97 protein-coding genes, 27 pseudogenes and 1 other annotated feature are annotated in these 113245 nt (G+C 57.8%); of the genes and pseudogenes, 65 read left to right on the forward strand and 59 right to left on the reverse strand.

Annotation, left to right across the window (positions count from 1 at the left end; all coding sequences use genetic code 11):
• Positions 1 to 202: 202 nt before the first annotated feature.
• From ASC90_RS28765 to ASC90_RS12020, 4 genes and pseudogenes are all read right to left on the reverse strand, one after another.
• A complete protein-coding gene (locus ASC90_RS28765; protein WP_156392907.1) occupies positions 203 to 592 on the reverse strand; it encodes a hypothetical protein in 390 nt (129 codons plus the stop codon).
• Between the two features lie 207 nt (positions 593 to 799).
• Positions 800 to 1735 (reverse strand): DUF2950 domain-containing protein, encoded by a 936-nt coding sequence (locus ASC90_RS12010; RefSeq protein WP_056540285.1) that lies wholly within the window; start codon positions 1733 to 1735, stop codon positions 800 to 802.
• A 33-nt stretch (positions 1736 to 1768) separates the two neighbouring features.
• A pseudogene (locus ASC90_RS12015) lies at positions 1769 to 2611 on the reverse strand (DUF3300 domain-containing protein); the annotation flags it as partial.
• Positions 2612 to 2664: 53 nt separating this feature from the next.
• Positions 2665 to 3316, reverse strand: a pseudogene (locus tag ASC90_RS12020) (DUF3300 domain-containing protein); the annotation flags it as partial.
• Between the two features lie 650 nt (positions 3317 to 3966).
• On the opposite strand from ASC90_RS12020, the gene ASC90_RS12025 reads away from it, so the two are divergent.
• From ASC90_RS12025 to ASC90_RS29815, 5 genes are all read left to right on the forward strand, one after another.
• Entirely contained in the window at positions 3967 to 4407 is a 441-nt protein-coding gene (locus tag ASC90_RS12025) for a hypothetical protein (protein WP_056540288.1), read from the forward strand.
• A 2-nt stretch (positions 4408 to 4409) separates the two neighbouring features.
• Positions 4410 to 5636: a biotin/lipoyl-binding protein gene (locus ASC90_RS12030; protein WP_056540291.1), complete on the forward strand. Its 1227-nt coding sequence runs from the start codon at positions 4410 to 4412 to the stop codon at positions 5634 to 5636.
• A gap of 253 nt (positions 5637 to 5889) precedes the next feature.
• The gene (ydiK, locus tag ASC90_RS12035) at positions 5890 to 6975 is read left to right on the forward strand and encodes an AI-2E family transporter YdiK (RefSeq protein ID WP_056540294.1); all 1086 of its coding nucleotides are present in this window, start codon (positions 5890 to 5892) and stop codon (positions 6973 to 6975) included.
• Positions 6976 to 7362: 387 nt separating this feature from the next.
• On the forward strand, positions 7363 to 8493 hold the full coding sequence (locus ASC90_RS12040) for a DUF2092 domain-containing protein (RefSeq protein WP_348270868.1): 1131 nt from the start codon (positions 7363 to 7365) through the stop codon (positions 8491 to 8493).
• Positions 8490 to 8702, forward strand: coding sequence for a hypothetical protein (locus ASC90_RS29815; protein ID WP_082519876.1), 213 nt, complete (start codon positions 8490 to 8492; stop codon positions 8700 to 8702). Before ASC90_RS12040 ends, ASC90_RS29815 begins: the two co-directional genes overlap by 4 nt.
• A gap of 110 nt (positions 8703 to 8812) precedes the next feature.
• Here ASC90_RS29815 and ASC90_RS12045 read toward each other — a convergent pair whose 3' ends face one another.
• A complete protein-coding gene (locus ASC90_RS12045) occupies positions 8813 to 9127 on the reverse strand; it encodes a potassium channel family protein (protein WP_082519877.1) in 315 nt (104 codons plus the stop codon).
• 520 nt (positions 9128 to 9647) lie between these two features.
• Here ASC90_RS12045 and ASC90_RS12050 point away from each other — a divergent pair.
• Complete coding sequence (locus tag ASC90_RS12050; RefSeq protein ID WP_056540302.1) at positions 9648 to 10547, forward strand: carbonic anhydrase; 900 nt, start codon at positions 9648 to 9650, stop codon at positions 10545 to 10547.
• A 403-nt stretch (positions 10548 to 10950) separates the two neighbouring features.
• Complete coding sequence (locus tag ASC90_RS12055) at positions 10951 to 12225, forward strand: DUF2254 domain-containing protein (protein WP_056540567.1); 1275 nt, start codon at positions 10951 to 10953, stop codon at positions 12223 to 12225.
• A 287-nt stretch (positions 12226 to 12512) separates the two neighbouring features.
• Here the strand turns inward: ASC90_RS12055 and ASC90_RS12060 are convergent, their stop codons facing one another.
• Entirely contained in the window at positions 12513 to 13517 is a 1005-nt protein-coding gene (locus tag ASC90_RS12060) for a porin (RefSeq protein WP_244480374.1), read from the reverse strand.
• A gap of 967 nt (positions 13518 to 14484) precedes the next feature.
• Between ASC90_RS12060 and ASC90_RS12065 the strand changes: the two genes are divergently transcribed.
• Positions 14485 to 14742, forward strand: coding sequence for a hypothetical protein (locus ASC90_RS12065; protein ID WP_056540309.1), 258 nt, complete (start codon positions 14485 to 14487; stop codon positions 14740 to 14742).
• Between the two features lie 233 nt (positions 14743 to 14975).
• Positions 14976 to 15497: a hypothetical protein gene (locus ASC90_RS12070; RefSeq protein WP_056540311.1), complete on the forward strand. Its 522-nt coding sequence runs from the start codon at positions 14976 to 14978 to the stop codon at positions 15495 to 15497.
• A 146-nt stretch (positions 15498 to 15643) separates the two neighbouring features.
• Here ASC90_RS12070 and ASC90_RS12075 read toward each other — a convergent pair whose 3' ends face one another.
• Positions 15644 to 16249 (reverse strand): hypothetical protein, encoded by a 606-nt coding sequence (locus ASC90_RS12075; protein ID WP_056540314.1) that lies wholly within the window; start codon positions 16247 to 16249, stop codon positions 15644 to 15646.
• Between the two features lie 668 nt (positions 16250 to 16917).
• On the opposite strand from ASC90_RS12075, the gene ASC90_RS12080 reads away from it, so the two are divergent.
• Complete coding sequence (locus ASC90_RS12080) at positions 16918 to 17379, forward strand: hypothetical protein (RefSeq protein ID WP_056540317.1); 462 nt, start codon at positions 16918 to 16920, stop codon at positions 17377 to 17379.
• A gap of 193 nt (positions 17380 to 17572) precedes the next feature.
• Positions 17573 to 17802, forward strand: a pseudogene (locus ASC90_RS29820) (hypothetical protein); the annotation flags it as partial.
• Here ASC90_RS29820 and ASC90_RS30265 read toward each other — a convergent pair.
• From ASC90_RS30265 to ASC90_RS28770, 5 genes and pseudogenes are all read right to left on the reverse strand, one after another.
• Positions 17794 to 17928: a hypothetical protein gene (locus ASC90_RS30265; protein WP_280138323.1), complete on the reverse strand. Its 135-nt coding sequence runs from the start codon at positions 17926 to 17928 to the stop codon at positions 17794 to 17796. The pseudogene ASC90_RS29820 and the gene ASC90_RS30265 overlap by 9 nt on opposite strands.
• A gap of 677 nt (positions 17929 to 18605) precedes the next feature.
• On the reverse strand, positions 18606 to 19478 hold the full coding sequence (locus ASC90_RS12090; RefSeq protein ID WP_082519878.1) for a cation:proton antiporter: 873 nt from the start codon (positions 19476 to 19478) through the stop codon (positions 18606 to 18608).
• Positions 19479 to 19643: 165 nt separating this feature from the next.
• On the reverse strand, positions 19644 to 19901 hold the full coding sequence (locus ASC90_RS12095) for a hypothetical protein (protein ID WP_056540325.1): 258 nt from the start codon (positions 19899 to 19901) through the stop codon (positions 19644 to 19646).
• Positions 19902 to 19984: 83 nt separating this feature from the next.
• Complete coding sequence (locus tag ASC90_RS12100; protein ID WP_056540328.1) at positions 19985 to 20278, reverse strand: HdeA/HdeB family chaperone; 294 nt, start codon at positions 20276 to 20278, stop codon at positions 19985 to 19987.
• 328 nt (positions 20279 to 20606) lie between these two features.
• Positions 20607 to 21265, reverse strand: a pseudogene (locus ASC90_RS28770) (transposase); the annotation flags it as partial.
• Positions 21266 to 21562: 297 nt separating this feature from the next.
• Here ASC90_RS28770 and ASC90_RS12110 point away from each other — a divergent pair.
• Complete coding sequence (locus ASC90_RS12110) at positions 21563 to 23104, forward strand: phospholipase D family protein (protein ID WP_200950884.1); 1542 nt, start codon at positions 21563 to 21565, stop codon at positions 23102 to 23104.
• A gap of 202 nt (positions 23105 to 23306) precedes the next feature.
• On the opposite strand, the gene ASC90_RS29825 is transcribed toward ASC90_RS12110, so the two are convergent.
• A complete protein-coding gene (locus ASC90_RS29825) occupies positions 23307 to 23735 on the reverse strand; it encodes a phospholipase D-like domain-containing protein (RefSeq protein WP_348270867.1) in 429 nt (142 codons plus the stop codon).
• Here ASC90_RS29825 and rsgA point away from each other — a divergent pair.
• Positions 23688 to 24466, forward strand: a pseudogene (rsgA, locus tag ASC90_RS12120) (ribosome small subunit-dependent GTPase A); the annotation flags it as partial. The gene ASC90_RS29825 and the pseudogene rsgA overlap by 48 nt on opposite strands.
• A 360-nt stretch (positions 24467 to 24826) precedes the next feature.
• On the opposite strand, the pseudogene ASC90_RS28020 reads toward rsgA, so the two are convergent.
• Positions 24827 to 25777, reverse strand: a pseudogene (locus ASC90_RS28020) (IS630 family transposase).
• A gap of 115 nt (positions 25778 to 25892) precedes the next feature.
• On the opposite strand from ASC90_RS28020, the pseudogene ASC90_RS12135 reads away from it, so the two are divergent.
• Positions 25893 to 26605 (forward strand): annotated as a pseudogene (locus ASC90_RS12135) (LssY C-terminal domain-containing protein).
• A gap of 49 nt (positions 26606 to 26654) precedes the next feature.
• On the opposite strand, the gene ASC90_RS12140 reads toward ASC90_RS12135, so the two are convergent.
• From ASC90_RS12140 to ASC90_RS12150, 3 genes are all read right to left on the reverse strand, one after another.
• The gene (locus ASC90_RS12140; RefSeq protein WP_056540336.1) at positions 26655 to 27029 is read right to left on the reverse strand and encodes a response regulator; all 375 of its coding nucleotides are present in this window, start codon (positions 27027 to 27029) and stop codon (positions 26655 to 26657) included.
• An 80-nt stretch (positions 27030 to 27109) separates the two neighbouring features.
• The gene (locus ASC90_RS12145; protein WP_056540338.1) at positions 27110 to 27754 is read right to left on the reverse strand and encodes a response regulator; all 645 of its coding nucleotides are present in this window, start codon (positions 27752 to 27754) and stop codon (positions 27110 to 27112) included.
• Entirely contained in the window at positions 27751 to 29637 is a 1887-nt protein-coding gene (locus tag ASC90_RS12150) for a HAMP domain-containing sensor histidine kinase (RefSeq protein ID WP_082519882.1), read from the reverse strand. The genes ASC90_RS12145 and ASC90_RS12150 overlap by 4 nt, the downstream gene beginning before the upstream one ends.
• Before the next feature lie 455 nt (positions 29638 to 30092).
• Between ASC90_RS12150 and ASC90_RS12155 the strand changes: the two genes are divergently transcribed.
• Positions 30093 to 31049: a hypothetical protein gene (locus ASC90_RS12155; RefSeq protein WP_244480369.1), complete on the forward strand. Its 957-nt coding sequence runs from the start codon at positions 30093 to 30095 to the stop codon at positions 31047 to 31049.
• Here ASC90_RS12155 and ASC90_RS28025 read toward each other — a convergent pair.
• From ASC90_RS28025 to ASC90_RS12170, 3 genes and pseudogenes are all read right to left on the reverse strand, one after another.
• Positions 31013 to 31357: pseudogene (locus tag ASC90_RS28025) on the reverse strand (DUF2721 domain-containing protein); the annotation flags it as partial. The gene ASC90_RS12155 and the pseudogene ASC90_RS28025 sit on opposite strands and share 37 nt — an antisense overlap.
• Positions 31358 to 31412: 55 nt before the next feature.
• Entirely contained in the window at positions 31413 to 32072 is a 660-nt protein-coding gene (locus tag ASC90_RS12165) for a hypothetical protein (protein ID WP_056540343.1), read from the reverse strand.
• Between the two features lie 67 nt (positions 32073 to 32139).
• A complete protein-coding gene (locus ASC90_RS12170) occupies positions 32140 to 34059 on the reverse strand; it encodes an arylsulfatase (protein ID WP_056540346.1) in 1920 nt (639 codons plus the stop codon).
• Positions 34060 to 34680: 621 nt separating this feature from the next.
• Here ASC90_RS12170 and ASC90_RS29080 point away from each other — a divergent pair.
• Positions 34681 to 34905, forward strand: a complete 225-nt coding sequence (locus tag ASC90_RS29080; RefSeq protein ID WP_056540352.1) for a hypothetical protein — start codon at positions 34681 to 34683, stop codon at positions 34903 to 34905.
• Positions 34902 to 35690, forward strand: a complete 789-nt coding sequence (locus ASC90_RS12185; RefSeq protein ID WP_056540355.1) for a hypothetical protein — start codon at positions 34902 to 34904, stop codon at positions 35688 to 35690. The genes ASC90_RS29080 and ASC90_RS12185 overlap by 4 nt, the downstream gene beginning before the upstream one ends.
• Positions 35691 to 35946: 256 nt before the next feature.
• On the opposite strand, the gene ASC90_RS12190 is transcribed toward ASC90_RS12185, so the two are convergent.
• Together ASC90_RS12190 and ASC90_RS12195 are read right to left on the reverse strand one after the other, a co-directional pair.
• Complete coding sequence (locus tag ASC90_RS12190; protein ID WP_056540358.1) at positions 35947 to 36516, reverse strand: OmpA family protein; 570 nt, start codon at positions 36514 to 36516, stop codon at positions 35947 to 35949.
• Positions 36517 to 36540: 24 nt separating this feature from the next.
• Positions 36541 to 36969, reverse strand: a complete 429-nt coding sequence (locus ASC90_RS12195) for a cysteine rich repeat-containing protein (protein WP_056540361.1) — start codon at positions 36967 to 36969, stop codon at positions 36541 to 36543.
• 214 nt (positions 36970 to 37183) lie between these two features.
• Here ASC90_RS12195 and ASC90_RS12200 point away from each other — a divergent pair, with 214 nt between their 5' ends.
• The 6 genes and pseudogenes from ASC90_RS12200 (at position 37184) to ASC90_RS12220 (ending at position 43316) form a co-directional block, all read left to right on the forward strand.
• Complete coding sequence (locus ASC90_RS12200) at positions 37184 to 38206, forward strand: HAD family hydrolase (RefSeq protein ID WP_056540364.1); 1023 nt, start codon at positions 37184 to 37186, stop codon at positions 38204 to 38206.
• Positions 38207 to 38534: 328 nt separating this feature from the next.
• Positions 38535 to 39536 (forward strand): formylglycine-generating enzyme family protein, encoded by a 1002-nt coding sequence (locus ASC90_RS12205; protein WP_056540366.1) that lies wholly within the window; start codon positions 38535 to 38537, stop codon positions 39534 to 39536.
• A 27-nt stretch (positions 39537 to 39563) separates the two neighbouring features.
• Positions 39564 to 39725 (forward strand): annotated as a pseudogene (locus ASC90_RS29830) (alpha/beta hydrolase); the annotation flags it as partial.
• A gap of 491 nt (positions 39726 to 40216) precedes the next feature.
• A complete protein-coding gene (locus ASC90_RS12210) occupies positions 40217 to 41899 on the forward strand; it encodes an arylsulfatase (RefSeq protein ID WP_056540367.1) in 1683 nt (560 codons plus the stop codon).
• 805 nt (positions 41900 to 42704) lie between these two features.
• Positions 42705 to 43029, forward strand: a pseudogene (locus tag ASC90_RS12215) (DUF892 family protein); the annotation flags it as partial.
• 56 nt (positions 43030 to 43085) lie between these two features.
• Positions 43086 to 43316 (forward strand): hypothetical protein, encoded by a 231-nt coding sequence (locus ASC90_RS12220; protein WP_056540369.1) that lies wholly within the window; start codon positions 43086 to 43088, stop codon positions 43314 to 43316.
• A 1437-nt stretch (positions 43317 to 44753) separates the two neighbouring features.
• On the opposite strand, the pseudogene ASC90_RS28780 reads toward ASC90_RS12220, so the two are convergent.
• Positions 44754 to 45029 (reverse strand): annotated as a pseudogene (locus tag ASC90_RS28780) (hypothetical protein); the annotation flags it as partial.
• A 201-nt stretch (positions 45030 to 45230) separates the two neighbouring features.
• Between ASC90_RS28780 and ASC90_RS12245 the strand changes: the two are divergent.
• Positions 45231 to 46337: a Fic family protein gene (locus tag ASC90_RS12245; protein ID WP_056540381.1), complete on the forward strand. Its 1107-nt coding sequence runs from the start codon at positions 45231 to 45233 to the stop codon at positions 46335 to 46337.
• 97 nt (positions 46338 to 46434) lie between these two features.
• Positions 46435 to 47666, forward strand: a protein-coding gene (locus tag ASC90_RS12255; protein WP_156392909.1) for an IS3 family transposase whose coding sequence is annotated in 2 segments (ribosomal slippage) — positions 46435 to 46726 and positions 46726 to 47666 — 1233 coding nt in all. Because the reading frame shifts where the segments join, the coding sequence is not laid out codon by codon here.
• Positions 46719 to 46835, forward strand: a sequence feature (AL1L pseudoknot). It overlaps the preceding gene by 117 nt.
• 1109 nt (positions 47667 to 48775) lie before the next feature.
• On the opposite strand, the gene ASC90_RS12265 is transcribed toward ASC90_RS12255, so the two are convergent.
• Entirely contained in the window at positions 48776 to 49576 is an 801-nt protein-coding gene (locus tag ASC90_RS12265) for a class I SAM-dependent methyltransferase (RefSeq protein ID WP_056540392.1), read from the reverse strand.
• A 156-nt stretch (positions 49577 to 49732) separates the two neighbouring features.
• On the opposite strand from ASC90_RS12265, the gene ASC90_RS29315 reads away from it, so the two are divergent.
• Together ASC90_RS29315 and ASC90_RS30390 are read left to right on the forward strand one after the other, a co-directional pair.
• Positions 49733 to 49888, forward strand: coding sequence for a hypothetical protein (locus ASC90_RS29315; RefSeq protein WP_200950885.1), 156 nt, complete (start codon positions 49733 to 49735; stop codon positions 49886 to 49888).
• Between the two features lie 759 nt (positions 49889 to 50647).
• A pseudogene (locus ASC90_RS30390) lies at positions 50648 to 50793 on the forward strand (pyridoxamine 5'-phosphate oxidase family protein); the annotation flags it as partial.
• 328 nt (positions 50794 to 51121) lie between these two features.
• Here ASC90_RS30390 and ASC90_RS12275 read toward each other — a convergent pair.
• Positions 51122 to 51622: a GyrI-like domain-containing protein gene (locus tag ASC90_RS12275; protein WP_056540399.1), complete on the reverse strand. Its 501-nt coding sequence runs from the start codon at positions 51620 to 51622 to the stop codon at positions 51122 to 51124.
• 231 nt (positions 51623 to 51853) lie between these two features.
• A pseudogene (locus tag ASC90_RS28785) lies at positions 51854 to 52167 on the reverse strand (aldehyde dehydrogenase family protein); the annotation flags it as partial.
• Between the two features lie 417 nt (positions 52168 to 52584).
• Between ASC90_RS28785 and ASC90_RS12285 the strand changes: the two are divergent.
• The 5 genes from ASC90_RS12285 to ASC90_RS12310 all read left to right on the forward strand — a co-directional run bounded on the left by ASC90_RS12285 (position 52585) and on the right by ASC90_RS12310 (position 55441).
• Positions 52585 to 52866 carry a hypothetical protein gene (locus ASC90_RS12285; RefSeq protein WP_056540405.1) on the forward strand — a complete coding sequence of 94 codons (282 nt, stop codon included), beginning with the start codon at positions 52585 to 52587 and terminating at the stop codon, positions 52864 to 52866.
• 143 nt (positions 52867 to 53009) lie between these two features.
• Positions 53010 to 53462 (forward strand): alpha/beta hydrolase, encoded by a 453-nt coding sequence (locus tag ASC90_RS29085; RefSeq protein WP_056540409.1) that lies wholly within the window; start codon positions 53010 to 53012, stop codon positions 53460 to 53462.
• Positions 53463 to 53667: 205 nt separating this feature from the next.
• A complete protein-coding gene (locus tag ASC90_RS29090; protein ID WP_056540411.1) occupies positions 53668 to 54003 on the forward strand; it encodes a hypothetical protein in 336 nt (111 codons plus the stop codon).
• A 584-nt stretch (positions 54004 to 54587) separates the two neighbouring features.
• Positions 54588 to 55067, forward strand: a complete 480-nt coding sequence (locus tag ASC90_RS12305) for an Hsp20 family protein (RefSeq protein WP_056540417.1) — start codon at positions 54588 to 54590, stop codon at positions 55065 to 55067.
• Between the two features lie 74 nt (positions 55068 to 55141).
• Complete coding sequence (locus tag ASC90_RS12310) at positions 55142 to 55441, forward strand: DUF982 domain-containing protein (protein WP_056540418.1); 300 nt, start codon at positions 55142 to 55144, stop codon at positions 55439 to 55441.
• A gap of 559 nt (positions 55442 to 56000) precedes the next feature.
• Here the strand turns inward: ASC90_RS12310 and ASC90_RS12320 are convergent.
• Together ASC90_RS12320 and ASC90_RS12325 are read right to left on the reverse strand one after the other, a co-directional pair.
• The gene (locus tag ASC90_RS12320; protein WP_348270869.1) at positions 56001 to 56567 is read right to left on the reverse strand and encodes a 2'-5' RNA ligase family protein; all 567 of its coding nucleotides are present in this window, start codon (positions 56565 to 56567) and stop codon (positions 56001 to 56003) included.
• 162 nt (positions 56568 to 56729) lie between these two features.
• A complete protein-coding gene (locus ASC90_RS12325; protein WP_056540575.1) occupies positions 56730 to 59840 on the reverse strand; it encodes a response regulator in 3111 nt (1036 codons plus the stop codon).
• A gap of 571 nt (positions 59841 to 60411) precedes the next feature.
• On the opposite strand from ASC90_RS12325, the gene ASC90_RS12330 reads away from it, so the two are divergent.
• From ASC90_RS12330 to ASC90_RS12355, 6 genes and pseudogenes are all read left to right on the forward strand, one after another.
• Complete coding sequence (locus tag ASC90_RS12330) at positions 60412 to 60621, forward strand: cold-shock protein (protein ID WP_056540424.1); 210 nt, start codon at positions 60412 to 60414, stop codon at positions 60619 to 60621.
• A 122-nt stretch (positions 60622 to 60743) separates the two neighbouring features.
• Entirely contained in the window at positions 60744 to 60968 is a 225-nt protein-coding gene (locus ASC90_RS12335; RefSeq protein ID WP_056540427.1) for a hypothetical protein, read from the forward strand.
• A gap of 28 nt (positions 60969 to 60996) precedes the next feature.
• A pseudogene (locus tag ASC90_RS29840) lies at positions 60997 to 61292 on the forward strand (DUF6481 family protein).
• 90 nt (positions 61293 to 61382) lie between these two features.
• A complete protein-coding gene (locus ASC90_RS12345; RefSeq protein ID WP_056540436.1) occupies positions 61383 to 61658 on the forward strand; it encodes a hypothetical protein in 276 nt (91 codons plus the stop codon).
• 104 nt (positions 61659 to 61762) lie between these two features.
• Positions 61763 to 62833, forward strand: coding sequence for a histidine kinase dimerization/phosphoacceptor domain -containing protein (locus tag ASC90_RS12350; protein ID WP_056540439.1), 1071 nt, complete (start codon positions 61763 to 61765; stop codon positions 62831 to 62833).
• A 343-nt stretch (positions 62834 to 63176) separates the two neighbouring features.
• Positions 63177 to 63869, forward strand: a pseudogene (locus ASC90_RS12355) (IS6 family transposase).
• Positions 63870 to 64157: 288 nt separating this feature from the next.
• Here ASC90_RS12355 and ASC90_RS12360 read toward each other — a convergent pair.
• The 3 genes and pseudogenes from ASC90_RS12360 to ASC90_RS30395 form a co-directional block, all read right to left on the reverse strand.
• Positions 64158 to 64715, reverse strand: a complete 558-nt coding sequence (locus tag ASC90_RS12360) for an NADPH-dependent FMN reductase (RefSeq protein WP_056540578.1) — start codon at positions 64713 to 64715, stop codon at positions 64158 to 64160.
• 191 nt (positions 64716 to 64906) lie between these two features.
• Positions 64907 to 65032: pseudogene (locus ASC90_RS29845) on the reverse strand (IS3 family transposase); the annotation flags it as partial.
• A gap of 42 nt (positions 65033 to 65074) precedes the next feature.
• Positions 65075 to 65218, reverse strand: a complete 144-nt coding sequence (locus tag ASC90_RS30395; RefSeq protein WP_156392911.1) for a hypothetical protein — start codon at positions 65216 to 65218, stop codon at positions 65075 to 65077.
• Positions 65219 to 65572: 354 nt separating this feature from the next.
• On the opposite strand from ASC90_RS30395, the pseudogene ASC90_RS29855 reads away from it, so the two are divergent.
• From ASC90_RS29855 to ASC90_RS29860, 4 genes and pseudogenes are all read left to right on the forward strand, one after another.
• A pseudogene (locus ASC90_RS29855) lies at positions 65573 to 65689 on the forward strand (hypothetical protein); the annotation flags it as partial.
• Positions 65690 to 65918: 229 nt separating this feature from the next.
• Positions 65919 to 66266: pseudogene (locus ASC90_RS12365) on the forward strand (molecular chaperone HtpG); the annotation flags it as partial.
• Between the two features lie 846 nt (positions 66267 to 67112).
• Positions 67113 to 67952, forward strand: coding sequence for an SDR family NAD(P)-dependent oxidoreductase (locus tag ASC90_RS12375; protein WP_056540448.1), 840 nt, complete (start codon positions 67113 to 67115; stop codon positions 67950 to 67952).
• A gap of 361 nt (positions 67953 to 68313) precedes the next feature.
• Positions 68314 to 68430: pseudogene (locus ASC90_RS29860) on the forward strand (cysteine hydrolase); the annotation flags it as partial.
• Positions 68431 to 68508: 78 nt separating this feature from the next.
• On the opposite strand, the gene ASC90_RS12385 reads toward ASC90_RS29860, so the two are convergent.
• Together ASC90_RS12385 and ASC90_RS12395 are read right to left on the reverse strand one after the other, a co-directional pair.
• Positions 68509 to 68907: a GFA family protein gene (locus tag ASC90_RS12385; RefSeq protein ID WP_156392912.1), complete on the reverse strand. Its 399-nt coding sequence runs from the start codon at positions 68905 to 68907 to the stop codon at positions 68509 to 68511.
• 280 nt (positions 68908 to 69187) lie between these two features.
• Positions 69188 to 71545 (reverse strand): hypothetical protein, encoded by a 2358-nt coding sequence (locus ASC90_RS12395; protein WP_200950886.1) that lies wholly within the window; start codon positions 71543 to 71545, stop codon positions 69188 to 69190.
• 207 nt (positions 71546 to 71752) lie between these two features.
• On the opposite strand from ASC90_RS12395, the gene ASC90_RS12400 reads away from it, so the two are divergent.
• The gene (locus ASC90_RS12400) at positions 71753 to 72841 is read left to right on the forward strand and encodes a Fic family protein (protein WP_056540459.1); all 1089 of its coding nucleotides are present in this window, start codon (positions 71753 to 71755) and stop codon (positions 72839 to 72841) included.
• Positions 72842 to 73013: 172 nt separating this feature from the next.
• On the opposite strand, the gene ASC90_RS12405 is transcribed toward ASC90_RS12400, so the two are convergent.
• Positions 73014 to 73901: a hypothetical protein gene (locus ASC90_RS12405; RefSeq protein ID WP_244480370.1), complete on the reverse strand. Its 888-nt coding sequence runs from the start codon at positions 73899 to 73901 to the stop codon at positions 73014 to 73016.
• A gap of 82 nt (positions 73902 to 73983) precedes the next feature.
• Between ASC90_RS12405 and ASC90_RS12410 the strand changes: the two genes are divergently transcribed.
• Positions 73984 to 74802, forward strand: a complete 819-nt coding sequence (locus ASC90_RS12410; protein ID WP_056540464.1) for an LON peptidase substrate-binding domain-containing protein — start codon at positions 73984 to 73986, stop codon at positions 74800 to 74802.
• Between the two features lie 872 nt (positions 74803 to 75674).
• Here the strand turns inward: ASC90_RS12410 and ASC90_RS29865 are convergent.
• Positions 75675 to 75923, reverse strand: a pseudogene (locus ASC90_RS29865) (histidine kinase); the annotation flags it as partial.
• Positions 75924 to 76329: 406 nt separating this feature from the next.
• Here ASC90_RS29865 and ASC90_RS12420 point away from each other — a divergent pair.
• Together ASC90_RS12420 and ASC90_RS12425 are read left to right on the forward strand one after the other, a co-directional pair.
• Complete coding sequence (locus ASC90_RS12420) at positions 76330 to 77772, forward strand: ATPase domain-containing protein (protein ID WP_056540470.1); 1443 nt, start codon at positions 76330 to 76332, stop codon at positions 77770 to 77772.
• Positions 77769 to 78812 (forward strand): sensor histidine kinase, encoded by a 1044-nt coding sequence (locus tag ASC90_RS12425; protein ID WP_056540473.1) that lies wholly within the window; start codon positions 77769 to 77771, stop codon positions 78810 to 78812. The genes ASC90_RS12420 and ASC90_RS12425 overlap by 4 nt, the downstream gene beginning before the upstream one ends.
• Before the next feature lie 292 nt (positions 78813 to 79104).
• Here the strand turns inward: ASC90_RS12425 and ASC90_RS29870 are convergent, their stop codons facing one another.
• A complete protein-coding gene (locus tag ASC90_RS29870; protein WP_244480377.1) occupies positions 79105 to 79287 on the reverse strand; it encodes a plasmid pRiA4b ORF-3 family protein in 183 nt (60 codons plus the stop codon).
• A 7-nt stretch (positions 79288 to 79294) separates the two neighbouring features.
• Positions 79295 to 79690 (reverse strand): plasmid pRiA4b ORF-3 family protein, encoded by a 396-nt coding sequence (locus ASC90_RS29875; protein ID WP_244480371.1) that lies wholly within the window; start codon positions 79688 to 79690, stop codon positions 79295 to 79297.
• 352 nt (positions 79691 to 80042) lie between these two features.
• Here ASC90_RS29875 and ASC90_RS12435 point away from each other — a divergent pair, with 352 nt between their 5' ends.
• Positions 80043 to 80369 carry a hypothetical protein gene (locus tag ASC90_RS12435; protein WP_056540476.1) on the forward strand — a complete coding sequence of 109 codons (327 nt, stop codon included), beginning with the start codon at positions 80043 to 80045 and terminating at the stop codon, positions 80367 to 80369.
• Between the two features lie 823 nt (positions 80370 to 81192).
• The gene (locus ASC90_RS12450) at positions 81193 to 81681 is read left to right on the forward strand and encodes an invasion associated locus B family protein (protein ID WP_056540482.1); all 489 of its coding nucleotides are present in this window, start codon (positions 81193 to 81195) and stop codon (positions 81679 to 81681) included.
• 492 nt (positions 81682 to 82173) lie between these two features.
• Here the strand turns inward: ASC90_RS12450 and ASC90_RS30270 are convergent, their stop codons facing one another.
• Positions 82174 to 82302, reverse strand: coding sequence for a hypothetical protein (locus ASC90_RS30270; RefSeq protein ID WP_280138321.1), 129 nt, complete (start codon positions 82300 to 82302; stop codon positions 82174 to 82176).
• 98 nt (positions 82303 to 82400) lie between these two features.
• Here ASC90_RS30270 and ASC90_RS12460 point away from each other — a divergent pair, with 98 nt between their 5' ends.
• Complete coding sequence (locus ASC90_RS12460) at positions 82401 to 82796, forward strand: response regulator (RefSeq protein ID WP_244480372.1); 396 nt, start codon at positions 82401 to 82403, stop codon at positions 82794 to 82796.
• Between the two features lie 16 nt (positions 82797 to 82812).
• Complete coding sequence (locus tag ASC90_RS12465; RefSeq protein WP_056540488.1) at positions 82813 to 83115, forward strand: hypothetical protein; 303 nt, start codon at positions 82813 to 82815, stop codon at positions 83113 to 83115.
• An 86-nt stretch (positions 83116 to 83201) separates the two neighbouring features.
• Here the strand turns inward: ASC90_RS12465 and ASC90_RS12470 are convergent, their stop codons facing one another.
• Positions 83202 to 83618, reverse strand: a complete 417-nt coding sequence (locus tag ASC90_RS12470; RefSeq protein WP_056540491.1) for a hypothetical protein — start codon at positions 83616 to 83618, stop codon at positions 83202 to 83204.
• Between the two features lie 88 nt (positions 83619 to 83706).
• Complete coding sequence (locus ASC90_RS12475) at positions 83707 to 84147, reverse strand: MarR family transcriptional regulator (protein ID WP_056540494.1); 441 nt, start codon at positions 84145 to 84147, stop codon at positions 83707 to 83709.
• 189 nt (positions 84148 to 84336) lie between these two features.
• On the opposite strand from ASC90_RS12475, the gene ASC90_RS12480 reads away from it, so the two are divergent.
• The 3 genes from ASC90_RS12480 to ASC90_RS12490 all read left to right on the forward strand — a co-directional run bounded on the left by ASC90_RS12480 (position 84337) and on the right by ASC90_RS12490 (position 86189).
• Complete coding sequence (locus tag ASC90_RS12480; protein WP_056540496.1) at positions 84337 to 84558, forward strand: hypothetical protein; 222 nt, start codon at positions 84337 to 84339, stop codon at positions 84556 to 84558.
• 98 nt (positions 84559 to 84656) lie between these two features.
• Positions 84657 to 85928 (forward strand): DUF2254 domain-containing protein, encoded by a 1272-nt coding sequence (locus ASC90_RS12485; RefSeq protein WP_082519886.1) that lies wholly within the window; start codon positions 84657 to 84659, stop codon positions 85926 to 85928.
• Between the two features lie 27 nt (positions 85929 to 85955).
• Positions 85956 to 86189: a hypothetical protein gene (locus ASC90_RS12490; RefSeq protein ID WP_056540499.1), complete on the forward strand. Its 234-nt coding sequence runs from the start codon at positions 85956 to 85958 to the stop codon at positions 86187 to 86189.
• A gap of 51 nt (positions 86190 to 86240) precedes the next feature.
• Here the strand turns inward: ASC90_RS12490 and ASC90_RS29320 are convergent, their stop codons facing one another.
• The 4 genes from ASC90_RS29320 to ASC90_RS12510 form a co-directional block, all read right to left on the reverse strand.
• The gene (locus ASC90_RS29320; protein WP_200950887.1) at positions 86241 to 86792 is read right to left on the reverse strand and encodes a hypothetical protein; all 552 of its coding nucleotides are present in this window, start codon (positions 86790 to 86792) and stop codon (positions 86241 to 86243) included.
• 78 nt (positions 86793 to 86870) lie between these two features.
• Positions 86871 to 87275: a GFA family protein gene (locus ASC90_RS12500; RefSeq protein ID WP_056540586.1), complete on the reverse strand. Its 405-nt coding sequence runs from the start codon at positions 87273 to 87275 to the stop codon at positions 86871 to 86873.
• A gap of 58 nt (positions 87276 to 87333) precedes the next feature.
• Positions 87334 to 87531, reverse strand: coding sequence for a hypothetical protein (locus ASC90_RS12505; RefSeq protein ID WP_056540502.1), 198 nt, complete (start codon positions 87529 to 87531; stop codon positions 87334 to 87336).
• An 18-nt stretch (positions 87532 to 87549) separates the two neighbouring features.
• The gene (locus ASC90_RS12510; RefSeq protein WP_056540505.1) at positions 87550 to 88905 is read right to left on the reverse strand and encodes a chloride channel protein; all 1356 of its coding nucleotides are present in this window, start codon (positions 88903 to 88905) and stop codon (positions 87550 to 87552) included.
• 181 nt (positions 88906 to 89086) lie between these two features.
• Here ASC90_RS12510 and ASC90_RS29325 point away from each other — a divergent pair, with 181 nt between their 5' ends.
• A complete protein-coding gene (locus ASC90_RS29325; protein ID WP_200950888.1) occupies positions 89087 to 89242 on the forward strand; it encodes a hypothetical protein in 156 nt (51 codons plus the stop codon).
• An 18-nt stretch (positions 89243 to 89260) separates the two neighbouring features.
• Here the strand turns inward: ASC90_RS29325 and nhaA are convergent.
• From nhaA to ASC90_RS12525, 3 genes and pseudogenes are all read right to left on the reverse strand, one after another.
• Positions 89261 to 90456, reverse strand: a pseudogene (nhaA, locus tag ASC90_RS12515) (Na+/H+ antiporter NhaA).
• Between the two features lie 506 nt (positions 90457 to 90962).
• A pseudogene (locus ASC90_RS12520) lies at positions 90963 to 92211 on the reverse strand (sodium:proton antiporter).
• 44 nt (positions 92212 to 92255) lie between these two features.
• Positions 92256 to 94157 (reverse strand): potassium transporter Kup, encoded by a 1902-nt coding sequence (locus tag ASC90_RS12525; protein ID WP_056540508.1) that lies wholly within the window; start codon positions 94155 to 94157, stop codon positions 92256 to 92258.
• 117 nt (positions 94158 to 94274) lie between these two features.
• Between ASC90_RS12525 and ASC90_RS28075 the strand changes: the two are divergent.
• Positions 94275 to 94672, forward strand: a pseudogene (locus tag ASC90_RS28075) (transposase); the annotation flags it as partial.
• A 297-nt stretch (positions 94673 to 94969) separates the two neighbouring features.
• On the opposite strand, the gene ASC90_RS12535 reads toward ASC90_RS28075, so the two are convergent.
• From ASC90_RS12535 to ASC90_RS28800, 7 genes are all read right to left on the reverse strand, one after another.
• Complete coding sequence (locus ASC90_RS12535; protein WP_056540510.1) at positions 94970 to 96082, reverse strand: TRAP transporter substrate-binding protein; 1113 nt, start codon at positions 96080 to 96082, stop codon at positions 94970 to 94972.
• 64 nt (positions 96083 to 96146) lie between these two features.
• Positions 96147 to 97727, reverse strand: a complete 1581-nt coding sequence (locus ASC90_RS12540; protein WP_056540514.1) for a TRAP transporter large permease subunit — start codon at positions 97725 to 97727, stop codon at positions 96147 to 96149.
• Positions 97728 to 97743: 16 nt separating this feature from the next.
• Positions 97744 to 98292: a TRAP transporter small permease subunit gene (locus ASC90_RS12545; RefSeq protein WP_056540517.1), complete on the reverse strand. Its 549-nt coding sequence runs from the start codon at positions 98290 to 98292 to the stop codon at positions 97744 to 97746.
• A 102-nt stretch (positions 98293 to 98394) separates the two neighbouring features.
• Positions 98395 to 99066: a response regulator transcription factor gene (locus ASC90_RS12550; protein WP_056540521.1), complete on the reverse strand. Its 672-nt coding sequence runs from the start codon at positions 99064 to 99066 to the stop codon at positions 98395 to 98397.
• A complete protein-coding gene (locus ASC90_RS12555; RefSeq protein ID WP_056540590.1) occupies positions 99063 to 100454 on the reverse strand; it encodes a cache domain-containing protein in 1392 nt (463 codons plus the stop codon). The genes ASC90_RS12550 and ASC90_RS12555 overlap by 4 nt, the downstream gene beginning before the upstream one ends.
• A 1368-nt stretch (positions 100455 to 101822) precedes the next feature.
• Entirely contained in the window at positions 101823 to 102308 is a 486-nt protein-coding gene (locus ASC90_RS12570; protein WP_056540529.1) for a hypothetical protein, read from the reverse strand.
• Between the two features lie 129 nt (positions 102309 to 102437).
• On the reverse strand, positions 102438 to 103106 hold the full coding sequence (locus ASC90_RS28800; RefSeq protein WP_156392913.1) for a transcriptional regulator: 669 nt from the start codon (positions 103104 to 103106) through the stop codon (positions 102438 to 102440).
• Positions 103107 to 103230: 124 nt separating this feature from the next.
• On the opposite strand from ASC90_RS28800, the pseudogene ASC90_RS29095 reads away from it, so the two are divergent.
• Positions 103231 to 103416: pseudogene (locus ASC90_RS29095) on the forward strand (zincin-like metallopeptidase domain-containing protein); the annotation flags it as partial.
• Positions 103417 to 103438: 22 nt separating this feature from the next.
• Here the strand turns inward: ASC90_RS29095 and ASC90_RS29330 are convergent.
• Positions 103439 to 103612, reverse strand: coding sequence for a hypothetical protein (locus tag ASC90_RS29330; RefSeq protein ID WP_200950889.1), 174 nt, complete (start codon positions 103610 to 103612; stop codon positions 103439 to 103441).
• A gap of 233 nt (positions 103613 to 103845) precedes the next feature.
• Here ASC90_RS29330 and ASC90_RS12580 point away from each other — a divergent pair.
• The 5 genes and pseudogenes from ASC90_RS12580 to ASC90_RS29335 form a co-directional block, all read left to right on the forward strand.
• Positions 103846 to 103995: pseudogene (locus ASC90_RS12580) on the forward strand (DUF736 family protein); the annotation flags it as partial.
• 185 nt (positions 103996 to 104180) lie between these two features.
• On the forward strand, positions 104181 to 106622 hold the full coding sequence (locus ASC90_RS12585; protein WP_056540535.1) for a DEAD/DEAH box helicase: 2442 nt from the start codon (positions 104181 to 104183) through the stop codon (positions 106620 to 106622).
• A gap of 153 nt (positions 106623 to 106775) precedes the next feature.
• Positions 106776 to 106946: pseudogene (locus ASC90_RS28085) on the forward strand (DUF736 family protein); the annotation flags it as partial.
• 267 nt (positions 106947 to 107213) lie between these two features.
• Positions 107214 to 107384 carry a hypothetical protein gene (locus tag ASC90_RS28805; protein ID WP_156392914.1) on the forward strand — a complete coding sequence of 57 codons (171 nt, stop codon included), beginning with the start codon at positions 107214 to 107216 and terminating at the stop codon, positions 107382 to 107384.
• A 253-nt stretch (positions 107385 to 107637) separates the two neighbouring features.
• On the forward strand, positions 107638 to 107811 hold the full coding sequence (locus ASC90_RS29335) for a hypothetical protein (RefSeq protein ID WP_200950890.1): 174 nt from the start codon (positions 107638 to 107640) through the stop codon (positions 107809 to 107811).
• A gap of 33 nt (positions 107812 to 107844) precedes the next feature.
• Here the strand turns inward: ASC90_RS29335 and ASC90_RS12595 are convergent, their stop codons facing one another.
• The 3 genes from ASC90_RS12595 to ASC90_RS12610 form a co-directional block, all read right to left on the reverse strand.
• Entirely contained in the window at positions 107845 to 108285 is a 441-nt protein-coding gene (locus tag ASC90_RS12595) for a thermonuclease family protein (RefSeq protein WP_056540596.1), read from the reverse strand.
• Positions 108286 to 108324: 39 nt separating this feature from the next.
• Entirely contained in the window at positions 108325 to 108585 is a 261-nt protein-coding gene (locus tag ASC90_RS12600; RefSeq protein ID WP_056540542.1) for a WGR domain-containing protein, read from the reverse strand.
• A 345-nt stretch (positions 108586 to 108930) separates the two neighbouring features.
• Positions 108931 to 109248 (reverse strand): hypothetical protein, encoded by a 318-nt coding sequence (locus tag ASC90_RS12610; RefSeq protein WP_056540545.1) that lies wholly within the window; start codon positions 109246 to 109248, stop codon positions 108931 to 108933.
• A 1332-nt stretch (positions 109249 to 110580) separates the two neighbouring features.
• Here ASC90_RS12610 and ASC90_RS12620 point away from each other — a divergent pair.
• Entirely contained in the window at positions 110581 to 110880 is a 300-nt protein-coding gene (locus ASC90_RS12620; RefSeq protein ID WP_056540550.1) for a hypothetical protein, read from the forward strand.
• A 280-nt stretch (positions 110881 to 111160) separates the two neighbouring features.
• Here ASC90_RS12620 and ASC90_RS29880 read toward each other — a convergent pair whose 3' ends face one another.
• Positions 111161 to 111361 carry a hypothetical protein gene (locus tag ASC90_RS29880; RefSeq protein WP_244480373.1) on the reverse strand — a complete coding sequence of 67 codons (201 nt, stop codon included), beginning with the start codon at positions 111359 to 111361 and terminating at the stop codon, positions 111161 to 111163.
• 84 nt (positions 111362 to 111445) lie between these two features.
• On the opposite strand from ASC90_RS29880, the pseudogene ASC90_RS29885 reads away from it, so the two are divergent.
• From ASC90_RS29885 to ASC90_RS12635, 3 genes and pseudogenes are all read left to right on the forward strand, one after another.
• A pseudogene (locus tag ASC90_RS29885) lies at positions 111446 to 111997 on the forward strand (ATP-binding protein); the annotation flags it as partial.
• Between the two features lie 88 nt (positions 111998 to 112085).
• Positions 112086 to 112757 carry a hypothetical protein gene (locus ASC90_RS29890; protein ID WP_056540564.1) on the forward strand — a complete coding sequence of 224 codons (672 nt, stop codon included), beginning with the start codon at positions 112086 to 112088 and terminating at the stop codon, positions 112755 to 112757.
• Between the two features lie 72 nt (positions 112758 to 112829).
• Positions 112830 to 113245, forward strand: a 416-nt coding sequence (locus ASC90_RS12635; protein ID WP_200950891.1) for a metallophosphoesterase, incomplete at its 3' end; no start/stop codon positions are given.

Below are 113245 nucleotides of genomic sequence, written 5' to 3' on the forward strand. Positions count from 1 at the left end.
CGATCCCCCCATAAGACACGTCGCTAACGACGTCGTTAAACACGTGTCTTAGGCCATTAAGGCATTATGCGGCAGGCGGTGCCAATCGGGCGGTTACGGTGCAACATCGCGATCCCCCCATAAGACACGTCGCTAACGACGTCGTTAAACACGTGTCTTAGGCCATTAAGGCATTATGCGGCAGGCGGTGCCAATCGGGCGGTTACGGTGCAACATCGCCTAGGGTATCATCGATGCCATTTTGTTTCTGCTTGGCATCCGCCTCCACTGGCGCAATTGGGCTCGTGCATTTCTCCAAGTCACCTGTACAGCGGACGAGAAAAGCGCGCTCGCTGTGATTGCGCACGAGTTCCCCTTGGAAGATGGACCGATGGCACTCGACCAGCGCGGTGTGGATGAGCTCCACCGGTATATGTTGGCGCTGGCCAAGCGAGCGAAGCCGTCGAACACGACAATTTCCATGGACGACTTCATAGGAGCGTTCATCGTCATCGTGTTTGTGGCGTCCCCAGCGATTCCTGCGGTTATTCCTTTTCTGCTCATAGATGACAATATCTTGCACTGCGCTCAAGCAACCTTTTGCTTGTGGCATTGCTCTTTGCAACGGGCAACGCGTGGGCACGATTTGCAGGTTCTCCTCCAGTGGCGGTCGGCTTGGCCATGACCATCTTGGGTCTGGCACTCGTCGCCGTCGCCGTGACAATGGGAGGATAACAGCGATACGCAACCCGTCGCCGGTGACGCGACGTGCCATACGACCCCCTGCTGACGTACAGTGTCGGTGGGCAGCGTCGAAATGCTAGTCCCTTACGATCTCCCAGTTCGCGTCCGGATTGAACGCTTTGATCGCTAAGGCGCGCTCCTCAGTCTTCGCCCCCAGATCCCGCTCATAGACGATGCCCGCATTGTTGACGACGAAGGTCTGCACGCCGGTTGCCCTGTACTTGGCCGGCCAGGCGATCAGCGCGAAGCCGCCCGTCATGTTGCCGTTGACGATGTAACTCTGCTCGCCCCCAATCACGTTGGCGCCCTGAGCTGTCAGGATACGATAGCGATAGCCGTAGTATCCCTCGCCGCGCTTGGCCTTGCCGAAGGCAGCCGTCTCGATCAAAGGACCGGCGGGACTCTCCTCATCAAAAACGCCGCGCTGCCAGTACAAGCCATCACGTTTGCCGGGAGTGCTGATCAGCCGCTGGGCATATTCATAGAGACCGTCGTCGTCTTCATCGATACGCGCGTACTCATATTGGGCGGCCACGTAGTCACGCATCGTCTGGATCGTTGCGAGCTCATTCTCGCCAACCCGGCGGTTGACGATTTCCTGAAGCCCGACCTCAGGATCGAATGCCCACTTGCCGTCTTTTCCCTGGGACAGGGGAAATGGTAACGGCCAGAGGGCGTCTCCTACGACAATGACCTTGCGCTTTCCCACATCCTGAAGGCTCAAATGGCGCGCTGCGCCCTCGCGCATCAGGCCGTAGCTTACCACAGCCTCGTTGCTGGACCGCAGCTTGGCAGCATTCAGGCCAAGGAGACTTGCCAGCCCATCAATATCGTTGGCGCTGAGCACTGCCTTGAGCCGCTCGAGAGCGGCCGAAGGGTTGTCGAACGAGGGTGCGGTGTCTGCAGCGAACTCCTGAAGGTTCGTCTGCAACTGCGCCGTGGAAGGATCTGGCAGGGCAAGGGAAACAGCCGCTCCGAGCATCACTGCTATCAATCTCAACTGTGGTCTCATGGTTCATCTCCGAAAATCTGAGGGGCTAGAAACCTACCGCCGCCCGCCGCCGCCGCCACCACGACCACCACCGCCGCCACGACCTCCGCCGCCGCCATGAGATATCGGCCGCGAACGTTGCTGCGCAGCTCGCGGCGCGCCGCGCTGCCCACCTCCCATGCTTTGCCCTCCTCGCTGGGAGGAAACCGCCTCGCGGCGCCCGGACTGCACGTTGCCGAGGGCGCTTGGTTGTCGCGGACGGTTGTCCGGACGGGCCGCCATCTTCGGTGCCCCTGCCTTCCTGTTGACATTCGCGGATGGCTTCGAGGGACGGTTGGCCGCATTTGCAGGTCGATTGGCCGTGCCTGGACGGGCATCGGGACGTGAGGCGCCGGGCCGGTTCGCGGCCACATTTCCCGCATTGGGCCGCGGATTTGCCTTCAGTCCCTCCACAGTGCCCTTGCGAATATCGCTAGCACGGGCTCCGGCATCCCTGCTGCCGGGTCCGCGGTTCGCCTGGCGATCGCTGACCTTGTTCTTGAGCTGGTTGCGGTTGTCGGCCTGTAGGCCGGACTTGATCGCCGAGCGATCGAGCTTGGCGAGCTGATCCTTTCCGATGCTCAGCTTGCTCCGGTCAACCTTGGACCAGTCGACGTCGTTCCACTTGACCTTGCCATTGAAGTTCCGGTCGTTGAAGCAGTTGTTGCAGTCAATATCGAGGTCGTTGCCCCAGCCGCCACCCCAGACGCCCCAATCATCCCAGTTGACGATGGCCGCCCACGCGACGCCCGTCACCGCGCCGGCGAAGAAAGCGGCGCCTGGATAGTAATAGCTATCGTAGTGATTGGGATAATAAGAGATCGGCTCTGCAACATATCCCGGTTGATAGAGCATTTCACGTAGTTCTCTCGCCGCAAGTGATACCAGCCGAGAAGCAGGTCATCGGCGCCGGCGAAGAAAGCGGCGCCTGGATAGTAATAGCTATCGTAGTGATTGGGATAATAAGAGATCGGCTCTGCAACATATCCCGGTTGATAGAGCATTTCCGGTGGGTACTGCGGAATGTAGACCTTTTCCGGATCGGTCGGACGAATGACGACATTCTCGTTTTCCACCACCACCGTGACCTTGTCGTCGGTTTTGATGACGTTTTTCGCCACCGCCTCGTCACGAAGCTGCTGGATGGCGATCATCAGATCGCTTTTTGTCTTCCTGGCAGTCGAGGTCCTCGCTCATCATCTTGACGATATCGGGATAATTGAGCAGCGAGATGACGCTTCCGTCCCAATCTTCCTTCGGCTTGAGATCGCTTTTTGTCTTCCTGGCCTCCAGAAACCGCTCGGCCTCGACGATCTGCAGGGGGAAAAGCGACGCCGCTGAGATCGCGGCAACGAGTTCGTCCGGATAGAGCGCTATGCGCGCCACAAGAACCGCTAGTTCGTCGTCGGAAAGCAGGCCGGTCTCCGCCTCGACCGCTGTCGGCGCGGAAACCGGCTTCGACGCGGGTACTGGCGTCTGCGAATAGGCCGGGGGACTAAGAACCGTCGAAAGGAGCGCCAACGCCGACAATACTGCGGACAGCCTGTAGGATCTTGCTTTCATCAAAAGTCGACCTCCTCGCATCGTTGCATCTGGGAAATCACATTGGCTTTGGATCTGGGCTTTGGGTCTGCAGTGCGATCTAGGGACGAGCCTCGGCAGGCCGAGTGAGGCAGACACGGGACTGCCAAATCTACCTCTCAACAACGTCTCTCCCTATGTTCAAAACGCGGTAGTCGGATGAAAACACTATACCACCGGACTGTCTGTGCGGCGTAACTTACGCGATGCTACGCGGCCTGCACACCGTCGCGGCAGGTCCCTCACGGACCGGCGGGACGTCAAACCGCAACGGTTTGCAGCGCTCAGAAAAAGCCACATGCCAAAAAAAGATCGGCCCCCAGGCAAAAGGCCAAAAATCGATGGTCCCTTCACCAAACTTCCGTAACTTACATGATGTTACGAGCAAACCGCGTGATAGCTGCTTAGTATTCCGTGAGGAACGTCGGGGATTTGTGCAACATCTCGATCAGCAGGAACATGTAGTTTCAGGAACGTATAGTCTTGGGCCTGATAACTATTACGTGCATCCGAAGTGGGGGCCGCTCGAAAGGCGTGGCACCGACTGAGCCGCGACATTGCGCGACTGCGTCACCTCTAGTCAGAAGACCATTGTCAGCGAATGTGCCTAAGCTCACAGAAAGGAAATTTCGATGACACAGGATTTGCACCCGGCAGCAATCGAACACCTCCCAGGGTTTATCACAGCGCCTGGGCAGACCGACTACCTCTTCGTCGGCGTTGTCATCTTCCTGCTCTTGTTTGTCCTGATCATCGGCAATCTTTACTTTCAGCTTCACGCGGTTCCAGAGCGCATGGCGCATCGGACAAGCAAGGTGCAGATGGAGATCGTGGCGGTGCTGGCGCTGATCTCGCTGTTCACGCACAACCATCTTTTCTGGATCGCCGGGCTGCTGCTCGCGTTCGTGCACATTCCCGACTTTTCGACACCGCTCTACTCGATCGCCCAGTCGCTCGGAAAGCTGTCGGGCCGCACCCTTGAAGAGAACGGCGACCCGGCCCTGCTTCCCGAAGAGTCGCCGAAGCCCGCCGGGGAAAGTTCGACCAGTGCTCCTCAGGGTGAAGGGATCTGACCATGTTCGAGTTGATGCTCTGCTCGCTTCTTACCATATTCCCCGACTATCTCTTTCGACGGTACGTTCAGGGAAAGCGGATTGGCCACGAGATTAACCTTTACACCATGTGGTACGAGCTGCGTTGGGGCATATCGGCCTGCCTCATGCTCACCATTTCATTGATCACGATGATCTTCTACTTCCACCCCTCGACCAGCAGCGTGACGGCCATTTTCCGCACGGTGACGATCCTACCGGAAACGGTCGGACGCGTCGATGAAGTCTATGTCGGAATTAACGACAAGGTTGCCGCCGGTGCGCCGCTGTTCCGGCTGGATGACGCACAACAGAAAGCTGCCGTGGAGACGGCACGGCGGCAGATCGCGCAACTCGAGGCTGAAGCCAGGGTGACCGAAACCGAACTGGCGACGGCGGATGGGCAAATCCAGGAGGCGCAAGGCGCCCTTCAGGTGGCTATCGACGAATACGAGATGAAGGCACAGCTCCTGACGAGAGATGCCGTTGCACGGCGCGAAGTCGATCGCCTGGCCAACACCATCGAGACCCGCAAGGGTTCGCTGGCGGCCGCCGTCGCCAAGAAAGAGACCCTCGCAGCCAAGATCAAGGTCTTGCTGCCGGCACAGAAGGCAAGCGCCGAAGCCGCCTTGGCGCAGGCGCAGGTGGAATTGGACAAGACGCTCGTGCGGGCCGGCATCTCCGGTACGGTGCAGCAGTTCACGCTGCGGCCGGGTGACGTCGTCAACACGATGATCCGGCCAGCGGGTATCCTGGTACCGACGCAAGCGGGCCGGGGAACGCTGATCGCGGGCTTCGGCCAGATCGAAGCGCAAGTGATCAAGCGCGGGATGATCGCCGAAGCAACCTGCATCGGAAGGCCGTTCACCATCATTCCGCTTGTTGTGACCGAAGTACAGGATGTGATCGCGGCCGGGCAACTGCGTCCGACCGATCAGCTAATCGACGTGCAGCAAATAGCCCGACCTGGGACCCTGACGGTGTTCCTGCAACCGCTCTTCGAGGGCGGACTGGACAAAATCCCGCCAGGCAGCAGCTGCATCGCAAATGCCTATACCAACAATCATGACGTGCTTGCCGATCCCAATATCGGCACGGTGCGCTGGGTGTTCCTGCACGTCGTCGACACGGTCGGACTCGTGCACGCGATGATTCTTCGGATGCAGGCGATGCTGCTTCCTGTGCAGACACTGGTCCTCTCAGGACACTAGGCCGCGCCAGGCGGAACGTCGCCGGGTTTGCATGCGTAGGTAGGCCTCAAGGCCGGGAAAGCGATCCGAACACATCTGGCCGCCTGGAGCATATCAGGCGGCCAATGTGATCGGTTTGGGAGATTTGATTGTTGATCGCGGGTTTCGACGACAGACACTTGCGAGGTCGCGGACACTCCGTTTACCATTTGGAAAATGGTGCTGCGTGCTTCTGGCTTCACGCTGCGACCGAGCTGCTTGAGAGGAGCATGGAGTGCGACCCGATCTCACACGCATCACGCTTTCGGTGCTGTTCATCAGCGGCCTCATCGGTTTCAGTTTCCTGATCCTTTTGCCGTTCCTGCCGGCAATCTTGTGGGCCATGACATTGGTTATCGCCACATGGCCGCTTATGCTCTGGGTCCAGCGGCACCTCGGCAATCGCCGTGGTCCGGCTGTGTTTGTCATGACGCTGGTGCTTCTTTGCATCCTCATCGCGCCATTCTGGCTTGCCATTTCTACGATCGTCGAGAATCTCGATCAGATTACAGCTCTGGTGCACTCCGCCTTTTCAATGCGTCTGCCACCGCCTCCTGACTGGCTTACTCGCATTCCTCTCATCGGCGCGCGCATCGCCGATGCCTGGATTCGATTTTCAGCCTCCAACGTCTCCGAACTGGGGTCGAGGCTCGCTCCCTATGCTGGATCGACGGCGCGATGGTTCGCCACCGCCGCCGGCAGCGTTGGAGGCATGCTGTTGCATTTCGTACTGACCACTGCAATCGCCGCCGTTATGTACTCCGGCGGGGAGAAGGCAGCGGCCGCGGCCATCCGCTTTGGCCATCGCCTCGGTGGTGACCGAGGCGAAATGGCGATCGTTTTGGCTGGAAAGGCAATTCGCGGTGTCGCGCTCGGCGTCACTGTGACCGCCGTTGCACAAAGTGCCCTGGGTGGGATTGGTCTGTTGGCGGCAGGCATGCCCTATGCTGGAATGCTAACCGCGTTGATGTTCATGCTCTGCCTCGTACAGATCGGCCCAGCACTTGTCCTGGTGCCGGCAGTGATCTGGCTTTATTATACCGGCGAGACATTCTGGGGCACGGTTTTGCTCGTCTTCACCGTATTGGCAATGGCGCTGGATGGATTCCTGCGGCCGGTCCTTATCAAAAGAGGCGCGGATCTGCCGCTGCTGCTCATTTTGGCGGGTGTTATCGGCGGCCTGGTGGCATTCGGAATTCTCGGCATCTTCCTCGGTCCTGTTATTCTTGCGACCGCCTACACCTTGCTGGATGCCTGGATGGAAGAAGCGCCGACATCGGCAGAGACCGAAAACCCCGTTCAGCCAGACATAGCCCGCTGAGCCCGGCGGGCCGATCCGATAGGCATGGGATCCGCAGGGATCCGCTAAGCAGGATCTTGGAAGGTCACCGGCGGGCGACTAGGCGTAGCTTACACGATGAGATGTCGACTTAAGAACGGAATTACAAGTTAGATGAAAATAAGCCGAGTTCCTTTCTGACCAGGTATATGTTACAATCATTCGTGATTTCTCACACATCACACAAAGTGTAAATCTCTTTCTCAACCTAATCCTCACAAAAATAGAAGGATTATTACGATGTTGAGCACACCAGCAAAACTTATTTCAGGATTCGGCTACTTAAAATGCCGGAAAAAACATGCAGACGTTACATCAGCCTGGCACAATTCCGCGCGGCGATTCATAGTCACGACGGCTGTTTTTGTCATGGCCAGTTCGCCGTCCTGGTCCCAGAGTATGGATGCACCTCGGCAGTACAGCAAGGAATCGATGCAGCAGGCGCTGCAAACCAGAGATCATTACGATGTCTATGGTCTGCGTTTCGACAGCGGCAAATCAACGTTACGGCATGGCGGGGAAACGCTTCTCGATGACATAGCGACTACATTGAAGAACTTTCCCGACTGGGGCTTGAGAATTGTCGGCCACACCGACGCAAGCGGCAGCCCTGAGAGCAACAGAGACTTGTCCCTGCAGCGCGCCACTGCGATCAAGGCCGCCTTGGTCGACCGAGGGATCGAAGCCAGTCGGCTGAGCGAGGCAGGCGTTGGGGAGGACAGTCCGATAGCAGGTAATGAGACGAGTGGAGGAAAAGCGCTTAACCGTCGCGTCGAGCTCGTTCGTGTGACCGACTCGCCGGAAGCCAAGAAGCTGCTAAAGGCAATGTCTGACTATATGGCGGCACAGACGGCCCTGTCGTTCGCCTATGATGCCAATCTTCAGGTGATCACCAACAGTGATCAGAAACTGGGACTGGCCAGCTCAGGAACTGTGACCCTTGGTCGACCCGACAAGGTGCACACGACCCGCTCTGGAGGGTTTGTTGACACCGAGGCATTGTTCGACGGGAAAACGCTGACCCTCCTGGGAAAAGACGTGAACAAGTACACACAAGTCGAGACACCCGGCACGGTCGATCATCTGATCGACGAGTTGAAGGACAAGTTTGGATTGCCCCTTCCCGCGGCGGACCTCTTGATGACGAATGCATATGACGCACTTATGGAGGGGGTCTACGATTCGAAGGATCTGGGAAGCGGCGTCATCAATGGGACCGAGTGCGATTCGCTCGCCTTCCGGAAGGATGATGTGGACTTCCAGATTTGGGTCGCCCAAGGAGCGCAACCCTACCCGTGCCGCCTGGTCATTTCTTCCAAGCAGGTGAAAGGCGGCCCGGAATACAGCGTCCAGATCAGAGAATGGAAGTCAGGCAGTGACGTCAAGCTGGGCGATTTTACCTTTAACAACACAACAGGCGCTGAAAAGCTCGATATCAACGACCTTAAGGGCAAGCTCGGCGACCTGCCGGAGAATTTTGTGGTGGGAGAAGCAAAATGATGGGTTATAAACGCGTCGCAATAATGGCCTGCGTTTTGGCAGCCATTCTCTCTATCGGCGATATGGTACCGCAACAGTCATTTTCCTGGATTCCTCCCTTAGTCTCCCCGGCTGAGGCGAGGGTAGGACGGCCGCTGACGCCGGTCAGTGTCGCCGGCGTCGCTCGCCGAACGACGCGGCGCTGTGCAACTGGTGCCTATAATTGCTAGGTCCTCACAGAGGCCAGTTGAGATCCGACCACAGACCGGCCCACGTTTCCGCTGGGCCGGTGCTGCAGTCAAACGCTGACGGGGGATCGGATTGACCTGGGTTACCGTGTCTAATGTTCCTTGCCGTCGTAATCGGTTGCGTTCAAACCCTTCACGGTGACGGCTGCGACGAGACCTGTTAGGATGATGCCTGAAAAGCCGATCACCAATGCGAGCAGCCTCGCCGACAGGTGTTTGGGCGTGAAATCGCCATAGCCTATGGTGAGCCCGGTCACGAAGGTGAAATAAAGGGCTTCGTCAAGTCTCCAATCTTCAATGCGCCAAATCGCAACGCCACATCCGAGCATGACCGTGACAACGCCAGACAAGATTGGCCAGACCACACCGAGCTGCTCGATGAGAGCGGTAAAGAATAGGCGCCTCATTTGCTTGGAGCGCGCCCTATTGCTTGTTTCTGATAGCACAACTGTCCACCTTTCTTCGGTTCGGTATTAGGAGAGCCGTGAATGGCGAGACCGATAACGTCTCGGCCTTGTCCGGCGGCGGGCGTCGATGGGCGTTGCACGAGGCGTACGCTCGATACTCAATTTTTGATGTCTCAGGATGCGACGATGTTTAGAGACAACCAATAATAGCATCTCCCTTGCGCAAATTGTCGCAAAAATTAATTGACTGAGAGAACTGCGTGCTCATTTTCTGGCCTCCTCATTGTCGGAGGGATTGGACCGTCGCCGCTTGCGAACATAGATCGGACAATCAAACGTAACCGGCCCGTGCGGCCTGCCTTTGGCAAACTGAATATGTTCGATCTGGTTGTCGTCGGGCTTTCGATTCTGGCCGTCGACGATTTGGTACACAAGACCTGCAATAGTGCTAATCTGACGCCAGCGCCTTAGGTCGGCATACAGAGCATCGCGGCAGATTGCTATTGGAGGAGACAGTCGCATGGCAAAGAAGCTGCCTGAAGGCCTTCCGATCGAACATCCGGCCTGCCTGGCCGAAGTGACCTACCGTTTCGCATTCGACGGTGCGCACAAGGCATTGCCATCCGATCCAAACGCCGCCCGCCTGAGACTTGAGGCGGGCAATCGCGCCTTCGCCGAGCTTCTCGATCAGGTCGCCGCATCGAGACCCGCAAGACTGAGCATCGATATTGATCCCCATGATGTCGGACTTCTTCCTGGTCGCAGCACCGCACCCAAACAGCAACCGTTCGCAGCAATCGTCGGCTGCGCTGATGCCCGCGTTCCGGTCGAGTTGATCTTCTCCGAAGGACCCAACGACCTATTTGTCGTCAGGATCGCCGGAAATGGTCTGGGGGATGATGTCATGGGCAGTCTGAGCTATGCAATTGATCATCTCGCAAGCCTGCGGAGCATTGTCGTTCTCGGCCACAGCGAGTGTGGCGCCGTCTCGGCCGCAGTCGACGTCCATCTAGAACCCGCTCGGTATATGGAGATCATGTCGCAGAAGGACTTGCGGCAAATCGTGGACCGCACTCTGGTGGTCATACAGCTTGGCGCGACCTGGTTGGAGCGCGTTCATGGCGCCGAGGTCGTTCGAAGGTCGGGGTATCGGACGACACTGATCGAGGTGGCGATCGCGTTGAATGCCGCGCTTACCGCGCATGGCATGCGGCCGGGCCTCAACTTGGCTGACCGCAGCGACATCCATGTCGTATACGGCGTCTATGTGCTGGAGGAGCGGCTGGTTTGGTCGCCACGGCGCGACGGAACGGACTGGTTCGGCCTCGCGCCTGCGCCGCGGGACGCGAATGAATTCGTCGCGATATGCGATCTCTTGGTATCCTCGCCTCGGATTCGAGGGTTGCTCGACCCGCCTTGACGGGGCTCGTATGCTTGGAACCAAGGTGCGCCGGCAACGCACGAGGCTCGATATTTTCGCCTAACCATGTCACTTTCGATTGCAGCGCGAGAAAAAAGATAGGCCCGCCGCCATAGCGGCGGGAACACGACGCACGGTTTCTTGCTTACGGCGGCGTTGCGTGCGTTGAAAACTTCAGCCTCCATCGGTACACCAAACGGCCGTATTGCACTTGAACCGGATGAAGCGGAATCTGTCCTTTGCGTTCGCGGACCCCAAGCGGAGAAGGGGCGGAGGGAACCACTCGACCGCCACCGGGCATGCGACGAAACCACGGGAGACATTCTGACGACGCTCTTTTGCAAGGTGAGTGATGGCGGGCATTGAAGTGCCCGATTGGATCGAGCCAAGGGGACTGGACCACATGCGCTGGAATAAGCTGTACGCGCTCAAGAGTTACATGCGATCCTCGCTGTGGATCGTGCCTTTCTTCGCGCTCGTCCTTCAGCAGCTCTTTTTTCGCACCGCTCTTGCACTCGAGGAGTGGACGCGGTGGGTTCCGCTTTGGCCTCTCGGCACCGAAGGAACGCTGGCCGCGTTGCAGGCCATCATCAGTCTGGCGCTTTCCTTCATTGTCTTTACATTCGGCTCGCTGCTTGTCGCCATCCAGATCGCAAGCGGTCAGCTTACGCCCCGGATCATCGCGACCACACTGCTGCGAGATAACGTTATCCGCTTCACGGTGGGGTTGTTCATATTCACGCTGCTCTTTGCTATCGCCGCGATAAGTCGCGTGAACGCATCCGGCCCGTCGTTTATCGTGTGGCTTTCAGGGATTCTTGGCGTGCTGTCCCTTGCGGCCTTCCTTTATTTCATCGACTACTCCGCTCGTCTCCTCAGGCCCGTTAGCATCATCTATCGCGTCGCCGAGCAAGGCTTCGAGGTGCTCAATCTCGTCTACCCCAATCGCCTGGCGGTGGAGGTCCCGGCGCCGGATCAACCGAGGCCGACGTATGGCACGCCGGATCGCATCGTCGCCCATCCCTACTCCTCGGCCATCATTCTTGCGATCGACGTAAAGGCCCTGACGGCGCAAGCGCAGAAGGCGAACGGCATCATCGAGTTTGTTGCCCGCGTCGGTGACTTTGTATCACAGCGACAACCGCTATTTCGCCTGTACGGTGGCGCCGCCGCAATCGCCGACAACGACCTTCGCGACACGGTGGCGTTCGGGCGCGAGCGAACGATCGAGCAGGATCCCACGTTCGCGTTCAGGGTCATCGTCGACATCGCGGCCAAGGCCCTCTCGAAGGCGATAAACGACCCGACAACCGCCGTCCTGGCAATCGATCAGCTGCAGCGGCTGCTACGCAGTGTCGGGCGCCGCGAATTGGGGAGTGCATACGTATGCGACGCCCAACGATGCTTGCGCGTCGTGTTGCCGGTACCAGATTGGGAGGACTTCGTTCAGCTCACATGCCGTGAAATCCGGATTTATGGAGCGGAAAACCTTCAGATCGCCCGACGGCTCCGCGCGATGATAGACAACCTTGAAGTGACGCTCCCCGAATGCCGGAAGACGGCATTGCGGCTGGAGCGGGATCTGCTCGACCGGACGATCGAAAAGGTCTACCTCCTGCCAGAAGATGCAGCGCTTGCGCGCATCGCAGACACACAGGGGCTAGGCGGTTCGGCGTAGTATTGTGGAAGGGTGAAATACCTCGAGAGGTTATGTCGTCTTCCCTGCAGGCATCGGGCAGGACGAGAACCGTAGAATCGTGCTTTAGCTGAAATTAGCTCGCAACCCACCGACGCGTCCGTGAAGCGCATCCACGAAAATCGCCTTTCTGAGGAGAAGTGTCCCCCAACGCTGATCGCTTCGCTCGTCAGCGCCAACGTCGTCATGCCCTCCACATTCACATTGCGAATACCTCACAGCCATCGCTAGCTGTAAGGGCAGTACGAGGTTTGGGGTAAGCGTATTCCTTAGAAGTTTCGCTGAAGACGCAGGAACCCCTCAAGCTGATCATCATCGGCATCGTCTGAATCGTAGTACTGCGTGCTCAGTTTTGCCGCAAAGTTTTCGGCGATCTGGTAGTCGATGGTTATACCTCCGGTCCAGGCGTCGCCTCCGCTAAATCCATCGCCATTGGCGTCCAGATCAATCGCATGGAAATACTGAAAGCCTGGGGTGAACGACCACCTGTCGGTTGCCTCCCAGACGTATTGCGTTCCGACAGTCCATTCGGAGTCTTCGTAGTAGTAGTTGGCCCCACTGGCCCAAACTCCGTAGAGCCCGAGTTGACCGGGTCCGACGTCGGCGTAAGCGATGACGCGTATGGCTATCTCTTCAGTGTCGGTGTCATAGCCGCCAAGGAGATAGCCACTGTAGCCGCCAGACTTGCCAGAGATTTGCGCGGCGATACCGATATCGTTGGGTCCTTCGCCGGGCTTTGTCTCATACTCGTCTTCCAACTCGTCCACTGAGACACCGGCCGCGAAATTGTCCGTCTCGTACTGGTAGCGGATGGAGTTGTGTTTCGTTTCGTTGCTTGCGACTGTATCGGTTTCGCCACTTGGATCGTCGTCCCACCAGCTATATTGCATTCCAAATCGGAAACCGGCGATGTCTATGAAGCCCTCGTCCAGGAAGACCACGTTGTCGGACGCACTGCCGGCCTCGCCGCGATAGGTGAGCCAGCCCGTCAGGGTTCCCCACTCGGTCTCGCTCTTGGAAATGAAGCTAACCTGGGCGCGCTGCCAGAAGGTCCAATCCGACGACCCTACCTCATCGCGGCCAAAGCGCGTCTCGAAGCGAAGATACCCGCCGATATGCAGGCAGGTTTCAGTGCCGGGGATGTAAAAGTAGGTCGTCCCGTACGCGTCGCAGACGCGAACATATTCTGCGGGTTCTGGCTCAGCGGCGACGATCGCATCAGCTGCCATCAATGGGGAGGATACGACAAGCAGCATTCCCGCACCCATAAACATTGGCCTGAGGTTCATGACTATTTCCCCGACGTTGCAATCACGACGCGTAAGCATTGTATTGTAAGTGGGATAGCACAAGTCGTTGCTTGGCCAGAGGCGCGGTTTACGCAGCATTGTGATCTAAATGAGACAGCCCAGCTTCGGTGCGCCTCCTTTTCAGATGGCCGAAACCCCATCAAAAATGCGGGCGGTCGCCAACGGCGCAGCGAGGAGTCCAGCTTCCACCAGGCAAGAGCCGATACTGAGACGACCCGCGAATTGGCAAATCGTTGACCTGCTTAGAGGCGTGAATCCTTGCTCGACGCCGCGTTAAGAACAAGGGGACCAAATAGCGTGAGACAAGCTCTTTCGATCTCTCTATCGCTGTCGACCGATCGGAAAGTACGACGAGCGTCTTCGCCTCCCTTCTCAACGCCAGGAAAGCGCTTGTTTCGTTTCTTCCGGGCCGATGACATCGTTTTTAGGATGACCAAAATACCGGCGAGGCCGGATGACCGTCAGAAGGTCACGTCTGTTGCCCCGAAGGCTTCCCAACAGCACCGACTTCATCGGTACCGATCAGGGGCTTTTGGCGCCTGCCTCAGTGTTCATCATTCCTTCACACGTTGCCGTCGGTTGCACGAAACTGACACCATCGCGAACTAGTGTAGGCTATGCTCCAGCTACTACGGTTTGCCGCACAGTGTCGGACAGAGGCCGTGATGAAGAGGATGCCCGCATACATACGGTCCGGGTTTGAGGTACGAAATGACCACCGATTTGTCAGGCGCAAGTGCTGTAGCCTCGCGTAACCTCTGTGGTACTACGGCGCATATCCGGTCGTTTCGCATTACTATTGGAGCCACCTAGACAACCAATGTTTCCTGCCGTGATCGGTTTCGATCGATTGGGTGCAGCACATCGGCGGTCTCGGTTCTGTCGCAACATAGTGGTTGCAGTCGTGGCCGCTTCAACGGGAGGATGGTAAATGATCAAGTTTAAGTCAATCATCAGCGCCATGGTGGCTGCTGCACTCCTCGCAGGCACTCCGACCTTGTCTTGGGGGACAGAGCAAGGACAGCAGCGCAAAGCCGCTCGTGACGTCAAACAGGACAGTCGGCAGGGTGCCCGGGATACAAAGCAGGCATGCCGCTCCGCAAACGACAAAAGCAATGCCGCATGCCGCCAGGATAAGCGGCAAACCAAGCAAACCGGACGTCAGACTGGCAGAGACATCAAATACTGAGCGATTTGGTTTGTGGCGCGGACCGGCCCCGTCTGGTTCCGAGGTTAGGACTTCAAGTCTTAACTTGGAATTCAGGTATATTCAGCGCGGTTGGACGGGGCCATGCCAATCTACAAACGGCCTGCGTTTGGAGTTCTGCCGACACTGTTTTTCTCAAATTATCACCGCGAATTGCACATCGCCATCACGGCACACAAAAGCGATTCACTCCGCACATCAAAGGGGGAATACCAATGAGAACCTTCGTGACACTCCTCGCGTCGATAGCTGCTATCCTTTCGTCTGCGATCGTAACCTACGCACAAAATCCCGTACCCAAGGCCAGTGATGTGCTTGCCAAATATGGTGAGGTTGAAGGTTGGACCGTTTATACAAATCAGACCCGCGGTGACTGCTTAATCGTTCGCGATTATGGTCTAGGTTCGGTGCAAATGGGAGTTACCCCCGCAGATCGTGAGGTGGGATATCTTGGAGTTTTCTCAAAGGCGGATATTGGGTTGAAGAATGGAGCCAAGTCTGAAGTCTTCGTCTCCATCGGAGGCAACCTCTATGGTGGTCTGGCCACCAGCACCCACGGCGAACTCAAAGGGGGGTACTCTGGCGGCTACATCACGACGGACAGCCCCAGTTTCAAGCGCGACGTAGCCAAGAAGTACGAGATGATCGTGTTTCCCGAAACCGCAGGAACCTTCGCGGTCGATCTGAAGGGCACATACAAGGCAATGGCAATGGGTCGTAAGTGCCTCAAGCATTGACGGCGAGGGTCCGCACCGGTTCCATGTCGAAATCGGTAGCAGCCGACGCTGCCGGACGGATCGAACTGATCAGTGCTCGATCGCTGTTTCCCGCCACGCCGAAACGTAGCCGGGGCGACACGAACGATGCACGGCTATGCGCCATCTCAAGCCGGTGTCGCGGCCATTGAACCAGTGTTCATCTGGCGAAGCTCCGTAATGAACTGTTGCGGCCTCAGCCAGATGCTCGGCGTCTTGTACCCCATGTGACGTGCAATCTCGCCTACCCAGTTGTTGCAATTATCGACCGACGCTTGCCAGAAATGGGAATTCGCTTGCTGTTTGCGAATGAAGGCCACGACATTATTGTATTCTGCGTCAGACAGCATCACGCGCCAGCTTGCGGACCTATACTGTTCTTCCAAATCACCGTCGGTTTGGCCGGTCGTAGCCGGAACCGGTATGACATGACCTAGTAGATAGGGTGCAGCATCCGGCGATGCCGGGGCGAGGCCCGCAACCTCGGGATCGATCGTATTTCCATTCGGGTCTACACTCCCAAAAACGACGTAGGTATGCCCATAAGTCAGCGCATAGCGCGATCGAAACTCGATGAAGTGGGCATAGGTTTGTGCCCGAGCCGGATCTGTGATCGGCAGTCCGCGGCTGTCGGTTGTGAAACTCGGTTGGGGACTTTTATCTTTGGTCTGGCATGAGAACAACGAAAATGCCAATAGGACAACAAGTAGGTGACCGCTTCGCCCGAGTGTCATGACTACGCTCCATTTGAGAGCCGAAGGTTAAAGCGGAGCTATACCGCCATGGTGTTGCATAGGAAACTTACAAACCGAGCCGACCTCGCGACACGAGAGCGGAGAAGAGCAATCGTCCTCCTGCAAATTCAGAGGCCGGCTTATTTGTAGCGTGCCTTTGCCCATCGTCCCGCAGGCACTTAAGTTGGCAACAGCAAGACATCAAACGATCACGAATAGAATTCTGCTCTTTAAGAGGCCGCCCTACCCTACGATCGGCGTCGCACCTTGTCGGTGACGAATCAGACATTAGGGGCTGCACATTCCGGAGACTAGTGCCGGAATGTCACACCTACCCGAATGTCCGCCAGCCGCGCGCGAAGCAACCGCCTCTGCTTGACGGCCATCCGCCGCCCCAAACGCGATACCGCTCGCGAAGCATCGTGCGGCATTCATCTGGTCCCACTGGAGTTGACGTTAATTTGAGCATGTTTGGCAGCGATCAAAGATCGCGCAGGGCCTAGCAGGGTCGAACAGGCAACCGTGGGCAGCTGGCATCGATCGTTTGTTTATCGACTAGCACGCACCATCACTCCAGACATTCGCTAATTTACATCACTCTAATACTATGTGTTAATATTTCTCGACATATACTTACCTTGAGCGGCTTCGTTACGTTGGGCGTATGCATGAAGCGTTACATAGCGGCAATACTCGAAGTAACCTTGCTGTCGCAATTCTTTGCTGCACGGTCAGCCTTGCTCTTATCCAAACAAACGAAGCGGACAGCACAGTTCTTTTCGCTCGCCACACTCGCAGCGACTTTGATGCCCATCGTTCTTGTGAAGGTACAGGACCGCGAGCGTTCCAACGTTGGCCCACATTGGAACTCACCCCCCTTTGACATTGCGTTGACGGCTAATGAAATTGCAACGTTGCTATGGCTAATGCGACGGGGAAAACAACGCTTCGCGCAAACCTCCGAAAGCATCGGGTCGATGTTCGATAAGGGAATAATCGTCCGTCCTTGGAGCGGCTGCCGCGGATGGATGGTGGTGGACAGAATTTGGAACAAGCGGGATCGCTTCATGTCAGCAAGGGAGATGCTGCCGACACCGGAGAGCTTTCCGCAGAACGGAATGTTCCTGTGACAAAGTGCGTCCAAATCTTCAGGGGCACGTTGCATGGCGGTTCGGCCGTCGATCGCGCCGGAACGGCTGTTGCGGGCGGTGCTGCCGCAAATGCTGTATTCGGGAGTTGTCACGTTATCGAGCGGTGATTGAACTATGCCCGCGGCTCTCTGACATCAGGTATCTGCGCCCGTCACAGCTTTCCAATGCGCTATTGCGCGGATGCGGTGAATGTGAGTTGCCATGGGATGAACCGCTGCAAGCTTCCGGCTGTCGGGAGTGCGGCCACGTCGGTTGTTGCGACCAGTCCGTAGGCAGGCACGCAACCAAACATTTCCGGAGCCCATCATTGAAGGCTACGGTCCCCCGGAAGCCTGGGGTTGATGTTTTCTTGACGAGCCTATTGTCGAACTGCCTGACCAGGCGCGCCCCAAGTCAGGCCCGGAAGCAGCTCTTGCGAACATGAGAGCGAAGCGGTTCCAGCGCGCCGCCGCGGGCGCCAAACTGAGCCGTCCACTCGTGTTCCGTCAATTCGAGCACCTTGGTCGGTAGACGTGCGAGCTTATGCATGACCTCCAACTGCCTCGCCGGTTCCAATCGGAGAAGGCGGCCTGCTGCGCGATCGCAGCGACCATCGCTGCCGGGTTCCGCATTGTCGCAAGTTCAATGATCTCATCGAGGTCGGCAACCAGCGAAGTGACGGTTTTCTCTGTCCTCTTTGCCGCCTGCGCCTTGAGTTCCACGACCCTACTCGCCACCTGAGCATTCCTTAGTAGCCGTGAAGCATTCACTTCGGCCACGTTGCCGGTGACACGGTAGACGCTGGAGTAGGCGTGCGAAGCCGGTCGGCCCTGCGCATGGCCGGGCGAATGCTTCCCATTTGCCGTTTGATAGCTATGCCATGGTGCAAATTATCACATCTTGCTGATGCTCGCCAACCTTGCGGCCTGATGATTTGGTTCGCGCTGCGGAGACCTGTCGGGGCGTGGAATGGGTTGGCCCCCATTTGCCACCTACCCGGACCTCCGGTTTTACCCTTGGTGAGGAGCTCCCGACGCTGGCGTGAGACCGCGTTGCCGCCGATACATTGCTGAGCAGCGCATCAACGGTCATAAAAACTTTAGCTTCCTCATGAGTAAGGCTTTGTGACGCCCTGCACGATGACCGAGAATACGACAACGCCAAATGCTGTGGCCAGTATGCCATCACGGAGCGGGAATGATGGCGGAAGGACAAGAGCCAGCGCGCTAATGCCAACGCTCCTCGCAGTCCGCCCCACCAGAGGACGTGTTGCTCGCGCAAAGGTATGGCCCATATCGAAGACGAAAAGACAAACATACCGGATAGACCGAAAGAGCGCGCCCCACGAGAACCAAGCCGACGGCGAGCACCATAGCCTCCGCATCGACCCGCATAAGAGGCGCGAGACTTAGGCCAATCAATAAAAAAATCAGGGAGTTTGCCAAGAATGCACCAAACTCCCACAAGCCGATCACGAAGGAACGAGCACCGGCGGAAAATACATTTCGGTTCTTATCTTCCCTAAGACCACCCACATTGCCCATAATCAGGCCGGTGGAGACAGTCGCAAGTACGCCCGAGAAATAGAAGTTTTCAGCAAGCAGAAATGCACCATAGGCAGCGACGGCAGTCACCGCAGCTTGCACCAAGTGGTCAGAAGTCCGCCCAGCTAGCATAACGGCTGCTGCGCCCCAGATAACGCCAACTAAAATACCTCCAGCCGTCATAACTGCCAAAGTGCTTGCCACAGTCACCATGCCCAGCCGCGAACTGCCAGTCGCCTGTGCCCAAGTGAGTGCAAGCGAAAACAAAACCGCCGCGACACCGTCATTGAAAAGGCTTTCGCTCTCGACCAAGAGGCGGAGACGGCCCTTGATGCCGGTGTCCTTGAACATGGCGACAACTGCGATCGGATCGGTTGCAGCAATCAGCACGCCAAAAACGACTGCGGACGCTGTCGGCCAAGCCAACAGTTTCACCATGCCTGCCGCGACGACAACCGCTGTAATGACCACATCGAGTATTGAGAGCATGACAACCGGCAACATGTCGTGCCGAAGCTCGCGCCAGCGGATGCTCAGCGCGGCTTCAAACAGCAGGGGAGGAAGCGGTCGGTATTATCCGGTGCGTGTCGCCGATTGTTAGTTCAGGATAGAGCCAGACATTTCGGGCGCACCACCCCGTTGACGGGCGTGTGTCATATGCCCGGCTATTGGTGTCCGAAAACATCCACCCGGGGCTGGAGGCGCGCCTGACTACAAACCTTAATATTTGATGTCTCGTCCTGTTTGACGCCCTGTTTGCTTGGTGTCGCGCTTGTCCTGCCGGCACCCAGCGTTGCTTTGGTCATTGGCCGCACGGCAGTCCTGCTTTGTATCCCGCGCGCCCTGCCGGGTGTCCTGGCGGACATCCCGCGCAGCCTTGCGCTGCTGTCCCTGCTCTGTTGCAAAGGACATAGCTGGCATGCCCAGGAGGAATATCGCAGCCACCGAGGCGGCGGTGAAAGACTTGAGTCCGAACATGGTCCGTCTCCCGTTAAGAGGCCATAACCATAGCCTCAATGCTCTCAGTGGCGGCGTGAATGCCGCCACCGTCACAGGTTCTGCTACATTTTAGAGACCGCCTCCATGGCGTCCGCCAGCGTAGAGCTGGTGTTGCTCTTGCAATAGGCGGCGACCTTCTCGGCGTTGGCGTGGGCCTTATCGCCATCGATCATGGCGCTGCCAGCTTTGCCGTGAACGTAACCGTTCACCCACATAGCCACGCCGATGGTTTTGGCGGCAGGCATGTCACCCACTTCCTTGCAGGTGACCTTTGACATGTCCACTTCCGCGGCCAATGCCTGGCCTGCCAAGCCAAGACCTGCAATTGCTACTGCGATTGAAACAAGGCGCATCATTGTCGTCCTCCCAAACAGCCTCGCCCCTTGAGCAAGGGTTCGTGTGTGCAGTGTTATGTCTGGAAACCACAAGGGCCGCGGTCAACTCTGACGGTGGCAGCTCGTAAGTTAGCAACAACTAATAATAGCACGATGCGTTGAGGGATACACTTAGTTTTATGGAGTTTACGGAGAACGACATTTCTCCCGGGTCAGCCATCCATCTGGAACGGTTCACCTGAAAGGAAAACGCAATGTTCAACCTCCCCACAACCGCCGCCACGACCTCAGGTGCCGAAAGGAAGCATTGTCTGGACGACGACTGAACCGCACCGCATTTGCCGGAGGCGAAGCGAACGGCCAGTTCGCGCAGCGACGGTTCGGTCTGATCCAGCGCCATGTCGATGATCCGGCTGCGGACATCGTCGGGAATACGGTTCCACACCCGCGATGGCGCAGAGTGCTAATCCTCAAGTCCTTCGGCACCATGGATCAGGAACCGTTCATACCACCGGTAGAACGTCGATCGTGGAATGCCGAGCTTGTCCAGCGTCTGCTTCACTGGCAGATGCGATTGCTCGACGATCCGGATGATCTCAAGCTTCTCGGAGGCGGGATATCTCATTCCTCGTCGCCCCCATGCCCGATCATGCTTTTTTTTGGGAAGCCGCAATTCAAGCGCCTCGGCGACGACCTCCTTCAGATCGCGCGTCTCGCGGCGCAGAACCTTCACCTCGTCGGAGGTTGCTGCACGCGCTGTGTCCCCACCAGTCGCTTCTTGCCCGCTTCGAGAAATTCCTTTGACCAACTGTAGTAAAGGCTCTCGGCAATGCCTTCGCGGCGGCACAGTGCAGCGATACTCTCCTCGCCACGCAGGCCTTCTAACACAATGCGGATTTTGTCCTCGGCCGAGTGGTGCTTGCGCGTCGCACGGCGGATATCGTTGATGACTTGTTCGGCTGCAGGTTTCGGAGCCCGGCTTTCTGTTTCATCTTCGCTTCCGTTGATCGAGCTACGATGGACCAGAAATCCTCTCTTCTCAGTTACATACGATCTGTCTCAAGGGCGCTGATCCGGGACAAAGACTCAGCTCGGCTTTGGTGCCGATGAGCTGTTCACTAGCGAAAGCGGCTCCTTGGCCGCTTCCGGTCAGAGCGAAATAAGGTTTGGTGGACGATGTCACTCCGGGAATGGTGCTCAATCTCAAAACGTGAGAGCATATCTGTACTAGCGGCAAAGTGCGCGACACAGCCAAAGTCTAGGTTTGCGAACCGCTAAGTGACGGTGGCGTGTGGAGCATTCTGGATGGGGCGTCGTATGAAACCATTTATCTCGGCCGCAGGGCTTTCTTTTTTTCTTCTCGCCGCCTGTTCGCACACCATACGAACATTCAAGCAAACACCGTCGTATTCGCCCGCGCAGCCGACAAGCACGCGGCTGACACAAGCCGTCCAAAGGCTTGGTGATCCTAGGGACGGTCGTTCCGGGGTCAGGCTGATCGGCAACGGAGAAGAAGCTCTGGCGGCGCGATTGGCGCTTGCAGCGGCCGCCGAACAGACAATCGATGCGCAGTATTACCTTCTGCACAATGATCCTACCGGAAAAATCTTTGCATGGAGCTTGCTGCAAGCCGCGGATCGGGGTGTGCGGGTGCGGCTATTGCTCGATGACATGGACACTAAGGGCTATGATGCCGTGACTGCGGCTCTGGACTCGCATAAAAACATCGAAATCCGGCTCTTTAACCCATTCTGGCGGGATCAGAGCCTTGTCGCGGCCGTCCTCACCGACTTCAAGCGGATCAACCGCCGGATGCATAACAAATCGATGACCGCCGATAATGCCATGTCGATCGTCGGTGGCCGCAATATCGGCGATGAGTATTTCCTGGCCAAGAGGGAATTGAACTATTCAGATCTCGATGTGCTGGTTGCTGGACCCGTTGTCGACGACGTCTCGACAAACTTTGATGAGTACTGGAATAGCAAGTTTGCAGTGCCTGCGCACGCCGTCGTTGGCGAACCACAGGGGTTCAGTCTCGACGAAGCGCGCGATCGCCTTGACGAGATCATCGGGCATGCCCGGGAGACCGAATATGCCAGCGTCGTGCGTGCGGCTGCGAAGCAGAATCTAACGCCATCGACGCTGAAGCTTTCGTGGGTTTCCGCCAAAATGTATTCGGACCCGCCTTCAAAAGCGGCCGGTGAAGACAACGAAGAAGAGATTCTTGCCTCCCAGCTGTCAAAGTATTTCGCCGATGCGGCATCAAAGATTGAGATCGTCTCCGCGTATTTCGTGCCAGGCAAACGCGGCACAGAGTGGTTGCGGGAACTTGAGGCGCGGGGCGTCGAGGTGTTGGTTGTAACCAATTCGCTGGCATCGAACGACGTGAAACCCGTCTATGCGCATTATGCAAAGGACCGGCGGGCCCTTCTGGAAGGTGGAGTCCACCTCTACGAACTTCGGCCTGACGCAGATCAAGAAGCGCGGCGCGGCGTCAATTGGGGTGAATCGCGATCGGGTCTGCATGCCAAGGCGTTTACCATCGACGATCGTTACCTGTTCGTCGGCTCGTTCAACTGGGACCCGCGGTCGGTGAACATCAATACGGAGATGGGCATTCTGATCGACTCGCCTGAATTTACCAGGAAGACGTCGAATGCCCTAAGAGGCGTTTTAAGAGAAGAAACCTTTGCCGTAAGGCTGGACAAGGACAAGCGGATCTCGTGGACGGAGACCGAGCCGGACGGGAGGCAGCGGATCTACTATTATGAGCCGACAGGTTCGCCCTGGGATCAATTCGTGGCGGGATTTTATGCGATTCTCCCTATCGGTTCGCAGCTCTGAGGTTTTCGCGACGCAACCAGCCTGACCGCCGCTCTGAAGTGACGTCTCTGTCCGCCACCTTTCGTAGCGAAACCGGAAAGATCCAGACCTAGCTATACTGTAGCGTTCGTCACGAGCGCCAAACAGGAAAATTGTATTCGACAACTGAAGCGATGGCGGATGGAGCAAAGCGGCAGCTTGGGGCTCAAAGCGGCGATCGGTGTCAGACCTGCGAGTCGATCGGCAGGAGTTTCACGAGGTCGGCGACGAACCGCCGGCGGAACCCCGTTTCGGGCTCGTCCCGGTAGCTCAGGATCTCGCCGTCCCGCACAGTCTCCCAGATGATTCTGCCATTCGGATCAAGGAAGACGCGGTAGCTGTTGGCGGGCGCGACGCCGGTTGCCATGTAGGCCGTCAGCCTCGCGGCAAGCTCCGGGCTCTCGATATAGAGGCCGGCTTCCGTATTGATCACGGCAGATCGGGGGTCGAGGTTGAAGCTGCCGATGAACACGGCCTTGCGGTCGAAGACCATGGCCTTGGTGTGCAATGCTGCCCGCGACCGGCCCGAGCGGAGCGACCAGTCACGCCAGAAGGCTTTGTCAGCCGTCTCGACCGAAAAACCGTGTTTCAACGGCGCACGGAAGGCGGACATGGCCAGCAACTCGTTGCCGCCAACGTCGACACACTGTTGATCGCGACCTCATGCAATGCCGATTTCAATCTTGCTCGATTGGAACGCTACCTGATCATGGCCAACCAAGCTGGGTGTAATCCGGTGATCATACTGACGAAGGCTGATACGGCCGACGATGCTGGCATATTCGAGGAGCAGGCCAAAGCTTTGCAACTCGACCTGCCCGTGGTTGTCTTGGATGCCCGCTCCGCCGACGCCGTTTCGCTGTTAAAAGGCCCTGGTGCGGCGTTGGCCAGACGGTGGCGCTGGTGGGATCCTCCGGCGTCGGAAAATCAACACTGGTCAATACCATGACGGGGACCGGGTCCGACACCAAGCAGAAAACCGGGACCACCCGCGAATACGACGCACAGGGCAGGCACACCACGACGGCACGATCGCTGCATGCCATTCCAGGCGGCGGCTGGGTTATTGATACGCCGGGAATAAGAACGCTCTACGTCAGTGATGTTTCCGACGGTATTGATACTCTTTTTGCTGAAATAACCGAGTTGGCACCGAATTGCCGATTTCGTGATTGCACCCATGCCCATGAACCGGGCTGCGCCGTTCAGGCAGCTCTTGCAAGCGGTGCGCTGGCCGCCGATCGCCTGGATCGCTGGCGGAGCCTGCTTGCCGAAAACCGCGAGCGGACTCCGGTGGTCAGCGGACCACGTGGCAACAAGATCGCCCGCAAGAAGAAATACTGAAGGCTTATCAGTTCGATACCGTGCTCCCGGGCGCAAGGCAAAATGCGACGCCTGCCGAATTGCCGGAACTCTTACCGCCGCCTTCGTCCTGGACGCGACGACGAATAAGTGGATACGAGCGGGATAGCACCAACATTTGTAATTCGCTGCAATTGAGGAGAGTTGAACCTGCTGTCGCTCTTGGTCGTCATCTGCTCCCGGTCCGCTTTGAAAAGGTCAGCGATCTGAGTGGCGGGTTCAAAAGCCTGATTAGCGGTTTCGCCACACCAGCCAGGAAGAATTCTAGCCAAGCCTCGCAATTTCCGTGCTTTCTCGATATTTTCCTTGTTCTTTTCGTCGTATCGTTGCCCTTAGAGCGCTTCATGTTTTGACGGAAGCATATCCTGCATTGATGAGATAGTTGGCGCATTCGTCGGACTGGATCGTTTGGACCAAGCTGCCGATATGCCGCCAGGTATCGTCGATGGTTCGGCGTTGGGCGTTGCGCATCCAATGTTTGATCTTCGAGAAGGCCTGCTCGATCGGATTGAGGTCCGGCGAGTAAGGCGGCAGAAACCAAAGCCGGGCACCGGCTGCCTTGATGGCGTGACGGATAGCGGTCGACTTGTGGCTGCCGAGATTGTCCATGATGACAATGTCGCCGGGGCTTGAGGGTGGGAACCAATTGCTGTTCGACGTAGGCGCGAAAGCATACGCCGTTGATCGGACCGTCGAAGACACAGGGCGCTGTCAGCCGGTCGCTTCTCAAGGCACCGAGGAATGTCAGGGTGCGCCAGTGGCCGTGCGGCGCAAATGCCCGCAGACGCTTTCCCTTTGGTCCCCAGCCTCTGATCGGCGTCATGTTGGTCTTGATCCAGGTTTCGTCGATGAAGACGAGACGTTCAGGATCGAGATGCTGTTGCAGGCTCTTCCACCGCTCTCGCCTGCGGGCGACGTCGGCGCGAGCCTGTTCAAGGGCCAACAGCGTTTCTTTTTGAAACGCAGACCTTCGCTGCGGATGAACTCCCAAATCGTATTATGAGAGACGGCAATACCTCGCGATGCCAGTTCAGCCTTCAGCCCATGCAGCGTCAGATGCGGGTTCTGATTGAGCCGCTCGGCCAGAAAGCTGCGGTGCGGTTCCAGAATGCGTTTGCGGTGGCCACCCATCTTGCCCGGACGAACCGAGCCGGTCGCCCGATGGCGCTGCGACCATTTCACAACGGATGAGACAGCGACCTCGAAACGCGCAGCTACAGCGCGAACGCTGTCCCCGCTCTGCACAGCTGCAACAACACGCTCGCGAAGATCAGTCGATAAAGGCGCGGTCATCTGATGCGGGCCTCCTTCCAGCCAGCATCAGTGAATCACAACAGAACCGATTTGGGAATCCTAGCCGATTCAGAAATATGCGGAAACGCTCTAGACTTGGAACCGGGGGATTCCAATGCGTCATCGCACGAAAACCCGCGCAGCGTTAGGCGCAGTGATTGTCCTGCTATGCGCTTATCTGCTGCTTGCTTATCTGGTCATTCCGGAGATCTGGATTTTCCACGATGCCGAACGGGTTGCAAAGGTCGACAACATGGTCACGACCACAGCTCAGGACATTCCGGGCGATCCCATAAACGTAGGTTTCGTTGGTTCGAAGCAGGAGGTGGTCCGCGCCTTTGCAGCGGCTGGATGGGATCCCGCCGATAAAATCACCTTGCGGACATCGATCGATATCGGATTGAGTGTCGTGCTTGACCGACCCGATCTCGACGCACCGGTCAGTCCGCTGTTTTTCGAGGGGAGAAAACAGGATCTCGCTTTCGAGAAGCCTGTGGGCAGAAGCGCCGACGAGCGCAACCATGTTCGTTTCTGGCTGACGAAGCAAACCGGGGACGACAACCGACCACTTTGGCTTGGTTCGGCAAGCTTCGATCGTGGCGTCGGCCTCAGTCACGATACCGGGCAAATCACGCATCATATCGGGCCGGACATCGACGCCGAGCGAGATCTGGTTTCGGTGATCTTCTCAAGGCAGGCGAACTCATGTCGAGCTATGAGATCGATGGCATAGGGGCGACTAGGAGTGGCCGCAACGGAGGCGGAGATCCCTATTACACCGACGGAAAGGCTCTCATTGGCGTGCTTCGGCGAAATGAAGCCGATTAGTGCTCGCGATCGTATTCGGGCACATCGCCCGTGATCCTCTCAGTTGGCCTCACAATCCCAGTGCGTCTTTGATTGCGGAGATAAGTTCCGATCCGGGAAAAGGCTTCCGCAAGTAAGCGATGCACCCTGCCCGCTCGGCCTCTGCTTGCAGGCGCTGGTCTTCGAGCGCCGTGATAAAGATGACCGGCAAGTTCGAACCAGCTTGTTTCAGCCTTCGCTGCAAATCTAGGCCGGATATGCCGCCGTCCAAGTCGATATCGAGCACAAGGCAGGCTATGTCGATGTTTGTGCCTTGAGCAAGAAAGGCTTCGGCAGATTCATACTCGACCGCCGCTAACCCGTAGGCATTCAAAAGCCGCCCAACGCTTCGACGAAGGCTGGCGTCATCGTCAACAACGGCGACTGTGTGGCGGAGCCTTCCCATCTTGAGCCCCCACTTGTGACCCTATGAGAGACACGCGGTTGCGTTCATATTAGGCGTGTTGGCGTTTGATTGATATTGCCCTAAGGGGACGGCGGCGGGACATTGGGCTCGCTAGGTCGTTCGAGAGGGCCGACACTTGCCGCGAGCGACACCACTTCGGCAACCGAGCGCACCCCGAGTTTTTCCATGACGCGATGGCGGTGTACCTTCACCGTGCGCTCGGATATGCCGAGAGCGTATGCAATCTGTTTATTGAGAAGCCCACGAATGACCAATGCAAAAACATCCGCCTCGCGCACGCTCAGGCTCGACACCAATCTCCTCTGCTCCTGAAGGCGCTCGTGATCGGCCCGCTGCCTTTCATGTTGAACCAAAGCCCGCTCGATGGTCTCTATCAGGACCGCTGACGAAGTACTCTTTTCCAGAAAGTCCGCCGCGCCCGCTTTCATCGCGTCGACGCCGGCCTTTATGTCTCCCTCGCCGGTGAGGAACACGACCGGCCAAAGTGGCGCCAGTTTGCCGAGTTTCTGTTGTATTTCCAGGCCAGACTGGCCGGGCATCTGCAGGTCGAGAAGAACGCAACCCGGTTCGCAATTCGGAAGGCAGGCGAGAAACGCATCTCCGGATTCGTATACGTCGACCTTGAGACCGTATGCGGTGAGCAGCCTCGCGGTCGCTGTTCGATAGGATCTGTCGTCATCGACGATATGGATGACCGGCATCATAAGTGTCGCTCCTGCCTTCGGGCAAGAGGCAGGAGTACACGAAAGATCGCGCCGCCTTCAGGACGATTGTAAGCAGAGATCGTGCCACCATAGGTTTCTACGATGGTGCGGGCTATGGCAAGGCCCAACCCGGTCCCGGCTTTCTTGGTCGTATAGAACGGCTCGAAGATTCTGGACAGTCGCTCGATTGGAATGCCGTTGCCCGTATCGGCGACAAAAAGCGCGGCATTGTCGTTGGCCAACTCTGTTTCAAATGTCAGTGTCCCCCTGCCAGAACCCGCGTCCGCCATGGCGTCCATCGCGTTGGTTGCCAGATTGAGGACAACCTGTTGGACGTGAACCTTGTCGGCGCGGACTGGCAGCTCGGCGGTCGGCTCAGTCGCCTTCAAGATAACGCCTCGGCGCTCGGCCTCGCCATGAATGATGCGCATGGCGTTCGACGTGACGTCGTTGAGATCGAATTCCTGCCATTCGATCTCGCTTCTCTTCTTGAGCAACCCTCTGATCCTGCCAATGATGTCGCCCGCACGCTGATCGTCTTCCTGTATGTCGTGAAGGATCTGCTGGACCAATATCAGATCTGGGTTTTCGGCACGGAGCAGTTCTGAAGCGGCTTCGGCATTGTTGCGAATCGCGGATAGGGGCTGGTTCAGTTCATGGGCGATCGAGGCAGACATGGCGCCAGCCGTTGCCGATTGGTTGAGGTGGACAGCTTCGAGCAGATGAAGGCGGGACCGGCCTTCCGCCTGGCGGCGGCGCCGCCGCTCAAACAACAGGATTGCTATAACACCGGCCTGCACCAAGACGACGCCAAGTGCCACTGTCGATGCCAGCCAATGCTCCTCCCAGAACGACTTCTCCTTGTACATCTGTATGGTATGGGGCGGGAGGTTTTGTTCCGCCAGTCCCCAGCGCCGAAGTTGCCGGGCATCGACGATGTAGCTCTGCGGCGCGTCGATGTCTGGCACCGGCTTTGCGGCGATCGCATCGATGACGAGGTTTCCGACGGTGCGACCCAAGGTATCGAAGGTGACGGTATTGCCGCCGACAACTCCATAGTCGATGTAGGTCTGGTAAGGACCGTAAATAGGAGCACTGGCTGTCGCTGCGATCTGCCTGATTGCCTCGCGCGGTATGAAGTTGCGCCCTGCCTTGTCCTTGAAAACGGTCAAGGCCAGGATAATGCTGTCGGAGGGCACATGGGCCGCGCGGTCGACCAATTCCTCTATCGTCAGATCTTCCAGGTATGTGGTCTCATAGGATTTGGAAAACTCACCGAGAGCGGAACGGGCTGTCGCCAGCCATCCCCGGTCGAACTCGGAGGACCCGCCTATGATATAAAGATTGCGAGCGTTAGGCTGAAGACTGCGGGCCATCTCGGCCGTTTTCCGGATGTCGAACGTTGTGAAGGCGCCGATCACGTCGTCCGGCATGTCCTCGGCGGTGGAGTTATCAAAGCCAGCGGCAACGATCTTCGCGGCGGGCGCGATCGCGCTGCGGTTGGCCGAGATGAAGCTGGCAGACTCCTTGCCAAGCGCAATAACTATATCGGGACGACGAACGGCGTATTTCTCGGCGAGATATCGGCCCATGCGTGCGACGTGATCCGCTTCGGGAAACCTGGAAAGATCCAGGAACTCGGAGAAGAGGTCAATCTTGCCATCCGTCGCTTCCAGGAGACGATTCCGCAAAGCTTCTCCGGCTGCCGTCGTCGCGGCGATCCTCTCATCATAGGGATAAAGAACGAGAACCCGCGGCACCCGGCCGACGATCGGAAACGCGGCATCCGTGGTAGCCGCGAAAGAGTCTGAAACAACCCACAAGGCCGTAGCAAGCAAAAGGCCCGCATGTTGCAATCTAGCTGACCACGTACGCGAGCTCATCTGGCTTCCCCAAAAGCTCGGTAAGGCTACCACCTTTAGCGTTGCAACACCATCTCCGCCAATACCATCCTCGATAGCAGCGTTACTTTCGGATTCCCTTAAGGGCAGTATCGCCGACGACCGTCATCCGGTAAGGTTGGCGTTCCGAGTAGACGAGGTCCTTCGGCGGTCTATGGAAGTCTTTTCGTGAGTCAGGTTGCGATGCCGCGCAGCCATGCCGCGTACACGTCGAGCATCGTCGACCGGTCACCAAATCAGAGCCGCAGTCGGGCAAGCCAACAACTTCCGGAGGACTTTGAAATGCTGGCCACGCGTAGTGAACTCCTCAAATACGCCAACGACGGGACCAGACCGTGCGCCTAAATGCCGGGGCGTGCCAAAAGGCTTGCGACACCAGACTCCAACAGTCTCAACAGTGACAGGCAGCATGCCCGTCCACCTGGGAGGATACCGCCATGAAAGTCGACCAATTCGTCACATTGATCTTGGCCGGAGGTTTTGCGCTCAGCACTGCTGCCTTTGCGCAGGATGCTCCCAAGAAGCCGCATGTGCCGCTCGAAAAGACCATCGGGATAGTCACACCGACAGGGCCAGTGCCGTCATTGGCCGTGCTCAATTCGGCTGGTGCCAAAATCGAAAACGGAAAGCTCATTCTGACCGGCGTCTCTGCCAACTCGATCGTCTTTGCCGACCGCCCGGTACGAGCTGCCGGACATGTGATGACCGAGCAGTTCATCATGCAGTGGGACGACGGGAAGGACAACTTCGCCATCGATCCTCCGAACGCGACCGTCTCGGTGCTCGGGGGCGACGGGTCGGATGTCAGTGACGCCGTCGTTACATTGAAAACCCCCAAACTCGATGGCACCACGCTGACTTTCGATATCACCGTTCTGGAGGGAAGCCTGAGCGGCGCGTCGGGGCCAGCCGCGCTCTTCATCGACCACTTCGGGGGCGGCGGAGGATTCGGCGGTGGCGGTTTCCATGGAGGTGGGTTCGGTGGCGGCAGTTTCGGCGGCGGTGGCTTCCGCGGCGGTGATTTCGCAGGAGGTGATTTCCGCGGCGGCTTCCACGGTGACGACGTGCATATCGGCGACACCAACATCAACCGCGTAGGGGGCACCTACTGGCATGCTCCCATCTACCACGGGGCCTGGTACCGGGGCGCTCCCGTTGCGGCGGGCGTAGTGGCTGGGGCGGCGATTGGAGCGGCGGCGGCCCGTCCCTACTACTACAATTCCTACCGTGACCCTCTTCCCGTGATCCGACGCTGCACGCCTCTTGCGGAGTTCTATCTTGCCCGATCGTCGTGTTCGTTCTGTGCAAGCCTGATGTCCCGGAGGAACCGGAAGAACGACGCCGCCAGGAAGCAAAGTGCCGCGACGAACAGGCCAGCCGCTCCGGGTTCGTGACGATATCCCATGAAGGCGACGACAAATCCGAACAGGAGCAGGAACGTGACGCCAATTCCTGCCAGTACGGCAAGATGCAACGCACTGTTCAAGAGAAGTTCCCGCTTTCTCAGTTCCGCTATCTCCTTTTTCAACCACGCTCGAGCGACGTCGCTCTCGTCGATCTCGCGGAGGTTTCTGATCCGTTGCGTGACGCTGGAAATCCGATTGACCAGAACCGCAACCAGCGCCGCGACGGCGTTGAGCATGAACGCCGGCGCGACCGCGTGGTTGATCATCGTAGAAAGCTGATCTGCCTCGACTACCATCCGCTACACCTCAGTATTTTCGGCATATATGGGCGCACCGCATTCTGCGAGACCGCTAAGGAATGACATTTACCGCACGAGCGGCCACGAGGACCATTGTCAGCAACGAGATGGTACTTTCCAACATCATCAGCTCCTTCGCACGGGCCGTTAGAGGTAGCACGTCGGTCGGGCTGAAGGCCGTCGCCGTATTAAACGCTAGCGATAGATAATCGATGTAGACGGGCCGCCAGTCCGGCATGGCGAGTTCTGGAGAGGTGGCCTGCGGAAAGAGCCAGTCGGGTTTCCTTGCAATCCGGCGCGCGATACGCGACGGGCCACCGGCGTCGATCTGCCAATAGAGAAGCGAGAAGGTGAGAACGTTGGTGATCCATATCGAAAATGACGACGTCAACAGCGATACTGCTCGCGTCTCGGGTGGGTGAATCGTGATGATGCCGATCAAATCTCCGAGTTCCGCCACCGTGTTGCCGGCGTAGACACCGGCAAGCAGCATGGTCGCGAAGCGTTCGATACGCAGCCAGACCGCGTTGTCGGCCGATATCGTCACCATGATCATCGGAACAATTGTTGCAAACAGGACCGCGTACGAGACCCATCGTGGTAGCGCATAGACGTGATGCGGAAGCATTTCCAGAAAGGCGAACACCGCCAGTATCGCTAGCACCGGAGGCCAACGAGGTTCGTCACGACCTGCTTGGATGACATCGCTCATAGTTTGTCCCCAGAACGTTCGAAGTAGCGGACGCCCGTTGCAGCGTCCGCTACCGGCTCAGGTCAAGCTATTCGCTCGGATGATGCTGTTGCTTCATCGCCTGAACCTGCTGGATGACCTGTTCGAGATTGTAGCTGGCCGGGTCCTGCATGGGCGGATAATCGATATAGCTCTGGAGTTCCTTTAGCCACAGCGCCTGACCGATAGGCAGCATGTTCCAGTCGTATACATAGGCGGTCGCGGGCGCGGAGATCGCGCCACCCATACCTGTAAGGGTCTTTACCTGCTCACCAATTGACGTTTCGAAGGGATCCCGCTTGATGTTGACCACTTGCGTCCAGTGGAAAGGAAGGACGCCCGCGAGGAAGCCTGTGGGTGCATCCGAAACCATCGCGAAGTACATCTTCCAGTTCTTGTAGCGAACAGCCGACGGATCCTTGCCGGAATAGTAGAAGAAGGTATCCCGGGCCGACTTGTCGGAGTCCCCTTCGAGATAAGCCCGCTGGTTGACGCCATCGAGCGTGGTTTTAGCAATTCCGGGATAGGCTCCCTTTTCGATTTCAGCCTTCAGTTCATTTCCCTTGTGGCCGCCTGCGATATCGACCAGAGTCGGCAGCCAGTCGAGGGACGCGAAGATGTCGTTCTTGACCGTGCCTGGTTTGATATGGCCGGGCCAGCGCACGACGAGCGGCGCGCGCATCCCGCCTTCCCATGTTGATAGCTTGCCACCTTTGAACGGCGTCGTACCGCCGTCCGGGAAGGTAATCGTCTCGGCACCGTTGTCGGTGGTGAACGCGATAATGGTATTGTCGAGCTCGCCCATCTCCTCGAGCTTCTTGAGCACGTAGCCGATGTTGTCGTCCATCTGCTTCATGCCGGCTTCGTTGACACCCCAGTCCTTGCCGCCAGGCTCGCCAACCATATTCAGGTACTTGTCCGGAAGTACGGTAGTGATGTGCATGCGTGCCGGATTGTACCAGACGAAGAACGGCTTGTTGGTCTTCTCCGGATCGTTGCGATCAAGGAAGTCGATGACGTGGCTCGAGATTTCTTCGTCCACTGTCTTCGAGCGCTCCAGCGTCAGCGGCCCCTCGTCCGTGCAGGTCTGGTTGGCTGCGGTACCGTCAGAGGATTTGCACGCCAGCACGGGTCGTGGTGGCATCAGGCACAGCGTCGTCTTCGGATCGACGGCGGCAGGATCATCCTTGAGACCGGGAATAGGCGTGTTCCGGCACGGCGGTGCAATGGTCTGCTCGGTCGGCGTCCTGTTGATATCGGGGAAGCTCACACCCTGCATGGCATCGAGATGATAGAGATAGCCCCAGAACTCATGAAAACCATGGGCGGTAGGCAAGGCATCGGTGTGATCGCCGAGGTGGTTCTTTCCGAATTCACCGGTATTGTAGCCGAGGTCGCGCAGGAACCATGCAAGTGCTGGAGTGCCCGGCTTGAGATATGATGGGCTTCCGGGCAATTGGGGTGGGATCATGCCGGTCCGCAGCGGGTGCATTCCGGTGAAGAAAGCGTTGCGCGCTGGAGTGCCCGGCTTGAGATATGATGGGCTTCCGGGCAATTGGGGTGGGATCATGCCGGTCCGCAGCGGGTGCATTCCGGTGAAGAAAGCGTTGCGCCCCGCCGTGCAGCTCTGCTCGGCGTAGTAGGTCGTGAACATTGCACCTTCCTGGCCGATGCGGTCGATGTTCGGGGTTTCCCCGACCATCAAGCCTTTGTGATAGATGCCCCTCTGCTCGGCGTAGTAGGTCGTGAACATTGCACCTTCCTGGCCGATGCGGTCGATGTTCGGGGTTTCCCCGACCATCAAGCCTTTGTGATAGATGCCTGGCTGCATCCAGCCGATATCGTCACCCATGATGAAGAGAATGTTGGGCTTCTTGGCTGCGTCCTGGGCATGCATTGTCGCCGTGCTCGCCAGCAGGCTGCCCGCGACGGCGAACGCTGCTGTCAATAATTGCGTGGTCCGTCTCATTTTCGAATGCCTCCCTCAATAGGCCTCCCCGTGGATGGCCAAGGTTGGTTGAAAGACGATGCAAGGCAGCGAGGAAATGTGAAGCGACGTCCAAGTTACAATTCAGCAGACGGGACCGTCCATTTCGACATATGATTCACCTCTGCGACCAGATATTGCCCGCGACCTGCAGAAAGAGGATGTCCACTTTCCACCCAGCTTTCTACATTGTATTAGCGGCGCCATATATTGCCCTTAAGGGAGTCCTATGTCCCCCAGGTTGGCAAACACACCTGCCGGGCCTTCCAGCTCAAGACGCTTCGGATGGAGAGCATACGGTCTCTGAATACGTTTGTGGCCGCCACCGAGGGGTCTTATTGGCCCACCTTCCGAGGGGGCAATCGCCTATTTCGATCGGGCGAGGGTCCTGAACCCGTACTTTCCGGATATCGTTCTTCACTTTCAGGATTGGGCCTTGGTTCAATTGGGAAGGTACGAAGAGGCCGTCGAACTGCTGCTGCAGCGCGTGAGCCGGAACCCCGTCACCGATGTCTCGGGCGCGCTTCTGTAGGGGGCGCCTACTGGCATGCGCCCATCTACAACGGGGCCTGGTACCGGGGCGCTCCCGTTGCGGCGGGCGTAGTGGCTGGGGCGGCGATTGGAGCGGCGGCGGCCCGTCCCTACTACTACAATTCCTACGCTTTCCTCAAAATCGGCGAACGGGACAGGATTGAGGTCGGTTGGCCACAGCTCGCGGCATTTCTGCTTGATATCCAGACGACAAAAGCATTCACGCTTGCCGGAATCGACCTCTTGCTGCACGTTCCCAATGCTAGAACGGCAAGCGAGATCAGGGGATTCTCATGAAGGCCATTCACTTGCATGCGATTGTCTTGTTAACTGGGGTCTCTGCCGCATCGATCGGCGCAGCCGCCGACATGACACCTCTTACACCCGAAGCAAAAACAGTCGAAACCCGCAGCGGCTGGGAGTTCACTATAGCTCCCTACTTTTGGGCTGCCGGAATTTCTGGAAACGTACGGCAATTCGGGCTCCCCGAAGTCGACATCGACGCCGATTTTGGCGACATACTCGACAACCTCGATTTCGCCTTCATGGCCACGGCGGAAGCCAGATATGAGAGCTACAGCATCGTCGGCGACGTGATCTACGTCAAACTGGGTGCTGATGCGCACACGCCGCGCGGCATTCTTGCCGACAGCGTCGACGTGACATCGAAGTCCTTTGCAGGGCTTCTGGGCGTAGGATACGCAGTGCTCGAAGATCAGAATGGCCACCTTGACCTGTTCGGTGGCGTAAAAGTCTGGTCGGTGGAAACGGACATCTCCTTCAACGGCGGACTTCTGGGCGGTATTGAACGGGAAGACAGCGCCACGTGGGTCGACGCGGTTGTAGGCGTGCGCGGAAACTACTTTTTCACCCCGGAAATCTATGTAACTGGATGGGGGCTGGTGGGCGGCGGCGGCGCCGACGTTGACTGGGATGTAGGCCTAGGCGTCGGCTACAAGTTCAACGACGCTCTCTCGGCCGTGGCAGGATACCGCGCCCTGGGCGTCAACTACGAGAACGACGGGTTTGTATACGACGTCGTCCAGCAGGGGCCGATCATAGGCGTCTCCTTCCACTTCTAGGGCTTGACGTCGGCGCTTTTCTTCTTCAACCACGCACGGCCATCGCTTAAAGCCGGAAATCCAATTGGCCAGAATTGGTACGGAGGAAGCGTGGAAAATTCTCGGTACCCAGCGACAAGTGCGGAATAATCAGCTGTCGACATTGTCGTATCCTTTCAATTTCCTTCTTCACCACGCTCGGGCCTGGCTTTCGTCGATCTCCGGAAGCCTCCTGGTTCTGCGATCGCCCGATCTATATGATCTATGTACCTCTACTTTACCGGACCAGTCCTAGATTGATCAGTTGGACCCTCCGATTGTCGGCTGCCGCCGGGTGGCCAGGATCGATAGGCCATTCCTTACCGACGCCGATCGGGTAAAGGCGGTCTGACCGGACCGCAAAGGTCGTCGACAGTGCGTAGGTTATGGCGTTCGCGCGGTCCTGACTGAGTTTGAGATTGTGCGTTGCATCTCCGGTCGAACTCGTGTGTCCCACCACAAGGAACTTGTATCTGGAGAGATTGGGGTGGTGCAGTGCGTCGGCGATCATTCCGATCGTCCGATAGGACTGTGGTTCGATGGCGACGGAATCATTCTCGAAATCAATCTCGACAATGAGCTGGGACAGACGCGACAGATTCTGCCAGTTCGGAAGGTTCGCAACTCCTTTTCCGGTGTTCGCCGCGACCTCCTCGGTCAGCAATGCGACATCGACGGCGGGTGCGGCCTGATCGAGCCGTTCCAGTGTGGTGATCAGTTGCTTGTGGTCGATCTCCTGTGCGCTGGCGTAAATCGGGGCAAGCAGGAGGCTGGCTGTTGCCAGCAGGCGAAGCCGGGCGATGAGCATTCTCTTTCCTCCTATCAATGAGTTCTAGCGCCATCCGGCGTCTGTGATTGCCTGGTCACATTTTTTGCCATCAACCCGGCTGGTCTCGATGAGGCAAGAGAGGATGTTGCCGTCTCCCACGACGCCGTTGCAGAACTGAGACATATCATGCTGGCAGACCTTGCTATAGACCATCTGCGCCTCCTGCCGCTCGCTGATGGAGGCCATCACGCCCGAAAGCGTAGAAGTGCACGTCGGCGAGACCTTGGCTGCATTTTCTTCAAGGCAGCTCTCAATCTTCCCGCCTCCGAGATTGACGCCCTTGCAGTGCTTCTTGATATCTGCGCCGCACTCCTTGGCAAGCGCTGTCACAGCGTCCGCGTAGCTGATGGTGTCGGCCCGGCTGGCGGCGGCGTGGGCCATGAAGGCGGCGAACGTGGCTGCGGCGACTAGCATGAGCCTCTTTTGCATCATGTCGTGATCCGATCTGAAGTTGTTGAAACCGTTTCATGCGGCCTTGGGGGACGCCGAATTGTCCCACGCAGGAGCCCCCGTCCTGTGGCCGAAAATTCGGCTCGTTGTCTATTGTCCTTTGGGGAGGTCCATCCACCCTCCCCAAAGGGCAATAGAACGTTCAATCCTGACGTGCCAATGTATCACCCGACATCCATCCACTAAGGACAAAGATATGCGTGGCTCGCTTAGACTGCGGATATCCATGCTCGGCGCACTCATCGCTGGGGTGCTGGGAGGCGCATCGCAGGCACAATCCGATCCCCTCCCCTCATGGAACGATACTGTGACGAAGAAGACGATCGTTGAGTTCGTGCAGGCGACAACGGACAATACCAAGCCGACATTCGTACCGCCTGAAAAGCGGATTGCGACCTTTGATCAGGACGGTACTCTGTGGGTCGAGCATCCGATGTACAGCCAGGTGATCTATTGTCTCGAGCGCGTTCCGGCGTTGGTTGCGGCCAAACCGAAGCTTAAGAACGTTGAGCCCTTCAAAACTGTCCTCACCGGGAACCGTGAAGCGATCGCCAAACTGCCGCTCGCCGATCTCGAAAAACTACTTGGAGCCACGCTTTCGGGCATGACGGTCGAGCAGTTCCAGGCCGAGGCCAGTGAGTGGATTGCTTCGGCAAGGGATCCGCGGTGGAAGCGCCCGTACACAGAACTTACCTACCGGCCGATGAAGGAAGTCCTCACTTATCTGCGCGACAACGGCTACAAGACCTACATTGTCACAGGTGGCGGGCAGGACTTCGTTCGCGTTTACTCCGACGCCACATACGGGATACCTCCCGAACAGGTCGTCGGAACGGCCGGGGCAACGAAGTACGAGACGGGCAAGGACGGCAAGCCGTTTCTGCTCAAGGAGCCCAAGCTTCTCCTCAATGACAACAATGCCGGTAAGCCCGAGGGAATTCATTTGATGATTGGCAGACGCCCAATCATCGCGTTCGGGAACTCGACCGGCGACAAGGAGATGCTCGAATATACCGATGCGGGCGACGGTCCCCGGCTTTCGGTACTCGTCCTGCACGACGACTCCGTCCGGGAATACGCCTATGGCCCGGCAAACGGTCTGCCAAATACGAAGGTTGGCGCCTTCCCGCAGAAACTTTACGACGACGCCATGAAGAATGGCTGGCCCGTCATCAGCATGAAAGACGACTGGAAGCAGATTTTCACTGACGAGAAATGAAGTCAGGCCAACTGCAGGCCAAGCGAGGGACGCTATGAGGAGAATACTGGTGGCCGTTTTTTTGTTGGTGTTGATCGGCGTGGCATCCGGCGCAGCCCTCACTTGATTCCATACGCGCTCACGGTGAAAGACGCCCCGCGCCCGAGGCATCTCTGCGGTTCTTTTTTACGCCGGTGTCGTCGTCCTGCCGCTAGTCCTTGCGTACACGGCAGGCGTCTATTGGGTCTTTCGTGGAAAGCTGCAGGAGCAACAGAAAGCTGGGGTGGTCCGATCGGAAAGCACTCATGGTCCAAAATGATCGCGCAACCAACGAAAAATTGAGGAAGCTATGACATTGGCATTTGACGATGCGAAGCCGTCGTCCGACCCGACGGGCATGGTGTGGATCCCAGGCCGCACGTTCCTCATGGGATCGAACGATCACTATCCCGAAGAAGCACCGGCCCATGCAGTACAGGTGGATGGTTTCTGGATTGACGAGGCCCCTGTTACAAATCGTCAGTTCGGTGAATTCGTCAGAGACACAGGCTATGTGACTTTCGCCGAGATACCGCCTGACCCGAGAGATTATCCCGATGCATTGCCACAGATGCTCCGTCCAGGATCGCTCGTCTTTCACCAGCCAAAGCGTGTCAGCGGACCGGACATCTCGCAGTGGTGGACGTTCAAGTTCGGCGCGACCTGGCGGCGACCGGTTGGAGGGCTCAGTGATCTGCGCGGGAAACTGGACCACCCGGTCGTGCACGTCGCCTATTGCGATGCAAAAGCCTACGCGGCCTGGGCAGGTTTAGATCTCCCGACCGAGGCGGAATGGGAGCTGGCGGCTCGCGGCGGTCTCGACGAGGTGGAGTTTGCATGGGGCAGTGAATTAATGCCGGATGGCGTACTCATGGCGAATACCTGGCAGGGCACCTTTCCGACGCAGACAACGAAGCCAGCCGGCAGGGAACGGACGTCCGCCGTCCGCTCCTTTCCGCCCAACGGCTACGGTCTCTACGACATGATCGGCAACGTCTGGGAGTGGACGTCCGACTATTGGTCGATACGGCATCCGACACCGGCCGCCAAATCCTGCTGCCTTCCGCAAAACCCGCACAATGGTGACGTTGATACCAGCTACGACCCGGCTCAGCGCATTCGTATTGCACGGCGAGTTTTAAAAGGTGGCTCCCATTTGTGCGCACCGAACTATTGCCGGCGCTATCGGCCCAGCGCGCGCCATGCTGAACCCGAGGACACCTCCACCAGCCATGTCGGATTTCGATGTGCGAAGAGGGGTATCGTAGTCCCGATTGGCTCGCCCTGCCGATCGATGACCAAAAGAGATTAGGGCGCGACCGTTTTCGAGCGTAACAACATTACCGTTCGCGGGAACGGCAACATAACGATCGTTTTCTCGCACGGCTGCGGCTGCGACCAGAACATGTGACGGCTCGTCGCCCCGGCCTTCGAGCGGGAATTTCGAACGGTCCTCTTCGACCATGTCGGCGCCGGGAAGTCCGACCTTTCCGCCTACGATCCCCGGCCCCTTTGGTGACTACTAACAGGGCCAACCTAAAGTATTTTGTTAGCGTTCATTAGCGATTTGCCTCGCCTACTAGATGCAGGCAGGATGTGAAGGGCTGGAAAAACCGAGGTGTTGCCAATGGAAATCGTTTTTCAGTCGCATGGTGGTTTCGCACATCCCCCGCTTTAGGATAGGTCGCCTCAATATCGGTTAAGCACGGGGCTTAGCGCCAAATCCGATCGCTTTGCAAAACGTCTTGAAAACGCCGAGGGGCATTTACCCGGAGCTTTCCAGCCGCATGCCCTTAAGGGCAATATTGGCACTGCTGCATACATGGTAGTCTCCGGCCATCGGAGGGGTTTATGCCAAGTGGCGCTCACTCCTTTCGGGCGTAATACTTTTCGATTGCAAACTGTCACGTACCATCGCGCCAACATATCCGCCGACATGAGGTGGGGCACCTTTATGCCCTTATGCAATCTATAAAACGGAGAGTAGGCAATATGAGCAGCATGAGAAACCTTTGCTTCGGTCTCCTGGCTTCAGCGCTGACGACCGCGCTCGCCGGATCGGCGGTGGCGCAACAGTCTCCCAAACCCAATATCCTCGTCATCATGGGCGACGACGTCGGTTGGTTCAACATCGGCGCCTATCATCGCGGCATCATGTCCGGCAAGACGCCCAACCTCGACAAACTGGCGGCAGACGGCATGATGTTCACCGACTATTATGCGGAAGCAAGCTGCACTGCCGGGCGGGCGAGTTTCATCACGGGTGAGATCCCGCTACGCACGGGCCTAACGACCGTCGGACAGGCGGGCGCAGATGTCGGCATGCCCGCCAAGGCGTCAACGATCGCCGCCGCGCTCAAGCCCGAAGGCTATGCTACCGGCCAATTCGGCAAGAACCATCTCGGCGACTTGAACAAGTTTCTGCCGACCCTGCATGGCTTCGATGAATTCTTTGGCTACCTCTATCACCTCGACGCGATGTCGGATCCCTATTGGTATTCGTTCCCGGACGACCAGTCGTACCGTGACAAGATCGGGCCGCGTAATCTGGTGCATAGCTTCGCCACGACCACGGACGACGCAACAGAGCAGCCGCGCTGGGGCACGATCGGCAAGCAGCGGATCGTAGACGAAGGACCGCTGGCGCCATACCCTGACATGTCCAACGTGCCGAACATGCATGACATAACGCCCAAGGCCAAATACGACATGGGGACGTTCGACGAAGTGCTGGTCAAGGCTTCATGCGACTTCATGGACAAGGCCAAGACCGACGGAAAACCCTACTTTCTCTGGCACAATACGACCCGCATGCATGTCTGGACGTTCCTGTCGCCGAAGTACCAGGCGATGATGAACAGCCAGACCAACTACGGTCTCGAAGAGGCCGGCATGGCGCAAATGGATGACAATATCGGCGCCCTCATGAAATGCGTCGAGGACTCCGGCGAGGCCGATAACACCATCGTCATCTTCACCACCGACAATGGTGCTGAAGTGTTCACTTGGCCCGACGGCGGCATGACACCGTTCAAAGGCACGAAGGGAACTGTGATGGAAGGCGGCTTCCGTGCCCCAGCCATCATCCGTTGGCCCGGCAAGGTCAGACCGGGGACGGTAGAGAACGGTATATTCTCCGCCTTGGACTGGTTCCCCACCTTGGTGGCAGCGGCTGGAAACCCCGACATTACCGACCAGTTGCTCAAAGGCGTGAAGCTGGGTGACGCGACCTACAAGAACCACCTTGATGGTTACAACCAGCTGGACCTTTTGACTGGCAAATCACCATCGGCACGTCACGAGTTCTTCTATTTCGGTGGCCCTCAGCTCGGTGCGGTCCGCATCGATGACTTCAAGTACCAGTTCTTCCAGCAGCCACAGGGTTGGCCGGGTGCGAAGGTCACGACGGACATGCCCACGATGGTCAATATCCGTCAGGATCCCTTCGAACGGACGCCATCGATTGGCGGGCAAAGCCTCAATGACCTCGGCGGTGGCTATATGAACGACTTCTATGCTCGTGAGTTCTGGCGGTTCGTCAGCGTTCAGCAGGAAGTCGGCAAACTTGCGCTAACGGCGATTGACTATCCGCCGATGCAGGACCCCGCCTCCTTCAATCTGGAAGCTGTGAAGCGCCAGATTGACGCGGCGATCAAGAACAAGCCGGGCAATTGAGCGAAGCCGACGCGACACGGGTGGCCGAACAGGCCGCCCGTTTGATTGAAATGTACCAACGAGCTGGCGCGCTACGGGTCGCTTCCATTGATCTTCTATCAAGATCGCAATGGCTTACGTGTACAACAGCGAGTTTTCTGTCGGAGATTGTCGAATAAAGATCAGTCGGGGTGTAAACCTATGACGCCTACAAGTGACTGGTGCTGGTGCCTCCTGCCCACAAATTAATTTGAACTAATTCAACGAAACAATTGACGGTGCTGTTATGCGGCGTGGAGACCACGAGTTTAGCGTCACTTTCGAGAAATGGAAAAATTCCCAGAGTTGCCGCGTAGCGCTAAATTTAGCACTTTTCGAACGCCTTCCAGGTTGGTCGGCAGGTGTTCCCGTGAACCCTCTTTTCAACTCTTCATTAGCCATCACGGTCTCCTCTACCAAAGCCCGGCACGCTTGGGGGCGGACGTCGGGCCTTTGGGGTGGACCGCATGGGTCAAAGCGTCCAGCAGCGCGTACGCTTGCACTGCGTAGCCGCCGGCCAAGTGCCACGCAGCCCGACAGTGTCGGGAGCCGTCTCGGGCGTCGACCAGATGCTGGACATTGCGGAGTTCCTACTTTGCCTCGGTGTTCCCGTTCAAACGTCCAGTGCGGCTCCTAGAGCATCACCTTGGGTGCGGACAAGAACCGCAACTCGATTTGGGGCGCTGATCACGCCGGGCCTGAAAACAAAAAGCCTGCCGCGGGAGGAGGTGCATCGCTTCGATGAAAACCAAGATACCCATTCTCTCCGCACATTTAATAGACCCACATCGAACGCCTGGAACAGGTGTTCGAGTTGATCGGCAAGCCTGCGCAACAAAAGACGTGCAATGCCATCCTCGGGATCATCGAGGAAAGCAAGGAAGCCATGAAGAATTCAAGGGAACAGATGCTCTTGATCGGGCCTTCTCGCGGGGGCGCAGGCCGTGGAACATTATGAGATCAGCCGTTACGGCACGAGGGTCACTTGGGCGAAAACCCTTGGTCTTGATGACGTTGCTGAGCTTCTCGCAGCGACCCTGAACGAGGAGGAGACAACAGACGAACTGCTTTCCGAAATAGCCGAGACCACGGTCAACGCAAAAGGTGCCTGAGCAGCCAGGCGTGCGTGGCTTGGCTTGGCGACGCACGTATTTCGAAGGAACTGAGAATGCAAATCATCAAGCAGACTATTACCCGCACTGCTTCTGGCACTGCCGTCGAATTCATCGGTGAAGGAGAAGAAAAAATCTCGGTCCTCTTCACCGACACGAATGCGTCACCCTCCGATACCCTTGCCGTCGACAAGGCGAAGGCCATCATGGTGCAAGTGGCAACCTTCGGCACCAGGTTCGACCGGCTGAGGCAGCAGGTAGTTAGCCGTCCCGGGAGTCGTCAATAGCAAAAGGCAGGATCCGCCGCACGTTACCGGAGCAATCAATCTGCTCATCCACGCCTTCCCCATGACATCATTGAGGCCCGAGCGCAGACCTCAAAGTTTCAGGCTCTATGCTTTTCGTGGAACCGGACTGCGGACACTCACGTTGCCGCCGCAGTAAAGAAATGAGTACTGATAGATGCCTTATGAATATGGAATGCAGCTGGTTTTTGATCTCGTCGAGCGCACCGTTGTCGTCAGTTTTCGCGATGATCTTAAGCTGCTCGGCCCTTTCACAAGCCAGAAGGCTGCCATCCGTGCCGGGGAGCAATACTGTCGTGACCACGGCTGGGACGACAGCCTACCACATGGAGACCCAGCCTCGGGTCCGTTTAATCTCCGAGCTATGTCTTAGTTTATTGCGTTATCACGAGTAAAGCGTACGGTCTGTGCCATCGACCCCACTCTGATGGTAGAGGTCGCTTGGGAGTTACTACTTGCTCTTGCCGTCGAGCGGAGGAGCACGAAGATGCTGCAATCCCTTATTTTACTTAGTGATTCCGAAATCGAACTCGTCACCGAAGCTGTCAGGGAGTGGTGCCGTGCGCATCACCGGGACATAGACAGCGTCGAGGGACGCAGGGCGTTGAACGTAGTCGTCGATTTGGTTCAGTCCAAGTACGCCGTGGAATGTCTCGTCCCCTTATTGACCCAGCGCCTTGCCCCACTTGGGGATACTTCGGGAGAGCTGGCGCTATGAGGATGTCCATGACCCAAATTGAGCGTCGCGAAAAATTCGCTGAGACTCATCAAGTCGCTACTGCACTTATCGATTCTCAACGCGCCGCGCGTGAAGCGAAGACTGCTCGTTTGCGTGCCGCGAGGTTGGCGGCAGAGGCCGATGACACTGCAGCTCGCGCCGCTCTGCCTTCTTCTCTAGCCAAAAGAAAAGTATGAAGGGGCCGGAGGAGCCGTATCTTCGCACAGCTGCATCCTGGAATTGGGGGTGCGGTAACGCCTCTGAAACGGTCGCCTTGAGGCGGAGCTTATTGACAAATTCCCCAAGCCGCGCGGTCTGGACGGGCGCCATGTTACAGTCTCGAAGCGATGACCATTCCTGCCCGTAAGCCAGTTCTGGCCGGGTAGTCGATGAAACCTTTTTACTGACCCCTAGGCAAAGGCGAACTGTCCTCGCCATCTTGAGTCGTCTGCCCGCCATGTTTTTGACCGCCCGAGACACTCAACCGCCGGTACATGCAGACGGCACGGCTCGGCCAACGCCCCATGATAGTTGTCCCTGTACAATGGTCAGCGTGTGCTGGCCGTTCGAATAGGTCGTGCCGTCTGGTCTCGTAGAGGGGAGCTTGACCGCGGAAGCGCCGTTGACAGTTACCGAAGCGCGGTCACCGAGGAGACGCACCGCCAGACGCGTGCCGTCCTGGCACGTGTAGTCGCTGACGCTGCACCGAGCCACCGGATGATCGCGTCCAGGCCTGGCCGGAGTTGCTTCTTCAATTCTGCTGTTAGCTCAGCTTCGATACCGCAGGCCTGACCGATCGTGGTCCAGTCGATATGACCATTCAGGATCGGAGGGGACTTTCGATAGATGATCAAGCTAGTTAGATAGGGCCGAATATTCTCCAGTACTCGTTTGGAGGCGGTCGGTGCGATGCGCCGTGCGCAGAATTCTGAGATTTTTCGCTGAAAATGATGTGATGAAAGATCGTTTTTGGTCATGCTTATTCCGTTTCTCTCGGCACCAATGCTGAGGGCGAGCGGAAATAGGGGGCACCCTTTAAAAAAATGTGTGTAGGTGGGTGCCTATCGGTCGCGGCTGCTCGAAGAGTGGCTGCGGATCGTTGCGCTGAGCAATGGATAGGCTTGCAATAACTCATTTTCGGCAATAATCATGAGTGATAGAAAGGCTAGCTATAACTCATGAAATGGAACTGGCAGAACGCCGATTGGCCAAACTTCAGGTACGACGGTGCAAGCCTGGTGCCATTGGAGCAGAAATTCCTGCAGTCCGCCGGCGAGGTTATCGGTGCTGTTCGGCATTTCAACGAGGACGACAGCAGCCAGCTTCGCATTGAATTGCTGAGCGACGAAGCGATCAAGACCTCGGAGATTGAGGGGGAGTTTCTTGACCGCGCAAGCGTCCAATCATCACTCCGCCGGCAGTTCGGGCTCAATAGCGATGATCGACAGATCCGTCCCCAAGAACGGGGGATCGCCGAGATGATGGCGGATGTCTACCGAACCTGGCAGGGGCCGCTGCATCATGAGAAACTATTCCACTGGCACTCAATGCTCATGGCCGGAAATCGATATATTGAAACGGTTGGTGCTTACCGCAAGCATGAAGACGCCATGCAGATTGTGTCAGGTCGATTTGATAAACCTACAATCCATTTCGAGGCTCCCCGATCTCGCCAAGTTACAGCTGAGATGGAGACCTTTATCGCATGGTTCAATCGATCTGGACCAACCGACCAAACTCCACTTCAACCTCTAACTCGTGCAGCGGTTGGCCATCTCTACTTTGAAAGCATACATCCATTTGAGGATGGGAATGGCCGAATCGGGCGCGCGCTCGCTGAGAAATCACTGGCGCAAAACATAGGACAACCAAGTCTCATATCACTCGCCTTCACAATCGAGAAAAACCGAAAGGCCTATTATTCCGAGCTTGAGCGCCACCAGCGCACACTCGATATCACAGATTGGATCATTTTCTTCTCGGAAACTATCCTGCAGGCTCAACGGGCGACGCTTGAGCGCATAGATTTCTTCATTCAGAAAGCAAAGTTCTACGACCGTTTTCGGGGTCAGCTTAACGAGCGGCAGGAAAAGGTCGTCGCGCGCATTTTCAGGGAAGGCGCGGCAGGCTTCAAGGGGGGCCTAAGTGCAGAAAACTACATCGCGATCACAGACACTTCCCGCGCCACAGCGACACGCGATCTACAGCAGCTCGTGGAGATCGGTGCACTTACGCGTACGGGTGAACGTCGGCATACCCGCTACTCGCTGTCATTACAGAAATAAATTGTTGCCAGTTTAATGATTCCACCGAGGTCACTATCTAGGTGAACTGAACCGTACCGAGTTTGCCGGAGACCCCAACTCGTGAGAAGTAGGGTCTATGACAAGCAAGACGACAAACAAGTTTTCTCCTGAAGTCCGCGCCCGCGCCGTTCGAATGGTGGTCGAGCATGAAGCGGAGCATCCTTCGCGATGGGCGGCTGTGTCTTCCATAGCCGCAAAGATCGGTTGCTCGGCGCATACGCTCAATGAATGGGTGAAGAAGGCCGAGGTGGACAGCGGCAAGCCTGCGGGTTTGCCGAGTGACGTCGCGGAGAAGATGAAAGCTCTGGAGCGGGAGAACCGCGAACTTCGTCAGGCCAACGAGATTTTGCGCAAAGCCTCTGCGTATTTTGCGATGGCGGAGCTCGACCGCCCACTGAAGCGATGATTTCCTTCATCGATGCACACCGCTCGGTGCTCGGGGTCGAGCCGATCTGCAGACTGCTGCCGATTGCCCCGTCCACCTATTATGAAGTCATCGCCAAGCGCACGGACGTGGACCGTTTGTCGGCCCGCGCCCGACGCGACATTGCCATGAAGGTCGAGATACGCCGGGTGTTCAACGAGAACTTCCAGGTCTATGGCGTGCGCAAGGTCTGGCGACAGTTGCTACGGGAGGGTTACGACATCGCCCGCTGCACTGTCGCTCGGCTTATGAGGGCAATGGGACTGCAGGGCATCATTCGCGGCAAACCGATCCGCACGACGATCAGCGACAAGACCGCGCCATGTCCGCTCGACCGGGTAAACCGGCAGTTCTTCGCGCCCGCGCCGAACATGCTCTGGCTTTCTGATTTCACCTATGTGGCGACCTGGCAGGGTTTCGTCTACGTGGCTTTTGTGATCGACGCCTTCGCTCGCCGCATCGTCGGTTGGCGGGCAAGCCGGACTGCCCATGCGGGCTTTGTGCTCGATGCCCTCGATCAGGCACTTCATGATCGGCGGCCCGTCCACCGTGGCGGACTGGTCCATCATTCCGACCGCGGCTCGCAATATGTGTCCATTCGCTATTCTGAGCGGTTGGCGGAGGCAGGCATCGGGCCGTCTGTCGGAAGCGTTGGCGACAGTTACGACAACGCTCTCGCCGAAACGATCAACGGTCTTTACAAGGCCGAGGTCATCCATCGACGTGGGCCGTGGCGCAACTTCGAGGCCGTGGAGTTCGCCACGCTGGAATGGGTAGATTGGTTCAACAACAGGCGTCTTCTTGAGCCCATCGGAAACATTCCACCTGCCGAGGCCGAAGAACGATATTACGCCATGCTGGACGCGCCAGCCATGGCGGCATAACTTAAACCAAACGGTCTCCGGAAACTCGGGGCGGTTCATATTGCGCTTCACCGCGGTCGAGCAACACAAGCTCTGACGCTCGGTCACCGGATTAGCAAGTTCTTTAAAGTTACGCCTCTTTTTATGAAACGGCTTGTCGAACCAGGCACGTCAGCACGACCCGATAATCCCTTTGTTTTAACGGATCAGGTCCTGAGCGTGAAGCCTAAGCCTCCTCTGCGGAGGCGGCCGTTTCCCTTTTTTGGGGGAGATAGGCTTGTGTGATCACAGCTTCGTTATCCACACCGACTGCCCGCCCGCCGGGCCCGCCGTGGATAGGGACTCTGGGAACAGGCATCTCGATGCCGTTCTCTCTGAGCAGCTCCCGCACGAGAAGGTAAACTTGCCCTTAATGCCGAAGACGCCACCGGGCCGGGTCGTAGCCTTGATGAGAGCAATGACGTGCGAGCAACTCGAAACCATCGAGCATCCGCGCGTTGACGGCGCGTTCGGGGTAGTCGCCACGGGGTGTCCATCCAACCACGCAACCGCAGTTTCCGCAGCGATGGAAGGCAACGTTCTGACCGCAGTTTCCGCAGCGATGGAAGGCAACGTTCTTTTGACGCATCGAGCATCCGCGCGTTGACGGCGCGTTCGGGGTAGTCGCCACGGGGTGTCCATCCAACCACGCAACCGCAGTTTCCGCAGCGATGGAAGGCAACGTTCTTTTGACCCCACGCATAGACGTCGGTGTCGCCGACAAACGAGGCATCTGCAACCGGGTAGTAGGACCACAGTGCGGCGTAGCGGCGGCAGATCGTGCAGTGGCACTCGGTTACGGCGGAGGGAGCATAGGCAACCAAAATCGCAACCTTGCCGCAGTGGCAACTCCCCTTCGCAGCTAACTTCATGTCAGGCCTCCGAGTATCACGTGTCCTCCGTCTTGTGCCACGATTACGAAGCGGAAGTCACAACGTGAAACGGACCGCATCGACCGCGGAAAAAAATCCTAAAGTTCGGTAATGCCTGACGTGGTCGCGCGGTATCGGGACATCAGCCTGTTCTCTATGCTAAAAATCAACAGGTCTGTGGTTCGGATCCGTTCAAGGCGTGGGAGCAGCTTAAACGATTTAGGGCGCGATCCCGCGGCATGCCCATGCGATACTCACATACGATCTTGGGCCGTCGGTTTGCCCCGCCTCGTAGGCATCCCGTACTGCTGCAGCCGTCCGATCGCGCTCGGACGGCTGCAGCGAGGCGATATAATGCCCGAGCGGCCCTTCTCCCGCAGCAATCGGTACCCAGAAGTCGTCGAAATTCTTATACTCCATCCGAACCAACAGCTCGGTTTCGGTAACCTGCAGAAGACCCTGCTCGACAAATGCATGTTTCAGCTCGCCGGGCTGGGTCATTGGTTGGAAGCAGTAACGGGTGCGAAGCTGACGGCCGTGCTCGCTGAGCAATGCCACTGCATCAACGACCATACGCATTCCAGGCATGCCGCCATAATGATCCCACACGGCTGCAGCGACAACGCCACCCGGACGGACGACCCGGCGCATCTCGGCGATTGCTTTGCCTGCCTCTGGGATGAAGTGCAGTACCAGTAGCGCCAACGCCCGGTCGAATCCGCTATTCTCAAAGGGAAGATTGCATGCGTCTGCCTGGCTGGCTTTTATGCGCGAATCTGAATTGAGCCGTTTTACTTCGTCGATGAAGATTTCGGCGAAGTCGATTGCGACGATCTCATGGAGGCGGGCATGCTGGGCCAATTCGAAGGTCAGGCTGCCTGTTCCGCAGCCAACGTCCAGGATTTTCTCCCTATCGGAAAGTCCAGCGAACGCGATGAACTTAGGCGCAAGCACTTTGCTCCATCGCCCCATGAGCTGCTCGTATCCATCGGCCCTCTGAATGCTGAAGCTTGACGCCATCGCAGCTCTCCGTTCCAGAAGAAGTATAATCCGTTTGCTCTGTGGACCAAGGCAATTCACGGTGGTCGCTCGAAGGCCGCATCAGGTCAAACGTCGGCTTCCTTGTCTGGGGTGGGGCGATGGTCACCGTCGGCGTAATGATCATGACGCGGCACCATGGCTGAGATGCTGCGTGAACTCCGCACTGCGTTGATCTGGGCCGGGTTTGGCCTTGGCCTTGTCTTCGCGACGCGACCCGTGTGGTCGTTCCTTTTGTTCGGCTTCAACCCCACGCTCGACGACCTGCTTTCACTGCGCTGCTTCGGCCTTTAATCATGGAGCGTCGGTCGAGCGAGCGAAGCTAGACGCAGTCGACGGAGCTGACGATGAGCGTACAAAACGAACGAGCCAGCCTCGCCGCCCAACACCGTGCCCCCGCCATGTCGTCTGCGATTGCAGTCTTGTCGGCCTTGTCAGTTGACCATCGCAGTGCTTGATCCATGTTCTACAGCTTTAGCCCGATTCAGGCAATTTCATAAAGGAAGTCGCAAACGAGGTCGGCCAGGACACCTCAAATAGTCGGTCGTTTCAACCGCGGCAGCCTCCACGTCAACCCCGTCCACTGCGATCAGATCGAACTTAATGGTCAGTTCCGGATCGTCGGCGAACTCATCGATTGGTAATGGGCGAAGCTTACATCGCCCGCAAGGAGAAGATCGAAATGCCGGATCGCTTCGTGTGCCTTCTCGGCGAGAAAGGCAAAGTGCTTCTGACCTTCTTCACCGCGCAATGAGCGGGTCCCCGAAGTTCGACCTGGAGCCGGAGCGAACGCCCTATCAAGGGCGGCGGACACCGGACTCCGGAAAGAAGCGGGGGATTTCGATCTGGGCGACCGTCGGCCTCGCCCTATTCCTCGTAATGATTGGCCTTCTTGTGTCTGACACCTGGCGATCGACACCGAGCAGTTCCGGCACGAACGCTCCGCAAGTCCACAACCAGTAAGTGGGTGCGTCGGAGCGTTCGCACGAGGATCCGGTCTCTAAGCAATCAAGAAATAAAGATGGCAATTAACGACGACGACATTCAAAAGGTATGCTCGATGAGATCGGGTTCTGCATGCTGACGACACAGACGGGCGACGTTCTAGATGCCAGACCGATGTCGGGATATGCGGACCGGATCGAAATGCCATCTACTTCCTCACCGGCGTCGAGAGCCACAAGGACGAGGAGATCGCGCTTCCCAAAACCGCCGAGGCTCTAGTCTTTCTCGGATGAAAGTTCTCTGCTAGCTGCCAACCTTAGTGAAGCGTCACGGCTGGCGTAAATATTCGAGTTAAGAGGTCTCTCACCCACTGCAATGTCCGGTGTTGGCGTAAACGCGTGACCTGCTGATGACAGCTGTCGGCCCACAGCGGCAAATGATCACCTCAGCGCGACAGTTTCAGCTCCGTCCACCATCGCGACGGCGAGCAACAGCAGACGGATCGAGATCGCCATCTCCAGGTGGCCCGATGCCGTGTCTCCCCATCCATACTTCCCAAGGCCGATAAGTTTACAGTCCGGTTTACCCTGTCGCGTCCGCGAGTTTGAACATAAGGGTGGTGACAAGCTTGAGCGGGTCGGGCTCTGCAGATGGGTCGTTTTCGTAGAATTCGACCCGCGAGGAGAACCGATCTCCATCAGGCAAGGACCGCATGTCCCATTCCAAGCCTACTTGCTTTGCCCATCCCACCAGCACGGCGGTGACGTCCATGAGGTCGTCATAGGGGCCGGTGTAGGTTGTTGTGGCATATCGCCCGGCCGGTAGCACGCCGCATAACAGCGTCCCGGACGCCGAACCGGACATTCCTGTGACAATGCCAATCTCGATTTCGAGATGCGGCATAGCTATGCGATTGTATTTGATGAAGGGAAGACCGGTCGTGCTTTCACCGCGATCAGAGAGCGTGGCGAAGAGCTCATCATAAGCAGGTCCGACGATCTCGCCGAACGGTATGGTGGCGTCTCGGCGAACAGCGACGTACCGCTGCTCCGGCCGCTGAATGATCTTTGGCAAAGTAAGCATGGTTTCCTCCCTTTGAAGTAAGACGGCCTTAAATCGCCCATTCCGACACTGTCGCGTACACGCATCAAGGATGACATCGGGTGCTTGGAGATTGCGGTCAGGATTTTTGCTGGACCACGGGGGTGGTCTTCACGCGTGGAGGGCAATGCCGTCGTGGCCCACATCGGGGAAGACGGCTTCGGCCCCAGACCCCACTCGATCCGGCCCGGCGCACGGCAGAGTCCGAACACGTTAGAAACTTGTGGGGATATACTTGGCAACTCCATGGTGCTGCCCGCCTTCGCGGGCGAGACCACTAACCACCGAACGGTGCTGCCGGATCGGATACAAGCCCACGATTGAGCGCGATTATACCCACTGCTATAGTCATCGTCGACCAAACGGCTATTTTTGAACGGCTTTGCTGGTGATCATCGAACCGCACTCGGTGTCCGCGTCGACACCCGATCCAACGTTCAATGCTGCCATGCGCTACGTCAATCCTTCGGCAAAGGCTCATGGATGCCGGATTGGACATTGAAGCGCTTGGCGGTCGTGCAGGCTTCGATGCGACGAAGGTAGGCCCGCGAGGAAACGCACAAGTCGATGACCTCCTCGTCATGCCACAAGACAACGTCGGTCTCTTTCGAGCAATTGCAGGAAGCCAATACCTTTGTCTCTGCGGACACAATCGCCGAATTCGCAGGCAAGTTCTTTCCAAGGCGGTTTGGGGTTCATAGCACTTTCAAGTCGGCACCGCCGACGCTTCCCCGGTCGCCTGCGGCCAACATGAGACAGATACGCCGACACCATTGCTGCCTTCCACACGATAAGTAACGAGGCAGGCTGGACGTCAAGGTCGGTTGGGTGAGTGCGTTAGTGTGTATGACCCCGTAAACGGCCGTTCGGGGGCTATTTACAGTAACGTACTTACGTCCTTTGTCGAGAAACCCGATAGTTTCCGCACACGGAGGGGAGCGCCCATGACAAGGGCTGGCGGGGGCCGCACACAGAATTCAGCAGGGGCTCAGCGCGGTCTGTGGCGGTTGATGCTGAAGCTTCCGGCGATGCGGGGTCGGCTGCAGATAATGGCTGCGAGATCCGATCGTTTCGACGATCTTTTCGAAGCCTATGACGAAGCCAGCTATACCTTGGAGGCCCTGCGACGGAAGACGGACGAAGATCAGGCGATGATCTTCGAATACGCGACGATCTGTTCTGAGATCGAGGGAGAGATCATATCTCATGTTCTTAATGACCGCTGACCTGTTCCGGATCGATCGCCTTCGGCGCTCCAATATTGATCATGCAGAGAAGACTGGAAGGAATGCGGAGTTCCGCTCGGTGAGGCTTTAGAGATCGCCGAATGCTCCATCACTAGTCTCACTGAGAGCTGCACCGCAATGAAATGGCACCTACCTTCGGCAATCCGATGCCTTTCGCAGCGCTTGAGTTGCGGCGCGGCCACAAGATCAGTGCGCGGGACAATTTCCTGCGCGCCTGCAACTACTACCGCAGCGCCGAGTTCTTCCTGCATGCCCATGCGGGCGACCCGCGCGTGAAGCGCGCGTTCAAACTGAGCACGGCCTGCTACCGGCAAGCCGCGCCTCTGTTCACCCCGCCGATCGAGCCTGTGGAAATCCCCTTCGAAGGCACGACACTGACCGGCTACTTCCACCACGCTGATACGGCCAGCGAGACTCGCAAGACGCTGTTGCTCAACAGCGGTTTCGACGGGTCGCCTGAGGAGATGCACTTATGGGCGCTCGCGCCGGGGTCGAGCGCGGCTACAACGTCCTGGTGTTCGACGGGCCGGGGCAATTTTCAGCCATTCACAAGCAGGGCCGCACTTCCGCCCTAATTGGGAGAGCGTCGTCACCCCGGTCGTCGACTACGCCCTGACCCGCAAGGAGGTCGATCCCAAGCGGATCGCGCTCCATTGCGAGAGCCTTGGCGGCTACATGTCGCCGCGCGCGGCCGCTTTCGAGCATCGTCTGGCTGCGTGCATCGCGGACGACGGGGTCTACGATCTTGGCGCCACCACGATCGGCATGCTTCCGCCCTAGATGCGCGAGACCGCCCGCACGGCCCTGGTCGCGTCGGCCGCGCCGGAACTGGACGCGGCACTGGACCACGCCATGAAGACCAACACCGTGGCGAAGTGGTACTTCACCCACGGCATGTATGCCTACGGCTGCGATACGCCGCGCGCCCATATGGCGGCCTGCATGGACTACCACCTGCGTGACGGCATCGCTGAGCAAATTCGCGGCCCGACCCTGGTCTACGAGGCGGAGAAGGACCTGTTCTTCCAAGGACAAGCCCAGCAGTTGTACGACCACCTGACCTGCCCCAAGACGCTGATCCGGTTCACTGATGCTGAAGGAGCGGGTGCCCACTGAGAAGTTGGTGCCAGCCGTCTGGCTTATGCGCGCATTTATGACTGGCTGGACGAGACTTTGGCGGCTGTGGAGTGAGCATAGGCGGCCGGTTGCGCCACCGGTTCAACCGGCTGCTGCCTGCCGCGACAGCGTCCAAAAGCGCAACGCGGACGTCGGCATCAGCAAGGCGTTTGGAGCCGACTGGAAAGCCACGAACATAGCCGCGTGTAGTAACGTCGTCCTGAACGAGCGTGTCGACGTCTTCACCCAGGGGAACGGTCGCCAGATTATCCAACCGGTGATGAGGGCGATTACTATCGAGAGTGGTATGGCCAGTTTGTGGCGCGACTACTTCAGTCTGCCGATTTCGACCGGCAACTCGCCGCGACCAAGCGCTGACCCCGGAGCCAAGAAAACGCGCTGTTCCTGAGCGGTGGTCTTCGTCGCCGTTGTTATCGCTGTCAAAAAAAATATTTTTGACCGACTCTTGAAACCAAATTGACGACCACCAAAATCGATTGTCACGGTCGCTCATCGAGGACCGGATGAACCAAAGGCGATCCCTTCGCCTTCATGTCCATGTTGCTTCAAAGGAGGATATGGTTATGGCAACAGCTTACGACTACGCACCCCTGTTTCGCTCAAGCGTCGGCTTCGATCGGGTCTTCAACCTGCTGGAAAACGCCCAGCGCGCCCGCTCCATCAGTGACTGGCCGCCCTATGATATCGTCAAGACGGGCGATGACAGCTACCGTATTTCGGTGGCGGTCGCAGGCTTCTCGCAGGACGATCTCGATCTCACCTTCCAGTCGAACCTTTTGACGATCACCGGAAAGAGAAGCGAGGCTAAGGCGGACGGATATCTGCATCGCGGCATCGCTGGCCGGCCGTTCGAGCACCGCTTCGAACTTGCCGATCATGTGCGGGTGACGGGTGCCGACCTTCAAAATGGCCTGCTCTCGATCGACCTCGTGCGGGAAATCCCCGAAGCGATGAAGCCACGCAAGATCGAGATAGGCACGGCGAGGTCTTTGGGCGAGAACAGTAGCAATCCAGTTCAGGTTGAAGCCTCGAGGGCCGCGTAAACCTTCACGTCCGGGGCGCCGAAAAGGTCGGCGCCCCTCCATTTCAACAATCGGGCTTGAAACGGAGAGACATCATGAAACCCGATACGTTCAAAACACCAGTGACCGTTCTGATCGGCCTCGGTATTCCGACGCCGGTAAAATCGGTATTACACGCTTACCAGCTTCTCATGGACTGGCCGGCTGCCAGTCGTGACGGGGCGCACGCTGTTGCCGCCAACGCTTGTCTCACGGCCTTGAACGGTCTTGTGGAAGCCGAAACCGCGCGCGGCCTGTTCGTCGCCTTTGCCGAACGGCACGACGTTCTTGCCCCCGATCTGGATATGCTGGTGGCAACCTGCGGCAGATCCAGCAGCGATCCTCATATCCACTGACATGATGAGAGTGAGATCATTGAACGCGGACGTCGAGGTGAACAAAGGGGTAGGCGGAGTCTTGATGCAGCAAAGGCCCAGGAGAGATGCCGTTGAACGAACGTGACGATGGAGCAGGAAGGGCGCCGACGAGCATATTGCTGATTTCCTCGACGTCGATAATGGACAGGCAGTTCCCGAAGACGGTCCTGTTCGATAAATTCTTCAGGATGGGTCTCCCGATCGGGATCGAGGCGATCAGCGTCCACTCATCCCCACACACAAGGGTAAGGGCTGGTCGCAGTGGGAGCACTGCGGACGGCACAGATTTCCCGTGCCTCTAAGAGGCCAGGACAGCGCCTGAATTGAGGGGCGGAAGCCCTCGATCTGAGCAACGGCCCCCTGCGCGTCGGGCAGCTGCACTGCAACAAAGACTGCTTTCTGTGCAACGATTTTGGCTATCTTCATTCCCATCGAAGCGATGCAACCCTCCCGCAGAGCTTCGGTTTCAGACGGCCCACTCCTCCTCCCGAGGGACCTCTGTCGGAACAGCGGCGCACCTCTCCCAGCCGTTGTTCGGTTATTTTCGGAAAGCCTGCCGCATCTCCTCCCGCGGCAGGCTTTTTCGTTTTCGGACGAGATTCATGGAGGGCTCAAACGTATGAAGGCTGGAAGACCGTGCGGCTCGGACCCATGGAGCGGCCACGCGTGTCAGGGAAGCTTGCCTAAGCATGGCAGAGGTTTTGTGCTGCCATGGACCACCCAGATACCGCCACAGATCCAGCCCGACAATTTCGACCGTATGGGGTCGGAATTTCTCCATCAGAGCTGCGTGCAAGGTATCTGCCGCCAATTTCGAGACCTTGTTCTGGATCGTGATGTGTGGCTGCCACTTCTGCATGTCCTGTCCGCCCAGCCACGGCATGAAGGCTCGCTTCAGTGTGGCGTAGATTTCCTGCAGCTCCGAGCTGACAATCGTGAACGCCACGCCGGCGCCCAGATGACGAAGGCCACTGACGTCGACTGTGATTGGGGTGTACCCGGCTGCAACCTCGACGAGATGCCCGCAAATCTGTGCGATTTTTCGCCGGGCAGACGGTGAAACATCGTCAGGTGGGCCGATAAGAAATTGCGATCGGGCGGAAATTGTGTTTGACGCAAAAAGTTGAACGGCTCGACATCGCGTTCCTGCACGCGTGCCGTCAAAATGAGCGGCTGAAGTGTTTTCACGGTCGCATAACTCTCTCCACGCTGCAGAAAACGGCCATGCGAAGAAGCCACCGCGACTGACGGACTTATTCGCCGCCTTCTACTTCAAGATCGCTCGATCCAATACGGCCGCTAGCGCTTCTGCCGTGAATGGTTTTGAAAGCTGTAGAGTGTTTTCGATCCCGGCTTGCGCCCCACCTATCGTATTGCCACTGGCAAATATGATCTGAACGTGCGGCCACCTTTCCCTGGCGGTCCGCGCGAGGTCCGATCCTGACATGCCGGGGAGGCCGATATCGGTGAGCAAAACATCGATGACTTCACTTTCAAGAATGCTCAATGCTTGCTCGCCCGAGGATGCCTCGTGCACCGTATGATTGAATTCCGTCAGCATGTCGACCGTGGCCATCAGAATAAGCGGTTCATCTTCGACGGCGAGGATTCGAAGCTGCCGGTTCGACACTCGCGTCGATGCGTCGGAGCCTTGCTTTGAAGCCAGACGCTCTGTCGCGAGTTTCTGTTGTGCCGCGTTGCCCAGAACATGACGGACCTTGCGGGCTAGTGCTTCGCGAGTGTAGGGCTTGGAAAGCAGTTCAACGCCCGCGTCCAGTCGCCCGCCATGGACGATCGAATTCTCCGTGTATCCGGACGTGAACAGGACTGCGATCGCGGGGTCAAGCGCTTTTGCTTTTCGCGCAAGCTCGGTACTGCGCATCGGCCCCGGCATGACAACATCGGTGAACAGAATATCAACGCGAACGCCGCTTTCGAGGATCGTAAATGCCGATTGGGCATCCCGGGCTTTCAGGACCTGATAGCCGAGATCGGTGAGAAGAGCGACCGACGTTTCACGCACGCCGTCATCGTCCTCGACCACCAGCACGGTTTCCGTGCCTCCCTTGATCGGCGCTGCTGTTGAATCGACAAGGCTGTCTTCGACTTCCATCGTTCTTGGAAGATAAAGTTTCATCGTCGTGCCGTGACCCACCTCGCTGTAGATCTTGAGATGGCCGCCCGATTGCTTCAGGAAGCCATACACCATGGAAAGGCCAAGACCGCTTCCTTTGCCCTCACTCTTGGTGGTGAAGAAAGGTTCGAGAACATGTTCGATCACATCCGGTGCAATGCCGGACCCGGTGTCAGTGACGGCGACCATCACATATTGTCCAGGTCGGACATCCTCGTGTGCTCGGGCGTACTCATCGTCAAGGACCGAGTTCGCTGTTTCAATCGTCAGCCGTCCGCGGCCGTCCATGGCATCCCGGGCGTTGATCGAGAGATTGAGGATCGCATTTTCAAGTTGACCCGGGTCGATCAACGTATTCCACAACCCACCGGAAATGACAGTCTCCAGTTCGATCTCCTCGCCAAGCGCTCGACGTAGCATGTCGTCCATGTTCTGGATCAGCTTGCGCACATTCAGCGCTTTCGGTTCGAGGGGTTGCCGGAGGCCGAACGCGAGCAACTGAGAAGCAAGCTTCGCCCCCCTGGCGACGCCGGCAAGTGCGTTCTGCACGCGGACTTCGGCACGCTCGTTGCCGGCAATGTCCTTAGCAAGGAGTTGCAGGTTACCGCTCACGACTTGCAGCAGATTGTTGAAGTCATGCGCCACGCCGCCGGTAAGCTTGCCCAGCGCCTCCATCTTCTGCGCCTGACGCAGAGCGAGTTGGGCAGCCTCACGCTCGGCAGACTCGTTCTCCAGCTGCAGCAGCGCTGTTCTCAGTTCTCTTGTTCGCTGGTCGACGCGCTGCTCCAGCGTATGGTTTAACGCCTGTAGCTGTTCTTCGGCCCGCTTCTGGTGCGTGACATCAAAGCCATCGACGAAGATGCCGCTGACTTCACCACCAGCATCAGCAATCGGCTGATAGATGAGGTTGACGAAACGCTCCTCGGGTTCCTCGTTTTCCGCCCGCTTGAGGTAGACAGGCAGGTTGCGTCCGACATACGCTTTGCCCGATCGAAATACGTCGTCGAGCAATTCGTAGAAGCCCTGACCCGCTAACTCCGGAAGCGCCTCTCTCACCGTCAGCCCGAGCAACTCCCGATGGCCCACAAGCTGGAGATAAGCGTCATTGACCAGCTCGAACATGTGCTGCGGGCCACGCAGGATGCACATAAAGCTCGGTGCCTGCTGGAACAGATCGTGCAGCCGGTCGCGTTCGGCGGTCCGTTGTTCGACCTCGGTAAGCAACTGCCGGTTCACCTGCTCGAGGGCAACGGCCGCAGCGTCGCGCATCTGCGCCGCCTGTGCCAGAACGGCTGCGCGTCGCCGCTCCATCTGGAAGGCTTGCGCGCTTGCAAGGCGCGAGGCGATCTGGCCACTGACCAGTTTCAAGAAGTCGAGGTAATCGCTCTCGATCCGTCGATGGGGATTGAGCCCGCTGACCAGCACCCCAATGGGCTGGTCAGCGCCTTGGCCGATCAGCGGTACGAGCGCTGCCTGGATGGGCGGCTTCGTCCACGCACCGGTGGGTAGGTCGTCATTGGAAGCCAAGTCGACAAACTCGGGCTCCTGGCTCGTTCGAACCGCGTCGAGATCCCACGAGCCATCTCCGGCAATGATCGTGCTCGGCGCCAGAGCATGGCTCTCCTCAATGCCATTTGTCCAGACAAGGCTCGCGCTACCATCGTCGTTAAAGAGGTAGAGCAGGCTGAAGGGAAGGTCCTTCGAGTTGTCGGCCAGAACAGCGCGGGACGCTTTATTGACTTCAGCAGTACTGTCCGATGTAGCAAGGGCGGAGCCTAGCTGCCGCAGCGTCCCCATACGCCGCTCACTAATGACCCGCTCCGTTTCCTCGGTCACCGCGCAGAAGACGCCTTGGACTTTACCGTCGTCACCGATCAGCGGGCTGTATGAGAAGGTATGATAGGTTTCCTCGGAATAACCGTCGCGCCGGAGCAAGAGCAGCAAGGCACGATCCCAGGTCGCCTGACCCGTTTCATAGACGGTTGCGAGGCGACCTTTGACGTCATCCCAGATTTCAGCCCACAAAACCTTGGTGGGGACTGCCAACGCATTGGGGTGCTTGCTTCCAAGTGTGGGGCGATAGGCGTCGTTATAGAAGAACTTGATGTCCGACCCCCAGCCCAGCCACATTTCGAAGCGGGAGGTCAAGAGCAAGCGAAGTGCCACTTTCAGGGATTGCGGCCAATGTTCGGGCGAACCGAGCCCCGCAGCATGCCAGTCGTGATCGCGCATCATCTGCGCCATCTCGCCGTCACCGATGAAAATATCCTGATACTGTTCTGAAGCTGGTGTGCTCATGCCAATCCCATCAAATCTCAGCGGACAGGAAATAGGCGGGCAACGCTCGTTGTCCAGTCTTTCATGCTTTCAAGATCTGTGTCGATGTGACGACAACCGGAACAAGCGATCGTAGCGGTCTTGGCGCTGCTGCCGCGGCTCAATTGACGGACGACGCTACGACCCGACACGTTTCTGGTTGCGGGCGCATTCTTGCTGTGGACGATCGGGAGGCAGCCTGCCTTGAGCCATGGATCTGATCGGTTCGGTCTGTAGGTGTTGTTACATCCGAAGAACAGCGGCCGCGATATTTAAACCAGTACAATCAAGACGAGCGTTGTTGCGCGAGAGAAAACTAAGCGTTGACATGCCGGGCGAAACCCCCTAGATATTGGTCATCGATCTTTTGCTTGCCGAGCTTTGTCTACCGCGCGATTGGCACCGCGCTTTAAGCGAACTTCCCTCTCAAAAATAGTCGGTTTCATCTGCGTGGCATTTGCTTCGCGGCTCCTCACTCTATGCTTTGAAAGGGTTCATCATGACCACTGGCACAGTAAAATGGTTCAATTCCACCAAGGGCTTCGGCTTCATCCAGCCTGACAACGGCGGCGCTGACGCCTTCGTTCATATTTCGGCCGTCGAGCGCGCAGGAATGCGCGAAATCGTCGAAGGCCAGAAGATTGGCTACGATCTCGAGCGTGACAACAAATCGGGCAAGATGTCCGCTTGTAACCTCCAGAACGCTTAATTCGATATCTGCTTCCCTTTGACCACGGATGTACTGGCACTGCCGGAAGCACGCTATCAAATCGAGGCCAGGCAGTTTGCCTGGCCTTTTTCGTTACGGCTTCAAGGCCCCGGAGGAATTCAATGACAGAGACATACAGTAAAGCTCGCCAGCAGGCAGAGGTCGCATTCGGCAATCTCCAGACGGAGTTTTTCGCCAAGAACAACGCGGTGGAAGAGCTCGAATCTGTCGCCCAGGCGCGCGATGCCAAGACTTTCAGGTTGCGAGAGGCGCGCCTCGCCAAGGAGCAAGACGACCGGGCGTCTGCGACATCAGCGCGCCTTGCCACACGCGCCAAGGCCAGTTGATCATCCCCATCTATGACAGGATCAGGATTTGAAAAACGCCAGAAACAACGAACTCACCACCGACGCTCCGCTGCTGCGGATGCCAAGGCATCTCTTCTCACTGCATACCGAGCTCCCAAGGTGGCTGCCGAGCCATCACAACTCGCCAGGCAGGCCGAGCGCATTTCGCTTGTTGAAGCTCGTGACGCCCGCCGTGCGGAACGCGAACGCCAGATTGAGGAGCGTACTCGACTTGAGACCTTTGCCGCTGAGCAGCAGACGAGGCCGGCCCGCAAGGCCGAACGAGATAGACGCTACGCCATCCGCAAGGCCAGGCAGGCTTAGCCTTCGGGCTTGCCCTGTCAAAGGTGGTACGGCGACACGACGGGCGTCATTCAATCATACCGGAACTTACTCACTTCATAGGAGCCGTTCATGGCGCCGGATACAAATGAGCTCCAGGCAATCAACACGTCCTGGCAAATTGCAATCCAGGAAATCCTGCGCATGATCATACGCGACATGTATCATGCCGGTGGTGAAGTAGCCTTCAATACCAACATAAAGCGGATCGAAGAAGCCGCTGTGGATAGCATCTACACAGATCTCAGGCTCCGCGGCACGGATGAATGGACAGAGGTGCTGGTGAAGGAACGAGCCAGCAACTTTGTGACGACGCTTCTGACGTCCTTTACTTACGACCGCGCCTGAGGCCGGAGCGCGTCCAGCGCGGTTAGCGATCTCAAAACGGAATCCCTTAGCTCCGCTTCATGCGACATGATAAGCACCACACGATAAACGTTGTGAGTTGCAAAATGAGCGAAGCTGACGCATCCCCGATGAGCCCCGAAACAGTGGCCGACCTTCCCCATCTTGCGGAAGTGTTGGACGATGACCGCTTCCGGCAATTCCTTGATCACGTTCCGTTCGGCGTTGCCGTCGCAGAACTCGCGCCGAGTGAGTTGATCATATACGTCAACATCGAGTTTGAGCGTTTGATGGGCGCCTCGGCCGAGCAGCTACAAGGAAAGCCTTGGTCCTCGCTGCCCCTAATCCACTCTGTCAGTGGAGATCAAGATCTGGCAATTGCACTTTTAGCGGGCGAAGAATATCTCGGGTCTTTTGCGACATCGGCCGACCCGGAGCCACAGGCGATGATTGACGCCTGGTCGAATACGATTGTCGATGAAGCCGGCGTGCCCATCTTTCGGCTTGTCGCTATCGCGATCAGGAATGCCGGCCAGACTGAAACTGATCTAGCCAGCACCCTGGCAGAGAAGGACGTACTCCTGAGGGAGTTGCAACACAGGGTCAAAAACAATCTTCAGATGATCACGGCCCTCATCCGTATAGAAGCCCGGAACGCCCAATATCCCGACGACGGCGCGCGTTTTAACCGACTTGCAGGCAGGGTAGATGCGCTGACGATCCTTTACCGCTCTCTCTCCGATACCAACGCGGCCGAAACCGTCGATCTCGGGACATATGTGAGCCAGATTGCCTCCGCGGTTATGGCCGCACACGCAGTTCAAGGTATTCGCCTTGATATGAAAGTCGACACATGGCCCGTCTCCGTCAATGTTGCGATGCCGGTAGGCTTGGTCGTCAACGAGTTGATGACCAATGCGCTCAAACACGCATTCAAGGGTCGTGAAGGCGGCGAGATTGTCTTGCGCTGCGTAGCGGATCATACCGGCTGCAGGATCTCCGTCTCGGACGACGGCGTCGGTCTCAGCAATCCGACCGACTGGCCGCGGCGCGGGAAACTCAGCGCAATGATCGTGCAATCGATCAAGCAGAACACAAAGGCGGCTGTGGAGGTGGAATCCACGCCGGGCACGGGAATGAAGGTGACGATTGTGTTCGAGAAACAGGAAGCCATTTGAGGCTACGCGACAGGGAGAATTTAAGAGGTCTGGTCACAGCGCGGGCAAGCTAGGTCGTGGCGGGCTTCGCAGTGGCGCGATCTAGCCAGCGCCGCTTTTAAGCTAACGAGGCCGACTCAGGCGCCGTCGGATTTCATCTTCGAAGCCCAGGGATAAACGATCGGCGCATCATCCTGTCCGACGGAGGGTGTTGTCACATAAACGCGACGTCAGTGAATTTGGCATAGAGACGGTGGTATGAAGAGTTCTGCCGTCAGCTACAAGCGCCACCGTTTCCCGCAACAGATCATGAGGTGTTGTCACATAAACGCGACGTCAGTGAATTTGGCATAGAGACGGTGGTATGAAGAGTTCTGCCGTCAGCTACAAGCGCCACCGTTTCCCGCAACAGATCATCTCGAATGCGGTCTGGCTATATTTTAGGTTTCCGCTGAGCTTACGCCTTGTCGAGGAAATGCTGCTGGAACGCGGAATTGTCGTCTCATATGAAACGATCCGTCGATGGGGAAGGAAATTCGGGCCGGCCTACGCAAAGCAACTTCGTCGCAGACGACCCTSGCGCCAGGATGTCTGGCATCTGGATGAGGTAGTGATTTCCATAGCGGGCACAAAGCACTGGCTGTGGCGTGCTGTTGATCAGGAYGGCTATGTTCTCGACGAGATTGTTCAGAGCCGACGCGACACGAAGGCCGCCAAGCGGTTGCTCATCAGGCTACTGAAGAAGGCAGGCATGCCACCCAAGCGGATCATCACCGATAAACTGCGCTCGTATGGCGCGGCCAAGCGAGAGGTTATGTCGGCTGTCGAGCACCGATCCCACAAGGGTCAATCGAGCGGAAAATTCTCATTTGCCGCTGCGAAAACGGGAGAGGACAATGCAAGGTTTCCGATCACCGGGAAGTCTGCAGCGGTTCATCTCGATCTTCTCGGCGCTTCGAAATCTCTTCGTCACCCCACGGCACAAACGATCAGCACTGGCCAATCACGCATCCGTGCGATGGCGCATTGGAAGGCGGTCACGAGAGCCATCGCCTGATCTATGACGGGCAACGCCATTCGTCCGTTCACTGCTCGCTAACGTGACAACTCCGCTTCTTCTCTTGCCGGAGTGCGGTGCATGTGATGTGCGAAAGGCGCCCACCTACCATTCGAGCGCGTTTCGTCCGAAGCATGGATTTACGAATCTGCTTTTGCACAGACCTGTGTAAAGGGAGTCGGTTCCGGGAGGAGGCGAAATGACACTCTAAGCGCTTTTGGTACCTTTTATGCGGTGTGATTTTCGCCGGTTATACACAACAACCGCCGTCAGATACGCTCGCTGACATCACAGTTGGAAGTTCGGACTATCGACACCTCGATTTTGACAGAAGGAAGCGAAGTCTACGAGAAATCTTTCGGCCATTTCTCGATTGGAAGGGGCCTCGAGAATCTCAAGGATCTGTTCCGACGTATCCTTCATCACCGGAAGTCGAAAGAACAGACTTTCATTGAAATTGGAACTTACCGTCGAAAGCACCGTTCGCAGGATGTTTAGCATGTCGTCTCCGCGGTGCGAGGCATGGACAAGAGCAATGGATTTCCCAATCACCTGATCACCAGAAACGAGCCAATCGATCGCATTTTTCAATCCGCCGGGGATACTGCGAACGTATTCGGGGCTGGAAATGACTAACCCGTCACTCTCCGAAATCGCCTGTTTAAAAAGCCGTACGTTATCGGGCTCGTCAGAACCTTCGAGGTCGGGCGAGAAGACAGGCAAATCCCCTATGCCATCAAACACGTCGATGACGATACCTGTCGGAGCTATGACTTGCATCGCCTTCAACAATGCAGTGTTGGTGGACAGTCGGCGTGCGCTGCCTGAAATTGCGAGTATTTTCATCGATTCACCTATCGCCATGCACAATCGCCTGTATGTCACCCGTTAGGTCCTTGCTGAGGAACCAACTGAAAGGTGGTAGTGGGTCGGACTTTGTCATTTGTTTTCCATACGGTTTCGCTTCGCTATATCGGCAACCGTATCTTGCTGATGGCGAGGTTGGCCTGCCCCAATCGGGTGATCCGGGTTTAATGTTAGTGCATGCTGGGTCTGGCCGCTACCGCCGGGGTTGATGCCGGTCCGTTCTGACGCGGCCACACGGTGGCTTCGGGTGCTGGTGGCTTGTAGTTGAGCGCTGAGTGCGGACGTACGGTGTTGTACAACACGACGACAGAACACCCACGGGACCGAGGTTTGCGAGCTTATGTATCCGTGGCATCCCTGTCCGACATCACCGGCGTGACCGGGATGAAGATCATCCGGGCAATCGTTTCCGGCGAGCGCGATCCCGACGTCCTCGCGTCATTGCGCGATGTCAGTTGCCACTCCTCCGTCGAGACAATCAAAGCATCTCTGATCGGTAACGATCGTGATGAGCACGTGTTTGCGGCTTTCCCAATCACTCGAGCTCTACGACTTCTACCAGGCCCAGTCGGCCCGAAGCTGCGATTTTGGCCAACTCGCAGAACGTTGTGGGAACACGGCGTGGAGGATTGACCCGAGAAGTGCCCGGTCGTGACATTGCGCTCCAATTTGAGGAGCGTTTTAATGAGTGCGGGTATTTCGAGTTCGGACATTGTCGGCCAATGGAGCCTGAGCTTCGCCGACATTGATTTCATCAATTCCAAACCGGCCGCGACGAGGCTCGGCTTGCCTCGCAGTTAAAGTTTTTCAGCGCACGCGGCTTTTTCGCTGACGATGGCACATTGATCCCAAACGATGCTGTCGAATACCTCGCTGAGCAGATCGGTGTCCGAGCCGACGAACCGTCTAGCTATGATTTCGGCGGGAGAACAGCACGTCGGTATTGCGCATAGATTTTGCAGTATGTCGGCTTTGGCCGCATGACGCGACGAGACCGCGAAGCGCTTTCTAACTGGATGATCGGCGAGCTTTGCCCGTCCGGACAATCCGTCAGTGCCATGCTTGAGGGGAGTTGTCACCCCAGTGCGATGGCGCATTGGAAGGCGGTCACGAGAGCCATCGCCTGATCTATGACGGGCAACGCCATTCGTCCGTTCACTGCTCGCTAACGTGACAACTCCCAAGGAAGGCATCTACGAGGATTACGAACGCCGCTCTCAGCTGCTTGCGCTCTCACGATTCCGGACGACAGCAGCCTCAGGCGACGGCTTCAGGTCGCTTGGCGAGTACGTGACGGACATGAAGAGCGAGCAAAGCGTCATCTATTATCTGGCTGGCGGCAACCTTGAACAGTTGAAGGCATCGCCGCAATTGGAGGGTTTCCGTGCTCGAGGGATAGAAGTTCTGCTGTTGACGGACTCGGTCGATAGCTTCTGGACGATGAATGCACCCGAATTCGAAGGGAAGGCGTTTAGGTCGGTAACGCAGGGCTCTGCCGACCTGTCCCAATTCCCCAAGCTGGATGGCCAGTCTGTTGCCAGCCCTGAGGCCTCTGATGATCAGTGCCTTGACGTGAGTGGCGTCAAACGGGATGGCAACGCAGCCGTCATCGCCTGCGCGTGAGCCCGCCATGGAAGGCCGTCCCGATAGTTGGTTTAGCTCCCCTGAGAATTGCCCAGCGCCGTGGGACACGATGGCAGTCTCGGCGTGGGAACCGATTTTCCCGAGGACATCCAGCCGGCCGGAAAGTACCAGCCATGCAGGGACATGCCTGTCACCAATGCCAGAGACAGGTTCGCCGGGACTGAAAACCCTGGCTTCACCACTTGCAAACCGTTTAGCGACCTCAATCTGCAATTGGGTCAGAACGGGAAACAGCTGAGCTTGGCGCGAATGGGCGTCCATGTTCGGGCTCCGGATCTAGAAGTATTTCGGGATGGGCCTGACTTGGGGCGTCTGGTCAGGCAGTTCGACCATAGTCTCGTCGAGAAAGCACCAACCCCAGCCTTCCGGGGGATTGGAGACACTGTAGCCGAAAATGCCAGCTCAGCCACTTATGTTGGGTTGAGCGCGTTGAGGCATTGCCGAAAGCGTGCGCGAGGCGCACTCGGAAAACGAAGGATTGAGAGCCTCGCGGTCACAGTAGCTCGCCAGGCGGTTGGATTGATACGACCCCCGCCAAAGGCCGCGTAGACGAGTGACGCGTCATTCAAAGCCTCTACTTTTGAGGGACCCGTTTTGACCTCATCGTTAGAATAGGCAGTGGCCATATCGCCCAGATGTGAGTGCGCCGGGCGAAAGCATTGATCATCACGCAGTATCGTCTACATACTGGCGACGGCTAACCGACCCCATAACGGAACGAGGAGTACAAAAATGGCCCGGCTTACGGACACTGTAGCAGTCGTCACCGGTGGCGGTAGGGGAATTGGTCGGGAGATCGCACTACACCAGGCGCGGGAGGGCGCTAGGGTTGCCGTGCTTGCGCGAACAGCGACTGAGATCGAGGAAACGGTCGCGCTGATTGAAGGCGAGGGCGGGCGAGCAATCGCCGTGACGACCGACGTGACCGAGTATAGCGCCGTCGAAAGCGCTTTTGCCCGGATTGTGTCCGAATTGGGTCCAGTCGACACACTGGTCAACAACCATGGCTCGTTCCAGGCTTTCGGCCCGGTATGGGAGTGTGATCCGCTCGTCTGGTGGCGGGATGTAGAGATCAATCTGCGCGGCACCTTCCACACTTCCCGCGCGGCATCTCCAACAATGTTGGCGCGCGGCAAGGGCCGCATCGTCAACCTTGTCGGTGGTGGAACAGGCAACAGCTTTCCACATGGCTCCGGCTATGCCTCCAGTAAAGCTGCGGTAATGCGCCTGACCGAGTGTCTCAACGATACGACGATTGCTCAAAACGTGCGCGCCTTCGCGGTAGACCCGGGGCTTGTTCGAAGCGCGATGACCGAAATGCAGCTGTCGTCGGAGGCTGGCAAAACCTATCTACCAGGCATTCAGAAGCTCTTCGACGACGGCGTCAATGTCGAGCCTTCTCGTGCTGCACTTCTGGTCGCGGACATCGCTGCCGGCCGTTACGATGCGCTTGCTGGTCGTCTGTTGAGGGGCGTTGACGACCGCAACCAACTCGAAAGGGAGATGGACAGCTTGGTTGCGACTGATGGAAGGGCATTGCGCTTCACCGCGGTCGAGCAACACAAGCTCTGACGCTCGGTCACCGGATTTGCACGTTCTCTTAGGTTACGGCTCTTTTGAAACGGTTTGTCGAACCAGGCGCGTCAGCACGACCCGATAGTCCCTTGTTTGAACCGATCAGGTTCCTGAGCGTGAGGCCCAAGCCTCCTCCGCGGAGGCCGCCGTTTCCCTTTTTGGGCGCGCTGGAGATAGGCTGGTGCGACCACAGCTCGCTATCCACACCGATTGGCCGCCTGCCCGCCGGGCCACCCTGGATATGGACTGTGGGCACAGGAATCTTGATGCCGTTGTCTCTGAAGAGCTCGCGCACGCGAAGCTAAATCTGCCTTTCATGCCGAAGGCGCCACCGTGCCGGGTCGTAGCCTTGATGAGAACAATGACGTGCGAGCAACTCGATCCAGACTTGCTGGACATCGTGCCAACGTTGAAAAAGCTCATCCCGCCGGCACGCGTATTCGACAAGCTGACATACTCGCCTTGGGTAGGCGGCTAGCTGCAACGAATCCTTTCAGAGGGAGGCGTTGGTCGCGCGGCAATCAGACCGACGCGTCCTCTTCCACGTAATGTATTACTTCGCGAATATCGAAACCATCGAGCATCCGCGCGTTGACGGCGCGTTCGGGGTAGTCGCCACGGGGTGTCCATCCAACCACGCAACCGCAGTTTCCGCAGCGATGGAAGGATCGAGCATCCGCGCGTTGACGGCGCGTTCGGGGTAGTCGCCACGGGGTGTCCATCCAACCACGCAACCGCAGTTTCCGCAGCGATGGAAGGCAACGTTCTTTTGACCCCACGTATAGACGTCGGTGTCGCCGACAAACGAGGAATCTGCAATCGGGTAGTAGGACCACAGTGCGGCGTAGCGGCGGCAGATCGTGCAGTGGCACTCGGTTACGGCGGAGGGAGCATAGGCAACCACAATCGTAACCTTGCCGCAGTGGCAACTCCCCTTTGCACCTAACTTCATGTCAAGCCTCCGAGTATCACGTGTCCTCCGTCTTGTACCAAGATTACGAAGCGGAAGTTACGACGTGAAACGGACCGCATCAACCTCGGAAAAGAATCCGGAAGCTCGGTAATGCCCGACGTGGTCGTAATGTGTCGGGAGATCGCGTCATGAACGACGAGCCCGTTCTCTATGCTAAAAATCAACAGGTCCGTGGTTCGGATCCGTTCAAGGCGGAGACGAGGACGCTCGGCCCAGATGCAACATGTCTGGGTATCCGAGCCGAGCATCTCATTCGATCTTACGCCGCTTCCCAAACCTGATTGAGGATCTTTGCGGCCAGTGCGGCCTTGTCTTGCGGAAGGAAGCGGCCGTAGTGCTGCTGCACGACATCGGGCGTATCTTGAATGGCATAGCTCGCCTGCTCGTAGGATCCGGTCTGCTTCAGAATATGCGTCGCAAGAATGTCCCGCAGGTTATGCGGTCCATGCGGCAGGAGGCCCTTGATCGCACCCCGTCCGGTATAGGGATTATAGATGCCGTAACGTTGGATGACAGTCCGCCAAGCCTCGTAGAATGTGGTCGAATTGTAAGCAGCATCAATACTGGTCGTCTTCACCGTCTTGACGAATAGCGTTTGGGGATCTTTCGCACCGCCAAGCAGAACTCCACGATGCCTGTCGATGTAAGCGTCAAGGTATTTGTAGAGATCGAGAAGGTCGGGCAAAATCAACCGGAACGGCTTCTGTCCGAAGAAAGAAGAGCCAGAGTTTTTGAACGCGACCGATGGGATAAGGACCTCCCACCCATGATCGCGGTCGTTCCAGCGCAGCTCACCGCACTTCATATCCTCCAGCCGGCGTTCTGACGTCGGATAGTGTCCACGGGGGCAGACACGAAGTTGGCGAAGATTCTTCTGTCTGAGCCCAAGGTGCAGGCCCAGCCGAAGCAATAGGAATGATCTAACGGCTTCGGCGGCCGGTCGTGGATATCTCTTCTCATCCGGCATGTGTCTCACGATCTCGTCCGTGATCTTACGATATTCCGCCAGCGGGCTGTCCGCTTCAAGTACACACATGATCGGTTCAAATGGATCGCGATGCACGCGCATCACTCGCTGGATCTCCTTGGAACGGTTAGCGGCATGTCGGTGAAACGCATCACAGGCGCCATGCCAATCGCGAGCCGCGAAATCGATTTCTTCCTGCTCAATCAAGCCCGCAATGGGCCTGACATTCCGAAGCAGCTCCGGATGCTGCCGGATCCAACCGACTTCCGCGCGAGATAGGGCTTGGGCGACCATCAGCATGTCTTCTTCCCACTTGGTGTAGAAGCCACGTCGCTGTTCCCGCCACTGCAGATACCAGTCCCAAACGCCAGGGAAGACGAGAAGGCCGAAGCTTAACTGGCTGACTGGCACACCGAAACCCTTCACGACACCGTTTGGCGAGGCAGCAAGCGCACCAAACATCAAGCCGAGGTGCTCAATCTTCTTGGAGGCCGTTTCTTCACCCCAGACGCCGTTCCGTTGGAACCCAATCGCCGTCAGCGTCGAAGTCTTGAAGCGGATGAGATCAGCCATTTCCATGGCAAGTCTCGGCGGTGCGTCGACAATGCCGGAGAGCAGATCAGGGTCATCAAGTTCTGCGGCAACGTTTTGATTGGTGCCGGCCGCCGATGCCAATGACCGAGAGGAAAGAAAACTGCTGCCATAGGTGACGCCGGGAAATCGGATGGCATATCGCTGCTTGCTGGCCGCCGCCTGATAGCGGCGATATTCCGTAGAGCCGGAAATGATCACCCGGCGCACCCAATCGAGGATCTCCTCGCGCTTGGTAAAGGGCAGGCTGTTGAAGTCTTCGGGCAGGTGCAGTGAAATCCGTCGACGCTCAGCTGGGCTGATGTCACCGAGATCGTGACCATACAGCGAGCGTGCCTGATGCGGCAGTTTCTCTTTGAAATATCCCTCTGAAAGTCGATAGCGTCGCTCGATGCGGCGGAGGATGTTGAAACTGGCAACAGATCGGGGCACGCGCGCTCCCTGGATCCAGGATAGCAGCGTCTTATTGTCGAAGGTCTCATTCAGATGAACAACGGCGCGGTAAAGCTGCCAGTAGGTGTCGCCGAACCGATGCATATGATAGACCAATGCATTCTGAAAACTCGCCGGGTCCTCTGTCGCGTCGAATAGTGGTTCCGGGAAAGGGGTGATCGGTTTTGGGGTCGGCCCACGTGGCACCGATCCAGATGGGGCAACGATGCCATCGGCCGTCGCACGTTGAGGCTTTCTGGTTGAAGTCGCCGAGGCTACCTTTATGGTGCGCGCCAATTTTCCCGGGCGAGCCGTCGGCTTCGGTGGCCGTTGTCCTTCGACTGCTGGCGGTCCGTCGAGCCGTCGGATGATTGCGTCCAAGCCCGGTCGGAGCTGCTGTTTCAGTTCTACCGTCAGCTCAGTTTCGACACCACAGGCTTGGCCTATCGCCGTCCAGTCGAGTTGGCCACTCCGGAGCGGGGGCGATTTGCGGTAGATGATCAAACTGGCCAGATAGGGCCGTATATTTTCGAACACCCGCCTGGATGCGACTGGAGCGATACGAAGCTCGCAGAATTCCGAAATTTTTCGCTGAAAATGTCGTGATGAAAGGTCGTGTTTGGTCATGCTTATTCCTTTTCGCTCGGCACCAGTGCCGAGGGCGAGCGGAAATAGGGGGCGCCCATTAACAAAATATGTTTAGGGCAAGAGGTTAGCTGTCGATCGCTGCTTCTTGAATGGAGAGCTGCAGATTGTGGTGCTGAGCAATAGACGGGCTTGCAATAGCTCATTTTCAGCAATAATTATGAGCTATAGAGAGGGATTCTATAACTCATGAAATGGAACTGGCAAAACACTGACTGGCCAAACTTCAGATACGACACCGCAAGCCTGATATCGTTGGAGCAGAAATTCTTGCAGTCCGCCGGCGAGGTTATCGGTGCTGTTCGACATTTCAACGATGACGACAGCAACCAACTTCGCATTGAGTTGCTGAGCGACGAAGCGGTCAAGACCTCAGAGATTGAGGGGGAATTTCTGGACCGCGTGAGTGTCCAGTCATCACTCCGCCGGCAGTTCGGGCTAAACACTGATGATAGACAGATCCGCCCCCAAGAGCGGGGGATCGCCGAGATGATGGCGGATGTCTATCGAAGTTGGCATAGGCCGCTGTGTCATGAGGGACTGTTCCACTGGCATTCAATGCTGATGGCCGGAAACCGATATATTGAAACGGTTGGTGCTTACCGCACGCATGAAGACGCCATGCAGATTGTATCGGGTCGATTGGACAAACCCACTATCCACTTCGAGGCTCCCCCATCTCGCCAGGTTGCCGCTGAGATGGAGACCTTCAGCACATGGTTCAATCAATCCGCGCTTCAAGCTTTGACGCGCGCCGCGGTAGGACACCTTTACTTTGAAAGCATACATCCATTTGAGGATGGCAACGGCCGAATTGGACGCGCGCTCGCCGAGAAATCCCTAGCGCAAAACATAGGGCAGCCAAGCCTCATTTCACTCGCCTTCACAATCGAGAAGCGCCGGAAGGCCTATTACTCAGAGCTTGAGCGGCACCAGCGCACGCTTGATATCACCGACTGGGTCATTTTCTTTTCAGAAACTATCCTGGATGCTCAACAGGCGACGCTTGAGCGCGTAGATTTCTTCATCCAAAAAGCAAAGTTCTATGATCGTTTTCGGGACAAGCTGAACGAGCGGCAAGAAAAGGTAGTAGCGCGCATCTTCAAGGAAGGCACGGCTGGCTTCAAGGGAGGTCTAAGTGCCGAAAACTATATCTCGATCACAGATACATCCCGCGCTACAGCAACACGCGACCTTCAGCAACTCGTGGAGATCGGTGCACTGACGCGTACGGGTGAACGTCGGCATACTCGGTACTCACTGTCATTGCAGAAATAATTCGCTACCACTCCAATGAACACCACCAAAGTCATTATCTAGGCGAACGGCTGTTCGAGTCCTTTCAAGGCGAAGCACAATCGAGCGACCGGTATTAAGTTACTGCTATTTATATAAAAAATGAAATTGCCACATAAAGATCGGCCGGCAATACGCCCGACGTGCAAAAGGCCTACGGCCCCCCGCTCCGCCCGGGCAACAAGCCGATGAACCTGTCGAACAGCGGTAAATCATAGCGACGGGGATTGGCCGTCATCTCGATCGAGGGAAGCATTCCCGGAAGTCCCCAGATCAGCCTCTCCGGCATCACCTTCGCGATCGTCTCATACCACCGCACCAGCGAGTTGTGCAGCCGAAGATGCAGGCCGAAATTCGGCCGCGGTCTGGCTGTGTCGCGATCCCGCTGCTGTTGGGCGAGCAGAGGATCGATCGTCTTGAACATGTAGCGATCGGCAAAACCAAGCCGGCGGTCACTAACAGCTGCTCGTGAAAACTCTAGCTGGGAAAGCCAATCGGCCTCCTGTGCCTCGCCGACTTGCCAGAGCGCCCAGATGAAATGCAGTTTCAGCGGATCTGTGTCGCAAACAGCAAGACCTTTGGCTCGCTCCATCGCAACAGCGTCGGACCATCGTTTTGCATTCCACTCCGTCCAAAGGCGGGCCGCTTCACTCGGGTCAGCATGCCGGTCCGGACGCTTCTCCGGGTAGCTTTCCTTAATAAGATATTCGCCAGCGCGTTGGTGGCACCAAGTTGTTTTACCGGCCGCGCTGATGCCCTCGACGACGATGATCATGCTGACTTTGTCCCCGTCCGGAAAAATGTGATAAAAGTTCGAGGGTTTTGTCGCAAAAATTTCAATTCTGCAACGTCGCAAAACTCTGACGCAAAACCGAAAGATAACTCGGGGACTTATGCGATAGGTGAGCGGCGGCTTTCTTCCAAGATGGAGTCTCGTCCAGCTTGAGATTGACAAGTAAAAGGCTTCTGCGCACAATTGGTGCTCGGTAGATACAGCCTGCTGCTTGCGCCCCGTTGGGGTACGGTGAATGTATCGAGCCACTTATGGCTCCCTTTGCCCGAACGAACGGGTCAGCAACGCAAGCCCCTGACGCTCTCCGGTCGTTTATGCAAAGGATCATCTCATGCGCGATTTCCGCGATGCCAAAGCTATGGCGAAAACGCTACGTGAAGCGCTTCACGCTAAATCTGTCACCTTCACCAACAGTGAGAGCCAGGAGCTCATTGCTCGAATTCTTGGCTATCGAGACTGGAACGTATTGGCCGCAAGGATCCAAGCGACCCAGTCGTCGACAACCTCGGCCCAGGCTAGCACGCCTCCAGTCGGGGTAAACATTCCCATCGTTCCTATGCGGGACATGGTCCTGTTTCCGCACATGATCTCGCGGATTTTTGTTGCGCGCGACAAAACTCGGCAAGCCGTGGAACACGCTCTCGCTGGTGATCGGCACGTTATCATTGTCGCCCAGAGGCACAGTGCCGACGATCGTCCCACCACTCTTGATGCCCTTCATCCGGTGGGCGTCATAGCAAACGTGGTCGATCGTCAAACTCAGGCGGACGGGGCTCTCAAGGTCACCGTCTGTGGGCTTCAGCGAACAGGCATCGTCCGCCTTACCGTTGGCGAGTTCCTGGCGGCGGAGGTGACGCCGATTGAAGAACAAGGTGGCCAGTCGAAGGAGGCCGCCGCTCTTTCGAATGCAGTTCTCGATGCCTATCAGACCTACGCCGATGTTGATTTTTCCGCGCTTCCGCCAGGATCCAAAGCCCGTTTCGGCCTGCCTTCGATCGGCGATCCGAGCCTGTTGGCTGACACAGTCGCCCCGTTGCTATCGACCAGTATCGAGCACAAGCAGAAACTCCTGGAAACCAGTGACGTGGTGACTCGACTCAAAAGACTCATCGAGTTGATGAGCGTTGGTCGCCCTAAAGCTGTCGCCTAAATACTGAAAGGGAGCATCCAGCCGTTGCGCTGGATGCTCGATCCCGCTGCAAGATTTATTACCCGAAGACGGTTGGAAAGCCGGGAGCGCCTTCACTGCCGGAGAAGGTGGGCATCCTGCTATATGTCAAATCGTGCGTGACAGGTGATGAGCGCAGCTATGTCCTGGATTATGAGCGCAGGTTTCCGCAGTTCCCGCATGAGGCGACCAGTGACTAGTTCTTCTCGGAGGAACAGTTTGAAGCATACAGAGCGCTAGGCTTCCACGCTATGGATCGCGCCCTCACAAGTTCAGACGGGAGTACTCGCTGGAGAGCTGCTCTCGACAAACTCATTTCTTGTATCGTCAAGCCCTAGCATATGTCTGTATCGGTGGCTGCAAGCCCCGCAACCAAACAGATTAAATTCAGAGGCTTATGCGGCTCGTTCGCAGGTCGCAGGTTCATATCCTTTCAACAACTTCGCTCAGCATAACTATTAGCATTCAACCGAGCTTCACAGAAATTGCCTTTCGGAATCCGTTTATGTTTCGGTGGAGCCCGGATATGCCCCGGGCTAGCCACCCCGGGGTTATGCGGTCGTACGCTTGAACAGGTATAGCTTTCGAAGACCATCCCACCGACGATTGCCCGGATGGATGGCAGCTTCGGTGATAGGTTGCCGTCTGAAGGTTTGATCGAAGACAGGATGAGTCGGATAAATCTGGCCAAGCGCATGTTGTCCGCAAGCTTACTATGCCGATGGGCCGAGTCATTCCCGCTATCCATTTTATAAGGAGGTCAATCGACGCCCGAATCTGCGAAATCGTGTTGAGTCACGCGCGTAGCTCTGCCACCTTCCAGGGTCGGCGGTTCAGATCCCATCAAGACCATAAGGCCTCCCTAAGGCTCTCGGGTGCTTATTACCTATCGATGGGGCGTAGGCGTCATTATAAATGGCGGTGAAGTCATCCCCGCAAAACATCACGATCTGCACACCCGACGGAATTACGATGTCAACCGCACACTTCAATTGGGGCGGCCACGACGACATCGGTCCAAGGCTGGTGTTTGCCCAGTCGTGGTTGCGAATAATGTCAGCCATCGAGCCGTGATCGGGGGTGGCCGGATCGTGATTGTGCATTGAAAGCCCTCTCGCCCTCCATTTATTTGAGAGCTTTCCGATCAGCAAGTCAACGCTTATCAAGGCGAAAATTTTCGGCAGTTTCGAGCGTAAAGCCCATTTGCTACATGGTGTTAGCGCAACAGGCCGTCCGGGTGACGGATCGGGGATTGGGTTATGCTCAAGCCATGGGTTGGATGGAGAACTCGGCTCGCGGACCGTACTGTCCAACAAGGACTCCCTTCGATCCTCGCAAAACTCAAATCCCCTTCCGCGACCGGTTTCATCAAAATGCAAAGGGCATGTTGCATAAACCACAGCCATCATTGAAGTTTTTTGAAAGGCAAATATAAGATCAATGCGGCTCTTCCCGGACGTTGGGCGCCATCGATTTCAATATGCGCCGAGCATCTTACGGAAGACGAACATGCCCAAACAGAAGAAATCTACTGTCGTTAGCACCGGGATTGCCGGATTGAACGAAATCCTGCGCGGAGGCCTTCCTGCATCAAACCTTTACATGCTTCAGGGGGCGCCGGGATCGGGCAAGACCACGGCCGCGCTGCAGTTTTTGCGCGCGGGCGTCGAGGCTGGAGAGAGCTGCATCTATGTGACGCTGTCTCAAACGGCTGCAGAGCTCGAGGCCATCGCGGTGTCGCACGGCTGGACCCTTGATGGTATCCGGGTCGAAGAGATGTCAACCTCAGGCACTGTAAATGAAGCCGACGACCAGAGTATATTCCTGACCGCGGATCTGCGGCTGGACGAAACGCGGAAAGCCATCGAAGCGGCAATCGAGGAGCACAAGCCTCGCCGTCTCGTCTATGATTCACTCCTCGAAATCCGGCTGATCACAGGTGATAGTCCACGCTTTCGCCGTGAATTGATCGGCTTCAAATCTTTCCTTGCGAAGCGGAACGTCGTCGCGCTGTTGCTCGATACCCAGACGCCCGGCTACGACCGCAGCGGCGAGGAGGTCGAGGGGCTCGCCCACGGCGTTATCCGGTTCGACAAGGCGCTGGAGGAATATGGTGGCGTGCGTCGCCGTATAGAAGTCTCCAAGATGCGCGGTGTGCCGATCGCTGATGGTTATCACGATATGGCAATCCGTGAAGGGCAGGGGGTCGTCGTTTTTCCACGTATCATGTCCAGCGCCGCCGTAGAAACGGCCAAGCCGCAGTTGATCAAGTCCGGTGTCGCCGAGCTCGACGAGATGTTCGGCGGTGGCCAGGAGGCCGGGACCACGACGCTCGTCATCGGACAGTCAGGTACCGGTAAATCGACCATGTCGTCCCTCTATGCCACCGCGGCGCTCGAACGGGGTGAGAGTGTCGCGCTCTTCCTGTTCGAGGAGCGGTTGGAAACTTTCTTCCGTCGTTCTGAAGGCTTGGGCATGGAACTCAGGCAGTTCCACAAGGACGGCAAGCTCATCCTGCGGGACTTCAATCCCAACGAAATCTCCCCTGGCGAGTTCGGCCAGATTGTTCAGGACGCCGTCACGCAAAACAAGTCGCGGGTCGTGGTCATCGACAGTCTGACAGGTTATCTGAACTCCTTGCCGCATCGTGAGAAAGCGGTTCGCGACATCCAGTCGCTGCTGAAGTACCTCGCCCGCTCTGGTGTCCTAACGATGTTGATCGTTGCTCAGCATGGTCTGATCGGCCAAAATGTCGGCATCGATGTGGATGTAAGTTTCCTTGGTGATACCGTACTCCTGCTGCGCATCATGGAGCACGAAGGGCGCCTTCGCCGAAACATCACCGTGGTCAAGAAGCGTCACGGTCCCCACGATCTCAATATCCGTGAGCTGATCATAGAAAGCGGAGGCGTCAGCGTCGTCGCTTACAATCCTCTCCCGGACCCGAAATGAATGACGTCCCGGTCGATAGCGAGCTGGACTGGGTGCTCGTCCTTGCTCCGTTTCGCAAGGACGCCGATTACGTCGCTGCTTTCCTTCGAGAGCAGAAGATCGATGTCAAGGCCGCCAAGGTCGACGGGGAGCTGGTCGAACATCTCGCTTTATCTCCTGGCATCATCGTCATTACCCACGAGGCCCTTAACCCACAGGTTATCATACGGATTACAACGCATCTCGCGGAGCAGCCCGACTGGTCGGAAGTCCCGATTATCGTCCTTTTGGAGCGGACAGCGCCGATTGAACGGATCCGCAACCAATTGCTGACTTCATGGCCGGGCTCGCGTCTTTTGTTTTACACCCGTCCCATCGCGCCATTGGAACTCGTGAACGGCATTCAATCAAATCTGCTGGTGCGGTTGCGCCAACGCCAGGTCCGCGATTCCATCGAGCGAGAGCGCGAACTGCGGCTGGAGCTCAATCACCGGGTCAAGAATATCCTGGCGAGCGTCACCTCGATCTTCCAGATGACACGGCGCGGCGCCACCTCCGTCGAGGGGTTGGCAAGCGATTTTGCCGGTCGGCTTCACGCGCTATCGAACGTCCACAGCGCCGTCTTTGAAGCCGGCGGCGAGGAGGTTTCGCTTTCAGCCGCCATTGACCTGACGGTCTCTCCCTACAATAGCGCCGGCGTTAGTCGCATCAATGTCAGCGGGCCGGATATCGTTGTTAGCCGGGACGCCGGCATAACGATCGCGCTGTGCCTGCACGAGCTGATCACGAACGCCATAAAGTATGGCGCGCTTTCGCACCCCGATGGGCACGTTGAACTTCTGTGGTCTGTTGCCACAAACGGCAATTCCGAACTCTCTCTGAGCTGGACGGAAGTCGGGGGACCGTCTGTCCAAGAACCGACGCGGCAGGGTTATGGTACGCGATATGTGCGCTCCGCCCTAGGATCGTTGTTCGGCACGGTTCCAGAAATCATCTTTGCTCCCGATGGCTTTCGCTTGTCAGTGAGCGGGTCGCTGGCTCGCGTTATAGCACGACAATAGTTTGTGAGATCCATCAATCATGGATTGAAATGGCCCTCCTGTAACACCTTGAAAGATAAAACAGTTTTGTTTGGATCAATCTGTCTTTCTGCGGCCGCGTCATCGCGACCATGAGGGAAATGCTAGCCGCAGCCTAAGCCTTCACTCCAGGAGAGCCTGGCCCTCCCGAGGCTTTTGCAGATGAATGCCTGAAACTGCCCGCCGGATCCTCGCTTCCATGAACAGATGAGTGATATTGACTGGCCGTCGGTTCGAGACATTTAAACGCGTCCCAACTGCAACTCGCCCAAAGTTATTTCTTCGAGCCAGCCTTCGGCCTAGGTTGATACAGACGCCGTTTGACCTTCGAGCGTAGAGCATTGCGCAGATCTTTGTCTGCGGTTGAAAGGTCGAAACATTCCGGATCAAAGTAGCCACCGCACCACCAAATGGTTTCAGCATATTCTGGATCCTCCCGATCGGCGATGATCTCCAGGAAACGCTCATATCCCGATACGCCACCAACATCTTCGGGCGGTCGCGCCCTTTTCGCCGGCGACGCAACTCCCGTGTTTGGCCGTAGCGGCGAGCGTCAAGAACTCCTCGACCTCAACGGTGTGTCGCCAGCCATCCCCGAAATCATAGTGGTAACTGAAGACGGCACCTTGCTCGAAGTCCAGTAAACGCACCTCGCTCTGGTCGAACACCCGAGGATCGTCGTCGGTCGCATCCTCCGTCAGGATCTCGACGTCGCCATACCGGAGGCCACCGATGCGGAATTCATAGAGATGATAATTCCACCAGGTGAATGCTGCCTGAATACCGAGATGCAGATGCTCCAGGTTCCAATGCACAGGCAGGACCAATCGGCGCCAGACGTCCGGCTGGATCTCATCCATGGAAACTCTGACTTGCACGGCGTTTGCGGGTTTGAACATGGCACGAATGAACAAGGTCAGGCAGCGATCGTCAAGAAGGCGCTCAATTGTGACACCGTATTCGAACTGGATCGTCCTTCACGGCATCTCTGCCGGCTTGTGCAGCCCTCGAAGCTTACTATCTCTGGTGTAACCCCAACTGGAGCATCGCCATGGACCGAAACGCGGCCGAAATGCTGTCGGAATTCTATATTGAAATTCTTCCGCCGGACCGCGATGAAACTCGTGCACCGGATGCAACGACATGTCCGTGCTGTCGAAGGTTACGTCCGGCCTCGAGCATGGATGACGATGGCTGCGGGATCTGCGACGAATGCCTGGCACCATGAACGCCGTCGGCAAGAAACCTCCATTAATTCAGGCGATGTTCGAAGACGCGCTTGCGAAATTGCCGGACGGTTATGTCGACGGACATTTTGGAAATCGACCATGGGGCGTGACCGTCAAGCGGTCGGAGGATGGCAAACGCACATGGCTCTATGGCGAGGAGCTTAGCGGAACCGATATCGTCAGCTTCAACCTCTATCGACTGGCTGGACCTGGATCGATGCTGAAGCCGTGCGAAATGTCCTCTGCCAAGGTGATCGAATTCGTTCTCGGTTTCGTGCCTAGTCCGGCGAAAGCCGCGTCGCGTTCATAGTGGCCAAAAAATGAGCACAGGATCTACACTGCATTGCAGCAAGTACACGGCTGCACTGCAATCTGAGCGCTGGCAGTCGGTGCAGCCTCTGATATCTTCACCTCAACGAAGCAATGCACCTCCTCCCGCAGAGCTTCGTGTTTCAGGCGACCCATTCCTCCTCCCAAGGCGCGCCTGACGGAACAGCGGCACTCCTCCTCCCAGCCGTTGTTCAATATTTCGAGAAGCCTGCCGCACTTCCTCCCGCGGCAGGCTTTTTCGTTTTGCGATACGTTCAAGCTTTCGGTCCGGGCGTCAAAGCAGACTGCCCTGTCCACCGGCTCTCCAGATTTCGAGACAATCGTGGATGCCTACGGTTCGCGGGACGAGATGATCATCACCCGAGCTTCCGGTAAACTCCGCGCTGTTGCGTAATATGAACTCCATAGGGCTTCTCTTTTCCAAAAGGGGTTGAAACGGCGTCGCTCGATGATTTATATCACGGCGTGATATTGTTGTGACCGGAGCTTGACGTCATCGTGTCAGATCCAATCAATCCCCGGTGTCTGCCGACTGACGAGGTCCTTGCGGACCGCCTGGGCCTTTCGACCAAAGAATTCCAGCGATATCGCGTGCAGAAACTCGTTTCGGTTTCAACCACCGCTGCGACCGGAAGCGACCGGTTCCTGGTCACCTGCCAGCTCGGCAACAGGATCTGGGAAGGCGTCGTCGTGAACGGTAGCATCACTTCCGAAGAAGTCAGGTTTCTGCGCGGAAAGCGAGCGGGCAGCTCGCCTTCAATGGTTCGTCGCAAACCCTGATCTGAATCTAAGAAAGGAAAACAATGAAGAAGCTTGTCGGCCTCCTCGTCGCCCTATCGATGCCCTTTACCGCCCACGCTGCGGCCAGAATGGTCTCGCAGACCGGTGACTGGGGCGTCTACTCCTTCGAGAGAGACGGAAAGCCTGTGTGCTACGCGCTGTCGGTCCCGAAGGAGGCCAAACCCGCCGACGTCGATCATGGGAAGAACTACTTCCTGATCGCGCCAGCGGAAAAAGGCGGCGGCAACGAGCCAGAGGCTATCCTCGGATACGCAGTGCAGGCCGGTTCGCCGGTTCAGGTCTCGGTTGGCGAGAAGAAGTTCACGATGTTCGTAAAGGACAATACTGCCTGGGTCTCCGACGCCGCGCAGGAACCCGAACTCATCAACGCGCTTCGATCCGGGAGCCGGATGACCTTGCAGGCGACGTCGGCGAGAGGAACGCGTACCAGCTACGACTATTCGCTATCAGGGGTCACGGCTGCCTTGGAGCGGGTCGCTCGCTGCAAGTGAAGGAGGGCTCAACCGATCCCGAATGCAGCCTTGCTGTCGGGCGTCGCAAGTTCCCTAAGGCGGTGCGAATGGGTTCGGCCCTTGCCGGAAAGCAGCAGGTCCAGTTCGTGCTTCGAATTCCCAAACCTTTGCAGCAGGCGCTCCGCTTCGTGTCGGCAGATGCCGTAGCGTCGCCGCAGGCTTCCAACATAGTATCTGGGTTCTATCTCGGTTTCGTTCACCGATGGGAGAGGGCTCTGTTCTTGTTGGGAACGCTGTATGATCAAAACTCCTTCAAAGGAGTAATGGACCCGAAGCCCCTGCGGTTCCAACCGCGGCATAATATATCACGTCATGATGTAGATGACCGTTAGATCTGCAGAAGGACGTAGATCGCGCCGCCCCAGATTGCGGCGACGAACAGGGCGACCCCCGTCAGGACGAGTTTGACGTCAAGGGACATGATCAACCGTCAACGCGGTATCCCGTCCACTGTTCCGCACATCCCGGCGTTTAGTTCGAGGTCTGGATCAGTGCGGCCTGAGACACTTCGGACGGGGCCTCGCCAGGGATCGACGCGATGGCGAACATGACCGCGACGTAGCTTGCGAACACGGCGGAAAGCATGGCGCTCTTGGTCAATGGTACGCTCCTTTGTATCATGTGATGACATTCTTTAACCGTTCCCCCATAATGTCAATCCTGAATGCAGCATGAACGATTGCGGGAGGCGATGGGCTTTGGAAAAGATTCTGATCGTGGAGGACGACGCACTGATCGCTGCGGATGTTCAAGATATCGTGGCGAGTTCCGGCTACGAGGTCGTGGGTATCGCTGACAGTTTCGAGAGCGCGCAGCGGCTCGCCCCGTTCGCAACCATCGCCCTGGTCGACGTCAACCTGCGCGACGGGGCCACCGGACCGAGGATTGCGCAATACCTGGCGAACGACTTCGGCGTCGCGGTGGTCATGGTCACGGCCAATCCGGAAATGATCGTCACCGATCTTTCGAAAGTCATCGGTCTGATATCGAAACCCGTCCAGCCGAAACTGATCGGCAGCGTCCTCGAATACCTGAGGACGATTCGCGAGGGTGGGCGCGGCTCACCGCCGGAAGGGATGCGTATCTTCGCGTGAAGGAGGGGGCGACACCATGATCGACAGACGCGCAGAACTCGGTCTCTGGGTGGGCCGGCTGGAAACTATTCTGATCGAACGGGGAGTGCTGAACGAGGAGGGCGAGGTCGCCTTCAATGTCGGATCGCAGTTCCCCGAAGACGTCGAAGAGGCGCTGGACGGTTTCATCGAGAACCCGGTGGAGCTTGTCGGTCTCCTCAAGATCTGCCGCGACGCCCGCGATGGAAGACCATTGTCTCCCGCCGTTCTGATGGCGGCACATCTCATGACCAAGGAGATACTGCTCGTGCTGCAAGAGGCCACAGGCGCCGGAAGGTAGGGGCTGTTTCAAAGAAAATGGCCCGCCCGAAATCATTTCGGACGGGCCTCGCGCCAACCAGGCATCTCATCACGCCTGGTCGAAGCCTAGCTGTCGGTAACTGCCGCATCTCCTCCCGATTGCGGTAGTTCCTTCATCTTGACGAGCTGGTCGGCGCAGGTGTCGGCGGCATTCGTGACGGTCCCGTCGATCCCCGCGATCTGAGCCCAGCCACCCTCGGTGATGAAGTCGTCGCGCTGCCACGAGGACTTCGCCTGCAGGGCCTTGAGATTATGCTCCGCGTCGGTCGCTGTGACAAAGTTATGGACGCAGATGCTTGCGACCAGATCCGCCTTCGCGTTGCGGACGGCAATCTCGGTCATGACGTTCGCCCTGCCAGACGTCGTCCAGCCGCCCCAGGTGAAGCCGAGCACCATCGTCAATGCCGAGGCGCCGACGATCGACCAACCCCAAAGAGTCTTGGAAGGCCGGTATCCCGACCAGCCACTTTCGCCATTTTGCATAGCTGTTCTCCTCTGGTTTATATCATGGCATGATACAAATTTGAGAGCAGAGGTCAATCACGGTGTGATCAAAAAATGGTGACGCCGATCAGGCGAGTTCGGTCACCTGTCGCAGTCGCGATAGGGATTCCGCCAGGAGTGGTTCGTTCTCTAGCATGGCGTCGACATGGATCTTCGCCAGAGCTTCAAGAACCTTCTCGCCCTTGGTCGTCATGCCGATCAGCACGCTTCGCTTGTCGTCTTCCGCGGGGATCCGCTCTGTCAGACCTGCCGAGCACATGCGGTCCACGAGCTGGACCGCGCCATTGTGGTGCATCAGCATCTGTTCAGCGAGATCGCGAAGCCTCACCTTCCAGCCCGGCGCCGTGCGCACCACAAGGAGGGCCTGATACTGCTGCGACGTGACACCCGCCTCGGCGAGCGCTGCCTCGCTGAACGACAGGAACCGCCGCATGGCGAGCCGGAAGCCTGCGAGGCCATCATAGACTTCGTCAGCCAGGCCGGATGTCCGGCGTCCCGATCGAGGCATTCATGAGTCCTTCCAAAATGTCATGATGTGATATAAATGACGAACCACGCTAGGAGAACGGTTCGCGAGTGCGGCCGATGCGGGAGACGGTGCAAAGCACCGGCGTCGGCTGGTCACTCGCGGACCATATTCTCCCGATGGTGGCAAAAAGACTGTGCCAATTTCGTGACGTAGCGAGAAAATTACATCGTGTTTGGTAATCGAAGGCCCGGAACGCAGCCATATGAGACCGATCGTTTCGGCGTACGGGTCGAAGGGGATGGCACCTGGACGGTGTTCGACGTCTTCACCGGCTGGCCGGCGGATTACGTCGGACGGTTCCTCGACGGGTTGGACCAGGGCCCCGCCGATAGCCTTTGCGCCGTCGTAAATGCTCTGGACAAGCACCGCCGCAGGACGCTGAGCCGCTGAAGCGGTTCTTTCTAGCTCGATCTCAGGCCCGAAGCATCCGAGCGATTGCCTTTCCATGCCTCGAAGCTATCTGACCTTGTCTCGAAGAAGGGGACGCCATGAGCTCGCGCTTGATTTGGTCGATATCGGTTCTGGCGCGGCGGATCTGGTTCAGGGCGACGCTGTTCTCCATCGCGGCGGTCGCCACCGCCCTCCTGGCGATCGTCGCCACGCCCTACATCCCGGCGGACCTGTCGACGAAGATCGGCGCCGACGCCGTCGACAACATCCTCGGCATCATCGCTTCGAGCATGCTGACCGTCACGACCTTCTCTCTCAGCACGATGGTTTCGGCCTACTCGGCGGCGACAAGCAACGTCACGCCGCGCGCGACCCGGCTCGTCATGGAGGACAGCACGACGCAGAACGTGCTGGCGACCTTCGTCGGCTCGTTTCTGTTCAGCCTCGTCGGCATCGTCGCCCTGACCACGGGCGCCTATGGCGAGCAGGGGCGGGTTGTGCTCTTCGTCGTTACGATCGGCGTCATCGTGCTCATCGTGGTGACGCTGTTGAGATGGATCGACCACCTGTCCAGACTCGGCCGGGTGACCGAGACGACCCGCCGGGTGGAGGAGGCGACCCTCGACGCCGTAAAAGCCTGGCGCAAATCCCCCAACTTCGGGGGGAGGGCGCTAGAGACGCACAGCCGTGAGCCCCGGACCGGCGACACGCCGTTTTTCGCAGATGAGATCGGCTACGTGCAGCACGTGGATGCAGCGACGCTCGCAAAGATCGCCGACGAGACCGGGTGCGACCTGGCAATCGTGTCGATACCTGGCAAGCTGGCGTCGCCCGCCCGGCCGCTTGGATGGCTGCGTGGAGCCGTCGGCGAGGACGTTCTGGGTCGGGCCGCGGCCTGCTTTTCGGTCGGCGACGTCCGCTCCTTCGATCAGGACCCGCGGTTCGGAGCGTCAGTACTGACAGAGATCGCATCGCGCGCCTTGTCTCCTGCCGTCAACGATCCGGGGACCGCCATCGACGTCATCTCCCGCGCGATGCGAATTCTCTTTTCCTGGCATGACGCGAGCATCGAGGCGCCTGACGAGATTGCCTATCCCCGGCTCCATGTTGCGACAATTGAGGCAGCGGACCTGTTCGACGACCTGTTCACGCCGATCGCGCGAGATGGCGCAGGCCTAGTCGAAGTCGGACTTCGACTACAGAAGACCCTCGCAACGCTTTCAAAGCTCGGCCCGGAATTTCAGGCAAACGCCGTGCGCCATTCGAAGGAGGCGCTCGACCGTGCGGCCGCGGTGATGCAGGTCGAGGCCGACAAGGAGAGGCTGCAGGCTGCTGCCGCCGCAATCACCGCCGACGACAAACATAGTTGAGTGGTGGAGCGAGGAGGTTTGGTGGGAATGGAGAGCGATGAAGATCTGGTGAAGGTGCTGGCAAGCGCCGTCGATCAATGGTTTCGCTACTACGAAGTCCAGCATGACGACCATGTTTGGAACGTGCTCTGCAACGCCGCGCTCGATCTCTACAAGGATGGCTACCGATCCGAGGGCGATCTCGCCACGCTGCTGATCGGCGCCTTCGTCGCGGTCGCGTCGACCAAGATCAACACGTCATCCTCGGCGACGGTTCACTGACACACGTCTGGCAGGCCTGTGCGTTGTGATCGCCGCCGCCTGCAAACGACGCTAAGGGGTCCAGGGAACAAGGTCTCCGAGCCTCGACGGCCACAGTCCCAGATCGTCCTTCACCGCAATCGGCAACGCGTCCCTCTGCCTTACGAGCAGGGCGTGATGGATTGCGGCTTCGAGCGGCTCCGCTTCGCCTTGATGAGGCTGGCCTCTGATCGCCAGTTCGCCAGTTGTCCTGACATCGTCGCCCGCGACGACAATGACATGCCCCGGATAGGCCGAGGCGGTTTGACTATCCACCAGGTCGAATCTCCGCATCTGTTTCCCCTTGTCGATGTCTTCGGCGTAGGTCATGGTCTCCGCTAAGATCTCGGACCGCACCTCCTCGATGGTTATTCCAGCCTCTCGAAGCGCGACGATCCTTGCGATAGTGGCGTAAGCCCTCGGATCGCTGCGGTTGACCGACGAGCGCCTGCACCAGTCGTCGAGGATGAGGCCTACGGCCACAAGCTCACGAGCGTCTGTCCTCGGGGCTTCCGGTCGACGATGGAAGGCAGGGCCAACGAACCCGATGAGCTTCAAGCCTATCGCTGCGGCTGAAAATATCATGCCGTGATATTAATTTATTTTTTGACGTGAGGAAAATGACAATACCGCGAGCGGTCCGCGCTGATTGGGAGCGCGACTTCACGGTTTGCGGGATTGACAGTCTCCACCGAGCAGATCGAGCCCCACCCATCCCATTCGATTTTCCTCGTAGACGCTTTGTTCCGGAACCAGGGAGGACGGCTCGTCAAAGCATCCCAGTGCGACCGCGACGAGGTCCTCACGGAACTCCGGCATCCAGAAGACCGTCGACCCGCAGGCCGGGCAGAACCTGAACTCAATCGATCTCCCGCTGTCGCCCGACCTTGTGTAACTGTTCGAGGCTCCGGAAGCGGCTACCCTTTCCTTGTCGAAGAAGACCGCCACCCCGAATGCACTGCCCGTGCGGCGCTGGCATTCCCGGCAGTGGCAGACGGAGATCTTGACAGGTTCTCCCTTGGCCGTGATCGAAAGCGTGCCGCAGGAACAACTGGCTTCTCGTTTCACTGTCACCATGGTGCGCTGCTCCATATAGCCTGCGTCGCTCCCGAAGGCTTTGCGAACGCTATTTCGAGGTTTGTCGCCGCCGTTGCTTGTCGAGTGCATTCATGACGATGCACAAGGACTTTGATCCGTCCTCATCCATCAGTGTTGTCGGACGGCCGTGGTAGTCTGCTGCGAGCCCGGTGAACAGATCGAAAATCGTCCAGGAGCCGCCATGTTCGCGGCGGGTTGAATACCGGTCGGTGAGGAAGTCGCGCATGGTCCTGTGCCGTCTGCGTCAGGTTCGAGTTGATTCCGGTTCCTTCTCCGCGGCGCGTCGCGCCCGGATGGCCGCCGCGATGAAGACACGCGACAGTCCATGGTAAAGCGGCTCGCGTGAAAGAATGCGCGAGGTCACGTAGCCGATCATCGACACCGCCATGATCGGGATCACGGCTTGGTGGTCGCCGGTCATCTCCAGGATGATGACAAAGGCCGTCATCGGCGCCTGTACGACGCCTGCGAAATACCCGGCCATACCCAGGATCGCCGCCAGCGCGATGCTGGTGCCGAGCAGAGAGCCGACGGTACTACCGAAACCGGCGCCGACGGCCAGCGACGGCGCGAAGATGCCGCCCGGAATGCCTGACAGCATCGACAGGAAGCTGGCCGCAAGCTTCTCGACGAAGAACAGCAGCGGCAGGGCGTTGCCTTCGACCGCACCGCGCGCCTGCTCGTAACCGGTGCCGAAGGTCGTGCCGCCGGATGCGACGCCGATGACAGCGATTGCCAGTCCGCAGGTTCCCGCAAGTGCCAGCATGCGTTTCAGCGGTTGCGGTTGCGCCCAGCGGCGGATCTTCTGGCCGAAGTGTAGCGCAAAGCCACTGAAGGCGGCACCCAGAGCGCCTCCGCCGACACCGCAGATCAGCACCAGTCCCCAGTCGCGAAGCTCGGTTGGCGCAGCAGACGCCATTCCGAAATAGTTATAGCTGCCGGAAAGCCCGAGTGCGGCTAGGCCGGAGAGGATCACGGCGGTCAGCACCAGGCCGTTGGCGCGCGATTCATAGGTTCGGCTCATTTCCTCGATGGCAAAGACGATACCGGCAAGCGGGGTGTTGAAGGCGGCCGCGATACCAGCGGCCGAACCCGCCAGGATCAGCCCGCGTGCCTGCGCCATGCCGCCAAAACGGGCGACGGCGAGCATGATCGACGCGCCGACCTGCACCGTCGGCCCCTCGCGACCGATCGAGGCGCCGGAGAACAGCCCAAGCACCGTCAGTACGATCTTTCCGAAGGCGATCTTCAGCGACAGCAGCCGCGTCCGGTCTTCCACGTCGTGCAAGTGCCGCGCGGCGATCGCCTGCGGAATGCCGCTGCCGCCCGAATTCGGAAACAGCGTTGCTGCCAGATAGGCCGAGAGCACGAAGCCCGCGGGCGTCAGCAACAGCGGCAGCAGGAAGCTCCATTCACCGGCAGAGGTGAGGGATCCGAATGCGTTTTGCGCCAGATCCGCGAGCTTGGCGAAGCCGACGCTGATCACGCCGATGGCGAGCGCCCCACACCAGAATACCAGTCGTGGCTTCCAGAGCGAAAACGACCCCCAGATCACGCGGGAGCGGCGAAGGAGCTTGGAATAGCGGTAACGGCTTGGCATGACGGACTCGATACGTGCGTAGGCTATCAAACCTTCTAACGCCAAAGACGCCCGAAGATCACCCCCCAACAATTGAAAACGCGCGGGATCGGGGTAGGATCGCTCCGTGCCGAACCACGGAGGACGCTATGTTCAGCGCATCGGAAGGGGATCGCCATCCCTTGGGCCAGACGACGTTCCCATGATGCAGACTCTGGTGAAGAACTACTGCCTGACGAAGACCATCGAACTGGATAGCGAGGAGGCGCGGGACGTCGCGCACGAACTGCTGAAGTGGTTTCAGATCGGCGTGACCGATAAGAGCAGACTGCAAGAACTACTCGCGTCACATACCTGACGCCGCACGACTCCCAAGTCAGGGGCTCGACGCCGGTAGTCTCCTGCGGGCCGACGCCATCAGGACGGCGGCCCCGGCCACGCCCGAGGCGAGCGAGCCCGCAAGGATCCCGATCTTCACGTGATCCTGAGACGACGCATCCGGGAAGGCCAGCAGTCCGATGAACAGGCTCATCGTGAAGCCGATGCCGCAGAGCAGCGACACACCCGTCATCTGAGGCCAGGTCGCACGCGCGGGTAGCTGCGCCAACCCGGACTTGCCAGAAGCGCCACCGTTCCAAGCACGCCCGCAAGCTTCCCGAGGAGAAGGCCGGCGGCGACGCCGATGGTCACTGGCTCCGCAAGGATGCTTGCCGACGCGCCTGCGAAGGAGACGCCAGCATTGGCGAAGCCGAATATTGGCACGATGAAGAAAGCCACCGGCTTCTGGAGTGCGTGCTCAAGTTTGTGGAGCGGAGAGTCCTCGTGCGAGGCTTCGGGCGCGCCGGGGGTGACTTTCAGCGGAATGGCAAGCGCCAGGACGACGCCCGCGAGCGTGGCGTGAATCCCGGACAGGAAGACGGCGATCCATAGGAGAACTCCCAGCGCCAGATAGGCCCAGATGCTCTTGACGCCGGACCGGTTCAGGATCACCAGGTTTCCGATCAAGACGGCGGCGACGGCAAGTGCAAGGACGTTGATGTCTGCCGTGTAGAAAATGGCGATGACGATCACCGCGCCGAGGTCGTCGATGATCGCCAGCGCCGCCAGGAAGATCTTCAGCGAGGCAGGCACCCTGTCGCCGAGAAGGGAGAGGACGCCGAGAGCGAACGCGATGTCGGTCGCGGTCGGAATCGCCCATCCTCGCAGGGTCGTTGGCTCGGACAGATTGAAGCCGATGTAGATCAGGGCGGGCAGCGCCATTCCGCCCGCCGCGGCGGCGCCTGGAAGGATTCGTCTGCTCCAGCTCGACAGTTGTCCGTCCAGCATCTCCCGCTTGATCTCAAGGCCGACCAGCAGGAAGAAGACGCTCATCAGGGCGTCGTTGATCCAGTGCCGGAGACTGAGCGGACCCAGGTGGACATGCAGAGCGTGAAAGTAGACGTCGGCGACGGGAGAGTTTGCAACGACGATCGCCAGCGCAGCCACCGCCATCAGGATCAGGCCGCCCGACGCCTCGCTGTCGAGAAACTGACGGAGGGTGGACTTGATGCGGCCCTGGATTGTTTTCGACACGGGTTCGCTCCCTCGATAAAGGTGATCTCAGTCTCCGTCGATCAGGGGAATCCCCGGCGCACGCAGCACACGCCTGCCTCATAACTAAGGACTGGAGATTGGTTTGCCTAGCGAAATCGACAGGCACTGTCCATTCTGACAAAGGCTTGAACGGGACGTGAGACGTCTTATCTGGTCGATGCGTAGCCTAACCGGGCCGTGCATTCCGTCTCTTCCGATAGGAGGTTGCCAAATGCGTCCCTCTCAAACGATCTTCCTTGCCGTCGTGGCAGTCGCAATCGCCGGATTGTTGTACCTGGCCTTTTCCGTCGGCCCCACCATCGCTCCGCCACCGATGTAGGGATCGTGATCGAACGACGCTCAGGGGCCGAACCATCCCGCGACGCCGGCACCGCTGACCGCAATCTGCGCCACGGCAAGGAGAACGAGAGCCGCGATCACATATGGGAGCCACTTCTTTCTGACATGCATGCGCGTCGTCCACTCAAGCTAGCTATCCCGCGTCCTTAGCGCGAAGCATCGGACGTGCGCAACGCGGTGGCGACTTTCCCCAGCGTCAGCCCCTGTACGACGATCGTAAAGATCACGACCGCGTCGCCGTGAGCAAGGCCGCCTTGAAGGGCGTCTCCGGCAGGGAGAGAGCAATCGCGATCGAGATGCCGCCCCTCAGGCCTCTCCAGACAAGGACGATCACGGTTCCGCGGACGAAGTCGTACCGTCTGCGAAGCAGGGTCACGGGAACGATCGTCGATGCGAAGCGGGCCGCGAGCGCCACTGGGATCGCGGTGAGCGCCAGAGGAAGGATCGACGCCTGGTATCGAACGACCAGGACCTCCAGCCCGATAAGAAGAAAGAGCACCGCGTTCAGGATCTGGTCCACCAGCGTCCAGAAGCCGAACAGGTATCGCTGCGTCACGTCGCTGAGCGCATCCTTGGGTCCGCGGTTTCCGACAAGGATGCCCGCGACCACGACGGCGATCGGACCGCTCATGTGAAGTGCGGAGGCGAACGAATAGCATCCCATCGCCAGCGCGATGGAGATCAGAACTTCGACCGGGTAGTCGTCGATCGCCCTCGTGGCGCGATAGGCGACGTAACCTGAGATCAGGCCGACGACGGCTCCGCCCAGGGCCTCCAAAAGGAACAGCTCCGCGACCTGCGCCGCACCGACGTCCGCGCCACCGCTCGCAAGCGCAAGCAGCGCCGTGAACACGACGACGCCGACGCCGTCGTTGAAGAGGGACTCCCCCGCCATGTCCGTCTCCAGCGTCTGCGGGACCTTGATCGCCTTGAGCGTGGACAGAACCGCGACTGGATCAGTCGGGCTGATCAAGGCGCCGAACACCAATGCCCACAATAGCGGCAGCTCGACGCCAACGAGGCCAGCCAAGCTCCACATCGCCAAGCCGACCAGAACTGTGGAAAGGAGCACGCCCATCGTTGCCATCGCGCCCACGACCGCGACCCGCGACCGAAGAGCGGCGAAGTCCACATGGAGCGATCCCGCAAACAGCAGGAAGGCAAGGAGGCCGTTCATCACCGTCGTCTGGAAATCGATCTGCCGGACAAGTTCTGCGACGGCCGCGTAGAGCGCGACGCTCGGGACCGCCAGCTCAAGCAATACGAGCAGGGACGACGCCGCGAGGCTCATGACGAGAATTCCGATCGACGGCGGGAGCTTCAGATAGCGGTGGTTGACCCAGGCGAACCCGGCCGTGAGGGCAGGAGAAGCGATATGAGATCGAAGACGGACAAGTTGAAGTTCCTTGCGCATGTCGGGAGACCGGCGCTCGGCGCCGCTAGATGGTCGTTTGCAGCCCGAGTTCGACGACGCGTCCGGACGGCAGCCCGAAGTAGTCTGTGGCATTGCTGGCGTTCTGCGCAAGCGCGATGAACAACCGGTCCTGCCAGAACGGCATGCCGCCTTTCTTCGACGGGAGGATCGTCCGGCGTGACAGGAAGAAGGAGGTCGACATAATGTCGAACTTCAGACCTAGCTTCCTTACGAGCACGAGTGCGCGCGGAATGTTCGGCGTCTCTATGTACCCGAACGTGATCACCAGACGGCTGAAACGAGGGTTGAAGCTCTCTAGTAAGATCTTCTCGTCATCAGGAACGAAGGGCGTCGTGGAGGTGACGACGCTCAGGATGACGTTCTGCTCGTGGAGCACCTTGTAGTGCTTGAGACTGTGGAGAAGAGCGGTCGGCGCGCCTTCCACGTCGCTCGTCAGGAAGATTGCCGTCCCTGGAACCGTGGGTGGCTTCTTGCGGGCCAGATTGTCGATGATCGCCGACAGCGGGATCTCGTCCGTCTTGGTACGGGCGGCGAGCAGACGCCGGCCCGCCGTCCAGGTCTGCATGATGAGGGCCATGGTCGATGCGACCGCGACCGGAACCCAGCCGCCATCCGCGAACTTAGCGACGTTGGCCGCCAGAAATCCGGCGTCGATCAGGGACATCGGCACGATCACGGCAAGTGCCGTCGCCAGCTTCCAGCTCCACATACGCCGCATGACGATGAACAGAAGAACCGAAGTGATGAGCATCTCGCCCGTCACCGCGATCCCGTAAGCGGCGGAGAGCCCGCTGGAGTTCCGAAAGAACAGCACCAGCGCGGTCACGAACACGAAAAGCAGGCTGTTCACCTGCGGCATGAAGATCTGTCCGGAATGCGTTTCCGAAGTGTGAAGAATTCGCAGCCGTGGCAGAAGGTTGAGATGCATCGCCTGGCGCACAAGCGAGTATGCGCCGGAGATCACCGCCTGGCTAGCAATCACCGTTGCCGCCGTGGCCAGACAGACCATGGGAATCCTTGCCCATTCCGGATGCATCCCGAAAAAGGGGTGAGCGGCCAGCTCCGGGTTCGCCAGCACGAAGGCGCCCTGTCCGAAGTAGTTCAAAAGCAGGCTCGGAAACACAAGTGAAAACCACGCGATCACGATCGGTCGGCGGCCAAAGTGTCCAAGGTCGACGTAAAGCGCCTCCGCACCGGTCACCGCCAGAAAGACCGCGCCAAGGACTGCCACGGACGAACCCAGGTTGTTGGCGACATACCGGAACGCGTGGACCGGATTGACGGCGCCCAGCACCGACGGATCGTCGAAGATGTGGATCGCCCCGCTGATCCCGAGCACGACGAACCAAAGCGCGGTCACCGGGCCGAAGACGGAGACGACGCCGCTCGTGCCGAACCGCTGCACGAAAAAGAGAACCGCGATGATCGTCAGCGTGATCGGCACGACCCAGTTCGAGAGCGCCGGGGCAACCACCTCGATGCCTTCGACCGCAGAGAGGACGGAGATCGCCGGAGTGATGATCGCATCGCCCAGGAACAGGGAGGCGCCGATCACGCCAAGGACAAGCACCCACTTGGGGCGACCGGTCAGACCTTCGCGCGCCAAGCTCATCAAAGAGAGCGTGCCGCCTTCGCCGCGGTTATCGGCCTTAAGCACGAACGTCACGTATTTGAGGGTGACGACGATGGTAAGCGCCCACACGATAAGGGAGAGAATGCCGAGCACGTTGGCATGATAGGCCCCCGACACGCCGGTCGCATGCAATGCTTCCCGGAATGCGTAAAGCGGACTGGTCCCGATGTCTCCGTAAACGACGCCCAAAGCCGCGAGAACAAGCGCCGGCGTTCCGTTCCGGGTCTGGTGTTCCAGTTCCGGATCTTCAAATCGCATAGGGGAATCGGTCAAATGGCGTGTCCTGAGACGAAAGCTGTGACTGGGGTGGGGGACGTTGCCATTGGCATGCACACGATGCAACGCCAAACGTGTTTTCACAACGGTCCGCGATCCCGATACGGCTGTATGATCTCGTCCGTGGTGGCTGCAGCTTTGTGTATAAAACCGCGCGGCCTGGTGACAGATCATCAGGCCAGAAAGGTCAATGCATTGAAGCAGGGTTCGCAAGCGTTTGCCACCATGCGTGGCTTGGCCATGCGCCACGGCATCTTCCGCAGCAGCAGCTCGCAAGCATTGGATGAATGGATCGACGATGCCATCGATAGCGGGCTAAGGGCAATCATGCGTTTCGCCAGCGTTTTGCGCCGGGATTTGATGCCGTAAAAAATACAATCGAATTCCCTTGGAGCAACGGTCAAGCCGAAGGCCAGATCAACCGTCTCAAGATGCTGAAACGAGCAATGTACGGTCGCGCCGGCCTAGAGCTGATGAGGGCGAGAATGATGCCACTGAATCACAGAAATTGAGGAAGACCCCGATTAAATGCACAACGACACTACGTCCATCAGTCTGGCGATGCTGCCTCATTGTGCTTATGCGCTATCTAAAGATATCCTTACCAAGACGCCAACGGTTCGTGCAACAAGACTCCGTTCCAATATACGATAGGAGCCGTATGCGGTCGTACCGCACTTGCGGATCTAATCGGTAGGGCCGATGGGTAACCATCGTCCCTACCGGACCGTTCTTCCGGTCGATGGCGGCTTGCTGGCAAGCCAGGAGCAAAGGAGGAAAGGCCAGGCTGGAGCCTGGCCATTTTAGAATCACTTGCCGGCGGCCTGGGCCGAATAGACGTAGCTGTCGTAGCTGTACTCGGCGACGCGGAACCACTCGTAGGACTCGTCGCGGAACTTCTTCCAGCCGGGGTAGATCTTGGCCCATGCGGGGTGCTTTTCGCTGTACTCCGCATAGAGTTCGAACGTGGCCTTGTAGGCTGCGTCCATGACGTCGCGCGGCAACGGTCGAAGCTTCACGCCCTTGCCGACCAGCGAGCGGATTGCCGTGGTGTTCTTCACGTCATAAAGCGCCTGCATGTTGATGTTTGCAGCCTTGCAGGCGGTGTCGAGGGCGGCCTTGTAGGCGTCCGGAAGCGCTTGGTACTGTTCGGTATTGATGTAGAAGTGGATCGTCAGACCGCCTTCCCAATAGGCTGGGTAGTAGTAATTCTGCGCAATCTGATAAAAGCCTAGGCGCTCGTCGTCGTAGGGACCGATCCACTCTGCCGCGTCGATCGTGCCGCGCTCGAGAGCCGGGTAGATATCGCCGCCTGGCAACTGCTGTGGAACGACGCCGAGCCGCGACATGACCTCGCCGGCAACGCCCGCGATTCTCATCTTGACGCCCTTGAGATCAGCGAGGCTCTTGATCTCCTTGCGGAACCAGCCGCCCATCTGGGCGCCCGTGGCGCCGCCAGGTATGCCAACGACACCGTAGTCGGCGAGGAATGCGTTATAGGCCTCGTTGCCGCCGCCGTGATAAAGCCAGGCGTTTTGCTGCCGGGCATTCAAGCCAAACGGGATCGTCGAGCCGATCGCAAATGTCGGATCCTTCCCGGTGAAGTAATAGCCGCAGGTGTGAGCAATCTCGACGGTGTTGGCCTTGACGGCATCTAGTGCCTGGGGACCGGGTACGAGTTCGCCGGCCTGGAAGACCTGGATTTGGAATTTGCCGTCGGTGATTTTCGACAGGGCGTCAGCCATGACGACGGCACCACCGTAAATCGTGTCGAGATTGTTCGGGAAGCCTGATGTCAAACGCCATTTCAGCGTTGGAAGCTCCTGGGCGATCGCGGGTGCTGCAAGTGTTGCGCTCACGGCTGTGGCAGCGCCACCAAGCGCGCCCTTCGTCAGGAAATTACGTCGGTTCAAGCCAGTCATTGTGTTCGTCCTCCTCAGGTTAATTGGATAGGCTGCAGTGTGCGTGGCTACTTGCTGATTGTCTCTACTTGGCTGGCTCTGCAGATGGCGCGCCGAAGCGAGGTGTCGGCGATCCGAAATCGGGTGTCGGCGACCCCAGAGGCGGAGCGGCGGGCTCGCCGGAAGACGGCTCCGGTGCGCCAAACGGCTGGCTCGGCGTTCCGAACGGATTGTCGCCGCCCGCACCCGGCATTGGCACATTCAGCTGGATTGTCGATGGATCGACGTCGACATGGCCGGACTTGTAGTGTGTCACCAGTTGCGGGAAGGCGATGACGATGATGACCATCGCGAGCTGGATCCCCAGGAAGGGAAGGGCGCCCATGTAGATCTGGCCGGAGGTGACAGGCTGGATGGTGGCCCCGGTCACCCGATCCTTGTAGGCACGCGTCGGCGCAACGGATCGCAGGTAGAACAGCGAGAAGCCGAAGGGCGGGTGCATGAACGAGGTCTGCATGTTGATCGCCAGCATGACCCCGAACCAGATCAGGTCGATACCAAGCGCGTCGGCAACGGGCGCCAGCAGCGGGATGATGATGAAGGCCAGCTCGAAATAATCCAAGAAGAAGGCCAGGAAGAATACCAGTATGTTGGCGACGATCAGGAACCCGACGGCGCCACCTGGAATCGATGTCATCAGATGCTCGACCCAGACATGGCCGTTGACACCATAGAATGTCAGCGAAAACACACGTGCGCCGAGAAGAATGAAGATGACGAACGATGAAAGCTTAGCGGTCGCGTAGAGGGCAGACTTGACCATCGGAAGATCGAGCCGCCGGTTGATGGCCGCAAGAACGAGTGCGCCAGCCGCGCCCATTGCGCCGCCCTCGGTCGGCGTGGCCAGCCCGATGAAGATTGTTCCGAGCACGAGGAAGATCAGCACCAGCGGCGGGACGAGCGATGTGATGACGCGGCCCAGCAGTTTCCAGCCGCGCAGTGTCCGCGCTTCCGGCGGCAAGGCCGGCACGCTTTGCGGCTTCAATATCGACATGGTGATGATGTAGGCGGAATAGGCAGCGACGAGCAGAAGGCCCGGTATGAGGGCACCCTTGTACATGTCACCGACCGACCTGCCGAGCTGATCGGCCAGAATGATCAGCACAAGGCTCGGCGGGATGATCTGGGCGAGCGTACCCGACGCTGCGATGGTGCCGGCTGCCACGCGGCGATCATAGCCGTAGCGTAGCATGATCGGCAGCGAGATAAGGCCCATGGAAATGACCGAGGCAGCGACCACGCCGGTGGTGGCGGCAAGGATTGCGCCGACGAAGATCACCGCGAAGGCCAGACCTCCCCTGACCGGTCCGAACAACTGGCCGATCGTATCCAGCAGGTCTTCCGCCATACCGCTTCGTTCGAGGATAAGGCCCATGAAGGTAAAGAAGGGAATGGCCAGCAGCGTCTCGTTCGACATCTGCCCGAAAATGCGATCCGGAATTGCGCCAAACAGAGTGATCGGCAAGAGGCCCATCTCGATGCCGACAAAGCCGAACACAAAGCCAACGAAGGCTAGTGCAAAGGCGACGGGATAGCCCGCTAGGAGCACGACGATCAGTGACAGGAACATGATCGGCGCGAGATTTTCCGCGAAGAATGCAAACATTCGATATGTCCCGGACTTAGAGCGATTTGGCTTCGGCGTCAGCAATCGCGACGGCGTCAGGAAGCGCGCCAGTCAGGATTGCGATGCGTTTGATGAGCTCGGATAGACCCTGCAGGGCAAGCAGGCCGAAGCCGGCGGGGATCAGGGCCCAGACCGGCCACAGGATAAGCCCGCCGGTGTTGTTGGACACCTCGCCGCTTGTGTACTTGGCGACGACAATCGGCCAGGACAGGTAGATCGTAATCAGACAGAAGGGCATCAGGAAAAAGAGCGTGCCGAGAATCTCGATCCAGAGCTGAGCGCGCCGGGGCAGCTGACCATAGATCAGGTCGACCTTGACGTGCTCGCTGCTGAGCAGGGTCCATGCGGCGGCCAGCAGGAAGGCGGCTGAAAAGAGGTACCACTGCGCCTCCAGCCAGGCATTCGAACTCATGTTGAAAAGCTTGCGTGTCGTCGCATTGACGGCGCTGATAAGAACGGCCGCCAGAAGCAGCCACGAGACTGCCTTTCCGACAAAGGTGCTAATCGCGTCAACTGCGCGCGACAGCGTCAATAAGCCCGACATTTTATTCTCCTCCCGAAGATCGCATCAGTGATGCGACCATTAGGGAGTGCTAAGGCGCATATCCCGCTCAAACAAGACGGTGGGCATGCCAATTGCCCGGGTCTACCCAGTAGTGGGTAGGGAGGTTTTTCCCCCATCGGACGTTCGAAGATCATTGTCCATCGCGTAGCGAATGAGCCCGGCCGTGGTGGCAATGCCGAGCTTGCGTTTGATGTGCTTGCGGTGGGTCTCGGCGGTCGCTTCAGAAATCGTCAGTGACTCGGCAATGTCGCGGTTGCTCTTGCCGGCTGCCAGAAGCACGAGGACGTCGAGTTCGCGGCTTGTCAGTGGCGTGGAGCCATGCTCGACCTTGCCATTCATCAGGACCTGCGAGACGCCGGCGGAGAAATAGGTCTTGCCGGCCGCCACGCTCTCGATTGCCGCAACGATCTCATCGGTCGATACATCCTTCAGGATGTAGCCGGAAGCGCCATGCATCACTGAGGTCGAGATGTATTCGCGGCTGTCGTGCATCGACAGCATCAGGATGCGGCAGTCCGGCACCGCCTCGCGAAACAGGGCGATCGCCTCGATGCCGCTGACCTTCGGCATGTTGATATCCATGAGCACGACGGCCGGGTTTGTGTTTCGCGCAATCTCCAGGCCCGCCAGCGCAAGCCCCGCGGTGCCAACCACCTCGATGTGATTGTAGGTTTCAAGAACGGCGCGCAAGCCGTCATGCACCAGCGGGTGATTGTCGATCAGGAGAACCTTGATCCGACCCGTATGTGTCATGCCGCTTCCTCTTGTCGACCGGGCTTCACGGATGCCGATTTCGGCAGCATCGCCGTCAGTGTGGTTCCATGAGACGAGCTTTTCACCAGCAAGATCCCGCCGAAATGCGCCATCCGCTCTTGCATATTGCGCAGGCCCAGCCCTCCACCTTTATATCCATTGGCAAAGCCGAAGCTCTCATCGAACCCGTTGCCATTGTCGTCGATTTTCATGCGGATGCGGCCGCGGTCGCCCCAGAGCACGATTGTCACCTCGCTCGCGCCGGAATGCCGCTCGATATTATTGAATGCTTCCTGGGCAACGCGGTATAGCGCCGTGCTGGCTTCCGGCTTTGGCCGGGCATTAAGGCTCTTCGCGTCGAAATCGACCCTGATGCCCGTTCGCTCGGCAAAATTGTCGCTGAGCGCCTGGAGGGCAGGGGTCAATCCAAGGTCGTCAAGCACGCGAGGCCTGAGATCGTGCGACAGGCGCCGGACTTCCTTGATCGCGGCGTTCAAGGCATCGGCGCCCCGGTCGATCGCACTCGACACGTCGCTGTTGCCGCTCTTCACCTTGCGGCTGGCGAGATCGATGGCAAAGCGCACGCCGACAAGGTTCTGCGAGATGCCGTCATGCAATTCCCGTGCGATGCGGGCTCGCTCCTCTTCCTGCGTGTCGATGATGCGCTGGGCAAGTTCCTTCAGCTTGCCATCCGCCATCCGCCTTTCGCGCATGGTCACAAGCATACAGGTCGCAAACACCATCAGCACTGCCGGTACCGCGATCAGGGTCACCACCAGGAAGGTCTTGCTGATGTTCGCCCGAAGATCGGCCTTGGCTGCCGCGGTCTGCGCGAAGACATCGTCGAGATAGACGCCCGTGCCGATCATCCAGTGCCATTTCTCTAGTCCGGCCGCAAATGAGAGTTTATCGGCCATGACGCCCGATGAGGGCTTTTGCCATTTGTATTGGTGCAGTCCTCCGCCTTCCCTGGCCTTCTCGATCAGGTTGGCGATAACCATGTCGCCGTCCGGGTCGACAAGATCGATCCAGTTTCGGCCGGGCCGGAAAGCCTGGCGCGGATGGACGATGTTGTTTCCGTCGTAATCATAGACGAAGAAGTAGCCATCCTGACCGTAGTCAAGGGATGTGAGAATATCGCGGACCTTGCGTTTGGCGGCTTCGTCATCGGGCGCCGCATCCTTGTAGACCGGGTCGATTGCCGACAACGCCAGATTGGTCAGATTCAACAGTTCCGTTTGCTTGGCCTGCAACAGATTGCGCTCGAACGTACCGATGCTGCTCTGGACGAGGGTGGTTGACTGCCAGGTAATGAAGGCGGTGATGGTAAGGATCGCGATGACAAGTGGCACGATAGCCAGTGCCACGATCTGATGCCTGAGATGCACGATATTTCCTCCCGCGCCATGGTCAAAGCATAGGGCCGCATGAAGCATAATGGAAAGATTGATCGTCTGCATCACTTGGACAGGGAAATCACTCAGCCCAACACCTTTGGGCGTGGCGTTTAGAACGAAGAGCGCTTCTGCTGAGCAACCAAGCGATCAGTTTACTTGCGTAAGCAGAGGAGTAGCTGTCTTCTTCGTGTGCCGTTTCAAGTGTTATTCAGTAAATAACTCAATCCTAGGTCTGCAAGCTGAATGTTCCAGTAGTACTGGAAGTATCAAATGTGTTTGAAAGACGGCATTTATGTGCCATAGTTGGGTAGGAACGAAATTTGGCCTCCACAATACGGGATCTATGACGATAGCCGTGGATTTCAGCGAAGAGCTGTATTCCGGCGCGAGTTGCAGAGACTGATCGAAACTGCGGTCAGCGCCGGTTGGCGTGAAGACGAGATCGCGCTCGAGGTTGCAGATCTGGCCGATGAATACGTAATGAAACTTGCACAAAAAAAGAGTAGTCGCTCTGGTCTGTCATCGGCAAACGATAACCGAATCTCATCTTGAGAGGCATGTCGTTTCCGGTAAGGCCAAGCCAACTAATCGGTGGTTGGACCGATAAGAACCATGGGTATGTAGGCTTGAATGACCTAAAATGACCGGGGTAGGGAGGCATGCGACAAAATGGATGAAGGCCGTCAAATTCCAGGTGTTCTTGGTCCTATTCGGATTTTCACATTGGCGGTGTGCGCAACCGTCGTATTGTTATTCTTGTTCGTGTTCATGCTGCGTCTATTCGGTCCGCTCGTTGTTGCCAGTAATATTTACAAAGAGCAGCCGATCTTGCTGATGGATTTGCACACTCTTTGACGAGGGTCCCATTTCTTGTTCGCGAGTTCCAATAAGACTTGTGCTCGACGAACGCAGCCGAGTTAGACATTGGCGCCTGGGACTTCATAACCTTCTGAATCGACCAGGAGGCTCGATTTGATCGAGTTCCAAGCCACCCGAACCTCAAGTTCCATAAATGTGGTTACGCGATTTTGCATAAATGTATGAAGTTGTTGACTAATATTTCCTAAAATCCCATCGCGCTATTGTTTGTCTGCCCTCAAGTATTAGAGGGACGAACTGCGTTCTTGACTCGAGTCTTCAGATGCAAAAACGGCAGCCAATTGCTGCCGAGCACTCTGCGCAAGTTCTTCAGCATCACCAATACCCTCCTTGGACAACCTCACTAGAAGGGTAGCGATTTGGAGGACTGAGTTCCTATCCCGCTCGACGCCAAACTCTCGGCAAAGCGTCTTAAGCGCAGTATTTACTATCTGGACTTCCACCATGCCCCAATTCAACCTCCGGCATTCCAACGCGCACTCAGTCTTCAAACCGAGCCAACATTTGCCGCAACTGTGCATTCTGCACTCTAAGTTTTTGCTCCAGCTGCAATCGCAGTCGACGGATCTCATTATCGAGCTCTAGAGCATGATCGCCGGGCGTCGCCAGTTGTACGGGCGTCGAACTAATTTCCGCCCGCATTTTACTGGCGCGTCGGCGAGGCCCTTTCCCAACCACCTGGCGAGCGCCGACGACTGGTTCATCCCCCTTTGCCTCTGCCGCCGCTGCGGCGATCGCTGCAAGCGTCGGCAAGTCTTCAATGTGCTCTGGGTCATCCTCCAAGGCACTGGCTGGGGCGCCTAATTCGAGGTTTGGCGACGCAGGCGCGGATTCCAGTTCGACCGTCCGCGCGTTCTCGTTGGAATCTGACGCTGCTTCTTCGCTTAATGCAGAAATGACATCAGGCGCGTCGTGCCTATCGTGTCGCCTTGTAAGGCCAACGAGAAATTTCCATGGAGACTTCATCTTCGTTGTCTAACCTTAACTACCGTCACTGAGGACAACGTCCCCGGCAACGATTGATCATCGCCGGGAATGTTCATTTACACGCGGATCCGGAATTCGCCAGTTCGGGAAAAGTAGTATTTGCCCGGTCTAGGATTGGCCAAGGCGTTTGCGAAGATCGGCGTTTTCGGCGCGCAGTTTTTCGGCCAACTGCTTCCTGAGGCTTCTATTTTCCTCTTCCAACTGGAGAAGATCAGCCATCTCGTCTCCCGCTGCAGCTGGCGATTTGGCTTCGACAGTCGGCTGTGGCGTAAGCATTTTGCGAGGCTTTTTTTCTGGAGGGGTTGTTTGCGAGGCAGATGGCGCTGCCTTCGTCCGCTTTACACGCGGCTTCCGTGTCGCCTTAGTGATTTCGGTAGTCGCAGCCAAAGCGCCGGCAGTTGCCGCGTCAAGCGACGCACTCTTTGGACGTGGCCCCCGACGTTTCTTCTCCGGGGCAGCTGGCACTACATCTGTGCTTACGCTGTCCGGGCTAACAACTGTGCTGGTCTCTTCGGCCATATGTCCCTCCTGTGGTGGCAGTGAAGTCTTTCGCTGACCCGTTGCAGGTGTCAACAGCTTCGTTTCGTTTTGTTGGCGCTCAGAATGACGGAGCGAGATCCTCATTGCTTGAGCGACCATCTCTGATTGCGCCTCGGCTTCAACGTCGCGGGAGATGGACTGAAGATCCAGGTTTCCCCAGATGGAGCTCGGTTTCTGTGCCTTGCGCCGGCTTCCGCCCTTATACTCAACCACGAACTCTTTTTGTGGTCGCTTCATCAATTTGGTCCTTGTGGTTGCTGCAGAGCCGAACCTTTCCGTTGGTGGTTCCGGTCAGGCGGATGGAACTAAGCTGCGCTCGGTTTTGCCTATCCGAGTTTTGGCGTCAAGTCACAGGCGCAGCGCCGACCTCGGGAGTGTCCCCGAACTTGAGCCGACGCCTGATCACGCTTCGTACCTTCAGTCCTGGTTGAAGGTTCTGGCCGACGACAAGCGGGCGATCTTCCAGGCGGCTGCCCACGCGCAACGCGCTACGGCATTTCTCCACGGACTACAGCCGGAAGCGGCCAACATTCGGGACGCTGCTTGAGCGCTTGAAGCTTCAAATCAACTTACAGTCGGTCGCCGCTCTCGGTGGTGGCCGGCTTCGTCGACGTGTCCGCGGGAGCCAGATCTTCCGTAGTGCTCAGGTCCAACTTTCCCCAGATCGACGGCTTGGGAGCGGAAGACTTCAGCTTCCGGGACTGCTTGATTTCGACGATAAACGGTTTCGTCTGCTTTGCCATAAATCCTCCAGGCAATGATTCGCGGGGCAACTCTATCGCCGCGAGCTTGTCTCGCAAGCGGACCTTGGGCGGACGTCATGCGAGGAATGTGCATATCTTAGTCGTAGCTACGAAAGGTCATTCCTCGCGAAACAAGAAAGTCTCTCCACGCCGCCCTTCACGGTGTTTCGGCCTTTGCGACTGCCATCGAGGCCGCAATGGAGCGGCCCGAAACAGCGAAAAGGAATACGACAATGGCTACCATCGGCACCTTCACCTCTACCGAAAACGGCTTCACCGGCTCAATCCGCACCCTCGCCCTCAACGCCAAGGCCCGCATCGCCCGCATCGAAAATCCCTCCGACAAGGGCCCGCACTTCCGCATCTTCGCGGGAGCCGTTGATTGTGCTGAGAACGTGATTATGCGGAGTGCCGGCTGCTGAAGGCTGGATTTGCCGGCGGTTGCGGTGGATTCTGCTCCGCATAATCCCGGAGCCTTCTGTGCCGCTGAGATCGATAGTGCGTCTTAAAATAGGGACGCCTTTGGCCTATGCTGACCCGCATGATCATTTAGGCGAAAGCTGCAAAGTTGACGGAAAAGAATGATGCTTGGGAGAACATTGCTCGCATTCGACGGCGGTTAGCCGAGCTGAGTGACGAGCGTATGGCGCTTGAGCGTGAGCTGGAAGCGCTTGAGCAACAGCTAACTTCCGATAGCCTGGCCAACGCCGAGAAGCCAGCCTTCACCGATGCCCCTGTTACCAACAGCTCGCCGTCGCTGGAGAAGGTGGAGGTATTCCGGCAGTTGTTTGCTGGGCGCCCCGATGTCTTTCCTGTGCGATGGGAAAATAGAAAGGATGGACGCACCGGCTATTCTCCATCCTGTTCCCACGAGTGGGCGAAAGGGATCTGCGGCAAGCCGAAGGTGAAATGTGGGGACTGCCCGCATCAGGCGTTCATCCCGTATTCCGAGAATATCATCGAAAAGCACCTTCGTGGCGGCGATGCCCGTTCAAGCGACTTTGTTGCCGGCGTATATCCATTGCTGCAAGACGAAACATGCTGGTTCCTTGCTGCTGACTTCGACAAAGAAAGCTGGGCGGACGATACCAGAGCCCTGCTCGCCACCTGTCGTGCAAAAGGAATTGCCGCAGCCCTCGAACGGTCGAGGTCGGGAAACGGCGGCCATGTCTGGATATTCTTCTCAGAACCCGTTCCCGCGAAGATCGCCCGACAACTGGGGGCCGCGCTGATAACAGAGACGATGGAGAACCGCCCTGAGATCGGCTTCACGTCTTACGATCGCTTCTTTCCCAATCAGGATACGATGCCAATTGGCGGCTTCGGCAATCTGATCGCGCTTCCCCTGCAAAGGAAAGCCCGTGAAAATGGCAACAGCGTTTTTGTCGATGGCGACCTGCAACCCTACGATGACCAGTGGGCATACCTGTCGTCTTTACCCAGGTTGTCGGCGGACGAAGTCTTCAGGATCGCCGACGAAGCCGAATTGTCGGGGCGGGTCTTGGGCGTCCGGATGCCAGTCGATGACGAACATGCCGATGAGCCGTGGAAGATGTTGCCGTCACGTCGGAGCGAGCCGCGGCGAATTGAGGCTGCGATCCCGCAAAGCATCAAGGTCGTGATCGCCGACCAGGTTTACATCGATAGGACCGAGCTTCCGTCCGCGCTGATTGCGCAGTTCGTGCGCCTGGCAGCATTCCAGAACCCGGAATTCTATCGCGCACAAGCAATGCGATTGCCGACATTCGGCAAGCCGCGGATCATCTCATGTGCCGAACTTCACCCACGCCATGTCGCGCTGCCACGAGGCTGCTTCGACGAAATTGTAGAGCTGATCAGGAGCCATGGCGCGACCGCCATTCTGGAGGATCTCCGCGAAGATGGAGAGGCTCTACCCGCCGGCGTCTCGTTCCAAGGGGAACTGCGACGGCCACAATCGCGGGCCTTTGATGCTCTTGTCGCCAACGATAACGGCGTGCTCGCCGCCACGACTGCCTTCGGTAAGACAGTTGTCGCAGCTGCACTCATCGCGCATCGGAGCCGCAACACGCTGGTTCTTGTTCACCGCAGGGAGCTTCTCACCCAGTGGGTTGAGCGTCTGAGTTCCTTCCTGAGTATCGACCCAAAGCAGATCGGCATCATCGGTGGCGGGAAAAGGAAGCCGACAGGGATCGTCGATGTGGCGCTGATCCAAAGCCTGGTTTGGAATGGCGAGGTCGATGACATTGTCGGCAATTACGGTCATCTGATTGTCGACGAGTGCCACCATCTGTCCGCTGTAAGTTTTGAACTTGTCGCTCGCAGATCCAAGGCGCGATATGTCGTCGGCTTATCTGCCACCGTTGCCCGAAAGGACGGTCATCATCCGATCATCTTCATGCAATGCGGGCCCGTTCGCCATCGGGTAGATGCAAGAGTTCAAGCTGCCGAGCGTGGTATTCGCCACCGTGCCCGCGACCGTTCGACCAAGTTTGAGTTGCCAGTGTCACTCGTCTCGGCAGAGCGCCCGTCAATGCCAGCGATCTATGCGGCCCTTGCGCAGGACCAAGGCCGAAATGACCTGATATTCGATGACGTGCTGAAATCTCTCGAGGCCAGACGTTCGCCCATCCTGCTAACGGAGCGGAAGGATCACCTCGATTATCTCCAGCAGAAGTTCGAGCCGTTCGTGAAAAATCTGGTGGTGCTGCGCGGCGGCATGTCGGCGAAGGATCGCAAGCAGGCCAACACGGCCTTGAATGTCGCGGATGATGATGAGCGCCTGATACTTGCGATAGGCCGCTATATCGGGGAAGGCTTCGATGACGCCCGGCTCGACACGTTGTTCCTGACCATGCCGATCGCCTGGAAGGGAACTCTGGCGCAGTATGTCGGCCGTCTGCATCGTCAGCATGATGGAAAGCGGGACGTCCTGGTCGTCGATTATGTCGACAGCACCGTTCCGGTGCTGGCCCGGATGGCCGCAAAGCGACGATTGGGTTATCGCGCGCTGGGCTATGTGATCGAATGAGGGCGCTCCGCTCGCAGCGGGGCGTCACCTTGCACTCCATCGGAATTATGCGGAGCAAAATCCGTCCCTACCGTCGGCAAATCTCGCCTTCAGCAGCCGGCACTCCGCATAATCACGTTCTCAGCATAATCGACATTTTGCGGTGCACCGCAAAACGTCGAACTCGGCGCCGCCTGGCAGAAGCGCTCGGAGCAGGCCGGCCGCGACTACCTCTCGGTCAAGCTCGACGACCCGAGTTTCCCCGCTCCCATCTACGCGACGCTCTCCGAGGTCGAAGGCGAAGATGGCTACCAACTGATCTGGTCCCGCCAGAATAAAGACTGAGGATCCAAGCCCCGCCCCGGGCGGGGCCATAGGCTCTCGGAAAATCTAAAGCCGGATCAGGCTTCGAGCCTGGTCCGGCCTTTTTTTGCTGCCACACGAGAGGGAGGGACAGCTGCTCAGAAACCGGAGTGTGCCGCTCGCGCATGACGGCCTCAAGGACGAGCGGTTCCCCCACTCCCTGGCCCTGCCGGTCGCTTGCGCGATCCCTGACCCCGCCATCCCCTTCCGGCCGCTGTCGTCGTCTTTCACGCTCAAGGAGATCAGACGATGACCTACGACATTGAAATCCAGATCGAGGAACTGCGGGCCGAGCTTCGTAACGCTTGCGACGTCGGTGACGTCGGAAGATCCAGACCGAGCTGGATGCCGCTCAGGCGGAGCTTTGCGGCCGCCGTCGCCCTGGTGAACGAGACCGTCGATCGGGAGCCTCCTTACTGAGGGGCAACCGACACGGCTTTCGTGTTCGTCGACTGTCGCGGATCTCCTGTGATCCCATTTCATCGACATCAGAGATGGTGCGTCTCGAGCGTCGTGCCGCAACCTGCTGCTGTCAGAATTTCCCCGCCTTCGGCTTCCTCGCGAGCCAAAATTCAGCCGTCCTCACCGCTTCCCTGCGGTCGTTCCGATCCAGCACTCCTTCCCGATCCGCCCTTTCATCCCCGCGATGAAACGCAATCAAAGGAGATCCATCATGCAACAGCTCGCAAAATTCTTGCACCTCACCGGCCGTCGCCTGCGCACTCTCGGCAAGGTCATCGGTCACTTCTTCAGGAAAGCAAAGCTCGGCTTGAAGCTCGCGATCAAAATCCCGTTCTTCATCGACATCGAGGTCAACTTCGAGACCGACTGGAACAGGCGCCGGTAAGGCGCCACCGACCCGCTGCGGCGGGTCGGTCTCTCAACACCAGGGCTCGCGCCTACCTGACCACGTTCGTGCCAGACCCTCTGAGACCAACCGATCGCCGAGGCTTCGTCCATCCCGGACGAGAACCCGAAGCTTGCGGCCGTAACGATCCGTATCGCGCCCTGGCCAGGCTTGAAGTTGGAATGGCCCCTCGTTGACGAGCTCGATCAACCGATCTGTTGCCTTGTCGCCAAGGGCCAGTTCCGACGCGCATTTCGGCGTGCTGATCTCCGGGGCGTCGATATCGGCAACCCTGACCTTCTGGCTGTTGATCCACAGCGTATCACCGTCGACGACACAGTTGTAACGGGCGCCGGACGCACATTTTGGGTACTTTGCTGGTTGACTGGACTGCGCGGCTTCAACGTGCGGGACAGAGGATATAGCCCCTAGTAGAACAGCGGCGGAGATGGCGCCTGTCAGAAATGATTTCACCTGATTGTCCCAGCGATGGCGGTAGATGGAGCGCAACTATCAGATTCGCTGGTTTGCTAATCTCGTTCGATAGCCACGGGCGCGCTTCTGTCGGGTCAGATCGAGGAAGAGGGCGACCGCATCCTGCTCCCGCTCGAAATGGTGGATCAATGTCTGGCCCTTGCTGCCGATCCGTCCCCATCGCCGGGTCAGGCAAAGTTCACCGAAGAGGTTGGCGTCGATTGACATGGCGTAGTAGCGAGCCATGTTCCTGGCGCGGTCTTTGCGTTCGACATAGAGCTGGTAGGGCTGTGCGATCATGACCGAGGATCGCGCGGGCTGAGTCTGCGGTCCAACGACAATTATGAATCGGTTCCGCGTGATCGATTCAATCTAGTGAAGCGTTCGCGATGTCAGGTGTCACGATGCCTTTCGCGGCCGCGGCGGCATTGGTCAGTACCCGAGATAGCCTAGGATATCTGCGCCAGATATACCCCTCCTCGTCGACATGAGCAATGACCTCGCCGGTGGCTTTATCGACCAATGCCTTGCCAGCTTCTCGGACGGCCGCCACCACTTCGTGGATGCGGCATTCCTCGATGGCGTCCTCGGCCGAAACCCGAGCCTCGCAGCCTTCCAATATCGCATTGATGGATCCTCCCGCGTTCAGATTGGTTCGGACGAAGCCAGGACTTCGGCGCGCTCATCGCGCTGTTGAAACCTGTTCTCGCTGAGCAAGCGCGCGCGTTTCTCGTAGCGATCGCTGGAGCTAACAGTGGCTTCAGCGATGACGCGCCAGATTGCAGTTTTACCGGCGAACTGGTTCATGATCGCGTCACGGATCAGTTCGATTGAAACGTTGGGAAGTCGCTCTTTAAGACTTTCGGGAGACGGTTCGATGAAGCCATGGCGCCCGGCGAACTGGGTAAAGGTTCCTGTTGTGCCGCCGTTCCAGTGATCGCTTTGGCGACCACATCGTGCCATCCAGATCTTCAATGAACAGGGATCCGAGTAGTCCACAGTTTACCGAAACGTGGCGAGTTTCCTCGTCATAGCCCCAAAATTTCTCGAGTTGAGACCGGTACGTGTTGCGGGTCGAACTGTTCGTCCCCCGCGCTTCTTGTATTCGACGACGTAACCATCTGCAGTCCCTTGAACGGCGTAAACTAAGCCAGTTCGGTGGAGGAGAACTTTGACCAGCCCGCACAACGGCCTTTTCAAAAATCCACGGCCACCAAGTGGCGTCATATCTAGTCGAAGGGTATTGTTTTGCGCGCTATCAATTTGACTGATCGTGGCATACTTCAATGCAGCAGTTTTGCTCATTTCAAGCTAGGCGATTGGGACGCGATAATAAACTTATCGGAAACGAACCGCTGCGCAAACGGCTTTGTAAAATTCTCACGGGCGGCGAGTAACCACACTCCTTGCTGGGCACCTTAAGGGGCAACGAATGGCGGAAGGCGGCCCAGATTGTTCACCGTGGTAGCTACTATCCGTCAGACGTCTGGATGTTGGCTGACGACAGCTCTGGCGCTTTCCACCGTACTCCGAAGCCCTGATCAGTGTCTTGAAGCAGGAGCACGCCAAGCTCACCAAATACGTCGCGAACCCGTTGAATGAAAATTGGCGCAGGACTTTTGGTCTCGCTGCTTTCGAAGCGAGTGAGAACGCTGCGATCTACACCTGCCCTCTGCGCCAATTGCGCTTGAGTAAGGTGCGCGAGAGCCCGTGCAGCTAATAACTGAGATCTTTTGAAGAGGTCAGTTCGCGGACGTGGAGTTTTCCACCGGACGCCTATTCCGCCCGCTTGATCGGCTTCAAGAAATAAGATCCCCGATTTCTCGTAAAAGTTGACGAGCTTGTATGCGTTTTGGGGCGGCCGGATGAAGTCACCGCGTTCCAATCGGATGACCACCCGTCTTTCAACACCCGCTCCTCCAGCGACTGTAGACTGGTCCAGTTCCAGCAGCGCCCGTGCTGCTCGTAAGGCATCAGGTAGGAAATCCATAGAAATTGAAAAAATGCTTCAGGGGCAGAATGTCAACATTATGTACCCAAGGTGCAATTAAGATTATCACAAGTGGGAATAATTGACGCAAGGTGTGGAATCATGGTTGAACATGCTTATGGAAACTGAAGCGGAAGCGAATCGGAGACAGCAAATGGCAGCACCTAGGGTGGTCATAATCCTCCTCGGACAGTCAAAACGCTACTGGCAGAGGCGATGGATTCAGCGTTGACCCGTGCGCCCGCGACGCTCGAAACCATCTATTCTATCGACAAACAAACAAAACGGATCAAAGGGACCTCAAAATGAGTGACAAATGGCTCGGCACCCCGCCCGACGTGATCGTTCAACGCCTGCGGTCGCTGCTCTTAGATCTCGAAAAGCTGGCCGCTCCCGGCGGCTCCACCAAACCCGAAGACGTTGTCGTCATCCGCAATTGTATGCTTGCGCAGCGTTCCGTCCCCTGCCTGATCGGTGAGATGATCGGACATCCGGACATCAAGGACGGCCCAGGGATTACCAGCGAGCTCTTTTTTCTTGACCGGAAGCGAAAGCTCGCTCGGAGTCTAAGCCGTTGGTACCGGTTTGAAGACGGCCTCCTGTGATGGCACTGTGTAGGGAGCCCCCAATGGACACCGCCTTAGCCGACAACCTTCACCGGTATATTTTCAAACTGCAGGAAGTAGCGGACCAGATGAAAGGCTCGCGAACCAGCGAGTCTCGTAAAGTGAACGGCAATAACGCGGCCATTGCCCTTAAGTCTGCAACTGACTTTCTGGCATATTGCGCTCTGGTAGCCCTCTTTCGCAGAAACATTTGCGGACTATCCCAACCGTCTTGCGTTGCCGTAATCTCCGTCCCGTCTCACTGGCAACTGACCGACGTTCACGACAGGATCAAAAGGGCATCAAAGTATGCCTCCATCCCACTTCCAAGCACCGGCGTGGGTGGGAAGTCGACGCGGCCGAATTCCTTGAGTCCGGCGAGAGGTTGATCATTTTCACTCAGGAGGGCTCCGTCATCCACGAGGACTTCGAGCTTGCTGCCACACTCTTCGATAAGCTGGCTGTATGCGATGTCAGGCACTTGCGAGCCCTTAGTGTGTTTCGAAGATGCGGCGAACTTACCGACGAACAAGCAGTGGTGATTGCAGAACAGGCATCCCAGCGAATGGAAGCGATCTTCCGCCGAGATCAGCCAGCGAGCCGGGCCGCGACAAAGCTATTGAAGGCCGCCAAGGTCGGTTCCGGCAATGAAAGACTCTTGGATGTCACCAAGGGCTTCGGCGAAGCAAGCGTGTGGGCTGATGCTCTAAAAAGAGACCTTAAGGATTGGCGACAAGGAAAGTTGCCGTGGGCCGAGGTGGACAAAGGTTGTTTGTTGTACGGGCCACCGGGGACAGGAAAGACACGCTTTGCGGCTGCTCTCGCGGCCTATTGCGGTCTGCATTTGGAAGCAACSTCGATTCCRAAGTGGCAGGCTTTTAAGGACGGCGACCTGGGTGAYATGTTGAAAGCTATGTACCAGGCTTTCAACGCCGCTAAAGAAAATGCGCCCTGCCTTTTATTCCTTGATGAATTCGACGCCATTGGYGACCGAGCCAAATTTCCTAGCCGCCATGAGCTTTATTCAACCACYGTCGTAAACGCTCTCTTGGAATGCTTGGACGGAACAGAAGGGCGTGAGGGCGTCATYGTCCTTGGTGCGTGCAACTAYCCGGAGAGGATCGACCCTGCTCTTTTGAGAAGCGGTCGATTGGAAAAACACGTCAGATTTCCTTTGCCTGACGTAACGGCGCGAGGAGAAATCCTTGAGTTTTCAGGACGTCAGATCGCAGGTACAAGTCCCGCCGCCGCTCGACGCCAAGACCCTGTATCGCGTAGCGATCCACGAGGCAGGTCACGCGCTTGTAACCCATGCCTTGCTGCTGGGTAAAATCGAGCGCGTTGAAATCTATGACAACGTCGAGAACTTTGCGACCATTGTGGACGCCAACGGCGGCACGTTCCTGCAAAGACCCTCCCGCGAGTTTCTAACCCGCTGGGACGCCATGAAAATGATCACGTCGGACATGGCAGGAGCAGCAGCCGAGGACCTGATTTTCGGAYACCGATCCAACTGGTCAACTGGAAACCAAGGCAGCGACTTCGCGAAGGCGACCACGTTAGCGATCCGAATGGTGACAGAATATGCCTTCGGAAATTCTCTCTATTTCCTTCCAGGATCAGTGGACATGACGTCTCCTTTCAAGCTTTGGGAGGACCTCGCACTGCGTGATGACGTCACGGAAATCCTTCAAGAGCAGTATCAGCGAGCAAGAGACATGCTCGATGGCCTCAAACCAACATTACTCAAACTGGCTGACGCGCTCGTTAAACACAAGCGCCTGGACGCTGTGCAGTTGGAACCGTACTGGCCAGGATCGCGGAAGTTCGCTCCGTCCACGACCCAAAACCGCAGCAGCCGCCGCCGACAACATTAGCGGCCTTCAACGCAGAATCGAACCCTACCGACCAACCACGCCCCGTATTTCCTATGCGGCGATGGAGGCTACATGAAAGCCTGGATCATCAGCGATATCCACGAAAGCCGCCTCGCCCGGTTTCTTCGCGACCCGCCCAAAGCTCCAAAAGCAGACATCTGCATATGTGCAGGCGACCTCGCGAACTTTATTGAGGACAGCATTGCCTACGTCCGCCGTGTCATCGAGCCAAGGATGCCAGTGGTGCTCGTGCTCGGCAACCATGACTACTACGGCAGCAGCATCAGCGGCGCACTGGAGCGGGCCCGGCGGCTCGTTGAAGGAAGCCAAATCCATCTCCTTGAAAACGAGACCGTGACCGTCGGTGACTGCCGATTCATCGGTGCGACTTTGTGGACTGATTTCGCTGTATCCATTGGCGATGACGAGCATATCCCGCCGGAAGAGAGGCGCGTCAAAGCTTTAGAACTGGTGCCKTCGCGCATGAT

The organism is Rhizobium sp. Root1220 (assembly GCF_001426265.1).
In the GTDB taxonomy this organism is placed as follows: domain Bacteria; phylum Pseudomonadota; class Alphaproteobacteria; order Rhizobiales; family Rhizobiaceae; genus Rhizobium.

Excerpts from the sequence above, each read along its gene's own strand:
- ASC90_RS28765 (WP_156392907.1), bottom strand. The coding sequence starts at position 592 with ATGCCACAAGCAAAAGGTTGCTTGAGCGCAGTGCAAGATATTGTCATC.
- ASC90_RS12010 (WP_056540285.1), bottom strand. The coding sequence starts at position 1,735 with ATGAGACCACAGTTGAGATTGATAGCAGTGATGCTCGGAGCGGCTGTT.
- ASC90_RS12025 (WP_056540288.1), top strand. The coding sequence starts at position 3,967 with ATGACACAGGATTTGCACCCGGCAGCAATCGAACACCTCCCAGGGTTT.
- ASC90_RS12030 (WP_056540291.1), top strand. The coding sequence starts at position 4,410 with ATGTTCGAGTTGATGCTCTGCTCGCTTCTTACCATATTCCCCGACTAT.
- ASC90_RS12040 (WP_348270868.1), top strand. The coding sequence starts at position 7,363 with ATGGCCAGTTCGCCGTCCTGGTCCCAGAGTATGGATGCACCTCGGCAG.
- ASC90_RS29815 (WP_082519876.1), top strand. The coding sequence starts at position 8,490 with ATGATGGGTTATAAACGCGTCGCAATAATGGCCTGCGTTTTGGCAGCC.
- ASC90_RS12045 (WP_082519877.1), bottom strand. The coding sequence starts at position 9,127 with ATGAGGCGCCTATTCTTTACCGCTCTCATCGAGCAGCTCGGTGTGGTC.
- ASC90_RS12050 (WP_056540302.1), top strand. The coding sequence starts at position 9,648 with ATGGCAAAGAAGCTGCCTGAAGGCCTTCCGATCGAACATCCGGCCTGC.
- ASC90_RS12055 (WP_056540567.1), top strand. The coding sequence starts at position 10,951 with ATGCGCTGGAATAAGCTGTACGCGCTCAAGAGTTACATGCGATCCTCG.
- ASC90_RS12060 (WP_244480374.1), bottom strand. The coding sequence starts at position 13,517 with ATGTTTATGGGTGCGGGAATGCTGCTTGTCGTATCCTCCCCATTGATG.
- ASC90_RS12065 (WP_056540309.1), top strand. The coding sequence starts at position 14,485 with ATGATCAAGTTTAAGTCAATCATCAGCGCCATGGTGGCTGCTGCACTC.
- ASC90_RS12070 (WP_056540311.1), top strand. The coding sequence starts at position 14,976 with ATGAGAACCTTCGTGACACTCCTCGCGTCGATAGCTGCTATCCTTTCG.
- ASC90_RS12075 (WP_056540314.1), bottom strand. The coding sequence starts at position 16,249 with ATGACACTCGGGCGAAGCGGTCACCTACTTGTTGTCCTATTGGCATTT.
- ASC90_RS12080 (WP_056540317.1), top strand. The coding sequence starts at position 16,918 with ATGAAGCGTTACATAGCGGCAATACTCGAAGTAACCTTGCTGTCGCAA.
- ASC90_RS30265 (WP_280138323.1), bottom strand. The coding sequence starts at position 17,928 with ATGCATAAGCTCGCACGTCTACCGACCAAGGTGCTCGAATTGACGGAA.
- ASC90_RS12095 (WP_056540325.1), bottom strand. The coding sequence starts at position 19,901 with ATGTTCGGACTCAAGTCTTTCACCGCCGCCTCGGTGGCTGCGATATTC.
- ASC90_RS12100 (WP_056540328.1), bottom strand. The coding sequence starts at position 20,278 with ATGATGCGCCTTGTTTCAATCGCAGTAGCAATTGCAGGTCTTGGCTTG.
- ASC90_RS12110 (WP_200950884.1), top strand. The coding sequence starts at position 21,563 with ATGGGGCGTCGTATGAAACCATTTATCTCGGCCGCAGGGCTTTCTTTT.
- ASC90_RS29825 (WP_348270867.1), bottom strand. The coding sequence starts at position 23,735 with ATGTCCGCCTTCCGTGCGCCGTTGAAACACGGTTTTTCGGTCGAGACG.
- ASC90_RS12140 (WP_056540336.1), bottom strand. The coding sequence starts at position 27,029 with ATGGGAAGGCTCCGCCACACAGTCGCCGTTGTTGACGATGACGCCAGC.
- ASC90_RS12145 (WP_056540338.1), bottom strand. The coding sequence starts at position 27,754 with ATGATGCCGGTCATCCATATCGTCGATGACGACAGATCCTATCGAACA.
- ASC90_RS12150 (WP_082519882.1), bottom strand. The coding sequence starts at position 29,637 with ATGAGCTCGCGTACGTGGTCAGCTAGATTGCAACATGCGGGCCTTTTG.
- ASC90_RS12155 (WP_244480369.1), top strand. The coding sequence starts at position 30,093 with ATGAAAGTCGACCAATTCGTCACATTGATCTTGGCCGGAGGTTTTGCG.
- ASC90_RS12165 (WP_056540343.1), bottom strand. The coding sequence starts at position 32,072 with ATGAGCGATGTCATCCAAGCAGGTCGTGACGAACCTCGTTGGCCTCCG.
- ASC90_RS12170 (WP_056540346.1), bottom strand. The coding sequence starts at position 34,059 with ATGAGACGGACCACGCAATTATTGACAGCAGCGTTCGCCGTCGCGGGC.
- ASC90_RS12185 (WP_056540355.1), top strand. The coding sequence starts at position 34,902 with ATGAAGGCCATTCACTTGCATGCGATTGTCTTGTTAACTGGGGTCTCT.
- ASC90_RS12190 (WP_056540358.1), bottom strand. The coding sequence starts at position 36,516 with ATGCTCATCGCCCGGCTTCGCCTGCTGGCAACAGCCAGCCTCCTGCTT.
- ASC90_RS12195 (WP_056540361.1), bottom strand. The coding sequence starts at position 36,969 with ATGATGCAAAAGAGGCTCATGCTAGTCGCCGCAGCCACGTTCGCCGCC.
- ASC90_RS12200 (WP_056540364.1), top strand. The coding sequence starts at position 37,184 with ATGCGTGGCTCGCTTAGACTGCGGATATCCATGCTCGGCGCACTCATC.
- ASC90_RS12205 (WP_056540366.1), top strand. The coding sequence starts at position 38,535 with ATGACATTGGCATTTGACGATGCGAAGCCGTCGTCCGACCCGACGGGC.
- ASC90_RS12210 (WP_056540367.1), top strand. The coding sequence starts at position 40,217 with ATGAGCAGCATGAGAAACCTTTGCTTCGGTCTCCTGGCTTCAGCGCTG.
- ASC90_RS12220 (WP_056540369.1), top strand. The coding sequence starts at position 43,086 with ATGCAAATCATCAAGCAGACTATTACCCGCACTGCTTCTGGCACTGCC.
- ASC90_RS12245 (WP_056540381.1), top strand. The coding sequence starts at position 45,231 with ATGAAATGGAACTGGCAGAACGCCGATTGGCCAAACTTCAGGTACGAC.
- ASC90_RS12265 (WP_056540392.1), bottom strand. The coding sequence starts at position 49,576 with ATGGCGTCAAGCTTCAGCATTCAGAGGGCCGATGGATACGAGCAGCTC.
- ASC90_RS29315 (WP_200950885.1), top strand. The coding sequence starts at position 49,733 with ATGGCTGAGATGCTGCGTGAACTCCGCACTGCGTTGATCTGGGCCGGG.
- ASC90_RS12275 (WP_056540399.1), bottom strand. The coding sequence starts at position 51,622 with ATGCTTACTTTGCCAAAGATCATTCAGCGGCCGGAGCAGCGGTACGTC.
- ASC90_RS12285 (WP_056540405.1), top strand. The coding sequence starts at position 52,585 with ATGACAAGGGCTGGCGGGGGCCGCACACAGAATTCAGCAGGGGCTCAG.
- ASC90_RS29085 (WP_056540409.1), top strand. The coding sequence starts at position 53,010 with ATGGCACCTACCTTCGGCAATCCGATGCCTTTCGCAGCGCTTGAGTTG.
- ASC90_RS29090 (WP_056540411.1), top strand. The coding sequence starts at position 53,668 with ATGCGCGAGACCGCCCGCACGGCCCTGGTCGCGTCGGCCGCGCCGGAA.
- ASC90_RS12305 (WP_056540417.1), top strand. The coding sequence starts at position 54,588 with ATGGCAACAGCTTACGACTACGCACCCCTGTTTCGCTCAAGCGTCGGC.
- ASC90_RS12310 (WP_056540418.1), top strand. The coding sequence starts at position 55,142 with ATGAAACCCGATACGTTCAAAACACCAGTGACCGTTCTGATCGGCCTC.
- ASC90_RS12325 (WP_056540575.1), bottom strand. The coding sequence starts at position 59,840 with ATGGCGCAGATGATGCGCGATCACGACTGGCATGCTGCGGGGCTCGGT.
- ASC90_RS12330 (WP_056540424.1), top strand. The coding sequence starts at position 60,412 with ATGACCACTGGCACAGTAAAATGGTTCAATTCCACCAAGGGCTTCGGC.
- ASC90_RS12335 (WP_056540427.1), top strand. The coding sequence starts at position 60,744 with ATGACAGAGACATACAGTAAAGCTCGCCAGCAGGCAGAGGTCGCATTC.
- ASC90_RS12345 (WP_056540436.1), top strand. The coding sequence starts at position 61,383 with ATGGCGCCGGATACAAATGAGCTCCAGGCAATCAACACGTCCTGGCAA.
- ASC90_RS12350 (WP_056540439.1), top strand. The coding sequence starts at position 61,763 with ATGAGCGAAGCTGACGCATCCCCGATGAGCCCCGAAACAGTGGCCGAC.
- ASC90_RS12360 (WP_056540578.1), bottom strand. The coding sequence starts at position 64,715 with ATGAAAATACTCGCAATTTCAGGCAGCGCACGCCGACTGTCCACCAAC.
- ASC90_RS12375 (WP_056540448.1), top strand. The coding sequence starts at position 67,113 with ATGGCCCGGCTTACGGACACTGTAGCAGTCGTCACCGGTGGCGGTAGG.
- ASC90_RS12385 (WP_156392912.1), bottom strand. The coding sequence starts at position 68,907 with ATGAAGTTAGGTGCAAAGGGGAGTTGCCACTGCGGCAAGGTTACGATT.
- ASC90_RS12395 (WP_200950886.1), bottom strand. The coding sequence starts at position 71,545 with ATGACCAAACACGACCTTTCATCACGACATTTTCAGCGAAAAATTTCG.
- ASC90_RS12400 (WP_056540459.1), top strand. The coding sequence starts at position 71,753 with ATGAAATGGAACTGGCAAAACACTGACTGGCCAAACTTCAGATACGAC.
- ASC90_RS12410 (WP_056540464.1), top strand. The coding sequence starts at position 73,984 with ATGCGCGATTTCCGCGATGCCAAAGCTATGGCGAAAACGCTACGTGAA.
- ASC90_RS12420 (WP_056540470.1), top strand. The coding sequence starts at position 76,330 with ATGCCCAAACAGAAGAAATCTACTGTCGTTAGCACCGGGATTGCCGGA.
- ASC90_RS12425 (WP_056540473.1), top strand. The coding sequence starts at position 77,769 with ATGAATGACGTCCCGGTCGATAGCGAGCTGGACTGGGTGCTCGTCCTT.
- ASC90_RS29875 (WP_244480371.1), bottom strand. The coding sequence starts at position 79,690 with ATGGATGAGATCCAGCCGGACGTCTGGCGCCGATTGGTCCTGCCTGTG.
- ASC90_RS12435 (WP_056540476.1), top strand. The coding sequence starts at position 80,043 with ATGCCTGGCACCATGAACGCCGTCGGCAAGAAACCTCCATTAATTCAG.
- ASC90_RS12450 (WP_056540482.1), top strand. The coding sequence starts at position 81,193 with ATGAAGAAGCTTGTCGGCCTCCTCGTCGCCCTATCGATGCCCTTTACC.
- ASC90_RS12465 (WP_056540488.1), top strand. The coding sequence starts at position 82,813 with ATGATCGACAGACGCGCAGAACTCGGTCTCTGGGTGGGCCGGCTGGAA.
- ASC90_RS12470 (WP_056540491.1), bottom strand. The coding sequence starts at position 83,618 with ATGCAAAATGGCGAAAGTGGCTGGTCGGGATACCGGCCTTCCAAGACT.
- ASC90_RS12475 (WP_056540494.1), bottom strand. The coding sequence starts at position 84,147 with ATGCCTCGATCGGGACGCCGGACATCCGGCCTGGCTGACGAAGTCTAT.
- ASC90_RS12485 (WP_082519886.1), top strand. The coding sequence starts at position 84,657 with ATGAGCTCGCGCTTGATTTGGTCGATATCGGTTCTGGCGCGGCGGATC.
- ASC90_RS12490 (WP_056540499.1), top strand. The coding sequence starts at position 85,956 with ATGGAGAGCGATGAAGATCTGGTGAAGGTGCTGGCAAGCGCCGTCGAT.
- ASC90_RS29320 (WP_200950887.1), bottom strand. The coding sequence starts at position 86,792 with ATGATATTTTCAGCCGCAGCGATAGGCTTGAAGCTCATCGGGTTCGTT.
- ASC90_RS12505 (WP_056540502.1), bottom strand. The coding sequence starts at position 87,531 with ATGCGCGACTTCCTCACCGACCGGTATTCAACCCGCCGCGAACATGGC.
- ASC90_RS12510 (WP_056540505.1), bottom strand. The coding sequence starts at position 88,905 with ATGCCAAGCCGTTACCGCTATTCCAAGCTCCTTCGCCGCTCCCGCGTG.
- ASC90_RS29325 (WP_200950888.1), top strand. The coding sequence starts at position 89,087 with ATGATGCAGACTCTGGTGAAGAACTACTGCCTGACGAAGACCATCGAA.
- ASC90_RS12535 (WP_056540510.1), bottom strand. The coding sequence starts at position 96,082 with ATGACTGGCTTGAACCGACGTAATTTCCTGACGAAGGGCGCGCTTGGT.
- ASC90_RS12540 (WP_056540514.1), bottom strand. The coding sequence starts at position 97,727 with ATGTTTGCATTCTTCGCGGAAAATCTCGCGCCGATCATGTTCCTGTCA.
- ASC90_RS12545 (WP_056540517.1), bottom strand. The coding sequence starts at position 98,292 with ATGTCGGGCTTATTGACGCTGTCGCGCGCAGTTGACGCGATTAGCACC.
- ASC90_RS12550 (WP_056540521.1), bottom strand. The coding sequence starts at position 99,066 with ATGACACATACGGGTCGGATCAAGGTTCTCCTGATCGACAATCACCCG.
- ASC90_RS12570 (WP_056540529.1), bottom strand. The coding sequence starts at position 102,308 with ATGAAGTCTCCATGGAAATTTCTCGTTGGCCTTACAAGGCGACACGAT.
- ASC90_RS28800 (WP_156392913.1), bottom strand. The coding sequence starts at position 103,106 with ATGAAGCGACCACAAAAAGAGTTCGTGGTTGAGTATAAGGGCGGAAGC.
- ASC90_RS29330 (WP_200950889.1), bottom strand. The coding sequence starts at position 103,612 with ATGGCAAAGCAGACGAAACCGTTTATCGTCGAAATCAAGCAGTCCCGG.
- ASC90_RS28805 (WP_156392914.1), top strand. The coding sequence starts at position 107,214 with ATGACCTACGACATTGAAATCCAGATCGAGGAACTGCGGGCCGAGCTT.
- ASC90_RS29335 (WP_200950890.1), top strand. The coding sequence starts at position 107,638 with ATGCAACAGCTCGCAAAATTCTTGCACCTCACCGGCCGTCGCCTGCGC.
- ASC90_RS12600 (WP_056540542.1), bottom strand. The coding sequence starts at position 108,585 with ATGATCGCACAGCCCTACCAGCTCTATGTCGAACGCAAAGACCGCGCC.
- ASC90_RS12610 (WP_056540545.1), bottom strand. The coding sequence starts at position 109,248 with ATGGCACGATGTGGTCGCCAAAGCGATCACTGGAACGGCGGCACAACA.
- ASC90_RS12620 (WP_056540550.1), top strand. The coding sequence starts at position 110,581 with ATGAGTGACAAATGGCTCGGCACCCCGCCCGACGTGATCGTTCAACGC.